This is a genomic window from Sphingomonas sp. DC4900, assembly GCF_049896485.1.
Lineage (GTDB): Bacteria > Pseudomonadota > Alphaproteobacteria > Sphingomonadales > Sphingomonadaceae > Sphingomonas > Sphingomonas aquatilis.
In genome coordinates this window covers 54,486-169,828 of the sequence record NZ_JAFCUK010000007.1, presented here as the reverse complement: position 1 = coordinate 169,828, position 115,343 = coordinate 54,486, and the positions used below count along the sequence as shown (strand labels likewise).

The 115,343-nt window shown below is 68.1% G+C and carries 104 protein-coding genes and 1 tRNA gene (2 of these 105 cut by a window edge); 50 read left to right on the top strand and 55 right to left on the bottom strand.

The genetic code is table 11. From position 1 onward, the window contains the following. The 6 genes in view from ACP690_RS10375 to ACP690_RS10350 are tightly spaced (at most 21 nt apart) and all read left to right on the top strand, a layout consistent with a single transcriptional unit that may run on beyond the window. Positions 1-36, top strand: partial view of a rhamnogalacturonan acetylesterase gene (locus ACP690_RS10375; RefSeq protein ID WP_426260966.1) — the final stretch only. The gene continues 1,194 nt to the left of window position 1, outside the view; the window shows 36 of its 1,230 coding nt (coding positions 1,195-1,230); the start codon falls outside the window, past its left edge; its stop codon occupies positions 34-36. Between the two features lies 1 nt (position 37). Further along, the gene (locus ACP690_RS10370; protein ID WP_426260967.1) at positions 38-1,006 is read left to right on the top strand and encodes an alpha/beta hydrolase; all 969 of its coding nucleotides are present in this window, start codon (positions 38-40) and stop codon (positions 1,004-1,006) included. Further along, positions 1,003-1,320 (top strand): L-rhamnose mutarotase, encoded by a 318-nt coding sequence (rhaM, locus tag ACP690_RS10365; RefSeq protein ID WP_426260968.1) that lies wholly within the window; start codon positions 1,003-1,005, stop codon positions 1,318-1,320. The genes ACP690_RS10370 and rhaM overlap by 4 nt, the downstream gene beginning before the upstream one ends. Continuing rightward, entirely contained in the window at positions 1,317-4,271 is a 2,955-nt protein-coding gene (locus ACP690_RS10360; protein WP_426260969.1) for a beta-galactosidase, read from the top strand. Before rhaM ends, ACP690_RS10360 begins: the two co-directional genes overlap by 4 nt. Positions 4,272-4,292: 21 nt before the next feature. Beyond that, entirely contained in the window at positions 4,293-5,405 is a 1,113-nt protein-coding gene (locus ACP690_RS10355; RefSeq protein ID WP_426260970.1) for a glycoside hydrolase family 88/105 protein, read from the top strand. Beyond that, a complete protein-coding gene (locus ACP690_RS10350) occupies positions 5,405-6,907 on the top strand; it encodes an MFS transporter (protein ID WP_426260971.1) in 1,503 nt (500 codons plus the stop codon). Before ACP690_RS10355 ends, ACP690_RS10350 begins: the two co-directional genes overlap by 1 nt. Positions 6,908-6,926: 19 nt before the next feature. Here the strand turns inward: ACP690_RS10350 and ACP690_RS10345 are convergent, their stop codons facing one another. Then, positions 6,927-8,867: a rhamnogalacturonan lyase gene (locus tag ACP690_RS10345; RefSeq protein WP_426260972.1), complete on the bottom strand. Its 1,941-nt coding sequence runs from the start codon at positions 8,865-8,867 to the stop codon at positions 6,927-6,929. 209 nt (positions 8,868-9,076) lie between these two features. Here ACP690_RS10345 and ACP690_RS10340 point away from each other — a divergent pair, with 209 nt between their 5' ends. Then, a complete protein-coding gene (locus ACP690_RS10340; protein WP_426260973.1) occupies positions 9,077-12,250 on the top strand; it encodes a TonB-dependent receptor in 3,174 nt (1,057 codons plus the stop codon). Here the strand turns inward: ACP690_RS10340 and ACP690_RS10335 are convergent. Continuing rightward, entirely contained in the window at positions 12,240-12,947 is a 708-nt protein-coding gene (locus tag ACP690_RS10335) for a DUF6250 domain-containing protein (protein WP_426260974.1), read from the bottom strand. The genes ACP690_RS10340 and ACP690_RS10335 overlap by 11 nt on opposite strands. After that, a complete protein-coding gene (locus ACP690_RS10330; RefSeq protein ID WP_426260975.1) occupies positions 12,944-15,706 on the bottom strand; it encodes a Tat pathway signal sequence domain protein in 2,763 nt (920 codons plus the stop codon). The genes ACP690_RS10335 and ACP690_RS10330 overlap by 4 nt, the downstream gene beginning before the upstream one ends. Before the next feature lie 97 nt (positions 15,707-15,803). Between ACP690_RS10330 and ACP690_RS10325 the strand changes: the two genes are divergently transcribed. Next, positions 15,804-16,865: a LacI family DNA-binding transcriptional regulator gene (locus ACP690_RS10325; protein ID WP_426261073.1), complete on the top strand. Its 1,062-nt coding sequence runs from the start codon at positions 15,804-15,806 to the stop codon at positions 16,863-16,865. An 8-nt stretch (positions 16,866-16,873) separates the two neighbouring features. On the opposite strand, the gene ACP690_RS10320 is transcribed toward ACP690_RS10325, so the two are convergent. The 6 genes from ACP690_RS10320 to ACP690_RS10295 all read right to left on the bottom strand — a co-directional run bounded on the left by ACP690_RS10320 (position 16,874) and on the right by ACP690_RS10295 (position 24,990). Continuing rightward, the gene (locus tag ACP690_RS10320; protein ID WP_426260976.1) at positions 16,874-17,971 is read right to left on the bottom strand and encodes a glycoside hydrolase family 68 protein; all 1,098 of its coding nucleotides are present in this window, start codon (positions 17,969-17,971) and stop codon (positions 16,874-16,876) included. Next, a complete protein-coding gene (locus ACP690_RS10315) occupies positions 17,968-19,293 on the bottom strand; it encodes an MFS transporter (RefSeq protein WP_426260977.1) in 1,326 nt (441 codons plus the stop codon). The genes ACP690_RS10320 and ACP690_RS10315 overlap by 4 nt, the downstream gene beginning before the upstream one ends. Before the next feature lie 97 nt (positions 19,294-19,390). Further along, positions 19,391-20,638 (bottom strand): TolC family outer membrane protein, encoded by a 1,248-nt coding sequence (locus tag ACP690_RS10310; RefSeq protein WP_426260978.1) that lies wholly within the window; start codon positions 20,636-20,638, stop codon positions 19,391-19,393. Further along, positions 20,631-23,051 (bottom strand): FtsX-like permease family protein, encoded by a 2,421-nt coding sequence (locus ACP690_RS10305; RefSeq protein WP_426260979.1) that lies wholly within the window; start codon positions 23,049-23,051, stop codon positions 20,631-20,633. The genes ACP690_RS10310 and ACP690_RS10305 overlap by 8 nt, the downstream gene beginning before the upstream one ends. Positions 23,052-23,065: 14 nt before the next feature. Further along, positions 23,066-23,743, bottom strand: coding sequence for an ABC transporter ATP-binding protein (locus tag ACP690_RS10300; protein ID WP_024310477.1), 678 nt, complete (start codon positions 23,741-23,743; stop codon positions 23,066-23,068). A gap of 11 nt (positions 23,744-23,754) precedes the next feature. Continuing rightward, a complete protein-coding gene (locus ACP690_RS10295) occupies positions 23,755-24,990 on the bottom strand; it encodes an efflux RND transporter periplasmic adaptor subunit (protein WP_426260980.1) in 1,236 nt (411 codons plus the stop codon). A gap of 186 nt (positions 24,991-25,176) precedes the next feature. Here ACP690_RS10295 and ACP690_RS10290 point away from each other — a divergent pair, with 186 nt between their 5' ends. From ACP690_RS10290 to yghU, 3 genes are read left to right on the top strand one after another with little or no spacing between them, the layout of a single operon-like run. Beyond that, positions 25,177-26,397, top strand: coding sequence for a sigma-54-dependent transcriptional regulator (locus ACP690_RS10290; protein WP_426260981.1), 1,221 nt, complete (start codon positions 25,177-25,179; stop codon positions 26,395-26,397). Continuing rightward, on the top strand, positions 26,387-27,514 hold the full coding sequence (locus ACP690_RS10285) for a sensor histidine kinase (protein ID WP_426260982.1): 1,128 nt from the start codon (positions 26,387-26,389) through the stop codon (positions 27,512-27,514). The genes ACP690_RS10290 and ACP690_RS10285 overlap by 11 nt, the downstream gene beginning before the upstream one ends. 55 nt (positions 27,515-27,569) lie before the next feature. Next, positions 27,570-28,460, top strand: a complete 891-nt coding sequence (yghU, locus tag ACP690_RS10280) for a glutathione-dependent disulfide-bond oxidoreductase (RefSeq protein ID WP_426260983.1) — start codon at positions 27,570-27,572, stop codon at positions 28,458-28,460. 128 nt (positions 28,461-28,588) lie between these two features. Here yghU and ACP690_RS10275 read toward each other — a convergent pair whose 3' ends face one another. The 11 genes from ACP690_RS10275 to ACP690_RS10225 form a co-directional block, all read right to left on the bottom strand. After that, positions 28,589-29,257 carry a response regulator transcription factor gene (locus tag ACP690_RS10275; protein ID WP_426260984.1) on the bottom strand — a complete coding sequence of 223 codons (669 nt, stop codon included), beginning with the start codon at positions 29,255-29,257 and terminating at the stop codon, positions 28,589-28,591. Beyond that, a complete protein-coding gene (locus tag ACP690_RS10270) occupies positions 29,257-31,920 on the bottom strand; it encodes a DUF4118 domain-containing protein (protein ID WP_426260985.1) in 2,664 nt (887 codons plus the stop codon). The genes ACP690_RS10275 and ACP690_RS10270 overlap by 1 nt, the downstream gene beginning before the upstream one ends. Then, positions 31,920-32,489 (bottom strand): potassium-transporting ATPase subunit KdpC, encoded by a 570-nt coding sequence (gene kdpC, locus ACP690_RS10265; protein WP_426260986.1) that lies wholly within the window; start codon positions 32,487-32,489, stop codon positions 31,920-31,922. Before kdpC ends, ACP690_RS10270 begins: the two co-directional genes overlap by 1 nt. A gap of 12 nt (positions 32,490-32,501) precedes the next feature. Beyond that, a complete protein-coding gene (gene kdpB, locus ACP690_RS10260) occupies positions 32,502-34,535 on the bottom strand; it encodes a potassium-transporting ATPase subunit KdpB (protein ID WP_017978038.1) in 2,034 nt (677 codons plus the stop codon). Positions 34,536-34,549: 14 nt separating this feature from the next. Then, positions 34,550-36,253, bottom strand: coding sequence for a potassium-transporting ATPase subunit KdpA (kdpA, locus tag ACP690_RS10255; RefSeq protein WP_426260987.1), 1,704 nt, complete (start codon positions 36,251-36,253; stop codon positions 34,550-34,552). Positions 36,254-36,266: 13 nt separating this feature from the next. Then, positions 36,267-36,356, bottom strand: a complete 90-nt coding sequence (gene kdpF / locus ACP690_RS10250; RefSeq protein WP_017978036.1) for a K(+)-transporting ATPase subunit F — start codon at positions 36,354-36,356, stop codon at positions 36,267-36,269. Between the two features lie 110 nt (positions 36,357-36,466). Beyond that, positions 36,467-37,315 carry a TorF family putative porin gene (locus ACP690_RS10245; RefSeq protein ID WP_426260988.1) on the bottom strand — a complete coding sequence of 283 codons (849 nt, stop codon included), beginning with the start codon at positions 37,313-37,315 and terminating at the stop codon, positions 36,467-36,469. A gap of 155 nt (positions 37,316-37,470) precedes the next feature. Beyond that, complete coding sequence (locus tag ACP690_RS10240) at positions 37,471-38,478, bottom strand: adenosine deaminase (protein WP_426260989.1); 1,008 nt, start codon at positions 38,476-38,478, stop codon at positions 37,471-37,473. A 66-nt stretch (positions 38,479-38,544) separates the two neighbouring features. Beyond that, the gene (locus ACP690_RS10235) at positions 38,545-39,039 is read right to left on the bottom strand and encodes a DUF427 domain-containing protein (protein ID WP_426260990.1); all 495 of its coding nucleotides are present in this window, start codon (positions 39,037-39,039) and stop codon (positions 38,545-38,547) included. After that, positions 39,036-39,398 (bottom strand): thiol-disulfide oxidoreductase DCC family protein, encoded by a 363-nt coding sequence (locus tag ACP690_RS10230; protein ID WP_426260991.1) that lies wholly within the window; start codon positions 39,396-39,398, stop codon positions 39,036-39,038. Before ACP690_RS10230 ends, ACP690_RS10235 begins: the two co-directional genes overlap by 4 nt. Next, on the bottom strand, positions 39,386-39,934 hold the full coding sequence (locus ACP690_RS10225) for a TspO/MBR family protein (RefSeq protein WP_426260992.1): 549 nt from the start codon (positions 39,932-39,934) through the stop codon (positions 39,386-39,388). Before ACP690_RS10225 ends, ACP690_RS10230 begins: the two co-directional genes overlap by 13 nt. 112 nt (positions 39,935-40,046) lie before the next feature. Between ACP690_RS10225 and ACP690_RS10220 the strand changes: the two genes are divergently transcribed. From ACP690_RS10220 to ACP690_RS10190, 7 genes are all read left to right on the top strand, one after another. Beyond that, positions 40,047-40,925, top strand: coding sequence for a polysaccharide deacetylase family protein (locus tag ACP690_RS10220; RefSeq protein WP_426260993.1), 879 nt, complete (start codon positions 40,047-40,049; stop codon positions 40,923-40,925). A 67-nt stretch (positions 40,926-40,992) separates the two neighbouring features. Then, positions 40,993-42,192, top strand: coding sequence for an FAD-dependent oxidoreductase (locus tag ACP690_RS10215; RefSeq protein ID WP_426260994.1), 1,200 nt, complete (start codon positions 40,993-40,995; stop codon positions 42,190-42,192). Positions 42,193-42,265: 73 nt separating this feature from the next. Next, entirely contained in the window at positions 42,266-42,667 is a 402-nt protein-coding gene (locus tag ACP690_RS10210) for a DUF2946 family protein (RefSeq protein ID WP_043059100.1), read from the top strand. A gap of 131 nt (positions 42,668-42,798) precedes the next feature. Then, positions 42,799-45,159: a TonB-dependent receptor family protein gene (locus tag ACP690_RS10205; protein ID WP_426260995.1), complete on the top strand. Its 2,361-nt coding sequence runs from the start codon at positions 42,799-42,801 to the stop codon at positions 45,157-45,159. After that, the gene (locus ACP690_RS10200; protein WP_426260996.1) at positions 45,159-46,514 is read left to right on the top strand and encodes a PepSY-associated TM helix domain-containing protein; all 1,356 of its coding nucleotides are present in this window, start codon (positions 45,159-45,161) and stop codon (positions 46,512-46,514) included. The genes ACP690_RS10205 and ACP690_RS10200 overlap by 1 nt, the downstream gene beginning before the upstream one ends. A gap of 105 nt (positions 46,515-46,619) precedes the next feature. Next, positions 46,620-47,033 carry a hypothetical protein gene (locus ACP690_RS10195; protein WP_426260997.1) on the top strand — a complete coding sequence of 138 codons (414 nt, stop codon included), beginning with the start codon at positions 46,620-46,622 and terminating at the stop codon, positions 47,031-47,033. Next, on the top strand, positions 47,030-47,635 hold the full coding sequence (locus ACP690_RS10190) for a DedA family protein (protein WP_426260998.1): 606 nt from the start codon (positions 47,030-47,032) through the stop codon (positions 47,633-47,635). Before ACP690_RS10195 ends, ACP690_RS10190 begins: the two co-directional genes overlap by 4 nt. 27 nt (positions 47,636-47,662) lie before the next feature. On the opposite strand, the gene ACP690_RS10185 is transcribed toward ACP690_RS10190, so the two are convergent. After that, complete coding sequence (locus ACP690_RS10185; RefSeq protein WP_017978023.1) at positions 47,663-47,998, bottom strand: hypothetical protein; 336 nt, start codon at positions 47,996-47,998, stop codon at positions 47,663-47,665. A 109-nt stretch (positions 47,999-48,107) separates the two neighbouring features. On the opposite strand from ACP690_RS10185, the gene ACP690_RS10180 reads away from it, so the two are divergent. The 8 genes from ACP690_RS10180 (at position 48,108) to ACP690_RS10145 (ending at position 58,723) form a co-directional block, all read left to right on the top strand. Next, positions 48,108-48,467: a hypothetical protein gene (locus tag ACP690_RS10180; protein WP_426260999.1), complete on the top strand. Its 360-nt coding sequence runs from the start codon at positions 48,108-48,110 to the stop codon at positions 48,465-48,467. 187 nt (positions 48,468-48,654) lie between these two features. Further along, positions 48,655-50,328, top strand: coding sequence for an L-lactate permease (gene lldP / locus ACP690_RS10175; RefSeq protein WP_426261000.1), 1,674 nt, complete (start codon positions 48,655-48,657; stop codon positions 50,326-50,328). Further along, entirely contained in the window at positions 50,325-51,092 is a 768-nt protein-coding gene (locus tag ACP690_RS10170) for an FCD domain-containing protein (RefSeq protein ID WP_426261001.1), read from the top strand. Before lldP ends, ACP690_RS10170 begins: the two co-directional genes overlap by 4 nt. A 15-nt stretch (positions 51,093-51,107) precedes the next feature. Then, positions 51,108-52,241, top strand: a complete 1,134-nt coding sequence (lldD, locus tag ACP690_RS10165; protein ID WP_426261002.1) for an FMN-dependent L-lactate dehydrogenase LldD — start codon at positions 51,108-51,110, stop codon at positions 52,239-52,241. Positions 52,242-52,292: 51 nt separating this feature from the next. After that, positions 52,293-53,756 carry a porin gene (locus ACP690_RS10160; protein ID WP_426261003.1) on the top strand — a complete coding sequence of 488 codons (1,464 nt, stop codon included), beginning with the start codon at positions 52,293-52,295 and terminating at the stop codon, positions 53,754-53,756. 340 nt (positions 53,757-54,096) lie between these two features. Then, on the top strand, positions 54,097-55,224 hold the full coding sequence (locus ACP690_RS10155; protein ID WP_426261004.1) for a metallophosphoesterase: 1,128 nt from the start codon (positions 54,097-54,099) through the stop codon (positions 55,222-55,224). An 84-nt stretch (positions 55,225-55,308) separates the two neighbouring features. Beyond that, complete coding sequence (locus ACP690_RS10150; protein ID WP_426261005.1) at positions 55,309-57,633, top strand: GH92 family glycosyl hydrolase; 2,325 nt, start codon at positions 55,309-55,311, stop codon at positions 57,631-57,633. A gap of 109 nt (positions 57,634-57,742) precedes the next feature. After that, the gene (locus ACP690_RS10145) at positions 57,743-58,723 is read left to right on the top strand and encodes an aldo/keto reductase (protein ID WP_426261006.1); all 981 of its coding nucleotides are present in this window, start codon (positions 57,743-57,745) and stop codon (positions 58,721-58,723) included. Positions 58,724-58,808: 85 nt separating this feature from the next. Here ACP690_RS10145 and ACP690_RS10140 read toward each other — a convergent pair whose 3' ends face one another. Continuing rightward, a complete protein-coding gene (locus ACP690_RS10140; RefSeq protein ID WP_426261007.1) occupies positions 58,809-59,639 on the bottom strand; it encodes a 23S rRNA (adenine(2030)-N(6))-methyltransferase RlmJ in 831 nt (276 codons plus the stop codon). Positions 59,640-59,812: 173 nt separating this feature from the next. Beyond that, positions 59,813-60,133, bottom strand: coding sequence for a hypothetical protein (locus ACP690_RS10135; protein WP_426261008.1), 321 nt, complete (start codon positions 60,131-60,133; stop codon positions 59,813-59,815). A gap of 218 nt (positions 60,134-60,351) precedes the next feature. Here ACP690_RS10135 and ACP690_RS10130 point away from each other — a divergent pair, with 218 nt between their 5' ends. After that, entirely contained in the window at positions 60,352-61,962 is a 1,611-nt protein-coding gene (locus tag ACP690_RS10130) for an ABC-F family ATP-binding cassette domain-containing protein (RefSeq protein WP_426261009.1), read from the top strand. Between the two features lie 164 nt (positions 61,963-62,126). On the opposite strand, the gene ACP690_RS10125 is transcribed toward ACP690_RS10130, so the two are convergent. Next, positions 62,127-63,296 carry a DUF4139 domain-containing protein gene (locus tag ACP690_RS10125; protein ID WP_426261010.1) on the bottom strand — a complete coding sequence of 390 codons (1,170 nt, stop codon included), beginning with the start codon at positions 63,294-63,296 and terminating at the stop codon, positions 62,127-62,129. On the opposite strand from ACP690_RS10125, the gene ACP690_RS10120 reads away from it, so the two are divergent. The 3 genes from ACP690_RS10120 to ACP690_RS10110 are packed head-to-tail and all read left to right on the top strand — an operon-like array spanning position 63,286 to position 65,815. Next, positions 63,286-63,831, top strand: a complete 546-nt coding sequence (locus tag ACP690_RS10120) for a cytochrome P450 (RefSeq protein ID WP_426261011.1) — start codon at positions 63,286-63,288, stop codon at positions 63,829-63,831. The two genes, ACP690_RS10125 and ACP690_RS10120, sit on opposite strands and share 11 nt — an antisense overlap. A gap of 20 nt (positions 63,832-63,851) precedes the next feature. Further along, positions 63,852-64,700, top strand: a complete 849-nt coding sequence (locus tag ACP690_RS10115; RefSeq protein WP_017977998.1) for a helix-turn-helix domain-containing protein — start codon at positions 63,852-63,854, stop codon at positions 64,698-64,700. An 8-nt stretch (positions 64,701-64,708) separates the two neighbouring features. Then, complete coding sequence (locus tag ACP690_RS10110; protein WP_426261012.1) at positions 64,709-65,815, top strand: NAD(P)-dependent alcohol dehydrogenase; 1,107 nt, start codon at positions 64,709-64,711, stop codon at positions 65,813-65,815. 155 nt (positions 65,816-65,970) lie between these two features. Here ACP690_RS10110 and ACP690_RS10105 read toward each other — a convergent pair whose 3' ends face one another. Further along, positions 65,971-67,488: an acyl-CoA synthetase gene (locus ACP690_RS10105; protein ID WP_426261013.1), complete on the bottom strand. Its 1,518-nt coding sequence runs from the start codon at positions 67,486-67,488 to the stop codon at positions 65,971-65,973. A gap of 178 nt (positions 67,489-67,666) precedes the next feature. On the opposite strand from ACP690_RS10105, the gene ACP690_RS10100 reads away from it, so the two are divergent. From ACP690_RS10100 to ACP690_RS10060, 9 genes are all read left to right on the top strand, one after another. After that, entirely contained in the window at positions 67,667-68,791 is a 1,125-nt protein-coding gene (locus ACP690_RS10100) for an acyl-CoA dehydrogenase family protein (RefSeq protein WP_426261074.1), read from the top strand. A gap of 40 nt (positions 68,792-68,831) precedes the next feature. Beyond that, positions 68,832-69,593 carry an SDR family NAD(P)-dependent oxidoreductase gene (locus tag ACP690_RS10095; RefSeq protein WP_426261014.1) on the top strand — a complete coding sequence of 254 codons (762 nt, stop codon included), beginning with the start codon at positions 68,832-68,834 and terminating at the stop codon, positions 69,591-69,593. Then, on the top strand, positions 69,590-70,774 hold the full coding sequence (locus tag ACP690_RS10090; protein ID WP_426261015.1) for an acyl-CoA dehydrogenase family protein: 1,185 nt from the start codon (positions 69,590-69,592) through the stop codon (positions 70,772-70,774). Before ACP690_RS10095 ends, ACP690_RS10090 begins: the two co-directional genes overlap by 4 nt. Before the next feature lie 94 nt (positions 70,775-70,868). Then, a complete protein-coding gene (locus ACP690_RS10085) occupies positions 70,869-71,939 on the top strand; it encodes a phosphotransferase (protein WP_426261016.1) in 1,071 nt (356 codons plus the stop codon). Further along, positions 71,936-72,718, top strand: coding sequence for an enoyl-CoA hydratase/isomerase family protein (locus ACP690_RS10080; protein WP_426261017.1), 783 nt, complete (start codon positions 71,936-71,938; stop codon positions 72,716-72,718). Before ACP690_RS10085 ends, ACP690_RS10080 begins: the two co-directional genes overlap by 4 nt. Positions 72,719-72,720: 2 nt before the next feature. Then, complete coding sequence (locus ACP690_RS10075; RefSeq protein ID WP_241892311.1) at positions 72,721-73,881, top strand: acetyl-CoA C-acetyltransferase; 1,161 nt, start codon at positions 72,721-72,723, stop codon at positions 73,879-73,881. Next, on the top strand, positions 73,881-74,879 hold the full coding sequence (locus ACP690_RS10070) for an NAD(P)H-dependent flavin oxidoreductase (protein WP_426261018.1): 999 nt from the start codon (positions 73,881-73,883) through the stop codon (positions 74,877-74,879). The genes ACP690_RS10075 and ACP690_RS10070 overlap by 1 nt, the downstream gene beginning before the upstream one ends. Further along, positions 74,876-75,190 carry a 2Fe-2S iron-sulfur cluster-binding protein gene (locus ACP690_RS10065; RefSeq protein WP_426261019.1) on the top strand — a complete coding sequence of 105 codons (315 nt, stop codon included), beginning with the start codon at positions 74,876-74,878 and terminating at the stop codon, positions 75,188-75,190. The genes ACP690_RS10070 and ACP690_RS10065 overlap by 4 nt, the downstream gene beginning before the upstream one ends. A gap of 2 nt (positions 75,191-75,192) precedes the next feature. Continuing rightward, positions 75,193-76,272: a CaiB/BaiF CoA transferase family protein gene (locus ACP690_RS10060; protein WP_426261020.1), complete on the top strand. Its 1,080-nt coding sequence runs from the start codon at positions 75,193-75,195 to the stop codon at positions 76,270-76,272. Positions 76,273-76,623: 351 nt separating this feature from the next. Here ACP690_RS10060 and ACP690_RS10055 read toward each other — a convergent pair whose 3' ends face one another. The 3 genes from ACP690_RS10055 to ACP690_RS10045 all read right to left on the bottom strand — a co-directional run bounded on the left by ACP690_RS10055 (position 76,624) and on the right by ACP690_RS10045 (position 81,174). Next, positions 76,624-78,582: an AAA family ATPase gene (locus ACP690_RS10055; RefSeq protein WP_426261021.1), complete on the bottom strand. Its 1,959-nt coding sequence runs from the start codon at positions 78,580-78,582 to the stop codon at positions 76,624-76,626. 255 nt (positions 78,583-78,837) lie between these two features. Further along, the gene (gene rtcA, locus ACP690_RS10050; RefSeq protein ID WP_308814329.1) at positions 78,838-79,851 is read right to left on the bottom strand and encodes an RNA 3'-terminal phosphate cyclase; all 1,014 of its coding nucleotides are present in this window, start codon (positions 79,849-79,851) and stop codon (positions 78,838-78,840) included. A gap of 96 nt (positions 79,852-79,947) precedes the next feature. Next, on the bottom strand, positions 79,948-81,174 hold the full coding sequence (locus ACP690_RS10045) for an RtcB family protein (protein ID WP_426256660.1): 1,227 nt from the start codon (positions 81,172-81,174) through the stop codon (positions 79,948-79,950). A gap of 257 nt (positions 81,175-81,431) precedes the next feature. Here ACP690_RS10045 and rtcR point away from each other — a divergent pair, with 257 nt between their 5' ends. Then, a complete protein-coding gene (rtcR, locus tag ACP690_RS10040; RefSeq protein WP_426261022.1) occupies positions 81,432-83,024 on the top strand; it encodes an RNA repair transcriptional activator RtcR in 1,593 nt (530 codons plus the stop codon). Positions 83,025-83,351: 327 nt separating this feature from the next. Here the strand turns inward: rtcR and ACP690_RS10035 are convergent. Beyond that, positions 83,352-83,426: transfer RNA gene (locus ACP690_RS10035), tRNA-Gln, on the bottom strand. A gap of 95 nt (positions 83,427-83,521) precedes the next feature. Continuing rightward, positions 83,522-84,628 (bottom strand): branched-chain amino acid aminotransferase, encoded by a 1,107-nt coding sequence (locus ACP690_RS10030; RefSeq protein ID WP_147034926.1) that lies wholly within the window; start codon positions 84,626-84,628, stop codon positions 83,522-83,524. 61 nt (positions 84,629-84,689) lie between these two features. Between ACP690_RS10030 and ACP690_RS10025 the strand changes: the two genes are divergently transcribed. Continuing rightward, positions 84,690-85,178 carry a MarR family transcriptional regulator gene (locus tag ACP690_RS10025; RefSeq protein WP_426261023.1) on the top strand — a complete coding sequence of 163 codons (489 nt, stop codon included), beginning with the start codon at positions 84,690-84,692 and terminating at the stop codon, positions 85,176-85,178. Positions 85,179-85,213: 35 nt separating this feature from the next. On the opposite strand, the gene ACP690_RS10020 is transcribed toward ACP690_RS10025, so the two are convergent. The 5 genes from ACP690_RS10020 to ACP690_RS10000 form a co-directional block, all read right to left on the bottom strand. After that, positions 85,214-86,005 carry a pyrroline-5-carboxylate reductase family protein gene (locus tag ACP690_RS10020; RefSeq protein ID WP_426261024.1) on the bottom strand — a complete coding sequence of 264 codons (792 nt, stop codon included), beginning with the start codon at positions 86,003-86,005 and terminating at the stop codon, positions 85,214-85,216. A gap of 4 nt (positions 86,006-86,009) precedes the next feature. Beyond that, entirely contained in the window at positions 86,010-86,513 is a 504-nt protein-coding gene (locus tag ACP690_RS10015) for a YbjN domain-containing protein (protein ID WP_147034929.1), read from the bottom strand. A 110-nt stretch (positions 86,514-86,623) separates the two neighbouring features. Beyond that, positions 86,624-86,890, bottom strand: a complete 267-nt coding sequence (locus tag ACP690_RS10010) for an accessory factor UbiK family protein (RefSeq protein WP_426261025.1) — start codon at positions 86,888-86,890, stop codon at positions 86,624-86,626. A gap of 34 nt (positions 86,891-86,924) precedes the next feature. Beyond that, positions 86,925-87,443, bottom strand: coding sequence for a TspO/MBR family protein (locus ACP690_RS10005; protein ID WP_426261075.1), 519 nt, complete (start codon positions 87,441-87,443; stop codon positions 86,925-86,927). 114 nt (positions 87,444-87,557) lie between these two features. Then, positions 87,558-88,298 (bottom strand): TlyA family RNA methyltransferase, encoded by a 741-nt coding sequence (locus tag ACP690_RS10000; RefSeq protein WP_426261026.1) that lies wholly within the window; start codon positions 88,296-88,298, stop codon positions 87,558-87,560. 388 nt (positions 88,299-88,686) lie between these two features. On the opposite strand from ACP690_RS10000, the gene ACP690_RS09995 reads away from it, so the two are divergent. Beyond that, complete coding sequence (locus ACP690_RS09995; protein ID WP_426261027.1) at positions 88,687-89,358, top strand: RBBP9/YdeN family alpha/beta hydrolase; 672 nt, start codon at positions 88,687-88,689, stop codon at positions 89,356-89,358. Here the strand turns inward: ACP690_RS09995 and ACP690_RS09990 are convergent, their stop codons facing one another. From ACP690_RS09990 to ACP690_RS09945, 10 genes are all read right to left on the bottom strand, one after another. Beyond that, positions 89,359-89,769, bottom strand: a complete 411-nt coding sequence (locus tag ACP690_RS09990) for a PIN domain-containing protein (protein WP_426261028.1) — start codon at positions 89,767-89,769, stop codon at positions 89,359-89,361. Beyond that, positions 89,766-89,993 (bottom strand): hypothetical protein, encoded by a 228-nt coding sequence (locus ACP690_RS09985; RefSeq protein ID WP_147034932.1) that lies wholly within the window; start codon positions 89,991-89,993, stop codon positions 89,766-89,768. The genes ACP690_RS09990 and ACP690_RS09985 overlap by 4 nt, the downstream gene beginning before the upstream one ends. 60 nt (positions 89,994-90,053) lie before the next feature. Next, positions 90,054-91,127: a helix-turn-helix domain-containing protein gene (locus ACP690_RS09980; RefSeq protein ID WP_426261029.1), complete on the bottom strand. Its 1,074-nt coding sequence runs from the start codon at positions 91,125-91,127 to the stop codon at positions 90,054-90,056. Next, entirely contained in the window at positions 91,120-91,269 is a 150-nt protein-coding gene (locus ACP690_RS09975) for a hypothetical protein (protein WP_167509683.1), read from the bottom strand. Before ACP690_RS09975 ends, ACP690_RS09980 begins: the two co-directional genes overlap by 8 nt. Then, positions 91,266-93,191, bottom strand: a complete 1,926-nt coding sequence (gene dxs / locus ACP690_RS09970; protein WP_426261030.1) for a 1-deoxy-D-xylulose-5-phosphate synthase — start codon at positions 93,189-93,191, stop codon at positions 91,266-91,268. The genes ACP690_RS09975 and dxs overlap by 4 nt, the downstream gene beginning before the upstream one ends. A gap of 54 nt (positions 93,192-93,245) precedes the next feature. Further along, entirely contained in the window at positions 93,246-93,713 is a 468-nt protein-coding gene (locus tag ACP690_RS09965) for a Fur family transcriptional regulator (RefSeq protein ID WP_017977944.1), read from the bottom strand. 41 nt (positions 93,714-93,754) lie between these two features. Then, the gene (locus tag ACP690_RS09960; RefSeq protein ID WP_017977943.1) at positions 93,755-94,126 is read right to left on the bottom strand and encodes a MerC domain-containing protein; all 372 of its coding nucleotides are present in this window, start codon (positions 94,124-94,126) and stop codon (positions 93,755-93,757) included. Positions 94,127-94,239: 113 nt separating this feature from the next. After that, positions 94,240-94,590 (bottom strand): hypothetical protein, encoded by a 351-nt coding sequence (locus ACP690_RS09955; protein WP_426261031.1) that lies wholly within the window; start codon positions 94,588-94,590, stop codon positions 94,240-94,242. A gap of 74 nt (positions 94,591-94,664) precedes the next feature. Continuing rightward, the gene (locus ACP690_RS09950; RefSeq protein WP_426261076.1) at positions 94,665-95,336 is read right to left on the bottom strand and encodes a ZIP family metal transporter; all 672 of its coding nucleotides are present in this window, start codon (positions 95,334-95,336) and stop codon (positions 94,665-94,667) included. 388 nt (positions 95,337-95,724) lie between these two features. Then, positions 95,725-96,120 (bottom strand): STAS/SEC14 domain-containing protein, encoded by a 396-nt coding sequence (locus ACP690_RS09945; protein ID WP_426261032.1) that lies wholly within the window; start codon positions 96,118-96,120, stop codon positions 95,725-95,727. A gap of 320 nt (positions 96,121-96,440) precedes the next feature. Here ACP690_RS09945 and ACP690_RS09940 point away from each other — a divergent pair, with 320 nt between their 5' ends. From ACP690_RS09940 to rpsI, 3 genes are all read left to right on the top strand, one after another. Continuing rightward, positions 96,441-97,487 carry a COX15/CtaA family protein gene (locus ACP690_RS09940; RefSeq protein ID WP_426261033.1) on the top strand — a complete coding sequence of 349 codons (1,047 nt, stop codon included), beginning with the start codon at positions 96,441-96,443 and terminating at the stop codon, positions 97,485-97,487. A gap of 144 nt (positions 97,488-97,631) precedes the next feature. Next, positions 97,632-98,111 carry a 50S ribosomal protein L13 gene (rplM, locus tag ACP690_RS09935; protein ID WP_017977937.1) on the top strand — a complete coding sequence of 160 codons (480 nt, stop codon included), beginning with the start codon at positions 97,632-97,634 and terminating at the stop codon, positions 98,109-98,111. Then, a complete protein-coding gene (rpsI, locus tag ACP690_RS09930; RefSeq protein WP_426261034.1) occupies positions 98,111-98,671 on the top strand; it encodes a 30S ribosomal protein S9 in 561 nt (186 codons plus the stop codon). Before rplM ends, rpsI begins: the two co-directional genes overlap by 1 nt. Positions 98,672-98,838: 167 nt before the next feature. Here the strand turns inward: rpsI and ACP690_RS09925 are convergent, their stop codons facing one another. The 7 genes from ACP690_RS09925 to ACP690_RS09895 form a co-directional block, all read right to left on the bottom strand. Further along, on the bottom strand, positions 98,839-101,376 hold the full coding sequence (locus ACP690_RS09925) for a TonB-dependent receptor domain-containing protein (protein ID WP_426261035.1): 2,538 nt from the start codon (positions 101,374-101,376) through the stop codon (positions 98,839-98,841). A gap of 80 nt (positions 101,377-101,456) precedes the next feature. Next, entirely contained in the window at positions 101,457-102,062 is a 606-nt protein-coding gene (locus tag ACP690_RS09920) for an ATP-binding cassette domain-containing protein (RefSeq protein ID WP_426289686.1), read from the bottom strand. After that, positions 102,052-102,741, bottom strand: coding sequence for a molybdate ABC transporter permease subunit (modB, locus tag ACP690_RS09915; RefSeq protein WP_063688041.1), 690 nt, complete (start codon positions 102,739-102,741; stop codon positions 102,052-102,054). Before modB ends, ACP690_RS09920 begins: the two co-directional genes overlap by 11 nt. Continuing rightward, entirely contained in the window at positions 102,741-103,493 is a 753-nt protein-coding gene (gene modA / locus ACP690_RS09910) for a molybdate ABC transporter substrate-binding protein (protein ID WP_043059411.1), read from the bottom strand. The genes modB and modA overlap by 1 nt, the downstream gene beginning before the upstream one ends. 95 nt (positions 103,494-103,588) lie before the next feature. Next, a complete protein-coding gene (locus ACP690_RS09905) occupies positions 103,589-104,242 on the bottom strand; it encodes a phosphoribosylanthranilate isomerase (RefSeq protein WP_426289683.1) in 654 nt (217 codons plus the stop codon). A gap of 34 nt (positions 104,243-104,276) precedes the next feature. Beyond that, a complete protein-coding gene (locus tag ACP690_RS09900; protein WP_426261038.1) occupies positions 104,277-107,648 on the bottom strand; it encodes a glycosyltransferase in 3,372 nt (1,123 codons plus the stop codon). A 212-nt stretch (positions 107,649-107,860) separates the two neighbouring features. After that, entirely contained in the window at positions 107,861-108,838 is a 978-nt protein-coding gene (locus ACP690_RS09895) for a quinone oxidoreductase family protein (RefSeq protein ID WP_426261039.1), read from the bottom strand. 109 nt (positions 108,839-108,947) lie between these two features. On the opposite strand from ACP690_RS09895, the gene ACP690_RS09890 reads away from it, so the two are divergent. Further along, on the top strand, positions 108,948-110,372 hold the full coding sequence (locus tag ACP690_RS09890) for an aldehyde dehydrogenase family protein (RefSeq protein ID WP_426261040.1): 1,425 nt from the start codon (positions 108,948-108,950) through the stop codon (positions 110,370-110,372). Between the two features lie 138 nt (positions 110,373-110,510). On the opposite strand, the gene ACP690_RS09885 is transcribed toward ACP690_RS09890, so the two are convergent. Then, on the bottom strand, positions 110,511-111,173 hold the full coding sequence (locus tag ACP690_RS09885; RefSeq protein ID WP_063688031.1) for a spermidine synthase: 663 nt from the start codon (positions 111,171-111,173) through the stop codon (positions 110,511-110,513). Between the two features lie 172 nt (positions 111,174-111,345). Here ACP690_RS09885 and ACP690_RS09880 point away from each other — a divergent pair, with 172 nt between their 5' ends. Together ACP690_RS09880 and ACP690_RS09875 are read left to right on the top strand one after the other, a co-directional pair. Continuing rightward, a complete protein-coding gene (locus ACP690_RS09880; RefSeq protein ID WP_017977926.1) occupies positions 111,346-111,696 on the top strand; it encodes a DUF6481 family protein in 351 nt (116 codons plus the stop codon). 214 nt (positions 111,697-111,910) lie between these two features. Next, complete coding sequence (locus ACP690_RS09875) at positions 111,911-112,936, top strand: hypothetical protein (RefSeq protein WP_426261041.1); 1,026 nt, start codon at positions 111,911-111,913, stop codon at positions 112,934-112,936. Between the two features lie 159 nt (positions 112,937-113,095). Here the strand turns inward: ACP690_RS09875 and ACP690_RS09870 are convergent, their stop codons facing one another. Then, positions 113,096-113,434: a DUF2794 domain-containing protein gene (locus ACP690_RS09870; RefSeq protein WP_017977924.1), complete on the bottom strand. Its 339-nt coding sequence runs from the start codon at positions 113,432-113,434 to the stop codon at positions 113,096-113,098. Positions 113,435-113,447: 13 nt separating this feature from the next. After that, complete coding sequence (gene epsC, locus ACP690_RS09865) at positions 113,448-114,152, bottom strand: serine O-acetyltransferase EpsC (RefSeq protein WP_116462402.1); 705 nt, start codon at positions 114,150-114,152, stop codon at positions 113,448-113,450. Positions 114,153-114,356: 204 nt separating this feature from the next. Here epsC and ACP690_RS09860 point away from each other — a divergent pair, with 204 nt between their 5' ends. Together ACP690_RS09860 and ahpC are read left to right on the top strand one after the other, a co-directional pair. Next, positions 114,357-115,130, top strand: a complete 774-nt coding sequence (locus tag ACP690_RS09860) for a sulfite exporter TauE/SafE family protein (protein ID WP_426261042.1) — start codon at positions 114,357-114,359, stop codon at positions 115,128-115,130. Positions 115,131-115,268: 138 nt separating this feature from the next. Beyond that, positions 115,269-115,343, top strand: partial view of an alkyl hydroperoxide reductase subunit C gene (gene ahpC, locus ACP690_RS09855; RefSeq protein ID WP_295561803.1) — the 5' end (the start) only. Its footprint extends 489 nt past the window's final position; only the first 75 of its 564 coding nucleotides appear in the window; it begins with the start codon at positions 115,269-115,271; its stop codon lies beyond the right edge, outside the window.

Sequence of the window (115,343 nt, the reverse complement as noted above, 5' to 3'; positions counted from 1 at the left end):
GGCGCGCACAGCACGCAACGCCCGGCAGGAAACTGACATGCCATTGGACCGCCGCACCCTGATCGCCGCCGGCCTGTCGCTCGCCGCGACGCCGCGCGTGGCGCTCGCCGCCCCCGCCGTCAGCCGCTTCCCGATCTGGCCCGCGACGCCGCCGGGCATGCCGACGCCGCCGGTCGCCGACGCATTCGTACTGCGCGCACCCGAGGGCCCGGCCGACAATATTGCCTGGCCGCATGTCGCGACGCCGATGCTGACCGTCTGCCCCGCGACGAAGCCGACCGGCGCGGCGGTGCTGCTGATCCCCGGCGGCGGCTATGCCCGCGTCGCGGTGGGGCGCGAGCCGTCCGCCGTGGCACGCTGGCTTGCGATGCAGGGCGTCACAGCGTTCGACCTGCTCTACCGCCTGCCCCACGACAATTGGGCGGCTGGCCCCGATGCGCCCTTGCAGGACGCCCAGCGCGCGCTGCGGGTGATCCGTTCGCGCGCACGGGAATGGGGCATCGATCCGACCAATATCGCTGCGATGGGCTTTTCGGCGGGCGGGCATCTCGCTGCGCGCCTCGCATCGCAGTCGGCACTCAAGACCTATGCGCCTGTAGACGCGGCGGACAGCCAGCCAACGACGATCAAGACCGTCGGCCTGTTCTTCCCGGTCATCACGATGACCGAAAGCTTCGCCCACGCTCAGTCGAAGCGCGAACTGCTCGGCAAAGCCCCCGACGCAGCGACCGCCGCACGCTACTCCGCCGAGCTGAACCTGTTCGTCGACATGCCGCCGACCTTCCTCGGCCATGCCGCCGACGATCCCGTCGTACCGGTCGCCAACAGCATCGCGATGTTCCAGGCGGTTCATGCCCTCCCCCGCCCGGCCGAACTCCACATCGTCGAAACCGGCGGCCACGGCCCTCGCCTGGTCGGCCCCGACGGCAAGCCCCACCCGTGGCTCGCGCGCTTCGCGACCTTCGCGCACCGCCACGGCCTCAACATTCCCGGAGACGACGCATGAGCCAGCCGATCGCATTCCGCATGATGCTGAAGCCCGGCATGGCGGAGGAATATCGCCGCCGCCACGACGCACTCTGGCCCGACCTTGCCGAGGCGCTGCGCGAGGCGGGAATCTACGATTATTCGATCTTCCTCGATGAAGAGACGAACGCGCTGTTCGCCGTCCTGCGCCTCCACCCCGACGACAAGCGCGACGCCCTGCCTGCTAAGCCGGTGATGCAGCGCTGGTGGGACTATATGGCCGACCTGATGGAGGTGCAGCCGGGCAACCGTCCGGTCGAGGCACCGCTGACGCCGATGTTCCACTTCGCATGAGCCTCACCGCCGCCCTGCTACTGGCCGGTGCCGCTGCGCCGCAGGCCGCGCCCGCGACCGAGGTACCGCGCGTCACCTTCGACAGCCGCTCGCTACGCATCGACGGCAAGCCGACGCTGATCTGGTCGAGCGAATTCCACCCCTTCCGCCTGCCCTCGCCCGATCTGTGGCGCGACATATTGCAGAAGATGAAGGTGAGCGGGTTCAACACGGTCGCCATCTATATCGATTGGGGATTCCACAGCCCGAAAAAGGGCGTCTACGATTTCAGCGGCATTCGCGATATCGACCGGCTGCTGTCCATGGCGCAGGAGGAGGGACTCTACGTCATCACCCGCGCCGGGCCCTATGTGAATGCCGAGCTGTCGCGCGGTGGCTTTCCGGGCTGGCTCGTCAATCAGCCGGGCAAGGCGCGCACCGACGATTCCGAATATCTCGCGGCGGTCGACGAATGGCTCGATCGGATCAACCCGATCATCGCACGCCACCAACTGGAGCGCGGCGGCAGCGTCATCCTGCACCAGATCGAGAACGAACTGGCGCTGACCACGCCCGCGCAGAGCCGCTACATGCAGCATCTGTACGACAAGGCCCGCGCCGACGGCATCACCGTGCCGATGTTCCACAACGACCAGGGCCGCAACGGCTATTGGGTGCCCAAGAGCTCCAACGTGCCGCTGACCGTGCCGGGGCCACAGGAGCTCTACGCGTTCGACGGCTATCCCGGCGGCGTGTGCGGCGTCGACAACAAGCCGACCAAGGGCGCGCCCGCCCCCGACTGGGGTCTCTATGGCCCTGGCGGCGCGAAGGGCGGCGCCAGCGCCTCGCCCAAGACCCCCGGCTTCATCGCCGAGTTCGGCGGCGGCTGGTTCGACTATTGGGGGTCGAACGGCATGTATCCGTGCAACGCGATCCAGCGCGGCAGCGGATACCAGCGCGTCTTCTACGGCACCAACATCGCCAACGGCATCGCGATCCAGAGCATCTATATGGGCTATGGCGGCACCAGCTGGGGATGGCTGCCCGCGCCGGTGGTCTATACCTCCTACGATTACGGATCGGCGATCGACGAGGCGCGCAATCTGCGGCCCAAGGCGCTGGAGCTGAAGCAGATCGGCCAGTTCTTGGCTGCTGTGCCCGACCTCGCCCGGCTGGAGAAGGCCCCGCCGGTCACAGTGACGGGCAGCGAGGCGGTGCAGGTCTATCACGACCGCAATCCCGACAGCGACGCGCGCCTGCTGTTCGTCGCGCCCAAGCCGTCCAACGCGACCGGCGACGCGCGCTTCACCATCACCGCCGACCTGCCCGATGGCCGCTACAGCTTCGCGAGCGAACTGCACGGCCGCGACGCCAAGCTGCTGGTCGCAGGCGTCAATCTCGAACGGCAGCGGCTGGTCTATTCGTCGTCCGAATTGCAGACGACGATCCGTCACGGTGCGGAGGACATCGCACTGTTCTACGGTCGCGCGGGCGAACCCGGCGAAACCGTGCTGCGCTATACGAGCGCGCCCAAGGTCACGGTGATCGACGGGCAGGTTTCCAGTGCCTTCGATGCCGCCAAGGGCGACCTGCGCCTGACCTACACGCACAACGGCCTCGCTCGCGTGCGGATCGAGGGCGGCGGGCGTGCGCCGCTGCTGCTGCTGATCGGCGACGTTGCGGCGGGACAGAGCTTCTTTCGACAGGACGGCCTGCTGGAACGCGGCCCCGCACTCGTCCGCCATGCCACCGTGCGAGGCGCGACGCTCGACCTGACAGGGGATACCGAGACGGCCGCACCGCTGGAGGTCTGGGGGCCCATCCGCTCGGTCCGCTGGAACGGACAGGCGGTGCCCGTCACCCACTCGGTCAGCGGCAGCCTGATCGCCAGACGCCCCCTGCCCGCACCGCAGCCGCTTGCGCTGCCGGACCTGACCGCGGCGACCTGGCGCTATGCCGAGGGTTCACCGGAAGCCCGCCGCGACTTCGACGATTCCGCCTGGGCCACCGCAGGCTCGGCACGCAACGTCGCGACCATCCGCCCGCCGACCGGGCAGCCCAATCTCGGCGCGGACTCCTATGGCTTCCACGACGGCGACGTCTGGTATCGCGGACGCTTCACCGGCTCTGCGGACGCGCAGACTGTGACCGTCCATTACGGAGCGGGCGGGGCCGGCATGCTCCAGCTGTTCCTCGACGGAAAGCTGGTCGGCCAGCATGAACTTGCGGGCGGCCTGCCCCGGCCGATCACCACCGGCGTCGCGGAATTCGCTTTGCCCCCACAGGCACAGGCCCCCGGCGAGCATGTGCTGGCCGCGATGGTGCGGGTGAACGGCCACAACTGGGACCTCGACGTCGACGATGCGCACAAGGAACCGCGCGGGCTGATCTCCGTCTCGCTCGCGCGGCCGGGCGGCGACAGCTTCGCCGTGCCGATCGCATGGAAGATCCAGGGTCGCGTGGGGGGCGAAGACCTGAAGGATGTCGCCCGCGGCCCCAGCAACAACGGCGGCCTGTACGGCGAACGCATGGGCTGGACCCTGCCGGGCTTCCCGGACAGCGCATGGCCGTCACTCAAGCTGGCCGACGCCAAACCCTACACCGGCACCAGCTGGTATCGCACCGCCTTCGATCTGTCCGTGCCCAAGGGCGATGACGCAACGATCGGCGTCCAGATCGGCGATCCCACGACGCCGCGCTCGCCCGGCCGCTACCGCGTGCTGATCTTCGTCAACGGCTGGAACATGGGGCAGTTCGTCGCTAATGTCGGCCCGCAACGCGTCTTCCCGATCCCGGACGGCATCCTACGCCATCGTGGCCGCAACACGCTGGCGCTCGCCGTCACCAGCGACGGCGCGCCCGGCAACGCGATCGAGCCTGTCCGGCTCGTCACCCTCCATCATGCGCGCGGCGGCGTCGCGGTCACTGACGTGGCTGCCCCCGCCTATCGCGACCTCTATCCAACCCCCTGATCCTTACGGAGACCCTTTCCCGTGGCAGCCCTCAATCACGACATTCCCCGCGCCGAGGTGACGGCGCAGATTGCCAAGCTGATCGACAACCTCGTCAACATCAAGGACGAGACCGGCGAGTTCCTGCTCCGCCTGGAGGACGGTCGCGTCATCGACACCAAGGGGTGGAACGACTGGGAATGGACCCACGGCATCGGCCTGTTCGGCCTGTACCGCTATTGGGAGCAGACCGGCGATCAGGCCGCCTGGGACGTGATGCTGAAATGGTTCGAGGATCGCTTCGCCGCGGGCACGCCGACCAAGAACATCAACACCATGTCGCCCTTTCTGACGCTCGCCAACCTGTACGAGCAGACCGGCGACCAGACCTACCTCCCCTATCTCGACATCTGGGCCGAATGGCTGATGGCGGATGACGGCCTGCCCAAGACCGAAGAAGGCGGCTTCCAGCATATCGTCTTCAACGACGAGAACCCGCAGGAGATGTGGGACGACACACTGATGATGAGCGTACTGCCGCTCGCGCGCATCGGCCAGATCCTGGGTCGCCCGCACTATATCGAGGAAGCCAAGCGCCAGTTCCTGATCCACATCAAGTACCTGTTCGATCGCCAGACCGGGCTCTGGTATCACGGCTGGACCTTCGACGGCCGCCACAATTTTGCGGGTGCCTTGTGGGCGCGCGGCAATTGCTGGGTGACGATCGCGATCCCCGAGATCATCGAGATGCTCGATCTTCCGCCGGGCGACGCCTTCCGCACCTTCCTGATCGACACGCTGGCGGCACAGGTGAAGACGCTCGCCGAACATCAGGACGACAGCGGCCTGTGGCACACGCTGATCATCGATCCGACCAGCTATCTGGAGGCGTCGGCGACGGCCGGTTTCGCCTATGGCATCCTGAAGGCCGTGCGGAAGGGCTATCTGCCGCGTCACTACGAAGCGGTCGGGATCAAGGCGATCCGCGCGGTGCTGGCGAATATCGACGAGACCGGCGAGCTGAAGCAGGTCAGCTTCGGCACCGCGATGGGCGACTCGATGCAATTCTACAAAGACATCGCCCTCACCTCGATGCCCTATGGCCAGAGCCTGGCGATCTGTGCGCTCGGCGAATTCCTGCGGACGTACATTTGATGACCCAGACCGCCATCGCCCCCGCCCGTCCGGTCCGCTGGTATAATTTCGCCGCCTATGGATCGAACGACATCCTCGGCGCCGGGTCGATGGCGGTCATCAGCACCTGGGTGCTGTTCTTCTACACCACCTTTTGCGGCCTGTCGGCGGCGCAAGCGACGCTGATCTTCGGCATCGCCCGCGTCCTCGACGCGGTGGCGAGCCCGACCATCGGCTATATCTCCGATCGGTTCGGCGACACCTGGGCGGGGCGCAGGTTCGGGCGACGGCGGGCGTTCATCCTCGCCGCCATCCCGCTCCTACCCTCGTTCGCGATCATGTGGGTGTCGGGCCAGACCTTCTGGTATTATCTCGTCACTTACGTCCTGTTCGAGCTGGTCTATGCGCTCGAGATCATCCCCTACGAAACACTCGCCGCCGAAATGGCGAGCGATTACCGCAGCAAGGCGAAATTCGCCGGCTGGCGGATTATGTGCGGCCAGATTTCCGCGATCCTCGCCGCGATCCTGCCCGGCCGGCTGATCGAGCATCTGGGCAAGGATTCGCCCGACACCTACCTCTATATGGGCATTCTGTTCGCGGTGCTGTTCATGGGCGCCGCGACGCTGCTGTACCTGTTCAGCTGGGAACGCCCGCGTTCGGCGGAAACGGCGGCACTGGCGCGCGAGCGGATGACGCCGACCGCCGCGATCCGCGATCTCTATCGCAACCTGTTCTCGACACTGCGCATCCGCGCCTTCCGCCTGCACCTCGGCATGTATCTCGGCGGCTATATCAGCCAGGATATCTTCAATGCCGCCTTCGCCTATTTCGTCGTCTTCGCATTGGGCGGCACGACGCTGGCGGTGTCGAACCTCGCCGGCCTGACCTATGCGGTCCAGACGGTAGCGGTCCTGCTTGCGATCAATTTCGCGCTGCGGGCGTCGCCCGCGCTCGCCTATCGTATCGCGGGCGTCAGCTTCGCGATCGGCGTGCTGATCTTCCTGGGGCTGTGGTGGAGCGGCCATGGCGCGAGCGGCTGGATCTTCGCGATCCCGGTCGTCTTTGCAGGACTCGGCCGCGGCGCCCTCAACTACATCCCTTGGGCGACCTACAATTTCATGGCAGACGTCGACGAAATCGTCACCGGCCGCCGCCGCGAGGGCGCGTTCGCCGGCGTCATGACCTTCGTACGGAAGATGTCGCAGGCGATCGCGCTGATCGCGGTCGGGCAGATCTTGCAGCTGTCGGGCTTTGTCGCCGGCGCGACCAGCCAGTCGTCAGTCACCGTCCACGCGATCGTCGCGGTGATGATCGGCGGCACGCTCGCCATCCTCGCCTTCGGCCTGTGGGTATCGCTGCGCTTCCGCCTCGATCCTACCACCCATGCCGTGCTGATGGACGAGATCGAACGGCTGCGCGCCGGCGCCACGACGCCCGCCACCCCGCAGAGCGGCGCGATCGTCGAGGACCTGTCGGGCTGGCGCTACGACCAATTGTGGGGCCGCAACCCGGTCCTTTGACCGGGCTGCGCCCATCCCCTCACTCGGGCGTGTCGGACGCCTTGGTCATGCCCAGGTAGAAGCCTGTGTGCGGCGGCTGGTTATACGCCGTGTTCTGCCACGCGATCCCGGCGCGATAGACCGGGTCCTGCAACAGCGTGGTGATCCGGTGCGTCGTCGGCCACGGCGTCGTATAGATGCGCAACTCGCGATTGTCGGCGCTCCGCCACACCACCTCTTCGCGCCAGTCGCCAATCAGATCGGCCTGGAGGGCAGGCGTCGCTTTGGTGCCGTTGTTCGACGCGGCGCCTTGCGCCACGAGCAGCGGCTCGGCCTTGCCCGTTTTCCAGTTCCATTTGGAGATGGTCGTGCCGTCGAGCAGTTCGCGCAGCAGATCGCCGTCCCACCAGATCGCGAAGTTGGTCTGCCTGGGGTGCGGCCCGATCGCCTTGCCATGTACGTCGTAGAGATCGGGCTGGTTCGCCCCCCACATCTCCTCGCCGACATACCGCGGGTCGATATCGGCGCTGAGTCCGCGGCCGGTGTCGGTCTTGGCGGGCTTGGTCCACAGGATCTCGCCGGTTCGCGCATCGAGCAGCGCCGATCCGATCCCGCCGTTGTGCGAAATCTGTTCATGCACCCCGAATTTCTCCAGCCCCGGTCGTGATGGATCGAGGTTGCCGACGTGCATCGTATCGCCATGGTAGAGCGGCTGCGTCCACAGCCCCTTGCCATCGGCGCTGACCGCCATCGATCCGTAGATCACCTCGTCACGCCCGTCGCCGTTGACGTCGGCGATGCTCAACTGGTGATTGCCGCGATCGGCGTAATCCGCGTGGCCCGGCTGGTTCGTGTCGAACAGCCAGCGTTCGGTCAGCTTGCCGTTGCGATAGTCCCATGCGGCGATCGCGGTGCGCGCATAATAGCCGCGGCCGAAGATCATGCTCGGGTGCCGCCCGTCGAGATAGGCGACGCCCGCCAGAAAGCGATCGACGCGGTTGCCGTACGCATCGCCCCACAGCTTCGCCATCTCGGCAAAGCCCGGATCGTTGCGGGGGCCGCGCGGCGGATCATAGGGCGCGGTGGCCAGCGCCTTGCCCGTGCGCCCGTCGAACACGGTCAGATATTCCGGGCCAGTCAGGATACGCCCGGCGAGCTTCGCCACCATCCGCCCGTCGGCAGTGACATGCGCGCCGGTCTTGTCCGCCTGCGGCACCTCTCCGTCATGCTGGCGCCAGTCGGCCTTCGCGTCGCCGATGACGGTGCCCAGGCCATCGACCGTGCCGTCGGCGGTCTTCATCGCCACCTCGGCGCGGCCATCGCCGTCGAAATCCTGCACCAGGAACTGCGTATAATGCGCGCCAGCGCGGATGTTGCGACCCAGGTCGATCCGCCACAGCCGTTTGCCGCTCAGCGTATAGCCGTCGAGGTAGACCGGCCCGGTATAGCCACCCTGGCTGTTGTCATGGCTGTTGGTCGGGTCCCATTTCAGCACCAGATCGGGCTGGCCGTCCCCGTCCAGGTCGCCCATGCCGACGTCGTTCGCCGTATAGCTATACGCCTCGCCGTCCGGCGTCGTGCCGCCCGCAGGGGGATCGAGCGGGATCGACCAATAGCCCTTGGCCCAGACCGGCACCGCCGGCGTCATCGCGCCTGCCGTGCCCGGCGCGATCATCCGCACCGCATAGCGGCTGGCGGGCGTGCCGTCGGGATCGCGGAAGTTGGTCGATTGCGTGACGGGTGCAGAGGTCACCTTGCGTCCGTCGCGATAGACGTCGAACCCGACGCCCTTGGAATCGGACGACAGCGACCGCCAATCGATCAGCACGCCGCCGCCCTCCGCCGGCACCGCGACGACACCGCGATCGAGCCGTTCCGCCTGCCGCGACGGCCCTTCCGCCCCCGCCTGCACGGACGCCGCCACGCCCGTTGCCAGCAAGACCCAGCCCGCGATTCCGCTCCGTAATGCCTGCCGTCCCATCGCATTCCTCTCCAGACGCATAGCGCCGCTTACCCCTGCGCCGCCTCGTGGGTGCGGCCTGCGACAGTGATAGCACCCTTTTTCAAAATTCCAATCTATACGATTGCATTCCACATTGTGGTTAGTTACACAGGCAATCGAGAATGGGGCTCCACCGCCGCCAACCCGCGCAGATCGGGGGCAGGCATGGACGCATGAGGGAGGATGACATGACGGGTTCCACTGCATTCACGGTTTCGCGGTCCGGTGCCCGCGCCATGCTGCGCACCTCGGCATGGAGCGCCCTGGCGTTCGGCCTGATCGCAGGCACGCCCGCGCTGGCACAGACCGCAACCCCGACTGCGCAGGCCCAACCCGAAGCCCCCAAGCAGGACCTCGATGAAAAGGCACCGGGCGACATCGTCGTCGTCGGCACCCGCGCCTCGCTGCAATCGGCGATCCAGCGCAAGCGCAACGCCGGCACCGTCGTCGACTCGATCGTCGCCGACGACATCGCCAGCTTCCCCGACAAGAACGTCGGCGACAGCCTGGCGCGTGTCACTGGTGTGCAGCTGAGCCGCGACTTCGGCGAAGGCACGCAGGTGTCGATCCGCGGCGTCGAACCCGACCTCAACCGCGTCGAAGTCAATGGCGTCAGCCAAGCATCGGCTCTGGGCTCGCGCGCCGGCGACTTCCGCGAACTCGCCACCGAACTGGTCAAGTCGATCGACGTCTACAAGGGCTATCAGGCAAGCCTGACGGAAGGTGGCTTGGGCGGCACCGTGTCGATCGAGACGCGCAAGCCGCTCGAATTGAGGAAGCCGCTGGGAACCGTCGTCTTCTCCGAACAGCACCTTGACCTGACGCAGGACTGGCGTCCGCGCGCCACGGTGATCTTGGGCACCCCGAAGTTCCTGATCGATGGCCTCGGCGTCCTGTTCAACGCAACCTACGACGACAAGTCGACCCGCCAGGATTATGCCAGCAACACTGGCTGGACCCGGCTCGCCGACTTCGATCACTCCGATCAGAAGACCGTCGCCGATCCGCTCTATTCCAACTTCAACACCTATGCGAGCTGCGCAGGCGTCGGCGGCCAAAACGCGTCGAATGCGACAGCGCGGCGGCTGGCATGCGAAACGCAGTTCTTCGATTGGGCGCCCAATGGTCCGCGCTACCGTAACCTCGTCCGCCGCGACAAGCGCCTCTCCGCCGACCTGACGATCCAATATGAAGTGGCACCCAACTTCCGCGTGTTCGGCGAGGCGGTGATCAACAATCGCGACCAGCGGTTGTTCGACACCAACTACGCGCTCGACCTTGGACGCTTTCAGCGCTTCCCCCTCGATGCCCAGCTACCAGCGGGCCTCAACGGTGGCACGTCGCGCCCGCAGGTTCAGCAGAGCAGCGCTACGGTCAACGCCAATCACATCGTGACGAGCTACACCACGGCGGCGAACCCCGTGAATATCGGCAGCGCAACCGCCCCGAATTACAGCGGCTCCAGCAACATCCTTGGCGTCCAGCGCCGCGACTTCCAGTACAATCAGCAGTCACGCTACTATCTCGGCGGATTCGATTGGGACTTCGACCGTATCAAGGTGAAGGGTCTCGTGTCGCACTCGACGGCGGACACCAACGGCCAGACAAACCTGATTTCGCTGTCGACCGGCATTTCGAGTGTCCAGGTCGATACGCGCAACAGCCTCGGCATTCCGGTCTTCACGTATCCGAGCTCGATCAATCCGGCCGATCCCAGCATCTACACCAATTTCACGCGTCCCGGTAACGGGATCGGCACGACGTCGACGGTGCTCGGACCGACCGTCCAATATCGTCCGACATTCTCCGGCAACAGCGAAGACCAGCTGAAGCTCGACGTCGATTGGCTGGTCGAAGCCGGTCCACTGAAGAATATTCAGTATGGCGGCCAGTTCCGCAATCAGGACTATCTGCTTTACAACGGTGGCGGGTCGCGGATTTTGTCGGGGGGCGGGACCAGCGCGCCGGTGTACCAGACCAGCGCCAACGTGTCGTACACGACCAGCATCGTACCGACGGTCACCAATCGCATAACGCCGACCGGCACGATCGGTGGCGGCGGCTACAACGTTCAGCTGACGCAGGCGGAATATGCCGCGCTGTTGACGTCGCTCGGTGCGACCAGCGGCGGCGCGCCGCTGTTCAGCGGATTGAAGGGGGCACCAAGCGGCATTCCTGATCGGATCGCGTTCGCAAACTTCACCCCGCAACTGATCGGTCAGTTGTACGATCTGTCCGGGTTCGATCAGGATCTGCTGTTCCAGTCGGACGGGCTGCCCCAGATCCCACAGGCGAAGATCAACGAGAAGATCGCCTCCGGTTACGTGCAGGCGAACTTCGACACCCGGGTTTTAGGCATGCGCCTGACTGGCAACGCCGGCGCACGCTACACCTACACACGCGATCAGGGCACGGGCACCAATATCGCCCGCGTCACCCGCTTTACGGCGACGGGCGGAACCGAGACCGTCTTCCTCCGCGCCCAGCAATTATCGCTCACGAACAGTTATTTCGATGTCCTCCCGGCGTTCAACGCAGCGCTCGAGATCACGCCTACGCTCGTGTTGCGGGCAAACTGGGCAAAGAATCTAGCGCGGCCGAAGCCGCTCGACCTCGTGCCAAACATCAACTGTCTCGATGACGCGACCGTCGCTGCGGCCGACGACATCTGCACTGCCGGCAATCCCGCGCTCAAGCCCTATCGCGCCGATGCCTGGGAAGCGAACCTCGCTTGGTATCCGAACCGTGACACGCTGGTGAGCATCGGCTATTACAAGAAATACGAAAAGAGCTTCGTCGTACCGAACGTCACGCGCAGCGGTGTCGACCTGTTCGGTGACGGCATCACCTACACCGTGCGCCAGCCGATCAATGGCTTCGGCGCCTTGCTCGACGGTATCGAAGCGAGCGCACAGACCGCGTTCACGTTTCTGCCGGCGCCGTTCGACGGTCTGGGTGCCTCCGGGAATGTCACCTTCGCCCGCGCGATCCGGACCAACCTGACCAATAGCGCGACCGGTCAACCGCTCGACGAATATCCCGGTCTGTCGAAGTGGACGTACAATGCCAGCGTCTTCTACGACAAGGGGTGGCTCAACGCGCGTCTCAGCTATAACTATCGCTCCGACTGGCTGGTCGAGGCGGTCAATAGTGCGAACAGCAACAACCCGATCTATCGTAAGGGCGAAGGCTATCTGGACGGTAAAATCACCTTCCGCTTCCCGCAGTGGCACTACAGCCTGTTTATGGAAATGCAGAATATCAACAAGGAATATTCGCAGAGCTACATCAAGAACATCGGCACTGTAGAAGTCTATTATCCGGGCCAGCGCTTCTTTGCGGGGTTCCAGCTCAAGTTCTGACAAGGCACGGGCCGGACCGCCAGACGATCCGGCCCTTTTCCTGTAGCGGCGAGAACCGCACGTTCCGCACCCGCAAATGGCTGCGGGTGGTGCGCAAGCCGAACCAGCCGCGCGTGTAGGGCGCGGCGTCCTGCATCGTGAACAGTCGCACGCCATCACGCTCTACCGCGATCTCCTGCCCGTTCGCGATCAGGCGGATATGCGTCCTGCGGTTGGGCACCAGCATCGCGGCGGCGTCGCTGCGGTCGTGTTCGGGCAGCAGCGGCCGATCCCCCGTTCGGCCGACATAGCGCCGCATGCGGGTCGTCGTGTTACGGTTGCCGCCGATGCCGACATAATAGGTCTTCAGCGTATCATATTGTGCGAAGGCGCCGTTGCGCGGCCGCGCGAGCACCGATCCGCCGGGCACCGCCGGGTCCTGCGCCATCCAGAACGCATTGACGTCGCTGACCGCATCGTGCGGCCCGCCTGCCTGCACCGCCATCACGTCATAATCGATCGCGACGGGCCCGGTCAGCGGGCGAGCATACCAGAGCGTCACGCCGTCCGCCGCATCGATATCGATCACCCCGCCGCGCCGCAGCGTGACCGTGGCCCCCGGCTCCGCCTCGATCCGCCAGCGCGACAGGGTTTCGCGCGCGCTCGCCGCCGGCGCCGCGACCACCACCGCGGCGAGCAGCAGCGCGCGCACCGTCACAGGCTGCCGCCGTCCATCAGCGGGGCGAGCAGCACCAGATTAGCGGTCGCCGCCAGCCCCCATTGCGCGGCATCGTTGGTCGACACGTCGGCAAGTTCGTCGACCGGCTTCAGCACGGCAGGCGGCAGGATACGTCGCGTCCCCTTGCTCTGGTCGCGCCCCGCGCGATCGCCCGCACCGGTGAATTCCGCCCATGCGCGCCGGGCAAGCGCCGTGTCCTTCGTCGCCACAGCGGCATATGCGGTGAAGCGCGAATGCGCCTGCGTCAGCGCGCGCCCCTTGCCTGGATCGCCGGTCTTCGCGCGGAACGCGGCTTCGGGCGCGTTATAATACGCGCAAAGGTCGATCCACGCCGCGCGATAGGCGGGCACGTCGACCAGTTCGAGCAGCTCGGCCATCGTTTCGAACACGCCGAACACGCCGTTGAGGTGGCTCATGCTAACGGTATCGCCGCCGCCCACGAAGCGGCCGGTGGCAAGGTCGAACGCCGCGCCGCCTGCGAACCACTGCTTGGGCAAAGTCGGGATGGTGCGCATGCCGGCGACGATCCGGTCGCGCCAGCGCGTGTCGCGCGTCCGTTCCCATTCGGTCATCCAGGCGGCGACCAGCGGCCCCCAGATCGTGCCGAACGACATGAACACCTGCCCCGCCGGCAATGGTTTTTCGGAGACGACCGCCCCCGTCCCCACCGTGGCGCCATCGTTGGGCAGATGCGCGCCGACCTTGCGCATGATGTCGACGGTGGCGAGCATCCGGTCGCTGTCGATCAGCGCGTGCATCAGGTCGCCGCAGCGTTCGTCGGCGGCGAGATAATAGAAGATGCGGCGATAGGCGGCGTTGGAAATGCGCGGCTGTTTCGAGCTGTCGCCCCAATGCTGCACGCCGTGACGCGTGCCGAAGCCCTTGAAGCGGCCGGTGTGATAGACGTCGACCTCGCCGGTATGGCGCGTCATCGCCTCTGCCATGCGGAACACGTCGGCGCGGCCGGTGCGCAGATAGGCGTACCAGAGCCACAGGTCGCTCGACAGCTCGCTGTTATCCCAGGCGAAACCGCCGATGTCGTAGCGCCAGACGTGCCGGTCGTCGTCATAGCTGTGCATGACGTCGCCATAATTCCAGAAGCCGTACCAGCGACGCTGCTCGATCTGGCCGATGTAGAAGTCCAGTTCGCGCGCTGCGCGGGTTTCGATGCCGCCGCGCACGCCCGGCCCGGGCGGCGTGGCAGGCCCCCAGATGCCGAAGACATGGGCGTCATGCACCGCGGCATTGGCAGCAACGATGCGCGGCGGGAGGGCGACCTGCGCCGCCATCTGCGCAAGGCGCGTGCGGCTCGGCGTGGCTGGCAGCGCCCACAGTCGGAACTCGCTGGTCCGCGCGATGCCCGACGCATCGCCCCAGCCCGGCTCGTAATCCTCGTAGGTGACGTCGAGCCCCAGATTCTGGTGCGCGTAATCCGCCATGCCCATCGTGCCGTGATAGAAACGCAGGTCCATCGCTGGCGCGTCGGGGGCGTGATACCAAAGCGTGAAGCGCGCCGCGTCACCGTCCGCGCCGGCAACGTCGAGGCCCACCGGGCAGCGCTGCCAGAAATCGTGCATGGCAAAGGCAACGCCGCCGCTTGCCCCGCCGATATAGCCGAGGCCCGCCGCGCGCTGGCCGCCATCCACGTCAACCCAGCCATGGCCCGGTCCGGTCCGTTTGGTGATCGCGAAGCCATCCGCATTCGGCTGGCGCAGGCGGAATTCGCCCCAGGCCGGGATATAGTCGAGCTTGTCGCGCACCGCCGCCGCCATCTGGCCGATCGGCGGTACGGCGCGGCCCTCGGTCTGGGCGGTGCGGAACGCCTTGCCGGGATCGCGACGCAAGCCGGTGAGCGGCCGCACCGCTTCCGCCCACAGGCCGCCATCCTGTCCGGCGAAGCGGATGTGACGATCGTAGAGCGCATCACGCAGCGGCGCCTCACCGGTGACACCCAGTCCCCGGACGAAGCGCCTGGCGGGATCGCCGTCGAAGATCAGGCTATGCACCACCCGCACCGACGCCGAGCCCGCATGGAAGTAGAGCCGCAGTGAGAAGGGCAGCCACCGCTCGCCCTCGCCCTCATGCTGGCCTTCGACGCGCACCACCGCCCGGATCGGCCCGGTCTGTTCGACCACGGCATGCTCGATGCGGCTGGCGTAGCGCAACCGCCGCGGGGCGACCTCGGCATCGTCATCGGACCCGTCCTGTGCCGATGCGGTCAGCGCGACGTTGCGCAGCACCTCGCGACCGCCGCTGGTCGCGCTGCGGATGATCGCCGCGCCGCTGCGGCCGATCGTCCACACCGTGTCGCCGACGACGACCTCGATCGCGTCGCCGCGTTCGGTGACGCGCACTGTCGCGCCAACGCCGCCGGCCTTCCCCGCCTCGACCCGCAGGTCGGCTGCCAGCGCGGCGTCGGCGGGCACCGCATGGCCGGTCCATTTGATCGAGCCATCGGGCCACCATGCCAGCGGCCAGCTCTGTACGGACTGCGTCCCGCCGCCTGCGCGGACGCGATATGCATCGGCCCTCCGCGTGCCGCGCGGCCAGGGCTGCCCCCAGGTCATGCCCTCATGAGCTGCGGGTGGGGCGCCGTCGAGCCAGCCGGCATTGCCCCCGGTCGCGCCTGTCGCCTTCACGACGGTATCGGCGGCGGCGACCGCCTCCGTCCCCATCACGCTTGCCGCGGTCGCGGCCGTCGTCGAAAGCAGGAACGTCCTGCGGCTCCAGTCGGCCATGTCCGGCACCCTCTCAAATATAGGACAGCTTTTCATCATATGATACTATTTGACGGCTGCGGTCAAAGCCATTTCCGGCCGGGCGCTCTGGCGCACGATGCGGTGGCATCTTCATTTCCGCCGCGGCGCGACCTATGCCGTCACCATGACCACGGCTGAGCGCCCGATCCGCACCCTGAAGGACATCGCCCGGCTGGCCGGCGTCAATCCCGGCACGGTATCCCGCGCGCTCGCCAACAGCCCACTCGTCAACGAACAGACGCGCCAGCGCATCGCCGCGATCGCCGCCGAACATGGCTTTCGCCCCAATCTGATGGCGCGCCGGCTGCGCACGCAGCGCACCGGCGTGATCGGCATCGCGGTGCCGCTGGGCCATGAGCGGCGACAGCATCTGTCCGACCCGTTCTTCATGACGCTGCTCGGCCATCTCGCCGACGGCATCACCGCCCGCGGCTATGACGTGCTGCTGTCGCGCGTCGTGCCCGACAGCGACGACTGGCTGGACGATATCGTCCGGTCGGGGACGCTCGACGGCGTGCTGCTGATCGGCCAGTCGGACCAGTTCGCGGTGATCGAAGAGGTCGCGCGCCGCTATCGCCCGCTCGTCGTCTGGGGCAGCACCGTGCCGGGTCAGGCGCATTGCGCGATCGGCGTCGACAATGTCGCGGGCGGCCGACTGGTCGGCGAACGGTTGATCGCGCGCGGCTGTCGCCGGCTCGCCTTCATGGGCGAGGTGCGGACGCTGGAGCTGATCGACCGCCACCGCGGCCTGTGCATCGCCGCGGAGGCCGCCGGCCTGCCGCCGCCGTTGCAGCTCGACACGCACCTCGCCTCCGACATCATGGCCGCGGAAATCGCCGCGAATCTCGACCGCGCGGGCGATGCGATCGACGGCATCGCCGCCGCCTCCGACGTGATCGCGATGCAGACGATCGCGGTGCTCGATCGGCGCGGGACCGCCGTGCCGCAGCGGATCGCCGTCACCGGCTTCGACGATCTGCCCTTCGCCGCGCAGGCGCGCATCGGGCTGACGACGGTGCGGCAGGATCTGACGCGCGGGGCCGAGGCGATGGTCGATGCGCTGTTCGCGCGGATCGCGGGCGAGGATCGCCCGTCGCTGGTGATGGAGCCGGTACTGGTCGCGCGCGACAGCGCCTGAAGCGCGGATCAGGCGATCCGCGCGCTATCGCCCTTCAGTTCCAATCGAAAGAACGGCGCAGCGGTCCCGCCGAAATGCGCCCGGCGGAAGGCGGCGTCGCTGCCGCGCGGCACACCGTCGAGACCCCAATAATCGACGAAGCTGATGACATCCCCCTCGCCCGTCACCCACCAGCAATAGGCCTGTGTCGGTTCCTCGACCGGATTGGCGGCGACGAGGCCGCTGCCGTTGAGCGGGCGCCATGGGCCGGACAGGCGATCGGCCACCATGCCGTACAGGCCGGTCGGCGCGCCGATGCCGGGGGCGAAGCGCTTCGCCTGCGTCGACCAGAACAGATAATACAGGCCGTCGCGCACGACGATATGCGGGCGTTCCAGCTCGTTGTTGACGCCGGTCGCGTCCACGAGCGGCGCCTCGATCGCCCAGCGGAGGCCGTCGCGGGTGGCGAGGCCGACGACGCCGTCATGGACGTCGGTTGCGCCCGCCGCAGAGCCCGTGAACAGCAGGTGTTCGCGCCCCGTCGCGGGGTCGACGAAATAGCCCGGGTCGCGGAATCCCTTGATCCGGTCGTCGATCGCGGCGTCCTGTTCGGCCGGCGCATACCAATGGCCGTCGGCACGCACCGTCTCGACCGGCGCGCTCCAGTCGGTGACGCGGCCGTCGACCAGCCGGCCGGTGGTTTCGAACAAACGCTGCGTGAAGCGCGGGCCGCCGCCGCGCACGCCCGCCGCAGTGAAGTGCATCGTCAGCGTCACGTCGTCATCGGCGAGCCAGGCGCTGCCCGACCATTCGCGCGTGCCCGGCGTGAAGCCATCGGGAAAGGCATCGCCGTGATCGCGCCAGCCGTCCGCGCCGACGCTGTACAGGCGGATACGCGCGACATCGTGCCGCGCCTCGGGATCGGGCGCCTGCGGCACGGCGAGGAAGAACCAATAGTGCCGTCCGTCGATCGTCGCGGTCGTGCCGTCGCGACGCGCGATCGGCCACATGTCCCACAGGTCGCGGGTGGGATCGATCGCCACCACGTCTTTCGCCAGGATCGCCGGCAGCCGCGCTGCCGCGTCCGCCACCGCCAATACGGCATCCTCGCGCCGCCACACGCTCATGCCCGCGCCTCCGCCGCGGGGCGCTCGCGGACCCAGACGACCGCCGCCGCCGCGCAGACCATCAGCACGCCGCACAAGGTCAGCACGTTGCGCGGATCGCCGCCCAGCCACGGGCCGTAGATCAGCGGCATCGTCGCCGAGAAGATCAGCATCGGAATGACGATCATCATGTTGAAAATGCCCATGTACACGCCCGTCCGTTCGGGCGGGATCGCGCCGGCGAGGATCACGTAGGGATTGCCCATCATGCTCGCCCAGCCGATGCCGATGCCGATCGCCGGCACGAACAGCATCGCTGCGGTGGTGACATGCGGCAGCGCGATCATCCCCGCGCCCGCCAGCACCAGGCAGACGCCATGCAGCCGTGCCGCACCGATCTGGCGGGCGAGCGGCACCATCGCAAAAGCCGCGAGACAGGCGATGCCGTTATACCAGGCCGCCATCACGCCATTGGTCAGCACCGCGGAATGGAAGCCGCTGGAGGTCGCGTCGGCAGTGCCATACACCGAGCGGCCGATCGCGTAGATGACATAGGCCCAATAGGCCATCATCGCATACCATTGGAACAGGCTCATCAGCGCGAGCTTGCGCATCGCCAGCGGCATCTGGACGATCGCCGTGCCGATCTCGCGCAGCGCCGCCCCCAGCCCCTTGGGCGCCGCCGCGATCCGCGCGCGCTCGGCGAGCGACAGCGGCAGTTCGGGCACGCGCCGCACCGAATAGACGATCGTCGTCAGCGACAGCACCGCGCCGACCATGAAGGCGATGCGCGCGGTATAGGGGATGTTGTGCGCGTCGACCCAATCCTGGTTCATCCCCGCCCACACCAGCAGCGACGGCGTCAGGAAGGCGAGCATCTGCGCAAGGCCGGTGAACGCCGATTGCGTCAGGAAGCCGATCTGATGCTGGCTGGGATCGAGCCGATCGGAGACATAAGCGCGATACGGCTCCATCGTGATATTGTTGCCGGCATCCAGGATCCACAGCAGCGACACCGCCATCAGGATCGAACTGCTCAGCGGCATGCAGAACAGCCCGATCGCGCACATCAGCGCACCGACCAGGAAATAGGGCGTCCGCCGGCCCCAGCGCGTATCCGTCCGGTCGCTCAGCGCGCCGATCAGCGGCTGAACCAGCAACCCCGTCATCGGCCCCGCCAGTTGCAGCAGCGGCAGCGACGCCTCCGACGCGCCGAGATAGCTGTAGATCGGCGCCATATTGCCCTGTTGCAGCCCGAAGCTGAATTGCAGCCCCAGGAACCCCAGGTTCATCTCGAGGATACGCGGCACCGACAGTCGCGGCTTCATCTCCGGCATACGCATGGCGCCTCTCCCTGACGGACGCCATCGTCGCAGCGTCATCGGGTCAGCGATAGCGGTTTGCACCGATCAATACAACAATCGATTGCATGCGTTGTAATCAGCCATAAGCGCTGCCATCCAGCCGTCCCATCGCGCGCAGCAGCGCCGCCTGTGCCACCAGCACATCCGCCCGCGCCGACGCGACCGCCAGCTGCGCGCTGCGATAACTCTGGTCGGCGACGAGAATGTCGATCGTCGTGCGCAGGCCGACGGCATATTCGGCACGCACGCCCTTCAGCGCGAGATCGGCGGCGGCAAGACCATCGACGTTTGCGCGCAGCCGTGCCTGCGCCGCAGTCAGCGTCGCCCAGGCGGCATCGACGCTGCGGACGGTTTCGCGCTGCGTCGCGTCGGCCTGAAAGCGTTCGGCGCGGTTGGTCGCCTGGGCCTGGCGGATGCGCGAGGGCACGAGGCCGCCGGTCAACAACGGTATGCGCAGGCTGAGCCCGGCGGAGGCGGCGGCGTCATACCCCCGCGTCCGGCCATCGCCGACGATCAGGCCGCGGCCGTAACCGCCCGTCAGGTCCAGCGATGGCGCGCCCTCGGCGCGAGCCGCATCGATCCGCGCGGCGGACCCTGCGACGACGCGGCGTTGCTGGAGAAGCAGAGGGTTCGACGCCTCGGCCGCCGCGCGTGCCTGGCCACGATCGACGGGTAGCGCGGCGGGCGGCGGCACGTCGGCCACCAAAGCACCGGCATCCTGCCCCACCGCGGCGCGATAGGCGGCGGCGGCGGTGGCGAGCGCGCCTTCCGCATCGGCGAGATTGGCGACGACGGTCGCGCGCTGCGCCTCCAACTGCGCGACGTCGGTGCGCGTCCCCTGCCCCAGGTTGAACCGCGAGCGCGCCTCCTCCACCTGCCGGTCGAGCCGTTCGATGCCGACGCGCGCCACCTCGACCGCCTGCTGATTGTAGAGCAGGTCGGCGTAGGCGAGCACAACGCCCTGCAGGATCGCCGCCTCGGTATCGCGCAGCCCCTCCGCGCCCGCGGCGACATCCTCGCGCGCCGCCCGGACCGCCGCGCGCACCCGCCCGCCGGTCCAGATCGGCAGGTCGGCTGCGACCGACGCATTGCCGGCACTGCCATAGCCGAGCCGGTCGTACCCCGCGCCACCACTTGCGGACAGCGTCGGCCTTCCGAGCGCCCGCGCCTGCGCAGGCGTCTCCGCCAGCGCCTCCTGCCGCGCCCGCGCCGCGGCGAGCTGCGGGTTGGTGGCATAGGCCGCCGCGATCGCCTCGCGCAGCGTCTCGGCAGAGGCCGGCGCTGCGCTCAGCAGCAGCGCGATGGCGGCGAGGCGCTTAGTCATGGCGCAACGCCCAGGCCGGCGCTGCCCGGCTCGCCTTCAACGCTTGCCCCAGCACGGTCAGCACGGCGATCACGACGGCGAGCAAGGTCGCGCCAAGGAAGAACAGCGGCGACAGGCTGATCCGATCCACGAACCCTGCCAGCCACGTCCGCATCGCGAAGAAGGCGATCGGCCAGGCGACGAGATTGGCGATCAGCACCGGCCGCAGGAACTGCCCGACCAGCAGCTTCACGATATCACCCGACGACGCGCCCAGCGTCTTGCGGATGCCGATCTCCTTGATCCGCCGCGCGGTGTTGAACGAGGCAAGCCCCCACAGACCGACGCAACCGATTACCACCGCGAGCCCTGCGCCGATCGCGAACAGCCGCGTCGCCTGCTCGTCGGCCTTGTAGAAGTCATCGAGCCGGTCATCCGCGCTCTTGCCGCCGAACGGCACCTGCGGCGCCATCCGCTGCCAGATCGCCTTCACCTCCGCCAGCGCCGCCCGCGGATCGCCCTTCACCCGCACGCTCGCGACGGTCACGAACGACGGCGCCTTGGTCGTGTAGTAATAATAGGTCGCCACGGTCGGCGTGCGGGGCGATCGGAAGCGCATATCGGGAACGACCCCGATGATCGTACGCGGACGGTCGCCGCCGACCGTCTTCCCGATGGCTTCATCCGCCGAACGGAAACCCAGCGTACCGACGGCCTTCATCGTGATGATGATGTTCTTGGCCGCTCCGGCTGGTCGCTGACTGTTGTCGTCCATACGATGCGCGTTGTCGAACAGCCGCCCCGCCACCGCGCCGACGCCATGCGCCTTGAAGAAATCGGGGCCGACATCGACCCAGTTGAGCATCGGGCCGTCTCCCGGCCGCCCCGGGATCGGAACGTTGTCGCTGCTCATGCTGCCGCTGCCGCCCACGGCGAAGTTGGAGAGGCCGACCGCCTTGACCATCGGCAGCGCGCGGATCGCGGCGACGATGGCGTTGGCCTGGCCCGGACTGATCTGCGCACTCGACAGCGACGGGATCACCAGCAGGCCGTCGCGCCGGAACCCGATATCGGCAGTCCGCACATAGCGCGTCTGCGCGACGAGCACCGCGGTGCCGATCATGAACGCGATGGCGAGGCCGAACTGAAAGACGACCAGCGCCTCGCGCGTCCGCGTCCCCGCCCGGCCGCCGCCCGGCGCTCGTGACGACGCCAGCACCGCAGCTGCCGGAAAGCGTGCCAGCATCACCGCAGGGTAGAAGCCCGCCGCGATCCCGGTGACGATCGCCAGCACGACCAGCGCCGGCACCACGATCTGATAGGGAATCGTCAACGACAGGCCGCCCGCCGCATTGACCAATGGCAGGCCTAGCTCGGCCAGGATCAAACCGCCCAGTGCCGCCACCACGACGGTCAGCACGGCTTCGCCCAGGAACTGGCGAACGAGCGCGCTGCGACTGCCGCCCAGCACCTTACGCATCGCGACCTCCCGCGCGCGCAGCCCCGCGCGCGCCGTGGCGAGATTGACGTAATTGACCAGCGCGATCAGCAACGTCAGCACGCCGACGATGCCCAGCGTCACCACCGTCTGGCGCTGCCCGTCGCCGATATCGTTGGTCAGATGCACCTTGGTCAGCGGATACATCGCAAGGCCTATCGATTCCGACGGCTTCGGCCCCATGTCCCGCACGCCATGCCGCTCGACGAACGCAGGCATCTTTTGTTCGAACGCCTGCGCCGCCGCCGACGTATCGAAGCGGAGGTAGGTCGACAGCGACGTGCTGCCCCAGTGCGTCCATTGCTCGGGACGCCCCGTCTTCGGCAATTGGACCAGCATCGTGAATTGCCGTTCGGTCGCCGCGGGAAGGTCGTGGAAGATGCCCTTGACCTGATATTGCTTTGGCGTGCCGCGACCGGTGGCGATCGTCATCATCTGACCGACGGGGTCGGTGGTCCCGAAATATTTGCGTGCCAGGCTTTCGCTGATGAGCAAGCCGGTCGGCGAGGCGATACCCTGCCGCCCGTCCCCCTCGACCATCGGAATGTCGAAGACGTCGAAGAAGGAGGGATCGACCTGCGCCACGTCCTCAGGCGTCGCGACGCCGTTGCGCAGCACGCTGCCGCCATTCTTGCCGCCGTCGAAGCGGGTGCCAACGACTTCTGGGAAATCGCCCTTCAACTCGTCGAGCAGCCCACCCATCGTCTCGGGCGTCGGGCCGTTATATTCGCTGCCCTTCATGTTCCAGACGGTTTCGACCAGATAGATCTTGTCATGGTTCGGCAGCCACTTCTCGAAGCTCGTCTCGAACCGGACGTAGAGGCCCAGCACCAGGAACACGGCGATGCCCACGGCAAGGCCCCCAATGTTGAGTGCGGCATACAGCTTGTGCCGGGTCAGCGAGCGGTACAGCGACAAAAGCGCGAAGCGGTTCATGGCGTCCCCTCCCCTCAGATCGCGCGCATGGCGCTGGCGACGATGCGACCGTCGAGCATGTCGATGCGGCGCTTCGCCATGTCGGCGTGACTCGGCGAGTGCGTCACCATCACGATCGTCGCGCCCTCGGCATTCAGCGCGGACAGGATGCCCATCACCTGTTCGCCGTTGGCGGTATCGAGGTTGCCGGTCGGTTCGTCCGCCAGGATCAGCTTGGGATCGCCGACGATTGCGCGGGCAATGGCGGCGCGCTGCTGCTGGCCGCCCGACAATTGGTGCGGGAAGTGGCGCGCACGGTGGGCGATGCCGACCTTGTCCATCGCCGCGGCGACGCGCGCCTTACGGTCGCCTGCGTCCTTCCGATAGGCGAGGCCGAGCGCGATATTCTCCTCGATCGTCAGCTCGTCGATCAGGTTGAAGCTCTGGAACACGAAGCCGAGGGTCGAGCCGCGGAACTTCGCCAGCTCCGCCTCGTCCAGCGCGGCAAGGTCGCGATCGCCGAACAGGTAGCGGCCGCCCGTCGGCCGATCGACCGTGCCCAAGGTGTTGAGCAACGTTGACTTGCCGCAGCCCGACGGCCCCATGATGGCGAGAAACTCCCCCGCTGCGACGTGCAGATCGATGTCGGCGAGCGCGGTGGTTTCCACCTCGTCGGAGACGTAGCGGCGCTGGATATTTTCGAGACGGATCACGAAGGGCCCTTTCAACGGATGTTGAGGATGTCGCCCTTCACGGACGACGTGTTGCTGGTGACGATGCGTTCGCCGGGTTGCAGGCCGGACAGGATCTCCACCTGTTCGGGGTTGCGGCGGCCGGTCTTGATGGTGCGACGGCGGGCATGGCGGCCATCGGCGTCGAGCACGAAGGCGGACGAGCCGCCACCCGATTCCAGCCAACCGCCGACCGGCGCGACCAGTGCGGGTGCGGTGCTGCCGAGCGTGATGCGCGTGTCGATCGTCTGGCCGCGGTTCAGGCTGGCCGTCGGCGCGCGGTCGAACGTCAGCTCGACGCGGAAGCGCCCGTCCTTCACCGCGGGCAGCACCTTCGACACGGTCAGCGCCATGCCGTTCGCGGTGGCGCGCTGACCGACCGCGACGCGGCCGAGATAATATTCGTCGACATCCGCCTCTAGCTTCCACGACCCTTCGCTGTCGACCTGTCCCGCAGGGTCGCCGGGCTTCAGCGTCTGCCCGGGCTGCAGCGTGAAGTTGGTCAGCCGCCCGCCCGCCGGTGCGCGGATCGTCAGCGCGTCGAGCCCAGAGCGGACCGCGGCAAGGTTGCGCTCCAGCCGCGTGCGCGTGTCGTCGAGCCGTGCGCCCTGCGTCGTGGTGATCCGCGCCTCCGCGGCGCCGCCTGATTGCAGCTGCGCCAGCCGCTTTTCCTGATAGGCCGCTTCTTCGGCATAGCTCTTCACGCCGGCATCGGAGACGAAGCCCTTGTCGTGCAGCTGCTGGCGGATGCCGAGGTCGCGGCGCGCCTTGATGAGGTCGTAGTTCGCCTGTGCGATCTGTCCGGCACGATCGAGGCGATTGCGAGCGATGCCGAGGTTCTCGCCGGCGAGGCCGCCCAGCTGGCTGGCGATCTGCGCCTCGCGGGTCAGCACGTCGAGCTTCAGCGTCGGGTTGGCGAGGGTCGCGAGCGGCTGTCCCTCCGCCACCATCGTGCCGTCCTGGACCAGCAGTTTCTCGACTTGCCCGCCCGACAGCACGCCGACCAGCGTGGTGACGCGCGGTGCCACGGTCGCCCGGACGGGCAGGTAATCGGCGAAGGGCGCGCGCTCGACCGTGCCAGTGTCGATGTCCGTGGCGGCGACGTCGGTCGATCCGCTCACCGGCATGATCCGCCACAGCGCGATCGCAGCGATCAGCGCGAGGCAGACGGCAATCGCGCCGCGGCGGCGCCACCAAGGGCGTGCGGGTCGATCGACGCGGCGGTCCATGGCGGCGCCCGGCGACATACCGGGGGAAGCAGTTGCGTGTTCGGACGGTTCGGTCATCATGGCGCCAGTGTCGCCGCGAACAGCCGAAAAGCCTAAACCGTTATGAATGCTAGACTTTCACATCAAACATCGGACGGCGACCGTTCGCAAGCGGACGCACTGTCCGGAAATGGACGGTCGGACGGCGTGTCAACCGGACGGACGATTCTGCTGATCGACGACAATCCGGCGGTGTTCGGCGCGATGGACATCGCCTTTCGCATGGCTGGCCACCGGCTGGACGGTGCCAAGGGGCCGGAGGAGGCGATGTCGCGCCTCGCGACGCAGCGCTACGACGCGATCCTGCTCGATCTCAACTTCACGCCGGGGGAATCGAGCGGCGAACAGGGTCTCGCCTGCCTCGCGCGGATCATGGCCGACGATCCGGCCGCCTGCGTCATCGTACTGACCGCGCACAGCGGTATCCGCATCGCGGTCGCGGCGATGCAGGCGGGCGCACGCGATTTCGCGATGAAGCCGTGGCGCAACGCGGACCTGCTCGCCCGCGTCGAGGGGGCGATCCTGCGCGGGGCGGCAGCGGCGCCGGCATCGCCGCAATCCGCCGGAGCCGAACCCGCCCGCCTGCTCGGCGATAGCGCGGCGATGGAGCGGGTGCGCGCGCTGATCCGCCGCATCGCGCCGACCCCCGCGGGCGTCACCATCACCGGCCCCGCCGGAAGCGGTCGGACGCTCGCCGCGCTGGCGATCCACGCCGCCTCGCCATGGGCCACGCGGGCGCCGATCACGATCGACCTGCGCGATCCCGCCGCCTGGGCGTCGTTTGATACGGCCGAAGGCACCGTGATCCTGCGCCACCCGGACGGGCTGGACGCGTTCGCACAGGATCGACTTGCCCAGCGGCTGCCCGCCGGCATCCGCTGCATCGCGATCGCGTCCAGCGTCACGGCGCTGTCCCCCGCCCTGCAACGCCGGCTGGCAACGGTGGAGGTAGTGATGCCGCCGCTCGGCGCGCGCGGCGACGATGCCGTGCTGCTCGCGCGCCATTTCGCGCGCCTCGCCGCCGAGCGGTTCGTGCGGCCGCCGGTCCGGTTCACCGACGCCGCGGTCACGGCGATCCGCAGCGCCGTCTGGCCGGACGAGGTCCGCGGCCTCGCGCTGGCGATCGAACGCGCGGTGCTGCTGTCGGACGATGGCATCCTCGATGCCGCGCTCATTGCACCCCCCGCCCCGATCGCGGACAGTGCGGTCCCCGCCGCGCCAGAGGCGAACTTCGCGCTCAGCGATGCGGAACGCGCGATGATCGAGGCGGCGCTGCGCGAACATCGCCACAATGTCACGCAGGCGGCGACGGCGCTCGGCCTCAGCCGCGGCGCGCTGTATCGGCGGATGGCGCGCTATGGTCTCTAGGCGCGGCCCCTCGCCCATCGCCCTCAGCCTCGGACTGGTCGTGGCGGGCATCGTCGCGGCGCTCGCCTGGCGGCAGGGCACATGGGGCCTGGGCGCTGGCGCAGCGCTGGTAGCGCTGTGGCTCGCCGCGCTCAACTGGTGGCTCGTGGCACGCCCGCGCAACGTAGTTCGACCGGACCCGGCACGGACCGACGACGCCGACGGGCTGGTCCTGCGCCTGTTGCTCGACGCCGCGCCGACGCCGCTGCTGGCGATCGACGCGACCGCCGCGCGTGCGCTCAATCGCGCCGCACGGCGCCTGTTCGCGACCGACGACCGTATCCTGCCCGTGCCGCCGGCGCTGACCGATGCCACCGCCACCCATCTGCGCCACGAAGGCCGGGGCTGGCGGATCGACCGCGTGCGCGTCGCCAATGGGCAGGACGTCGCCGCGCTGATCGACATCGAACAGGAGGAGCGCGCCGCCGAAGCCCGCGCCAGTGCCGAGATGATCCAGGTGCTGGGGCACGAACTGCTCAACGGCCTCGCCCCCATCGCCTCGCTCGCCGAAAGCGGCGCCGTCGCGGTCGCGCGGCCCGAGGTCGATGTGGCCTTGCTGCGCGAGATCCTCGACACGCTCGCGCGCCGAGCGGAGGGGTTGCAGCGCTTCACCGAAGCCTATCGCGCCATCGCCCGCCTGCCGGAACCCACGCGGCGTGCGGTGCCGGTGGGCGAGCTGACGGACGATCTCGCGCGCCTGTTCGCCACGCGTTGGCCCGCCGTCGCACTGTCGGTGGCGGCGGATGCCGGCGCCTGGACGCTCGATCGCGACCAGATCGTGCAGGCGGTCTGGGCGCTGCTACAGAACGCCGCCGAAGCGGCCACCGCCGCGCACGCCGCCGGGGCGCTGGTGGCGCTGCGCATCACGGCAGACGACACGCTGGCCATCGAGATAGAGGACAATGGCGCCGGTGTTCCCGCAGACGCCGTCGCCCGCATCTTCCGCCCCTTTCATACCACCAAGGCGGACGGCACCGGTGTGGGCCTCAGCCTCGCGCGGCAGATCGCGCTGGGGCATGGCGGCACGTTGACGCTAGCCTCCGATGCGCCGACCCGTTTCCGCCTCACGATCCCCTGACGGCGCCAAACCCCCTTTCGCGCGTTCAGCGCCCGACCCATGAGGAGCCCGATCGATGGCCGACGACACCAGTGCCAACAACCAGCCCGCCGGCTACGTCCCGCCCGAGGTATGGACGTGGAACCCGGGCAACGGCGGCCAGTTCGCCAGCATCAACCGCCCCATCTCCGGCGCGACGCAGCAGCGTGACCTCCCCACTGGCGACCATGGCCTGCAACTCTATTCGTTGGGCACGCCCAACGGGCAGAAGGTGACGATCATGCTCGAAGAGCTGCTCGCCGCCGGCCATGCGGGCGCGGACTATGACGCCTGGCCGATCGAGATCGGCAAGGGCGACCAGTTCGGCAGCGGCTTCGTCGCGATCAATCCCAATTCGAAAATCCCGGCGCTGCTCGACCGCCGCAGCGATCCGCCGCTGCACCTGTTCGAAAGCGGATCGATCCTGATCCACCTCGCCGAAAGCTTCGGCGCGTTCCTGCCCGCCTCAGGCCCGGCGCGGGTCGAAACGCTCAACTGGCTGATGTGGCAAATGGGCTCGGCGCCCTTCGTCGGCGGCGGCTTCGGCCATTTTTATGCCTATGCGCCCTTCCGCATCGAATATGCGATCGACCGCTATGCGATGGAGGCCAAGCGTCAGCTGCACGTGCTCGACACGCGGCTGGCCGACAACGCATTCCTCGCGGGCGACGACTATACGATCGCCGATATCGCGGCGTGGCCTTGGTACGGCGGGCTGATGGACGGCATCTACAGCGCGCAGAAGTTCCTGTCGGTCGAGGATTATCCGAACGTCCGCCGCTGGACCGATACGATCGCCGCACGCGACGGCGTCCGCCGCGGCCGCATCGTCAATCGCCTGACCGGCGCGCCCGGCACCTTCCTCGCCGAACGCCACAGCGCAGCGGATATCGACCGTGCGCTGGCGGAAGGGCACGAGGCCGCGTGATATCCAGGACCGGCTGACATCACCCTCACCCTTCGCTGGCTTTGCCGGCTCTTCCCTCTCCCGTTGGGAGAGGGAAGGAGCGCCGAAGGCGCGGAAGGGTGAGGGCGACACCGTGCCAGCGAAAAAGCCTACCCGATCAGCCGATAGCCAATCCCCTGTTCGTTCGCGATCAGGCTGCCGACGGCATGCGGCGCCTCCAGCTTCTGGCGCAGGTTGCGGATCACGATGCGGAGATATTCCACCTTCGGATCGTGGCCGCCCCACACGCGCTGCAGGATCAGTTTGTGCGTCACGACGCGCCCGGCATGGTCGGCGAGCAGCGTCAGCACCTCATATTCCTTGCGGGTCAGATGCACCTCCGCGCCCGCGCGTTCGACGCGGTGCGCGGCGGGATCGATCGTCACCTCGCCCGCGCGCACCAAACCGCCGCCCTTCGCCTCGCTGCGCCGGAGCGCGACGCGCAGGCGGGCGAGCAATTCCTCGCTGTCGAACGGCTTGGTCACGTAATCGTCCGCGCCGAGATCGAGTGCGGCGACCTTGTCCTCGGTCGTATCGCGTGCGGAGACGACCAGCAGTGCGACCCCCGGCGTCCGCGCGATGACCGGCACCAGTTCCAACCCGTCCCGCCCCGGCAGCCCCAGGTCGAGCAGCACCGCGTCCGGCGCGTCCTGCGCCACCGCGGCCAGCGCCGCGCGCGCATCGGCGGCGTCGATCACGTCGTGGCCGGCGCGCTCCAGCGTCTGGCGGAGCAACCGCCGGATCGCCGGTTCGTCGTCCACCACCAGCACGCGCGCCATCAGACCTGCCCCTCGACCATGGCGTCGCGTACGATCGTCGCGGACGGGAAGACCAGCGTAAATCGCGCGCCCGCGCCATCGTCACGATTGGCGGCCTCCACGCCGACGCCCATCGCCTCCGCAAACGCCTTGACGATGGCGAGGCCCAGCCCCGTGCCCCCGGCCGAGCGATCCGATCCGTCGAACCGGCGGAACGTGTCGAAGATCGCGCTTTCCGCTCCCGGCGGCAGGCCCGGCCCCTCGTCGACCACCGACAGCCGCAAGGTCGCACCACGATGCGCACCGACGATGCGGATCGCCGTGCCCGGATCGGCATAGCGCCCGGCATTGTCGAGCAGGTTGAGCAGGCAATGATGCAGCAATTGCGCGTCGCAGCGGACCAGTGGCAGATCGGGCGGCACGTCCAGCCGGGTCGCATGACCGGCGAGCGCGGCGCGCGCATCATGCGCCGCGCCCGTCACCGCATCGGCAAGGTCGGTCGGCTCGATCGCCAGCGTCAGCGCCCCCGCCTCGATCCGCGCCATGTCGAGCAAATTGGCGACGAACCGGTCCAGCCGCCGCGTCTCGACCTCGATCGTCGTGACCAGATCCGGTGTCACGCCGTGGCGCAATTCGACGGCGGCGGCCTTCACCGCGGTCAGCGGCGTGCGCAGGTCGTGGCTGACCGACGACAGCAAGGCGCCGCGCAGGCGATCGCGGGTGCGGATCGTCTCGACGTCGCGCATCTCGCCCTCCAGCCGCAGCCGTTCCAGCACCATCGCCGCCTGATCGATCAGGCTGGTCAGCAAGGGCAATTGGTCGGCGCGCACCGGATCGCCGCCACCATCGCGCGCGAGGCCCAGCACCGCCAGCGTCCGCCCGGCATGCGACAGCGGGTGGAACACCCAGTCCGATGCGGTCAGCGTGCCCGATCCGCGCCCCGTCGTCGTCGCATTGTCGAACGCCCATTGCGCCGCGGCGAGGTCGAGCGTGCCGAGTTGATAGCCTTCCGCATCGGCGGCCTGTACGTCCAATCCGCCGGCGCCCGCACCGAGCAGCACGCTATGCACGTCGAGGATATGCGCGATTTCGCGACAGGTGGCGCGCTTCACCGCCGCATCGTCGGCCAGTTCGGTCAGCTGCCGCAGGAAGCCGGTCAGCGCCGCATTGGTCCGCGCGCTCTGGCTGGCGAGGTCCGCCTGCGCGCGCACCCGCGCGGCGAGATGGCTGGTGACGAAGGCGACACCCAGCAGCACGAACACCGAAATGACGTTTTCGGGATTGCTGATCGTGAACGTGCCGGTGGGCGGCAGAAAGAAGAAGTTATAGGCGAGGCTGGATGCCAGCCCCGCGAACAGGCCGGTGCGCAGCCCGAACAGGCTCGCCGCCGCCATCACCGGCAGCAGGTACAGCATGCCGACGTTGCCGAGCTGCAGCACGCGGAACAGCGCGGTGCCGGCGCCGGTGACGCCCGCGATCATCGCGCTGGTCGCGACATAGCCCAGCCGCGTGCCCCATGCGCCACGCCGGCGCGGCAGGCGTTCGGGCTTCGCCGCACCACCGGCAACCGGCAGCACGTGGACGGTCACGCCCGGCGTCTCGCGCACCAGCCGGTCGACCACCGATCCGTGGCGCAGCTCGAACCAGCGCGACCGCCGCGACTTGCCGACGATCAGCTGCGTCGCGCGCGCATCGGCCAGATAGGCCTTGATCCCCTCGACCACCCCCGCCGCCGGAACGGTCACGACCGTCGCACCCAGCTGCGTCGCCAGCGTCATCGCCGCCGCGACGCGGGCGTGCTGCGCATCGCTGAACGCGGCGACGCGCGGCGTCTCGATGAACAGTGCCGTCCACGGCCCGCGCAGGCCGTCCGCGACGCGCTTGCCCGCGCGCACCAGCCCCTCGCCGCCCGCCAGTTCGTTGATCGCGACGACGATCCGCTCCGCCCCCGCCCAGGTGCCGCCGACGCCCAGCGCGCGGACATGCTCCAGCATCTGCGCATCGACCGCCTGTGCGGCGCGGGTCAGCGCCAGTTCGCGCAACGCCGACAGATTGGATTTGGAGAAAAAGTGCTGGAGCGCGCGCGTCGCTTCCTGCGGCAGATAGACCTTGCCCGCCTTCAGCCGCTCGATCAGCTCGTCGGGCGGAATGTCGACGACCTCGATCTCGGCCGCCTCCAGCACGCTGTCGGGCACCGTTTCGCGCACCCGGACGTGAGTGAAGCCCGCGACGATGTCGTTGAGGCTTTCGACATGCTGGATGTTGATCGTCGAATAGACGTCGATCCCCGCAGCGAGCAGTTCCTCGACGTCCTGATGGCGCTTGGGGTGGCGGCTGCCCGGCGCATTGGTATGCGCCAGCTCGTCGACCAGCGCGAGGCGGGGCGCGCGGGCGATCAGCGCATCGAGGTCCATCTCGTGCAGCGTCCGCCCCTCATAGGGGATGGCGAGGCGCGGCAGGATCTCGAACCCGCGGGTCAGCGCCTCCGTCTCGGCGCGGCCGTGCGTCTCGACCACGCCGACGACGACATCGACGCCCTCGCGCGCCCGCGCCTTCCCTTCGGACAGCATCTCGAACGTCTTGCCGACGCCCGGTGCCGCCCCGAGGAATATCTTCAGGCGGCCGCGACCCTCCTGCGCCGCCTGACGCAGCAATGCCTGGGGGTCGGGCCGGCCGTCGCTCATCACCTGCGGGATGCGTCGAGCGCGCGGTTGAGTGCAAGCACATTTACATGCGGTTCACCCAGCACGGGGGCCTCGGTCGCCGCGGCAACCAGCGCCTCGATGCGTGCCACCGGCAGGCCGCGGACGCGCGCGATGCGGGGGGCCTGCGCCAGCGCTGCCTCCGGCGACAGATCGGGGTCGAGGCCCGATCCGCTGGTGGTGACGAGATCGGCGGGGATCGGCCCCGTCACGCCCTCCGCCCGACGCTTCGCCACATCGGCGGTCACGCGATCGGCCAGTGCCTTGCTCGCCGGGCCGAGGTTCGATCCGCTCGACGCCATGCCGTCATAGCCCTTGCCCGCCGCGGAGGGGCGCGTCTGGAAATAGCGATCCGACGTGAACGCCTGCCCGATGACGTCCGACCCGATCACGCGCCCGCCCTGTTCGATCAGGCTGCCGTTCGCCTGATGGGGGAAGACGATCTGGCCGACGCCGGTCATCGCCAGCGGATAGACGATGCCGAGCAATGCCGCGAACAACAGTGTCATCACGATCGCCGGCCGCAAGGCCGAAGAGAAATCCTTACCCATTATCTCTACTCCTCAGGCCAGTCCGAGGCCACCGACGACGATGTCGATCAGCTTGATTCCGATGAACGGCGCGAGCAGCCCGCCCAGGCCATAGATCGCCAGGTTGCGTGCCAGCAGCGGCCCCGCCCCCATCGGGCGATAGGTCACGCCCTTCAGCGCCAGCGGCACCAATGCTGGGATGATCAGCGCGTTGAAGATGATCGCCGACAGGATCGCGCTCTGCGGCGTCGTCAGCCCCATCACGTTGAGCACACCCAGCCCCGGATAGAGCGCGACGAACATCGCCGGGATGATCGCGAAATATTTGGCGACGTCATTGGCGACCGAGAAAGTCGTCAGCGCGCCCCGCGTCATCAGCAGCTGCTTGCCGAGGCCGACGACCTCGATCAGCTTGGTGGGGTCACTGTCCAGGTCGACCATATTGCCCGCCTCGCGCGCGGCCTGCGTGCCGGTGTTCATCGCGACGCCGACGTCCGCCTGCGCGAGGGCCGGCGCGTCGTTGGTGCCGTCGCCGCACATCGCGACCAGCCGCCCGCCGGTCTGTTCCTTGCGGATCAGGTCCAGCTTGTCCTCGGGCGTCGCCTGGGCGAGGAAATCGTCGACCCCCGCCTCTGCCGCGATCGCCGCCGCGGTCAGCGGATTGTCGCCGGTGATCATCACCGTGCGGATGCCCATCTGGCGCAGCTCGGCAAAGCGTTCGCGGATGCCCGCCTTCACCACGTCCTTCAGGAAGATCGCGCCGAGCAACCGGCCGTCCTTCGCCACCGCCAGCGGCGTGCCACCGGCACGGGCGATCTCGTCGGTGATGCGGCGCAATTCGGTCGCCGCCGCGGTTTCGCCGCTGCCCGGATTGGCGCGCAGGATCGAATCGACCGCGCCCTTCTGGATCAGCGTGTCGCCGATCCGCACGCCCGACACGCGGGTCTGGGCGGTAAAGGCGATCACCTCGGCATGGTCCGGCAACGTCGCCGTCTGGCCGAAGCGCTCGCGCGCCAGCACGACGATCGACCGGCCTTCGGGCGTCTCGTCCGCCAGGCTGGCGAGCAGCGCGGCTTCGGCGAGGTCTTCGGCGCTCGCGCCGCCGACGCTGCGGAACTCGCTCGCCTGGCGGTCGCCGATGGTGATCGTCCCGGTCTTGTCGAGCAGCAGCACGTCGATATCGCCCGCCGCCTCCACCGCGCGACCCGACTTGGCGAGCACGTTGAAGCGCACCAGCCGGTCCATCCCCGCAATGCCGATCGCAGACAGCAACGCGGCGATCGTCGTCGGGATCAGCGTGATCAGCAGCGCCGCCAGGATCGCGACCGGGATCGACCCGCCGGCATAGCTGGCGAAGCCCGGAATGGTCGCGACCGCGATCAGGAAGATGATCGTCAGGCCGGTCAGCAGGATAGTGAGCGCGATCTCGTTCGGCGTCTTCTGCCGCTCGGCGCCCTCGACCAGCGCGATCATGCGATCGAGGAAGCCCTGCCCCGGCTCGACGGTGACGCGCACCTTGATCGAATCGGAGATGACGCGCGTGCCCGCCGTCACCGCCGACCGGTCGCCGCCCGCCTCGCGGATCACCGGCGCACTCTCGCCGGTGATCGCGGCTTCGTTGACCGATGCGACGCCCTGGATGACCTCGCCGTCGGACGGGATCAGGTCGCCCGTCTCGACCAGCACGACGTCGCCGACGCTCAGCCGCGTGCCGGCCACCAGTTCCCAGGCGTCGCCGACGCCGATCAGCCGTTTGGCCTTCAGTTCGGCCTTGGCATCGCGCAGGCTGGCCGCCTGTGCCTTGCCGCGGCCTTCCGCCAGCGCCTCGGCGAAGGTGCCGAACAGCACCGTCAGCCACAGCCAGACGACGAGCTGTAGCTTGAAGCCGGTCGACAGGCCGTCCTGCCCCACCGCCAGCAGGACGGTCAGCAGCACCGCGACGACCGCGGTGGTGAACATGACGGGGTTACGGATCAGCTGCCGGGGATCGAGTTTGACGAAGGCATCGCGGATCGCCGGCACGATCAGCTCTGCGGTGAACAAGGATGCGTTGCGTGTCTGGGCCATGATGACGGCGCCCCTTACGAAAGCTGGCCACCGATCATCGCGAGATGATCGGCAATGGGACCGAGGGCGAGGCTCGGCAGGAAGGTGAGGCCGCCCAGCACCAGGATGATGCCGACCAGCAGGCCGACCCACAGGCCGCCGGTGGTCGGGAAGGATCCCGCGCCCGCCGGCGTGTGGCGCTTGGCGGCCAGGCTGCCGGCGATCGCCAGCATCGGTACGATCACGAAGAACCGCCCGATCCACATCGCGACGCCCAGCAGGCCATTGTACCAGGGCGTACCCGCGGTCAGGCCGGCAAAGGCCGATCCGTTGTTCCCGACCGCGCTGGTGAAGGCGTACAGGATCTCGCTGAAGCCATGCGGCCCCTTGTTGAGCGGCCCGGCGAGGCCCGCCTGCGCGACCGCCGACAGCGCCGTGCCGCCCAGGATCACCAGCGGCAGCACTGCGATCGCCAGCACGGCGAGCTTCACCTCGCGCGCCTCGATCTTCTTGCCGACATATTCGGGCGTGCGCCCGACCATCAGGCCGGCGACGAAGACGGCGAGGATGGCGAACAGCAGGAAGCCATAGATACCGGCACCGACGCCGCCGACCACCACTTCGCCCAGCTGCATGTTGATCAGCGGGATCATGCCGCCCAGCGCGGTGAAGCTGTCGTGCATCGCATTGACCGCGCCACACGACGCCGCCGTCGTGACGACCGAGAACAGGGCGGACGCGGCGATGCCGAAGCGCACCTCCTTGCCCTCCATGTTGCCGCCCGCAACGCCCAGATGGTGCAGCACCGGATTGCCCGCCGCTTCCTGCCAATAGGTGACACCGACGCCGGCCAGGAACAGCAGCATCATCGCCGCCAGGATCGCCCAGCCCTGCCGCGTGTCGCCCACCGCCTTGCCGAACGTCCAGGTCAGGCCCATGCCGATCACGAAGATCGACGCCATCTGCACGAAGTTGACCAGCGCGCCGGGGTTTTCGAACGGGTGCGCGCTATTGGCGTTGAAGAAGCCGCCACCGTTGGTGCCGAGCATCTTGATCGCTTCCTGGCTGGCGACCGGGCCGAGCGCCAGCGTCTGGCGCAGCCCTTCCAGCGTCGTCACGTCGACCGAACCGGCCAGCGTCTGCGGCACGCCGCTCGCGATCAGGAAGATCGTGTAGACGATGCACGCCGGCAGCAGCAGGTACAGGGTGATCCGGGTCATGTCGGCCCAGAAGTTGCCAATGCCATTCGCCTGCCGCCGCGCGAACCCGCGGAACAGTGCGAAGGCCAGCGCGATGCCCGTCGCCGCCGACGTGAAATTGTGGATGGTCAGCGCCAGCATCTGGCTGAGGTTCGACAGCGTCGATTCACCCGCATACCATTGCCAGTTGGTGTTGGTGGTGAAGCTGATCGCGGTGTTGAACGCATCGTCCGCGCCCACGCCCGCATAATGCAGCGGGTTGAGCGGCAGCACCGCCTGCAAGCGCAAGATGGCATAAGTGAACAGCATCAGCGCGATATTGAACAGCAGCATATGGACGGCGTAGCGGCGCCAGCCCTGCTCTTCCGCCGGGTCGATGCCCGACAGACGATAGAAGCCGCGCTCGACGGGGCCGAGCACGGCATGGAGCGGCGTGCGTCGCCCCTCGTACAGCGCGAACAGCCACAGGCCGACCGGCTTGACGAGGGCGAGCAGCACCGCGACGAAGGCGAGGATCAGGCCCCAACCCTGGATGGTCATGACGGCGCTCCCTTCAGAAGCGTTCGGGGCGGAGCAATACCGCCACCAGATAGGCGAGCAGGCCGAGCGCGCAGGCGGCGGCGAGCCACAGGTCGATGGTCATGGTCGCGCCCTCACGCTTTGTCGCACAGGCGGGCATAGGCCAGCGTCAGCGCCGACAGCCCGCCGATGATCGACAGCCAGATGATATCCTGCATGGAAAGGTCTCCCCGTTCAGAAGGCGGCGGTGAGCGAGACGAGCGCGGTGCTGCCGGCGATGTTGCCGGTGCCGTCCTGTCCCTTGCTGAAGCTCGGCCGCAGATAGGCGGCGTCACGGTCCGAGATGTTCGTATCGATCCAGGCGACGCCCAGCGTCAGGTTGCGCCAGCTGGTGTCGACGCCCAGCGACCAGTCCCAATAATCGCCGGTCGGCGTCGGCGCGGTGGCATTGGGACCCAGGCCGTCCATGCCCCAGCTGTGGCCGATATGCGCCTTGGCGGTGAACGGCGTCCCGTGGATCGCCGCCGCGCCGTCGCCCCAGACGTACAGATTGTCGCTCTTCGCGCCGGGATGGTCGTAGACGCCCGCCGCCGCACTGGCGCCGTTATCGTACCATTTGCCGATCGCCTGCTGCTTGGGCGCATAGGCCGCACCCGCGGTCAGCGACACCGGGCCGGTGGTGCCCGACAGCTTCACATAGGGTTCGGCATAGTCGGTCTTGTTGGCGCCGCCCGGATACATGTACCAGGTCAGCCCGACGTCGAGCGTGCCGGTGGGGCTGATCTTGGTCTTGTACCCGCCGATCAGGTCCAGCTCCATATTGGCGCCGCCGAACGTGCCCCAGCCGGCAAGGTTCGACGCCCAGGCGCCGACATAGACGCCGCTCTTATGCGCGACGGTAAGCCCGGCCTGCACCGCCATATGCTCGTCGGTCTGCGAGATGCCGCGCAGGCGATAGTCGGACAGGATCGCGGCCGATCCGCTGACGGTGACGGCCGGCGGCGGCGCGGTGTCGGCGCTCTGGGCATAAGCGGGCGCCGCGATCGGCAGCAGGGCGACGGCAAAACAATAACGGATACGCACGAAATCGAACCTCCCACGAACGGAGGATCCGGGCGCCGCGAACGGGCGCCGGATCCTCCTGCGGGCAAGGCAATTAGGCCGTGCGTCCGTAGGGTTTCGAGAGCGATTATCGGGTCAGGGCGTATGTTTTCCGTATGTTTTTAACGCTGGCTGCCTCAAGCCGCCGCAACGAAGGCGTCCAGCCGCGCCAGATGCGCCGCCACCGCGTCCGGCGGCAGGAACGATCCGGTAAAGCTGTTGCGCGCCAGCGTCGCCAGCGCTTGGCGATCCAGCCCCCGCGCCGCCGCCACCGCGCGGTAATTGTCCGCGACATAGCCGCCGAAATAGGCGGGATCGTCCGAATTGATCGTCGCGCGCAGCCCCTGTGCCAGCATCGCATCGATCGGGTGATCCTCGATCCGATCGACGACGCACAGTTTCAGGTTCGACAGCGGGCATACCGTCAGCGTCATCCCCTCGTCCGCCAGCCGCGCGACCAAGGCGGCGTCCTCCAGCGAGCGGTTGCCATGATCGATCCGGTCCACGTCGAGCAGGTCGAGCGCCTGGCGGACGTACTCCGGCGGCCCCTCCTCCCCGGCATGCGCGACCAGCTTCAGCCCCTTCGCGCGGGCGGCGGCGAAGACGCGCGCGAACTTCTCTGGCGGATGGCCGACCTCGGACGAATCGAGACCCACCGCGGTGATCCGGTCGAGCCACGGCGTCGCCTCCTCCAGCGTCGCAAACGCCTCCTCCTCGCTCAGGTGGCGCAGGAAGCTCATGATCAGCGCGCTGGTCATGCCATGCCGCGCTTCTGCCTCCGCCATCGCAGAGAGCAGCCCCTCGATCACCTCGGCAAAGGGAATGCCGCGCGCGGTGTGCGTCTGCGGATCGAACATGATCTCGGCATGCACCACGCCATCCGCCGCGGCCCGGTCGAAATAGGCAGCGGCCAGATCGTGGAAATCGGCGCGCGTGCGCAGCACGTCTGCCCCGGCATAATAGATGTCGAGGAAATCCTGAAGGTTGGAAAAGGCATAGGCCGCGCGCACCGCCTCCACCGACGCATAGGGGATCGCGACACCGTTGCGCTTGGCCAGCGCGAACATCAGCTCGGGCTCCAGACTGCCCTCGATGTGCAGGTGCAGTTCGGCCTTGGGCAAGGCGGCGATGAAATCCTCGGTCATGCGGTCACTCCAGGCACGGCGACCGAAACTGCAACGCGAACCGCCGTTCCGCAAGCGGCGCCCGGCCTACCAGCCCATGCTGCCCGGCACGCCCTTGAACGGCCCCGCCAGATCCGCTGTGATCCACCCGCCATAGAAGCCGCCCGGCTGCGGGATCACCTGCTCGCCATCGACCAGGCAGCGGTCGAACGGCCCGGCGTAGAACGCGACATGGTCGCGCAGGATCGCGAAGCCGCGTGTCGGATCGGGATAGCTCCAGGCGACATCGGTCAGCCGGACGTCGCCGACCTGCACATGCCAGTACACCGCATGCCCCTTCCATTCGCAGAAGGATCGCCGGTCGGACGGGATCAGCACGCCGGGCGTGATATCGGCCGGCGGGATGTACCAGCTCGGCGGATGACTGGTCTCCAGCGTGCGGACCGGCACACGGGTATCCGCCACCACGACGCCGCGATGCTCGATCCGGACGTGCCGGTCGCTCGCCTCCGCCACCGCGGGCCGCGGAAAGTCCCAGACGCTCTGCTGCCCCGGACCAACGGGATCACGCCACGGCCTCATGCGCGGGCCTCGCGCCGCCGCAGCCAGCGTTGCAGGCGCGGCCGCACCCGCAGGAATCCGCGATAGGCGCGCTCCAGCACCGCCAGCACGACGGGGTTGCGCGCCGCGATGCCCAGCGGGCGCAGCAGCGGGATCGCCCGCCACATCGCCGCGAAGGCGGCGGCCCCCGACAGCAACGGCCCGTCGCCCTCGCGCGCGTGGAAGCGCGCCAGCATCGCGCTGCGGTCGATCGGGCAGGTCCCCGGGCCGGCGACGTCGACGAAGTCGATCCGGCCGCGCCGGTCCAGCCGGCGCATCATGGCGATCTCGCGCCGGCACAGCGGACACTGGCCGTCATGCCATACGGTTACGCGGCGCATCGCCCCTCCGCCGGATTGTCGCGCCAGATCCGCCCGGCCAGCAACGTCGCAAAGCCGAGCCAGCCAACGAAGGGCACGGCCAGCGCCGCCGCCGGCCGGTCGACGCGTACGGCGGTGGCGACATAGGCCGCGCCCGTCGCCACCATCGCGCCCGACACCGCCGCGCTCGCACCCAACTGCCGCTCGCGAAAGAACAGCTGCGTCCACCCGCCGATCAGCGCGCTGTTGACCAGCCACAGGCCGACCGCCGCATTGCGGCTCGCCCCCGATGGGCTGCGCAACAGGCGATAGCCGCCCACCGCCAGCCCCGTTTCCAGCACCGGCCACACCGCGCCAAAGGCGGCGTCGGGCGGGGTGAAGCCCGGCTTGTCGAGCTTGCGATACCAGCGCCGCACGCCCGGATGCGTCGCGTCGGGCGCATTGCGACGCCCCACCAGCGCGCTGATCCCCAGCACGGCGGCGACCGACGCCAGCGCCGCACCGCGACCCAATCGACCGCCGCCGTTGTCCGTCGTCCGTCCGCTATCCGTGCCCACGTCTGACCTCCTGTAATCACCTGCCGCTACAGCGAGCCACGCGCGCGGACGTTCCAGCCCATGCGACGACCGGCGATTTGGGCCCAAGCCGCCCGCGACGCGTTACCGGCGGATGAGCTCGCATCACGACCGCTACGCCTATCGCCCGATCACCGATCGCCCTGTCTACGATTGGCCCAATGGTGGCCGCCTCGCCATCTATCTGGGCGTCAATTACGAGGTGTTCCAGTTCGGCAGCGGCCTGGGTGCCGAGCTGGCCCCGGCGCAGACCGATCCCGACGTCATGAACTATGCCTGGCGCGATTACGGCAATCGCGTCGGCGCGTGGCGGCTGTTCGATCTCTTCGACCGGCTCGACCTGCGCACCACGGCGCTGGTCAACGCGGACGTGCTCGATGCCTGCCCTGGCCTGGCCGAGGCGTGCCGCGACCGTGGCGACGAGATTGCGGCGCATGGCGCGACGAACGCCACGGCGCAGGGCGACCTGTCGGGCCGGCGCGAAGCGACGATGATCGGCGACGTTACCGAGCGGCTTGCCGCGTTGGGCGTCCGCCCGACGGGGTGGCTCGGCCCCTGGATTTCCGAAAGCGACCAGACGCCAGACCTGCTAGCGCAGCAGGGCTATCGCTACGTGCTGGACTGGGCGCACGACGACCAGCCGACGCGGCTGTCGACCGCGCACGGCGGGCTGCTGTCGGTCCCCTATTCGCAGGAGATCAACGACATCCCCGCGATCATCGCTCGCCGGCAGGAGGCGGAGACGTTCGCCGGCATGATCCGCGCCGCCGTCGAGCAATTGCTGTCGGAATGCGACCGCCGCCCCGTGGTGCTCGGCATCGCGCTCCACCCGTACATCATGGGACAGGCGCATCGCACGCCCGCCCTCGCCCGCGTGCTGACCGAGCTCCGGGCCGCGAACGATCCGCGCATCTGGTGGACCACCGCCGGCGAGATCGCCGCGCATGTCGACGCAAACGATCTGGCGGTGTGAACCGCGGCCGGCACCCACCAGAATCGAAAAGGATGGCGCGACGCCGCCGGGCGATTAGGCTGGCGCGATGCGGCGTCTTCACATCGCGATTGCCGGCTGCGGCCCGGCGGGCCTCGCCACCGCGTTGCTGCTGCATCGCGACGGCCATCATGTCACGTTGTTCGAGCGGTTCGATGCACCCCGCCCCGTGGGATCGGGGCTGATGATCCAGCCGACCGGTTTCGCGGTCCTGCGCGCATTGGGGCTGGCCGACGCCCTGCTCGACCATGGTGCCCGCATCGACCGCCTGCATGGCGAGGCGGGACGCAGCGGCCGCGTCGTCCTCTCCGTCCGCTATGCCGCGCTCGGCAAGCGGGCCGGGTTCGGTGTCGGCGTTCATCGCGCGACGCTGTTCGCACTGCTGCATCAGGCCGTCGCCGCCGAGGGGATCGCGATCGAAACCGGCTGCGCGGTGTCGGGCAGCGACCTCACCGCCGGCGACCGTCGCGTCCTGCTGCTGGAGGGCGGCCGCCGGATCGGCCCGTTCGACCTCATCGTCGACGCGCTCGGCACGCGCACACCGCTGGCGCCGCCCTGCGGCCGCACGCTCGCTTATGGCGCCCTGTGGGGAACGCTCGACTGGCCCGCCGATGCCGGCTTCGATCCCGCTGCGCTCGAACAGCGCTACCGGCGGGCGAGCGTGATGGTCGGCGTGCTGCCGATCGGGCGGTTTCCGGGCGACCCGCGCCAGCAGGCCGCGCTCTTCTGGTCGCTGCGCGCCGATCGCCTCGCCGAATGGCAGGCGGCGGGGCTCGATGCCTGGAAGGCGGAAGTCTCTGCCTTATGGCCCGCGACGCGCGCCTTGCTCGACCAGATCCGCTCCCCCGACCAGCTCACCTTCGCCCGCTACGCCCACCGGACGCTGCCGACGCCGGCGGAGGCGGGCATGATCCACATCGGCGACGCCTGGCATTCGGCCAGCCCGCAATTGGGACAAGGCGCCAACATGGCGCTGCTCGATGCCTATGCGCTCGCGCTGGCGTTGCGACAATCGCCGGACGTGGCCGCGGCGCTGGGCCAGGCGATCGCGATGCGCCGGCGGCACGTGCGCCTGTACCAGGCCCTCACCGCGCTGTTCACCCCCGTCTACCAGTCCGACAGTCACGCGCTCCCGTTCGTCCGCGACCGGATCGTCGGCCCCGTGTCGAAACTGTGGCCGGCAACACGCATCCAGGCGGCGATGGTCAGCGGGCTGATCGGCAACCCGCTGAAGCCGTTGTTCGGCTGACGGCACGCCGGCGCATCGCGCTCCTACCAAAATGCAAGGTGACGGCGGCACCATCGGGCGATAGGGCGGTTCGGTGAGCGCGATACGCCATCATGTCCTGCATCATCGCTGGTTGGCCGTCTGGCTGATCGCCTTGACGCTGCTGATGAAAATCGTCGTGCCCAACGGCTATATGCTGGGCTCGTCGAACGGCGCGATCACGATCGAGATCTGCTCGGGCTATGGCCCGGTGACGATGACCATGGCGATGCCCGGCATGGCGCATCACGACGACAAGCCGGATCACGGCAAGGCGGAGCAGCCCTGCGCCTTCGCCGGCCTCAACGCGCCCGCGATGAGCGGCGCCGATCCGCTGCTGCTCGCGCTGGTCGTCGCCTTCATCGTCGCGACCGTCTTCCGGACGGTCGTTCCGCCCGCCCCGCGGCAGTTCACCCGCCTCCGCCCCCCGCTGCGCGCGCCACCCGCCACCGCCTGATCGATGGCGAGACGGGACGCCCCGCGGCGTTCCCCTCGCCCGTGCCGCAGGCGATCGTTCGAATCGCGCGCGGTTTCGGCTGCCGGCCGCCCATCGGGCGGCACGGCGCCTGATGCTTTCAGGGGATCATCGTGCCTTCATTCCAGTATCTTGCCGCGGCCTCGCTGGTCGCGCTCGCCGCGTCGTCGGCGTCTGCCCAATCCACCGACCCGCGCCGCGCCGAATTGCTGCGCCAGCGCGACGCCATCGACGCCGAATTGCGCAAGCTCGACGCGCCGGCGCCTGCCACCACGCCGACGCCGTTGGCGTCCACGCCCATCGACACGCAAGCCGCGCCCGGCGACATCATCGTCACGGGACGCGCACTGACGCTCACCACCCAGGTCACGGGCCAGACCGACACCACCATCTCGGATCGCGATTTTCGCAACACGCCGGCGCGCACCATCGCGGACATCGTCAAGCTCTCGCCCGGCGTGACGGTGATCGGCGGCAACGGCCCGCGCGACGTGGGCGTGTCGATCCGCGGCTCCAACGCGCGCAACAGCTTCGGCGCACGCAACATCCAGGTGTTCGAAGACGACTTCCCGGTCACCCAGCCCGACGGCCTCGCCCGCTTCGACCTCACCGATCCGCACGCCTATGGCGCGGTCGACGTCGTCCGCGGGCCATCGTCCGCCCGGTACGGCAATTACGCGATCGAGGGCGCGATCAACTTCCGCACCCGCCGCGGCCGCGACATCCAGGGGGCCCAGCTGGGGCTGGACGCTGGCAGCTACGGCTATCTCAACGCCTATGCGACGATCGGCCACGGCAATGCCGACCAGGACTATGCGCTGTTCGGCAGCTTCGTGCGCGCCAACGGCGCGACGGGCCATACCGGCTATGAGACGGGCACGATCAACGCGCTCGCGACCGTCGCGCTGTCGGATCGCGACCGGCTGACCGGCAAGCTCATCTACAACGAGGGCGAGTTCCGCCTGTCGACACGGCTGTCGTTCAACCAGTTCGCCGCCAACCCCTATCAACAAGGGTGCGAGCAGGCGGCGACCGCCGCGCCGGGATGCGGCACGATCTCGGTCCTGGTGAACGGGATCAACGGCACCCGCATCGCCCAGACCGCGACCGAGGGCGATCTCGCCCGCAACGATCGCCGGACGATCGTCGGCGCGCGCTGGGAGCATGACCTGTCGTCGGCGACGACATGGCGCACGCAGGCGCTGTTCGACAGCCGCGTCGTCAACCAGCCGACCGGCGCCACCCCCTTCAAGGGGACGCTGGACAGCTATGCAATCAGTTCGGACGTCACGAACCGCGGGCGGCTGTTCGGCATGGATGCGGTCAGCTTCGTCGGCCTGTTCTACGGCTATCTCGATAACCAGAGCTTTTCGTTCAACAAGACGCCCGCCGGCCGCAACGGCATCGGCGCACCGACTCAGACCGTGTTCGGCGACGTGCGCAACCTCGGCATCCGCGCGCGCGAGGAATTGCGGCTGACCCCGACGCTCACCTTCGTGGCGGGCATCGGCGCGGAACGCTCGATCATCAACATGCGCCAGACCGCCTACACCTATCCGGTCGGTGCGAACCCGACGATGACGGTCGTGCCGGCGCTGCGCCGGTTCGGCAATGTCGCCCCTGAAGCCTCGCTCGTCTGGCAGGCGGATCCGGCCCTGCGCCTGCACGCGCGCGTGGGAACCGCTTATGGCATCCCGCAAGCCGGCCAGCTGTTCGTCACGCCCGCCGGCGTGCCGGGCGACAATGTCGCGCTGAAGACCCAGAAGAACACCGGCGTCGACTTGGGCGGCGAGCTGCGCCTCGGCCGCACGCTCACCGCCGAACTGACCGGCTATTACGAATGGTTCCGCAACGAACAGGTCAGCCAGTCGGCCGGCGTCAACCTGTTGTCGTTCACCACCAACGTGCCGCGGTCGATCCACCGCGGCGTCGAACTGGCGGTGGAATGGCGTCCCGATCTGGTCGAGGGCGGCTATGTCCGCGGCAATTACAGCTACAACGACCAGCGCTACACCCAATATCTCGAGCGGCTGACGTCGGGCGCGGTGTCGGCGGTGTTCGACCGCGACGGCAACCGCATTCCGGGGGTGATCCCCACCTTCGCCAACCTTCGAACCGGATATGACCGCCCTGCCGGTCCGCTTGCCGGACTGGGCGGGTTCGCCGAGGTGACGTGGCGTTCGCGCTACTGGATCGACAATGCCAATTCGCTGCGCGTGCCGGGCTATGCGCTGGTCAATCTGAACCTGCATTACGATCCCCCCGCCGGCGCCGGCTGGTGGTCGCGCCTGTCCTTCTACGCCTCGCTAGAGAATCTGACCGACAGGACCTATGTCGGCTCCGCCTCGATCATCGCCAACAGCCTGGCCGCGAACGGCACGCTCAATCCGCCAACGGTGCTGCGCGGCGTCACCGGCTCGGTCTATGCGGGCCAGCCCCGCACGATCTACGCCGGCATCAAGGGACGGTTCTGATGGCAAGCGACACGCAGGGCCGCGCCACCCAGGCAGGCGGCTTCTATTCGTCGGTCTGGCGCTGGCACTTTTACGCGGGGCTGTTCTGCATCCCGTTCGTGATCTGGCTGGCACTCACCGGCACGATCTATCTGTGGCGCCCGCAGATCGAATCCTGGCTCGACCGCCCCTATGATCGCCTGCCCGTCGCGGGCGCGCCGGCCTCGCCCGACGCACAGGTCGCCGCCGCATTGCACGCCGTGCCCGGCGCCACCTTACGCAAATATGTGATGCCCGAACGCCCCGACGCCGCGGTCCGCGTGCTCGTCACCCGCGACGGCGCAGACCGGCGCGTCTACCTCGATCCCCACTCGCTCGCCGTGCTGGGGGTCGTGACCGAAGAGCAGCGCCCCATGCGCGTCGTTTTCCGCCTGCACGGCGAATTGCTCGCCGGGGCGGCCGGCAGCTACCTCGTGGAGATCGCCGCCTGCTGGGCGATCGTGATGCTGCTGACCGGCCTGTATCTGTGGTGGCCGCGCGGGCGGCGCGGCCTCGCCGGAATCCTCTACCCACGGCTGCGCGCACGGGGACGCCTGTTCTGGCGCGACCTCCATGCGACGGCGGGCATCTGGGTCACGGTTTTCGCGCTGGGGCTGATCCTCACCGGCCTGCCCTGGGCCAAGGGGTGGGGAACCTACCTCACCCAGGTCCGCCAGGTCACCGGCACGTCGCGGGGCCCGGTGGACTGGACGATCGGCGGCAAGGCTCCCAAGGCGGATGCCGCGTCGGGCGAGCATGCCGGGCATGGCGGCATGACGATGCCGGCGCCGCCACCGTCCCCGGGCGATCTGGCCCGCGTCATCGCGACCACCCGCCCGCTGGGGCTCGCCGGACCGGTGCTCATCACGCCCCCCGCGCGGGCAGGCGCGCCCTGGTCCGTCGCCTCCGACACGGCAGACCGTCCCTTGCGCAGCACGCTCAAGATCGACGGCGCCAGCGGTCGGATCGTCAGCCGCACCGATTTCGCGCAACGCCACTGGATCGATCGGGTGATCGGCTATGGCATCGCGGCGCATGAGGGCGCGCTGTTCGGCCTCGCCAACCAGCTGCTCGGCACCGCCACCGCGCTGCTGCTCGTCCTCTTGTCGGTGTCGGGCGGGGTCATGTGGTGGCGGCGGCGGCCGATCGGTCTGCTCGGCGCGCCCATCCCCGTCGGCCGGGCGCGGTTCGGCGCCGGGCTGGTCGTCGCGATCCTCGCCCTCGCGCTCTACCTGCCGCTGTTCGGCCTGACGCTGATCCTCGTTCTGTTGTTCGAGGGGGTCGCAAGGCGGTGGCTCCCCGGCCCGTCGCAATGGCTGGGCCTGCGATCCGCCTGACACGGCCGCAGGGCGTCATTCGGGGCAAGCCGGCATCGCACCAGCCCCGCCTCCGGATGACGCCGCCACGTTGATCGCCGCCCCCGCCCGGCGTATCGCGGGGACATGACCCGCACACAGCCCTGGCGCAAAGCCCTGATCGCGCTGTTCGTCGCGATCCTGGCGTTCACCGGCTATCACGCGGTGCGGACGGTCAGCGACGCCCTGTATTGGAACGCGCACCGCGACGAACCGATCGAGCCGTGGATGACGATCGGCTATGTCGCGCATTCCTATCACGTCCCGCCGCACATCCTGCATGCCGCGCTGAACCTGCCGCCGACGCCGGATCGCCGGCCGCTCGCCCGCATCGCGCGCGACAGCGGCCGGTCGATGTCGCAGGTCGAGGCGAAATTGACCTATGCGATCGTCCACGTCCGGCCGCCATATCCGCCCCCCGGCCCGCCACCGCCGCCCGTGGCCCCGTCCGGATCAACTTCGTCCGGATCGTCGTCCCGATCGGCGTCGCCCGCCCGATGACCGACCAACTGCTCGAACTGCTGACGACCTATGGTCTGCCCGCATTGTTCGTCGCGATGATCCTGGCGGCGGCGGGCATGCCCTTCCCCAGCTCGCTGACGCTGGTGGCGATGGGATCGTTCGTCGCGCAGGGCGAATTGTCGTTCTGGCCCGTCGTCGCCGCGGGCTCGGCCGGCGCCGTCATCGGCGACCAGATCGGCTATGCCTTCGGGCGCTACGGCGGGCGCCCCCTGCTCGCGGCGGTGACCAGGCGCATCGGCGGCGCGGACAAGGTCGAGCAGGCAGAGGCCTATTCGCGCAAATGGGCAGGATGGGGCATCTTCTTCAGCCGCTGGCTGATCGGGCCGCTCGGACCGTGGATCAACGTCACCAGCGGCCTCACCGAATATCCCTGGGCCCGTTTCCTCGCGCTCGACGTCGCGGGCGAGGTCCTGTGGCTGGTGATCTACGTGTCGCTGGGCCGTGCGTTCAGCGATCAGGTGCAGACGATCGCCAGCCTGCTCGGCAACCTCACCTGGGTGATCGTCGGCCTGCTGGCGGCCGTCCTGCTCGGCTGGAAGCTCTTCGGCCGATCCCAGGCCCCGACCGACGATCCCGCATAGCCCGCCGCCGGATCGGGGCGGCGGCGATCAGCGCTGCTTCTTCGTGATCGTCGCCGTGAAATCGGGGTCCTTCTTCGCCACCCAATCGACGAATTTGCGCACATTGGGGTGATCCAGCAGGCCCGCGACGTTCATGCCGTGCCGCTGCAATTCGGAATTGGTGAAGTTCGCGGTCAGCGTCTGCTGGCAGATCGGATGCATCGGCACGACGTCGCGGCCGCCACGACTCTTGGGCACGGGATGATGCCAGACGATGGTCTTGCCCGTCGGCCGGCCGCACAACCAGCACGGCGGCGGCGCGGCCGGCGTGTCGTCGTCTGCGGGCAGGTGATCGTAGGGATCATATTTCGAACGTCTGGCCATAGCGCGATCCGATTGCTTCGATTGCCCCCGCCTGTAGCGAAGCGATCCGCCGCGTCCTAAGGAAAGCGGCGAACAGGGTCCGATCACTGCGGACCGATCGGGGACTATCATGACGGATTCGTTGAAACCTTGGGACCCGGCGTTGGTGCGCCGATGGCTCGACCGTCGCCACGCCGCCGCGCGGCTGGATCAGGCGGCGGCCGACCGGCAAGGCTATGACGCGCGCGACGATTACGACAAGGCGGCGGCCGAGGAATGGGTGTGCCGCACGCTGAAGGATGACGATAGCACGGCCGACCAGGCCGCCTTTGCCGCCCGCCTCAAGCAATTGATCGCGCAGGACGACTATCCCGCGACCGGCCTCAATGACGAGGACCGGTTCGAACGGCACGTCCGAACCTATCTGCGCAAGGTCGCCAAGATGACGAAGGCGAACGAAGGCTTCGAAAAGACCCTGCGCCACCAGTGAACGCGGCGGCGCCTCTTGCCGCCTTGCCCCATACGGACCTTGCACGACCGGCAAAGTAGGGCGCATGCAACACTGGTAGGACCAAAAAGCACCAGCTAAACTCCTAGCTGCGTTGACGCGCGCAACAGCTCGGCCGATGAATGACCACAACATCGCATATCTGGTACTACCAGAAGAGAGAGGTGCCGTGGACGTCTGGGCGCAAAATTACGATCCGTTGGGCAATATCTGGCTCTCCAGCCTGGTCGCCGCCGTGCCGATCATCTTCTTCTTTCTGGCGCTGACCGTTTTTCGCCTGAAAGGCTATGTCGCGGGGACGATCACCGTGGCGCTGACGTTGGCGGTCGCCATCGCGCTGTACGGCATGCCGGTGCACAGTGCGCTCGCCGCCGGCGTGTTCGGCTTCTTCTACGGTTTGTGGCCGATCGCCTGGATCATCCTGGGCGCAGTGTTCCTCTACCGTATCGCGGTCGCCACCGGCGCGTTCGACATCATCCGGCAGTCGATCCTGAACGTCACCGAGGATCAGCGTCTGCAGCTGTTGCTGGTCGGCTTTGCGTTCGGTGCCTTTCTGGAAGGCGCGGCGGGGTTCGGTGCGCCGGTCGCGATCACCTCGGCCTTACTGGTCGGCCTCGGCTTTCGGCCGCTCTATGCGGCGGGGCTGTGCCTGATCGCCAACACCGCCCCCGTGGCGTTCGGGGCGATGGGCATTCCGATCGTCGTCGCCGGACAGGTGACCGGCATCGACCCGTTCCTGATCGGGCAGATGGCGGGGCGGCAGTTGCCGTTGCTGTCGGTCCTCGTGCCCTTCTGGCTGATCCTGATCATGGACGGCCCGCGCGGCGTACGCGAGACGTGGCCCGCCATCCTGGTCGCCGGTGGGTCGTTCGCCATCGTCCAGTTCCTGACCGCGCAGTTCATCGGACCGGAGCTGCCCGACATCACCGCCGCGCTCGCGACCTTGATCACGCTGCCCATCTTCCTGCGCTTCTGGCAGCCCAAGCGCATCTTCCGCTTCGACGCGGCGGAGGTCGCCGCCGATGGCGCGGTGCCGGTCGCGCCGGTCACGGCGCAGACCGTCCGCCATTCGCCCGCACAGATCGCCTGGGCCTGGTCGCCCTTCCTGATCCTGACCGTGTTCGTCACGCTGTGGAGCATCGCCCCGGTCAAGGCACTGTTCGCCACCAACGGGCCGCTCGCGCACCTCGTGCTGAAGCTGCACGTGCCGTTCCTCGACAAGCTGGTCGCCAAGGTGCCGCCGATCGTCCCGCAGGTCACGCCCTATGAAGCGGTGTACAAGTTCGACTGGCTGTCGGCGACCGGCACCGCGATCATGCTGGCGGCGATCGTCACCATCGCCTTCCTGCGGATGAAGCCGGCGGATGCGGCCCGAACCTTTATCGACACGTTGAAGAGCCTGCTCATCCCGATCTATTCGATCGGCATGGTCCTCGCCTTCGCGTTCCTCGCCAATTATTCGGGGCTGTCGGCGACGCTCGCGCTGGCCCTGGCGCATACGGGATCGGCCTTCACCTTCTTCTCGCCGTTCCTCGGCTGGCTGGGCGTGTTCCTGACCGGGTCGGATACCTCGGCCAACGCGCTGTTCGCGGCATTGCAGGCCAATACCGCGCACCAGATCGGGGTCAGCGACGTGCTGCTGGTCGCGGTCAACACGACCGGCGGCGTCACCGGCAAGATGATCTCGCCGCAGTCGATCGCCATCGCCTGCGCCGCCGTGGGGTTGGTGGGCAAGGAATCCGACCTGTTCCGCTTCACCGTGCGTCACAGCCTGCCGCTCTGCGCACTGGTCGGGATCATCACCACCGTCCAGGCCTATCTCCTACCATGGATGATCCCATGAGCGGCTCAGCCAGCGTATCCCACCGCGCGGAAACCGCGATCGAGGCGCTGATCGCCCAGCGCAAGTTGCTGCCCGGCGCGCGCCTGCCCTCCGAACGATCGCTGGCCGAGACGCTGGGGGTATCGCGCAACATCCTGCGCGAGGCGATGAACCGGCTGGCGGCGCAGGGACGGATCATCATCCGCCCGCGTGCCGGAGCGATCCTGGCCGAGCCCTCGGCGCAATGGACCGAGCAGATGATCGCCGAACCGCTGGCTCCGCTCGTCGAGGCCAATCCGGGCTATGGCCATGACATCTTCGAGGTGCGGGAGTCGCTGGACGGCACCGCCGCCTATCATGCCGCCCGGCGCGCCGATGCGGTGGACAAGGACCGTATCCGCCGCCGTTTCGATGCGATGGAGAAGCTCCACGGCGCGGGCGACGTCGCGGCGGAGGCGCATGCCGACGCCGCTTTCCACCTCGCCATCGCGCATGCCTCGCGCAACGCGGTGCTGACGCATGTCATGTCCAGCCTGTTCGGGTTGCTGCACACCAGCATCTCGCAGAGCCGCGAAAAGATCTACGCCGTGCCGCGGACGTTCGAGGCGCTGTCGGCGCAGCACCGCGCGATCATGGAACGGATCGTGGCGGGCGACGCGGACGGCGCGCGCGATGCGGCCGACGTCCATCTCGAATTCGTGCGCACTACGGTCCGGCAGGTCGAGGACGACCTGGCCCGCACCGAGCGCGCCACCGCCGCGCGCAGCGCCGAACTCTCGTTATAGATTGGGAACGCCCCGATGATCATCTCCGCCCCCACCGACTATCGCGAAGCCGCGCGCCGGCGCCTGCCGCCGTTCCTGTTCCACTATATCGACGGCGGCGCCTATGCCGAACATACGCTGCGCCACAATGTGTCGGACCTGTCCGACATCGCGCTGCGCCAGCGGGTGTTGCGCGACGTCGCCGATATCGACCTCGGCACGACGCTGTTCGGCCGGTCGGTCGGCATGCCGGTCGTCCTCGCCCCCGTCGGCCTCACCGGCATGTACGCACGGCGCGGCGAAGTGCAGGCGGCACGCGCCGCCGCAAGCAAGCAGGTGCCCTTCACCCTGTCGACCGTATCGGTCTGCGCCATCGACGAGGTGCAGCGCCAGTCGCCCGCGCCGATCTGGTTCCAGCTCTATGTGCTGAAGGATCGCGGCTTCATGCGCGACGCGCTGGAGCGGGCGCAGGCCGCCGGGGTGGAGACTTTGGTCTTCACCGTCGACATGCCCGTTCCCGGCGCGCGCTACCGCGATGCGCATTCGGGCATGTCGGGACCGGGGGCCGCATGGCGGCGGATGCTGCAGGCGGTCACGCACCCGCGCTGGGCCTGGGACGTCGGCATCCATGGCCGACCGCACGATCTGGGCAATATCTCGGCCTATCGCGGCGCGGCCACCGGCCTTGAAGATTATATCGGCTGGCTCGGCGCCAATTTCGATCCGGGGATCGGCTGGCGCGACCTGCAATGGATCCGCGACGTCTGGAAGGGATCGATCGTCATCAAGGGCATCCTCGATGTCGAGGATGCGCGCGAGGCGGTGCGTTTCGGTGCCCAGGGTATCGTCGTGTCGAACCATGGCGGGCGGCAGCTCGACGGCGTACTGTCATCGGCGCGCGCCTTGCCCACCATCGCCGACGCCGTGAAAGGACAGCTGACGATCCTCGCCGATTCCGGCGTGCGATCGGGACTGGACGTCGTGCGGATGCTCGCACTGGGTGCGGACGCGGCCATGCTCGGCCGCGCCTTCATCTACGCGCTCGCCGCCGATGGCCAGGCGGGGGTCGCCAACCTGCTCGACCTGTTCGACCGCGAGATGCGGGTGGCGATGGCGCTGACCGGCGTGCGGACGATCGCGGACATCGACTCCACCATCATCGCGGGCTGACGCCGACCGGGCCGGCGGCACGCGCCGGGCCTCTCGATAAGGGGATATCAAATGCCGCATCTTCGGCAGCGGACGAAGTGCGCCTTATTGCTGTGCGGTGTGGCCATGATCGCCGCGACACCCGCCGCTGCGCAGTCCGCCGAGGACTATCAGGCGCTGCGCAGCAAAGTGGCACAGCTGCAGCAACAGCTCGACGCGCTGCAACGCGCGCTCGATGCGACGCACCCGCCCGCGCAGCCCGTGCCGGTCGTCACCGCCACGCCCGCCCAGACAGCACCCGCCCCGATTGCGCGCCCCCCGATTGCGCGCGCAGCCGCGCCAGACCCCCTGCCCCGCCCGGTGGGCACCCCGTCGATCACCGCGCAAGGCGGCACGGCGTCGCTGCCGTCGGGCTATGGCTTCCGCATCGGCGATACCAGCTTCCGGATCGCGGGCTTTATCAAGGGCGATCTGATCGTCAGCCGCTACGGCAACGGCGATACCGCGACCAACCCGCTGGGGCGCGAACTGTCGCTGCCGCAATCAATCCCCGTCGGCGGGCGGCGATCGGGTATCCTCACCGATGCCTCCGCCAAGCAATCGCGTATCGCGTTTCAGACCGCGACACCGGTCGGCACCCAGTCGCTGACCACGCTGATCGAGGCGGATTTCCAGGTCGCGCCCGCGGTGGCCGGCGGAGAGCGCGCGCTCAATCCCTATACCTTCGGGCTGCGTCGCGCGGTCGCTGGCTATGGCGGATTCGCGGTCGGACAGGATTGGAGCAACTTCCAATATGTCGCGGCCCTGCCCGAAACCGCCGATTTCGTCGGCGTCACCGACGGCACCGTGCTCGTCCGCCAGATGCTGCTGCGCTACAGCCGTCCGATCGGCAACGGATGGACCGTGTCCGCCTCGATCGAGAACCCCGAAACCGTGTCCGCGATGGCCGGCGCGACCGCGCTGTCGGACAATGACGATGACAGCATCCCCGATGTGACCGGGCAGTTGCTCTGGGCTTCGAAGGGGGCCAGCCTGTCGCTGACCGGGCTGTTCCGATCGATGCGCGTTGATCCCGCCAACGGCCGGCCGGCGGCAACGGCGCAAGGCTATGGCGTCTCGCTCGCGGGCATTGCGCCGCTGCCCACGGGCAAGGGCGACGATATCCGCTTCATGATGACTGGCGGCCGTGGCCTCGGCCGCTATGTCGGCGCGAACATCGCCGCCGATGCGATCTATCAGGCGGCGGACGACCGATTGGTGGCCGTGCCGCTGGTCGCGGGATTTGCCGCGATCCGCCATGTCTGGACCGGCACGCTGCGCAGCACCTGGATGGGGTCGTTCCAGCGCATCTGGAACCCGGCGTCCGCCTCGCCCCTGTCGACGCGGCAGGTATGGGACACGGCGATCAACCTGTTCGTCTCGCCGTTGCCGCGCCTCGATCTGGGCGTCGAAGCGCGCCTGTCGCACCGGGAACTCGCCAATGGATCGGCGGGCACGCTCGACCGTCTGCATGTCACGGTCAAACAGGGCTTTTAGGACCGATCGACATTCATTGACGCCAAGATACGAAGAGGTGTCGCGTTTGCCGCGCGAGCGGCCTGTCTATCTCGGTCGAGGTCAAGGCGAAGCGTTGCCACGCGCGTCACATCTCTGCGTCCTCCGCGCCTGCGCGCGAACAAAACCCTTTTGTCTTCATGCCTTTCCGCTCGTCGAAAAACCCATCACGACGGTGAATGTCGATACGGCCTAGTTCGCCCCCTCTGCCCTCGCGTCCAATTTAGGGAAAAGCCACAGCCACGCCGTCTTGGGCGGACTTGGGGATGGACACAGCGGCCCCGTGCCTCGTTTACAGCGGGCATCGCATGCAAACGCCGGAGTGCCTCCCATCTTCAACCTCGTCTTTGCCATACCGGCGCTGATCGTCATCGCGCGCTGGCTGTGGCCCCTGCCGTTACCGCTCTGGGCCAAGATAGCCGTCGGCGTCGTGATGCTGGCGGCGTCGCAATTTCACCTGTGGAGCCGGTTGTCGTCGGGATCGGTCTTCGCCCCCGAATTTCCGCGACCCATCGTCATCCTGTTCAACTGGGCATTCGGGGCCCTTGTGCTGCTCGCCGTCTTCCAATTGGTCCTCGACCTCGGCGCACTGCTGACGATGCTCGTGCGGCAGGCGGCGATCCGCGAGCCGGACGCGCTGCGCTACGCCGTCGGAGGTCTCGCCGCGGTCCTCGCCGGGATCGGTGTCGCCAACGCGCTGCGCGTTCCGCCGATCAAGGACGTGACGGTGGCGATCCGCGACCTGCCGCCATCCTTCGACGGCTATCGCGTCGTCCAGCTGACCGATCTGCACATCAGCCGTCTCTTCACGCCGCGCTGGGCGCAGGCGGTCGTCGATCGCACCAATGCGTCGGGCGCCGACCTGATCGTTGTCACCGGCGACTTCATCGACGGATCGGTGGCCATGCGACGCGACGACGTGGCACCGCTCCAGCGGCTACGCGCGCCGGACGGCGTCTATGCCATTCCAGGCAATCACGAATATTTCTTCGATTACGGCGCATGGATGCGGCACCTGTCGGGTCTTGGGTTCCGCATGCTGACCAACGCCCACACGGTCATCGCACGCGGCGGGGAGCGGCTGGTCGTCGCCGGCGTCACCGACCTGTCGGCACCGAGCGTCGGAGAGGCCGGGCCGGATCTCACCCTCGCGCTGCGGGGCGCCCCCGCCGGTGCGCCGATCATCCTGCTCGACCATCAGCCCCGCAAGGCGCGCGACGCCGCTGCGCGCGGAGTCGCGCTGCAACTGTCCGGGCATACGCACGGCGGCATGATCCGCGGGCTCGACCGGCTCGTCGCGCGCGGCAATGCCGGCTTCGTGTCGGGACGTTATGCGGTCGGCGGGATGACGCTCTACGTCAGCAACGGCACCGGCCTGTGGCCGGGCTTCGCGCTGCGGCTGGGCGTGCCGTCAGAGATCACGCGCTTCACCTTGCGCCCCATGGCATAGGATCGCCGCCCAAGCCGTTGAAACAACGGGGCATCATCGACAAACGGCCTTCCCCTGATGCCGGGGGAATGCTCTAACCGTCTGATGACCACCCTTCGCTTCCGTACGCTTCTGGCGCTGCTGACCGGGTTCTCGGCGACGCCGCTCCTCGCCCAATCGACGTACGATCAGGTCGATCCGATGATCGGCACCGGCGGCGAAGGCCATACCTTTCCCGGTGCGGTCGCGCCGTTCGGCATGGTGCAATTCTCGCCCGACACGGACACCACCTGCGTTTTGCGCGCGTGCTACAGCCATGCTGCCGGCTATCGATACGAGGACCCGACGATCCAGGGCTTTTCGCTGACGCACTTTTCGGGCGCCGGGCATTCGGATCTCGGCGATGTGCTGATGACGCCCGTGGCAGGCGACACCGTTCCGTTCGAGCCGGGCGACGCCGGCAAGCCCGGGACGGGCTATCGATCGCGCTACGACCATGCGACGGAGGTCGCGCGGCCGGGCTATTATGCGGTCGCCCTGAAGGACCGTGGCGTCCGCGCCGAACTCACCGCAGGGACGCGGATCGGCGTCGCCCGCTATCGTCCCACCGCCGGGGCGCAGCCGATGCATCTGCTGCTCGACCTGCGCAGCTCGCTCTACAATTATCCCGGCAAGGTCCTGTGGTCGTCGATCCGGCTGCGCCCCGACGGCATCGTCACCGGCTGCCGGCAGACGCGCGGCTGGGCGCCGGATCGCAACTTGTGCTTCGCCATCCGCTTTTCGGTGCCGCTGACGGGGCACGCCTTCGTGTCGACCGAGACCGATGTCGCGTACAAGGGCTTCCAAGGTCCCGGGCGCGGCAGCGACGCGGTGGCCGAACGCGCCGGGCGGGCGCTCGTCGCCCGGTTCGATTTCGGCACCACCGATCGCCCGATCGAGGTCACCAGCGCCATTTCCTCGGTCGACGAAGCGGGCGCGGTCGCCAACCTGCTGAGCGAAACCGGCGATTTCGACGCGATCGCCGCCCGGACCGCGACCGCATGGCACGCCGCACTCGACGTGCTGCGGATCGACGCGCCCGCGCCCATGCAGCGATCGGTCGCGACCGCGCTGTATCACAGCCTCCTCGCCCCGTCCGTCGCCGGCGACGTCGACGGCCGCTATCGCGGGCCGGACAATCAGGTGCATCGCGCGGACGGCTATACGTTCCGATCGACCTTCTCGCTCTGGGATACGTTCCGCGCCGAACATCCCTTGCTGACGCTGGTGCAGCCGGCCGCCACGACGCGCGACATCGTCCGCTCGCTCATCGCCAGCCGCGAACACAGTCCCGACGGCATCCTGCCCGTCTGGCAGTTCCAGGGGCGCGAGACGTGGACGATGATCGGCTATCATGCCGCCCCGGTGATCGCCGACGCCTATCTGAAGGGCATCCGGGGGTTCGACGCGGATGCCGCGCTGGCGGCGATGGTCGCCAGCGCCACCTATGCACCTTATGCCGGTCTCGGCGAGTATATGGCGCGCGGCTACGTGCCGATTGATCGCGAACCCGAAGCGGCATCGAAGACGGTTGAATATGCCTATGACGACTGGACCATCGCCCGCCTGGCGCGCGCGATGGGGCGTACCGACGTCGCCGCAACCTTCGCAAAGCGCTCGGAAAATTGGCGCAACAGCTTCGATGCGAAGACCGGCTTCATCCGCGCGCGCAAAACCGACGGGACGTTCCGCGTGCCGTTCGATCCGACCGCGATCAATTACGGATCCGATTATACGGAGGGCAACGCCTGGCAATACAGCTGGTTCGTGCCGCAGGACCAAGCCGCGCTCGTCCGCGCGCTAGGCGGCGACGCGGCGACCGTCGCAAAGCTGGATGCGATGTTCGACTTCGACACGTCCAAGCTCGACTACAGCCATGCCGAGGACATCGCCGGTCTGATCGGCCAGTACATCCACGGCAACGAACCCAGCCACCATGTCGCCTATCTGTACAATTATGCCGGTGCACCCTGGCGCACGCAGGCGCGGCTGACGCAGATCGTCGGCAGCCAGTATCGCGCGACGCCCGATGGCCTGTCCGGCAACGACGATCTGGGCCAGATGTCGGCGTGGCTGGTCTTCACCGCCTTGGGCTTCTACCCCGTGACGCCCGCCAGCCTCGAATATGTCATCGGCCGCCCGTTCGTGAACCGGGCGGCGCTGACGCTGCCCAACGGCCGGACGCTGACCGTCATCGCGGACAGTCTCGACGACCGACACCCCTATGTCGGCAAGGTCACGCTGAACGGAGCGCCCGTCACCCGCGCCTATGTACGCCACGATGAGATCATGGCGGGCGGCGAACTGCGCTTCGTCATGCAGGCAGCGCCGAATACCACATGGGCCACACGCCCCGCAGAGCGGCCTTACTCCAGCAGCAGCACGCGCTGATCCACAGGCCGCCACGCCCCTCGCAGACCGGCCTGCGGCAACGACGATCGGCAGCGCCACAATCGCCGCCCGTGCGTTGATGCGGCAAACCGAACAAGCGAGACGACCCATGGACTATATCAAGCTCGGCAACACCGGCCTCGACGTATCGCGCCTGTGCCTCGGCTGCATGACCTACGGCATTCCCGATCGCGGCAATCACGCCTGGACGCTGGACGAAGAGACGAGCCGGCCGCTCCTGCGCCAGGCGGTGGAGGCCGGGATCAACTTCTTCGACACGGCAAACGTCTATTCGGACGGCACATCGGAGGAGATCGTCGGCCGGGCGCTGAGGGACTTCACCCGCCGCGACGACGTGGTGATCGCGACCAAGGTCCATGGCCGCATGCGTCCCGGCCCGAACGGCGCCGGCCTCAGCCGCAAGGCGATCATGACAGAGATCGATGCCAGCCTCACCCGGCTCGGCACCGATTATGTCGACCTCTACCAGATCCACCGCTTCGACCATGACGTGCCGATCGAGGAAAGGCTGGAGGCGCTGCACGACGTGGTGAAGGCGGGCAAGGCGCGCTACATCGGTGCCTCGTCAATGGCCGCCTGGCAGTTTGCGACGATGCTCCACGTGGCCGAGGCGAACGGCTGGACGCGGTTCTCGACCATGCAGGATTACGTCAACCTGCTCTACCGCGAAGAAGAGCGCGAGATGCTGCCGCTATGCGCGGCAGAGGGGATAGGCGTAATTCCATGGAGCCCGCTCGCCCGCGGTCGGCTGACGCGCGACTGGAACGAGACCACCGCCCGATCGGACACCGACGAATTCGGCCGCACGCTGTATGCCGCGACGCAGGAAGCGGACCGCAAGGTGGTCGAAGCCGTCGCCGCCGTCGCCGCCGAGCGCGGCGTGCCCCGCGCGCAGGTCGCGCTCGCCTGGGTGCTCGCCAAGCCCGAGGTGTCGGCACCCATTATCGGCGCCTCCAAACCGGCACACCTCGACGATGCCATCGCGGCGCTCGACCTCGAACTTTCGGACGACGAGATCGCCCGGCTGGAGGCACCGTACGTGCCGCATGCGGTGGTCGGCTTCTCATGACCGCGCATCCGGGCGGATCAACCGGCGTCTATTGAACTCGGTCGTTCAGCGCGGCCCTACCGTCGCCGAGCAGCCGGCGCGGTAATCAGCCGCGCAGCCAGTTGGCCGTGATCTCGCCGCTATGCCCCTCCGGTGCCAGCACGGCGCGCAGCGCCTCCAGCAGGGGCGGCAGCGCCTGAGTGAAGGCATAGGGCGGATTGACGATGAACAGGCCGGCGCCGTTATAGATGCCGGGCTGATCCTCGTCGTACAGCCAATGCTCCACCGTCAGGAATTTCGGAATGGCGAGCCTGTGCAGCTGTTCCTTCCACCGCGAATGCGTGGCGCGGTCTTTCAGCGGATACCAGATCACGGTCACGCCATGCGCCCATTTGCGGTGCGCGGCGGCAAGGGTGGTGACGATCCGGTCGCGTTCGTCGGTCTGCTCATAGGGTGGGTCGACCACCACCACGCCGCGTGCGGTGCGGGGCGGCACCATCGCCAGCCAGAATTCGTAGGCGTCGCGCTCGTGCACCGCCGCGGGCGTATCGCGCATCGCCCGGCGTAGCGTGCGGACATCCTCGGGATGTTTCTCGTTCAGGATCAGGACGTCCTGCGGGCGCAGCAACTGCGCCAGAAAGCGGGGGGACCCGGGATATAGGTTTGGCTCGGCTGCGACATTCACCGCCTGTACGGCGGCACGATAGTCGTCCAGCAATGGGGTCTGGTCGGCGAAGGCCCGCATCACGCCGTGCGCGGATTCGCCGGTGCGCTGGGCATCCTCGCCGAACAGGTCGTACAGCCCGCAGCCGGCATGGGTGTCGATCAAGGTCAGCGGGGTCTGTTTCTGCTGCAAGGCCTGGACCAGCGCGATCAGCAGGCTGTGCTTGACCACGTCGGCGCTGTTGCCCGCATGGAAGGAATGGCGATAATTCACGGCGACGCTAGTTCCTGACGATCCAACCCATACGCGCCGCGACAGGTGGCGCCGCGCAAGGCAGCCGCTGTAACCCATCGGGCACGAATGGAAAGCGATCGGACCGGCCGCGGGCTGCGGCCGGCTTTCGCGGTCAGGCAGGATCGCGGTCGTGTGCTGCCCGCATCGACCGCTCAATTGCCTTCGGCATCGACCGAAAACACCACCGGCTTGCCCCGCGACGTCGGCTCCCACCCCGCCGACAGAGCGGCGCGCACGCATCGCGAGATCGTCGCGCCATCCAGTTGCAGACGACCGCGCGGCAAGCCCTTCAACAGCCGCTTGGGCGGCGGAAATTCCACCCAGGCTTCGCGCTTGGCATCGCGTTGCAGCAGCGCGATCGTCATGCCCTTCCACCCTTCGTCGTCCGACTGATGCGGTTCACGTTGCAGGTGCCATTCATAGGTGGCGCCATCGACCAGGACGACGCCGTCGGTGCTATGCGATTTGGACATGCCGGCGGCTCTAGCATGCAATCCCGGTCAGGGCACGACTGCCATGGGGCGGGGAATATGCGCCGTGGCTGTTGGCGACGCCCGCGATCCTTGTCTGACCCCGGGTGACGCAGGCGTCGCCATCGACTATATCGGGGACGAGACCGAAGGAGCCACGACCATGAACGACCGGAAGATCAGCGCCACCCGCCCTGCCCTTTCCGTCCGCCACGGTGTCTATGTCGAGCTTTCTCACCCTCTCCAATCTCTCCGCCGCCACGCCTGACGGCCGATCGCTTTTCGATGACCTGACTCTGTCGGTCGGTGCGGAGCGCATCGGCCTGGTCGGGCGCAACGGATCGGGCAAGTCGACGCTGCTGCACATCGTCGCAGGCGAAGCGTTCCCCGTGTCCGGCACAATCCACCGCGCGGGCACGGTCGACCGGCTTGCCCAGCTTTGGCATGACGGGGACAGCGTCGCCGAGGCGCTCGGCGTCCACGAACCGCTGTCGATCCTGACACGGATCGAAGCCGGGGATGGCACCGCAGCGGACTTCGACGCCGCCGACTGGACGCTGCCGGCCACGATCGACGCCGCACTCGCCGATGTCGGCCTGGACGGCATTGATCTTGAGCGCCCGATGGGGAGCCTGTCCGGCGGCGAGCGGACGCGGGTCGGCATGGCCCGGCTGGCGATCGCCAAGCCGGACGTGTTGCTGCTCGACGAACCAACCAACAATCTCGACGCCGAAGGTCGGGACGCCATCGAACGCTGGATCGCGGGCTGGCGCGGCGGCCTGTTGGTTGCCAGCCATGATCGCGCGCTGCTCAAAACCATGGACCGGATCGTGGAACTCAGCCCGATCGGCAATCGCATCGTCGGCGGCGGCTGGTCGACGTTCGCCGCCACGCGCGATGCCGAACGCGCGCTCGCTGAAGCCGAACAGACCCGCACCGATGCCGCCCTTCGCACCACCCGCCTGGCCGCCCAATCCGCGCGCGAGGCCAAGGACCGGCGCGACAAGGCCGGGCGCAGCTTCGCCGCCAAGGGGTCGGAGCCGAAAATCCTGCTCGGCCGCCAAGCCGAGCGCGCCGAGAACAGCGGCGGGCACGGCCGCCGCCTCGCCGAACGGCAGATCGAGGAAGCCGTGCAAGCCCGCGCGTCCGCCCAGGCACGGGTCGAGGTGCTGACGCCGCTCACCATCGACCTCCCCGCCACCGGCCTCCCGGCGCAGGCCGAGATACTCTCGATCGAGCACGCGACCGTCGCTTATGGCGATCGACGTTTCGGCCCCTGGTCGCTGACGATCCGCGGACCGGAACGCGTCGCGCTGACCGGCCGCAACGGCGCCGGCAAATCGACCCTGCTCGGCCTCGCCAAGGGAGACCTTGCCCCGGCCAGCGGTACGGTTCGCCGACGCGCCGATCGGATTGCCATGCTCGACCAGCATGTCGGCCTGCTCGACGCCGCCGACACGATCGTCGGCAACCTGCGCCGCCTCCACCCCACGCTGGGCGAAGAGGCAGTCCATGCCGCCTGCGCACGCTTCGCCTTCCGTAACCGTGATGCCCAGCGGGTCGTCGGCACGCTGTCGGGCGGAGAACGGCTGCGCGCGGGATTGGCCGCCGCGCTCTCCGGACCGCAGCCGCCCTGGCTGCTGATCCTCGACGAACCGACCAATCATCTCGACATCGAATCGATCGAGGTTCTGGAACGCGCGCTGCAAGGGTTCGACGGGGCGCTGATCGTGGTCAGCCACGACGCTCGCTTCCTGAACGCGATCGGCATTCAACGGTCTATGGCCGTCACCAGCATCACGACGGATACGGCCGCGCCCGAGCTCGATTAGGCTGGCGCAAGGCAACCGGCGCGCGGACAGATGTTCCCCGACATACCCAACGAGGTCTATAGTGCGCAGGCGAGTCCGGCGCCGATCGTCTCCGCCGTGGCCGCATCGTCCTCCGCCAGAAGGATCTCGACAGGCCGAGATGCCCCGTCGCCCGCGTCCCGCGGCTAGCGCTGGCAGCGGTCCCAGCAATAGCGGTAGCGCAACTCGGCAGTGCCGCCCGGCGGGACGACCACCGCCCACGTGTGGACGCCGTCGATGATCGGCAGCGTCGCGTCGATCGCCTCGATCCGCTGGCCGGCAGTGCCGATCGGCACGTCGACCGACGCGGGGGCGGCACCGGCATTGGTCAAGACTACGCGCATGATGTCGGCAGAGATACGCTCCTGCATGACCGTCACCTGCGGGCTGATGCCTGCGGCAATGCGAAACGACTCCCCCTCCGCACGGTCCGTCAACGCACCCTGACCGAGCAGCAGCCGCTCGCCGTTGCGCGTGGCATAAACCGCGGTGCTGCCCGCCGGCAGCGGCACGCCAAGGCCGGCGTCACGGCGATTGCGCAGGGCGAGCACGATGCGGGTCGGCGCGCTCGCGACGGGTTGTCCGGGGTAGAGTCGGGCGCGATACCGCCGATCGAAGGGAACGCCGGCGCGGGACAAGAGCGAGACCTGCTTCTGCGCGCGCGGCGCGACGGTGACGCGCATCGGCACGCGGTAGAGCTTGAGGTCGCCGAGGTTCTCCGGTGCCGGCGGTGCCGGTGCCGGCTCCGGTGCCGGCGGCGGCGGCGGCGGAGGCGGCGCTGCCATTCGGAAACCGGTGACGACGATGTCGTCGGCCTTTTCGAACGTCTCCTCAGGCAGATCGGACGTCGTCGTGCCGAGCGGATAGCAGGACAGCGACAGCGCCGCGACGGCCCGTTCGAGCCCCGGCGTCCAGACGCGGTTGACCCGGCCCGCGACCGCACTGAGCTGCGCGTCGGGGAAGCGCTCGGGATTGGCGTTGGCGAGCGTCAGCCAGGCGAACAGGTCGAGCGTACGGCCGTCGGGCGCGACGGTGGCGACATAGCTCGAACGCCAGTCGAAGCCGCTGGCGAGGTAGCTCAGCTTTACGGTGACGGTGCGCGCCACCGGACTGACCGTCACAACGCTGAGCACGGGCTTCGCCGACAGTCCGCCGGGCACGCCGGCGAAGCTCAGCCGTTCGGGCAAGCCCGAACAGCGCAGCGCCTCGATCCCGGCGCGCGTCTTCAGCACGACGCCTCTCGCAGGACCGGCGACGATCGTCGCCTGTTCGGAAACACGGCGGCCTGTGCCACGATCCGTGCGCGTGAGCGTCACGGTGCGGCCAAGCGTCCCGTCGAACAATCTGATCCTGGTGCTGGTCGGCGGCAACGAAACGACACGCAACTCGCTCAGCCACAGCGTCGCCGCCTTTTCGGCCAACCCGGACCAGTGGGATGCGATCCGCGCCGACCGCGATGTGCTGAAGACCGCCGCGCCGGAGATGGTCCGCTATGCCAGCCCCGTCATGCACATGCGCCGGACCGCGATGGAGGACACCATCGTCGGCGGTCAGGCCATCGCGAAGGGCGACAAGGTCGTGCTGTGGTACATCTCCGCCAATCGCGACGAAAGCGCCTTCCCCGACGCCGATCGCTTCGACGTTCGTCGCAAGGGCGCGCAGCATGTCGGCTTCGGGGCCGGCCAGCATGTCTGCGTCGGATCGCGCCTCGCCGAAATGCAGCTGCGCATCGCGTTCGACACGCTCGCCGATCGTGTTACATCGTTCGACGTGCAAGCGCCGCCGCGTCGGTTCCGGTCGAACTTCATCAACGGCCTGAAGAACCTCGACGTCGTTCTGCGGGCTGCGTGATGGAGAGGGACGCGACGGGCATGCCCAGCAACGAAACGATCATCGCCAAGACACTGGGCCGCGCGCCCGATCGCAGCGTCAACATCGGCGCTTGGCAATTCGCCCGCTGGCGGCAGTTCATCGGCAGCTATGAACTGCCGGCGCTGGTCGATCCCGTCTTCGTCGTCCATGTCGGCGGCAAGCCCGATACCCGCCTGTGGGAAGCGGATCAGTGGAGCAAGTCGCGCTCGATTCCCGGCTGCGCGACGATCGTTCCCGCGGGGGTCAGCACGGGCTGGCGGATCGACGGCGAACTCGACGTCGTCACCGTCTCGGTGCCGGTCGACGAGCTGCAACGGCAGAGCGCGGTCGATCAGTTTCGCGCGATGCGCTTCGCCTTCGCCGACCCGCTCGGCATCGCGCTGACGCGGCAGATTCTGGGCGAATTATACGCCGCGCAGACCGAGGAACGCGCGAATTACATCGATACGCTGCTCGGCGCACTGCGCGCGCACACGCTGCGCGGCACCACGCCGGTCGCCGACGCCGCCTTCCCCAGCACCGATTTCTCCGCCTATCGCATTCACCAGATCATGAACGACATTCTCGCCCATCCCGAAGGCGACCATACGCTGGAGGCGCTGGCGCAGCGGGCGGGCCTGACGCCGTCGCATTTCTGCCGCGTGTTCAAGAAATCGACCGGCACGACGCCGCATCAATATGTGATGAAGGCGCGTCTCGATCGCGCACAGGAATTGCTCGGCGCGTCCGATATGTCGATCGCCGCCATCGCCGACCGGCTGGGCTTCACCAGCCAGAGTCATTTCACCCGAGCCTTCCGCCAATATGCCGGCCAGACGCCCAGCGGCTGGCGCCATACCATCCAGTAGGGACACTCATGCAGACCATCGCCGCGGTTGCCCGCACACCCAAGGGCGCATTCTCGATCGAGGAGGTCACGGTCGAAGCACCGCGCGCCGGCGAGGTCCGCGTCAAGATCGCCGGGGTCGGCCTGTGCCACACCGATCTCGTCTTCCGCGACCAGTTCGCCCCCTACCCGCTGCCGGCCGTGCTTGGCCATGAGGGTGCAGGCGTGATCGAAGAGGTCGGCGAGGGTGTCGAGGGGCTGGCGGTCGGCGACCGTGTCGTCCTCGGCTTTTCCAGCTGCGGCCATTGCGCGCGCTGCCAGGAGCATCTGCCCAGCTATTGCCGCGATTTTCCGCCGCTGAACTATGCCGGCATGCGGCTGGAGGACGGGTCGACCGCCTATTCCGCCAACGGCGAGTCGATCGCCTCGCACTTCTTCGGCCAGTCGAGCTTCGCCGCCCAGGCGATCGTCCGCGCGGGCAATGTCGTGAAGGTCGAGGACGCGGACGCACCGCTCGAAATCCTTGGGCCCCTCGGCTGCGGATTCCAGACCGGCGCCGGCGGGGTGATGCGCTCGATGGCCTGTCCGGCGGGCAGCTCGATCGCGATCGTCGGCGGCGGGCCCGTCGGCCTCGCTGCGGTGATGGGCGCGAAAATCCAGGGCTGCACGACGATCGCGCTGGTCGAACCCGTCGCGGCACGCCGTCAGATCGCGCTGGACCTCGGCGCGACCCACGTCATCGATCCCAAGGCCGGTCCCGTCACCGAAGCGTTGCGCGGCATCATCGCCGATGGCTTCGACTTCGCCTTCGACACCAGCGGCCGGGTCGAGGCGATCGAGGCGGCGCTCGGCGCGCTCGCCTCCCGCGGCATGATCGGGCTGGTCGGCGTTCCCCCGAAGGCGGAGGATGCCGTCGCGATCAACATCGCCGCGATGATTACCTTCGGCCAGCGCGTCGTCGGGATCATGGAGGGCGACAGCGATCCGCAGACCTTCATTCCGCAGCTGATCGCGGCGCATCGCGACGGTCGCTTCCCGTTCGACCGGCTGGTTCAGACCTTCCCGCTCGCCCAGATCAACGACGCCATCGCGGCGCAGGCGCGTGGCGAGTGCATCAAGGTCGTGCTCATCCCCTGACCCTGCTATCCGGTGGCGCGATCGGCGGCGGCGGCGGTCGCGCCGTCGATGCCGGGCGCCGGGCGGTGCAGAGCGTCGACGGCGCAGTGATCGGCTGCGCCACACCGATGGCCCGACGGCGCCGACGACGCTGACGACCGCCCGACGCCGCGTGGTTAGCGGCAATAGTGTTCGCGCAGCACGCGCTTCAGCAACTTGCCCGTCGGCTCGCGCGGCAGCTCGGCCTGGAACACCACGCGCTTGGGCGTCTTGACCCCGCCCAGCTCGCGCCGGGCGAAGCTACGCAGCTCCTCCGCCAGCGCATCGTCCGCCCGCACGGTCGCGGCCGGCTGCACGATCGCGAGCACGCTCTCCCCCATCTCGTCGCACGGCACGCCGATCACCGCGACGTCGGCGACGGCCGGATGCGTCACCAGCAGATTCTCGATTTCCTGCGGATAGACATTCACCCCGCCCGAAATGATCATGAAGCTCTTGCGGTCGGACAGGAACAGATAGCCGTCCGCATCGACATGCCCGATGTCGCCCAGCGTCGCCCAGCCGGCAGCATTGTGCGCCTCCGCCGTCTTCACCGGATCGTTGAGATATTCGAATTGCGGCCCGTCGCCGAAGAAGACGTTGCCCGTTTCCCCCGGCGGCAGCTCGACGCCCGCATCGTCGACGATATGGATATTGCCCAGCACCGCACGCCCGACCGACCCCGGTTTGCGCAGCCATTCCTCGCTCGACAAGGCGGTGATCCCGCAGCTTTCGGTGCCCGAATAATATTCGTGGACGATCGGCCCCAGCCATTCGATCATCGCGCGCTTGACCGGCACGGGGCATGGCGCCGCCGCATGCACCACGGCGCGCAACGACGATAAGTCATAGCGGCGGCGCACCGCCTCGGGCAGCTTTAGCATGCGCACGAAATGCGTCGGCACGAACGTCGCCTGCGTCACCCGATACCGCTCGATCAGGCGCAGCGCCTCCTCGGCATCGAACCGCTCCATGACGATCACGGTCCCGCCCAGCTGCTGCACCGCCATCGCCCAGCGCAGCGGCGCGGCGTGATAGAGTGGTGACGTCGACAGATAGATGCTGTCCGCACCCATGCCGTACAGGCCGCTGCCCATCCGCGTCAGCGGCGTGTCCGCGCCGATCGGCCCGATCGGCAGCGCGCCCTTCACCCCCTTCGGTCGACCAGTGGTTCCGGAGGAATAGAGCAGGTCGGTCCCTGCGCTTTCGTCCGGGATCGGGGTGGTCGGCCGCGCCGCCACCGCCGCGGACCAGTCCGCGAGCCCGTCGCACGCGCCCGTCCAGCAATAGGCCGGCACATCCGGCGCCTCTGCCAGAGCCGCCCGTGCCAGCTCGGCATAAGCGGGCGAGACGACCAGCAGCTTCGCCCCGCAATCGCGCAGGATATAGGCGATGTCGCGCGCGCTCAGCTTGTTCGAGATCGCGGTCTGGTACAGCCCGGACCGCTGCGCCGCCCAGCCGAACACGAACACCTCGGGGGCATTGGCGAACACGGTCGCGACGACATCGCCGCGGGTCAGGCCCAACGCCCGCAACTGCCACGCGCTGGCATTGGACTGCGCATCCAGCGCGGCGAAGCTGATCTGCTCGCCCGACGTCGCCAACACGATCGCGGCCTTCTGCGGATGACGGACGGCATGATCTGCCGGATGCATCGCACCTCTCCCTTATCGTTATGACCGGGTCGAACCACAGCGCAGCCTCGCCCGGCAATCGCAGCGCAAGAAATGTGAAAAGCGGCGCGAGTGCCGGGCAAAGCCCAAACGCCTCGCGTCCGCTATCCCGGCAGGCACGGCGACCCGACAACCGGGCGCTACGGGAGAGGCAGACGTGATCCTGACCGACGACCAGATCGCCATCCGCGACATGGTACGTGCCTTCGCGCAAGAGCGTCTTCGCCCGGCAAGCGCCGGTTTCGAAGCGGCGGGCGGCTATCCGCCCGACCTGTTCCGGCAGCTTGGCGACCTTGGCCTGATGGGCATGACCGCGCCTGCCGACGTCGGCGGGGCCGGCACCGATTACGTCTCGTACGCGCTCGCCCTGATCGAGCTCGCTGCAGCTGACGGCGCGCTGTCGACGATCGTGTCGATCCAGAATTCGATCATGGTTTCGGGCCTGCTCAAGGACGGCAGCGCGGCACAACAGGCACGCTGGCTGCCGCGACTGGTATCCGGCGACGCGATCGGCGCCTTCGCGTTGACCGAGAGCGATGCGGGATCGGATGCCGCGGCGATCCGCACCACCGCGACGCGCATCGATGGCGGATGGCGGTTGAACGGCGCCAAGCAATTCATCACGTCGGGCAGGATCGCCGGGGTTGCGATGGTGATCGCCGTCACCGATCCCGCGGCGGGGCGCAAGGGGATGTCCGCCTTCCTCGTCCCCACCGACACGCCCGGCTATGTCGTCGACAAGGTCGAACACAAGCTCGGCCAGGCCGCCTCCGACACATTCGCGCTGCGGTTCGTCGACTGCGACGTACCCGCCGATGCGCTGCTGGGCGAAGAGGGCCGCGGCTATGCCATCGCGCTCGCCAATCTGGAGGCGGGACGGATCGGCATCGCCGCCCAGTCGGTCGGCATGGCGCAGGCCGCGCTCGACATCGCCGTCGCTTATGCGCGTGACCGTCGCAGCTTCGGCAAGTCGATCATCGATCATCAGGCGGTCGGCTTCCGCCTCGCCGACCTCGCCACGCAATTGGAAGCGGCGCGACAGCTCGTGCTGCACGCCGCCGCACTGAAGGACGCGGGCGAGCCGGCGCTGACCGCCGCATCGATGGCGAAGCTGTTCGCGTCGGAGGCGGCCGAACGGATCGTATCCGGCGCGATCCAGACGCTCGGCGGCTACGGCTATCTCGAGGAGTTCGGCCTCGCCCGCATCTATCGCGACGTCCGCGTCTGCCAAATCTATGAAGGCACGTCGGACATTCAGCGCATGGTGATCGCCCGCGCGCTGTGACGGCGCCCTCCCACACCCACCAATTCGGAGAGACGACAGGATGAACATCGATGGCATTGCGGCGATCGTGACGGGCGGGGCCTCCGGCCTCGGCGGCGGCACCGCCAAACGGCTTGCGGCTCAGGGCGCCAAGGTCACGATCTTCGATCTCAACGCCGATCTCGGCACGGCGCTCGCGCAGGAGATCGGCGGGCATTTCGTGCGCGTCGATGTTACCGACGAACAGGCGGTCGCCGATGCCATCGGGGAAGCGGAGGGCCTCAACGGCAAGGCGCGCATCCTGGTGAATTGCGCCGGCATCGGCCCGCCTGCGAAGGTGATCGACCGCGACGGCAACGCGCTGCCACTCGCGTCCTTCTCAAAAATCGTGACGATCAATCTGATCGGCACATTCAACGTGATGTCGAAATTCGCCGCGGCCCTCCACACCGCGGCGCCGATCGGCGAGGAGCGCGGCGTCGTCATCAACACCGCCTCCGTCGCCGCCTATGACGGTCAGATCGGGCAGGCTGCCTATGCCGCATCCAAGGGCGGCGTGGTCGGCATGACGCTGCCGATCGCGCGGGAACTGGCGCGCTATGGCATCCGCGTGATGACGATCGCGCCCGGCATCTTCTGGACGCCGCTGCTCGCGACGCTGCCGCAGGAGGCGCAGGACAGCCTGGGCGCGCAGGTGCCCTTCCCCAGCCGCCTCGGCCAGCCCGACGAATATGCGCAGCTGGTCGAATCGATCGTGACCAACCCGATGCTCAACGGCGAAACGATCCGCCTCGACGGCGCGATCCGGATGGCGCCGCGATGACCGCGCCCACCGAGCGGGCGCGTACGATCGGCGCGGCGGTGGAGGCCTTCGTCCGCGATGTCGTCGCGCCCTACGAAAGCGACCCGCGCCGTGACGCGCACGGGCCCAGCGACGCACTGGTCGACGAATTGCGCGGCAAGGCGCGCGCGGCGGGCGTGCTCACCCCGCACATCCTGCCCGATGGCACCCATCTGACGCAGCGCGAAACCGCCTATGTCCTGCGCCAGTCCGGCCTGTCCCCGCTCGGCCCGATCGCGGTCAACACCGCCGCGCCGGACGAGGGCAACATGTACCTGCTCGGCAAGGTCGGCAGCGACGATCAGAAGCGCCGCTTCCTCGATCCGCTGGTGCGCGGCGACGCGCGCTCGGCGTTCTTCATGACCGAACCCGCGGCAGACGGCGGCGCCGGCTCGGATCCGTCGATGATGCAGACCACGGCAACGCTCGACGGCAATCACTGGGTGGTCAACGGTCGCAAGGCGTTCATCACCGGTGCCGAGGGCGCGAAGGTCGGGATCGTCATGGCGAAGTCCGACGCCACCGACGGGACCGGGGGCGCCTGCATGTTTCTGGTCGATCTGCCCGATCCGGCGATCACCATCGAGCGCGTGCTCGATACGATCGACAGTTCGATGCCCGGTGGCCATGCCGTGGTGCGGATCGACAATCTGCGCATCCCGGCCGACCAGATGCTGGGGCACAGCGGCGAAGGGTTCAAATACGCCCAGATCCGCCTCGCCCCTGCCCGGCTGTCGCACTGCATGCGCTGGCTGGGCGCATGCGTCCGCGCGCATGAGATCGCGACCGACTACGCCAATCGCCGCCATGCCTTCGGCAAGGTGCTGATCGATCACGAAGGCGTCGGCTTCATGCTCGCCGAAAACCTCATCGATCTGAAACAGGCCGAATTGATGATCGACTGGTGCGCCGACACGCTGGACGGCGGTGCCAACGGCGGTCCGGAAAGCTCGATGACCAAGGTCGCCGTGTCCGAAGCGCTGATGCGCGTCGCCGACCGCTGCGTGCAGGTGATGGGCGGCACCGGCGTCACCGGCGATACGATCGTCGAACAGGTGTTCCGCGAAATCCGTGCCTTCCGCATCTATGACGGCCCGACCGAAGTCCACAAATGGAGCCTCGCCAAGAAGATCAAGCGCGACTGGAAGGCGGCGCAGGCATGACGCCCCGCTATATCCGGATCGCGTGCTCGGGCCGGCTCACGATCGCCGCGCCTGACGCCCTCGCCGCCGAGCGCGCGTCCGTCTGGACGGCGCTATGACCGAAGCGCTCAGCCAGACCGCCAACGCGGGCACCACCGCCGTCCGGGACGCGCACCGGTTCGACGAGACCGCGCTTGCCCGCTGGATGGCCGATCATGTCGATGGCTTTTCCGGGCCGCTGACCGTGGACCAGTTCAAGGGCGGGCAGTCCAACCCCACCTATCGCCTGACCACGCCCGGCGCCGCTTACGTCCTGCGCCGCAAACCGCCGGGGCCGCTGTTGAAGGGCGCGCACGATGTGTTGCGCGAGGCGCGCGTGCTCACCGCGCTGGGGAATACCGACGTGCCGGTCGCGCCGGTCCACGGCATCTGCGCCGACGACGGCGTCATCGGCACGCCGTTCTTCGTAATGGGGCTGGTCGAGGGACGGGTCGTCTGGGACGCGACCTTCCCAGACGTGCCGCGGGAAGAGCGTGCCGCCTATTTCGACGCGATGAACGCAACGCTCGCGGCCCTGCATGGCGTCGATTACGCCGCCGTCGGCCTCGGCGATTACGGGCGGCCCGGCAATTACTTCGCGCGGCAGATCGCGCGCTGGTCGAAACAATATCAGGACGATGCCGATGCCGGCCGCGATTCGGACATGGACGCCCTGGTCGCGTGGCTGCCAGACAACATCCCCGCGGATGACGAGACGCGGATCGTCCACGGCGACTTCCGCTGCGACAACATGATCTTCCACCCCACCGAACCGCGCATCCTCGCGGTCCTCGACTGGGAGCTTTCCACACTCGGCCATCCGCTCGCCGATTTCGCCTATCATGCGATGATGTACCGGATGCCGCCCGACATCGTCGCCGGGCTGGCCGGCGCGGACATTGCCGCGCTCGGTATCCCCAGCGAGCGGGAGTACATCGCCGCCTACTGCGCGCGCACGGGCCGCACCGCCATTCCCGATTACGATTTTTACGTCGCCTTCAACATCTTCCGCCTCGCTGCGATCTTCCACGGCATCAAGGGCCGGGTGATCCGCGGCACCGCCGCTTCCGCCTACGCCCGCGAGCGCGCCGCGGCCTTCCCCCGCCTCGCCCGTCTGGCCCGCGAGGCCATGGAGAGCTGCCGATGAGCACCGTCCTGCTGCGCCGCGATGGCGGCATCGCCCATCTGACGCTGAACCGGCCCGACGCCGGCAATGCGATCGACCCGACGCTGGCCGCAGACCTCGCCAGTGCCGCGACCGACGTCGCCGCAGATCCTGCCGTCCGCTGCGTCCTGCTCACCGGCGCCGGCCGGCTGTTCTGCGCGGGCGGCGATGTCGGCGGCATGGCGGCGGCGGGCGAGGATGCGCCGCGCTTCCTGCGCGACCTGGCCGATACGCTGCACGGCGCGGTCGTGACGATGGCGACGATGGCCAGGCCGCTGGTCGTCGCGGTCAACGGCCCCGCCGCCGGCGCCGGCCTCAGCCTCGCCTTGTTGGGGGATGTCGTGATCGCGTCGCGCTCGGCGCATTTCACCGCAGCCTATACCGGCATCGGCCTCAGCCCCGACGGCGGGATGAGCTGGCTGCTGCCCCGCCTCATCGGCCTGCGGCGCGCCCAGGCGATGATCCTGACCAACGCGCGCGTCGGCGCAGACGAGGCGGAGCGCATCGGCCTCGTCACCCGCACCGTCGACGACGCCGATCTAGCGGACGAGGCGCTCCGCACCGCGCAGGCGCTGGTCGCCGCCCCGACCGCAGCGATCGGGGCCGCGCGCCACCTGCTGCTCGAGGGCACGACCGCCACGTTGCGCGATCACCTCGACGCAGAGGCCGCGACCATCGCCGCCGCCGGCGCGCATCCCGAATCCCGCGAAGGCGTCGCCGCCTTCCTCGCCCGCCGCAAGCCCATTTTCCCAGGAGCCTGATCATGGCCGATGCCTATATCGTCAATGCGGTCCGCCTGCCCGGAGGCCGTCGCAACGGCCGGTTGTCGACCGTCCACCCGGCCGACCTCGCGGCCAGCGTCCTCGACGCGCTCGTCGATTCCGCCGGCATCGATCCTGCTGCGATCGAGGACGTCATCATGGGCTGCGTCACCCAGGCGGGCGAACAATCCTTCGCCTTCGGCCGCAACGCCGTCTTCGCCTCGAAACTGCCTGACAGCGTGCCGGCGGTGACGATCGACCGCCAGTGCGGCTCGTCGCAACAGGCGATCCAGTTCGCCGCGCAAGCGGTCATGTCGGGCACGCAGGACGTCGTCATCGCGGCCGGCGCCGAAAGCATGAGCCGCGTGCCGATGTTCTCCAACATGTCGCTCCACAAGAAGGAAGGCATCGGGATCGGCCCGGTCAGCGAGAGCATCGCCGCGCGCTTTGGCGTCGCCGAATTCAGCCAGTTCGACGGCGCGGAAGCGATCGCCCGCAAATATGGCTTCGATCGCGAGACGCTCGACCGCTACGCACTGGAAAGCCATCGCCGTGCCGCCGCCGCCACGCAGGCAGGCGCGTTCAACGCGGAGATCGTGCCGATCATGGTCGACGACGAACCGCATTGGCGCGACGAGGGCATTCGCATGGACGCCACGCTCGAAGCGATCGCCTCGGTGAAGCCGCTGCGCGACGGCGGCGTCATCACGGCCGCGAATGCCAGCCAGATCTGCGACGGCGCCAGCGCGGTGCTGGTCGTCAACGAACGCGCCCTGAAAGCGCACGGCCTGACGCCGATCGCCCGCATCGTCGACCTGACCGTCACCGCGGGCGATCCCGTCATCATGCTCGAAGAACCCCTGTTCGCGACCGACAAGGCGCTGCGCAAGGCCGGCCTCTCGATCGACGATATCGATCTGTACGAAGTGAACGAGGCGTTCGCGCCGGTGCCGCTCGCCTGGGCGAAGCATGTCGGTGCTGATCCTGCCAAGCTCAACGTCAACGGCGGCGCGATCGCGCTCGGCCACCCGCTCGGCGCGAGCGGGACGAAGCTGATGACGACGCTGATCCACGCCCTGCGCGCGCGCGGCAAGCGCTATGGCCTCCAGACCATGTGCGAAGGCGGCGGCATCGCCAACGTCACCATCGTCGAGGCGCTCTGATGGCGCTGCGCACACGCATCACCGACCTGCTCGGTATCGAACATCCGATCGTGCAGGGCGGCATGATGTGGGTCGGCCGCGCCGAACTGGCCGCGGCGGTGTCCAACGCCGGCGGCCTCGGCATCCTCACCGCCCTCACCCAGCCGACGCCCGACGATCTGCGCCGCGAGATCGAACGCTGCCGGTCGATGACCAACAAGCCGTTCGGGGTGAACCTCACCATCCTGCCCTCGGTATCGCCGCCGCCCTATGCCGACTATCGCCGCGCGATCATCGACATGGGTGTCACCATCGTCGAAACTGCCGGCCATCGCCCGCAGGAGCATGTCGAGCATTTCAAGGCGCACGACATCACCGTCATCCACAAATGCACCGCCGTCCGCCACGCGCTGTCCGCCGAGCGGATGGGCGTCGATGCCATTTCGATCGACGGCTTCGAATGCGCCGGCCATCCCGGGGAGGACGACATTCCCGGCCTCGTCCTGATCCCCGCCGCCGCCGACAAAGTGCGCGTGCCGATGCTGGCGAGCGGCGGTTTCGGGGATGGCCGTGGCCTCGCCGCCGCGCTCGCGCTCGGTGCCGACGGCATCAACATGGGTACACGCTTCTGCGCGACGGTCGAGGCGCCGATCCACGACGCGGTGAAGCAGCTCATCGTCGCCAACGACGAGCGCGCGACCAACCTGATCTTCCGCCGCTTCCACAACACCGGCCGCGTCGCCAAGACCAGCGTGTCCGATCGCGTCGTCGATCTGTCGAACCGTCCCGAAACGACGTTCGAAGACATCCGCCCGCTCGTATCCGGTGCGAAGGGGCGGATCGCGCTCGAAACCGGCGACCTCGACGCGGGTCTGATCTGGGCGGGGCAAATCCAGGGCCTCATCCACGACATTCCGACCTGCCGCGACCTAATCGCGCGCATCGTACGCGACGCCGAACGGATCATCACGTCGCGGCTGACGCACTGCATCGTCGCGCCGCACGAGATGGCGGCATGACCGCGATCACCGTCATTCTGCGCGACGACACCATACGCCAGGTCGAAGCCACGGCGGGCATGAGCGTCATGGAGGCGATCCGCGACGCCGGCATCGACGAGCTTCTCGCGATGTGCGGCGGATGCTGTTCCTGCGCCACCTGCCATGTCTATGTCGAAGACGGCGACGGCACCCTGCCACCGCTCAGCCCGGATGAGGACGATCTGCTCGACAGCAGCGATCATCGCCGCGCGCACTCGCGCCTCTCCTGCCAGCTGATCCTGACGGACGCCGACGCCGCCCTGCACGTCCGCATCGCCCCGGAGGATTAGCCATGGCCGAAGCATCCGGGCCGCTCGTCGGCCTTCGCGTGGTGGAGTTCGTCAGCATCGGCCCCGGCCCGCATTGCGCGATGCTGCTCTCCGATCAGGGCGCGGACGTCGTGCGGATCGATCGCCCCGGCGGCAACGGCTGGCCCAACCCGATCATGGATCGCGGCCGTACGGTCATGACGCTCGACATCCGCAGCGACGAAGGGCGCGATCAGGCGATCGCCCTCTGCGACACGGCCGATGTGCTGATCGAAGGCTTCCGCCCCGGCGTCATGGAGCGCCTCGGCCTCGGGCCCGACGTCCTGTGCGGGCGCAACGACCGGCTCGTCTACGGTCGGATGACGGGGTGGGGACAGGATGGCCCGCTCGCCCAAACCGCCGGCCATGACATCAATTACATCGCCATGACGGGCGCACTCGCCGCGATGGGCCATGCCGGCGAACGGTCGCCCCCGCCGCTCAATCTCGTCGGCGACTTCGGCGGCGGCTCGATGTTCCTCGCCTTCGGCATCATGGCCGCCCTATGGGAGCGCGAACGCTCCGGCCGCGGGCAGGTCGTCGACGCCGCGATCGTCGACGGCGTCAGCAATCTCATGACCATGTTCACCGGCCTGACGCCATCGGGACGCATCTCGCTGCACCGCGATCGAAACCCCCTTGCCGGCGCCGCCCCCTATTACCGCACCTACATGTGTGCCGACGGCCGCCAGATCGCCGTCGGCGCGATCGAGCCGCAGTTCTGGGCGCAGTTGCTTACGACGCTGGGCATCGCCTGCGACCGCCCATCGGACCTGCAGCGCGAGGCGGCATGGCCCGAAACCACACGGCTGCTCGAAGCCGCCTTCGCCAGCCAGCCCCGCGCGCACTGGACGGCGCTGTTCCGCGGCACCGACGCCTGCGTCTATCCCGTCCTCACCACGCAAGAGGCGCTCCACGACCCCCATCTCCAGGCACGCGGCACGTTCGTCGATCAGCATGGCATCCCCCACACCGCGCCGGCCCCCCGCTTCTCCCGAACGCCAGGCGCGATACAGGACGGGCGAACCGCCGACCCCACCAAGACGCCATGGAGCACCGCCTGATGCGGGCGTGAGAGGATGTCTCCCCGCCCGCAGTCGGCCGAGGCGGGATACCAGGCCGCATGGCCGAACATCGGCTCACCCCGCTTACCGACGGGACACGAACAGGCTGAACTCTAGCGTGAGCTACCCAGGCGGAACGACAACGGTCAGCCCTTGGCCGAAGGCAGCTCGAACCGTTTTGCCACAGAGCAGAATGCCGCACAGGCCTTTTCTTCAGGCAAGCGTCCGATCGCCTGAACGGCTGAACCCTGACGCCGAAGCGGGTTAATTAGGATGGCCACCTACCCGTCGCGTGAAAAGGCACCGCGCGGGTCGACGCGCGGCCGCCAGCGACGGCCACGCGTAAGCCCGTCAAAAGCCCAGCCTGACCGACATGCCGGGCCGCGCTACCACCTCGGCCCTCAATCGCGTTACGAGGTCCGCCGCATCGGCGGCGGGCCAAAACCGCAACTGTCGTGCGACGACCGCGAAGTCGCCGGGTGTCAGTCCTTCCACGGCGCGCAGGCAGGCCGGGGCGGGCTCTCCGAAAAAGCGCTGGAAGGCCGCGGCAGCCCGTTCGGCCCCGAGCGGTTTCAGCCGCAACTTGAAGACGAACCGCCGCAATGTCGCCGGGTCCAGCCCCGCCTCATGGTTCGTCGCCGCGACCACCGGCAGCGGATGCAGGTCGAGCCACGTCAGCAGTTCATTGACCTGTCCCACTTCCCAACTGGTTCGCGCCGTACTGCGGTCGAACAGCAGCGAGTCCGCCTCATCGAACAAGAGCACGGCCTCGCGCCGCCGCGCCTCGGCAAAGGCATCAGCGATTTGCGCCTCGGTCTCGCCGACCCATTTGGACAGCAGGTCGGATGCACGCTTGACCAACAGCGGCCGATCGAGCGCCCGTGCCAGATGGTGCGCGAAGGCGGTCTTGCCGGTGCCCGGGGGGCCCGTCAGTAGCAGCGACACGTCGCTTGCCCCGCCATCCGCCATCGCCGCGAATAGGCGATCGATCGGCCGATCGGTTTCAAACAGGTCGAGGTCGAATGCCGCCGGGCCGGGCGGCGGCAGCGTGCCACCCCGCAGTGCCCGGACCAGCGCTTCGGCCGCGACGATGCCGCCATTCGTCTCGCCCGCCAGCTTGCCCGCACGCGCGGCCATGCGCAGAACGGTCGCCGCTTCCGGCGCGGCGTCGAGCAGGGTGGAAAAGCCCGGACCGGGCGTCACCTGCTCCTCCTTCGCCACCCGGTCGAGCATCGCCGCTGCCGCCGCCCGCGACGGCAGATCGAGCCGCAGCACGAAGCTCATCCGCCGCAGGATCGCCGCATCGACATTGCCGATCGCGTTGGTCGTCCAGATCACCGGCACCGGGTTGGCCTCCAGCAGTCGGTTGACGAAGACCTTGCTGCCCTCGCGCCGACTGAACCAGTCGCCGCCCGCAGACGGGCTGGCATCGCCGATCAAATCCTCCATTTCGTCGAACAGCAGCACCGCAGACCCCCGCCCACCGAGCAGACGTTGTGCCAAGGCCAGCGCCGCGACGCGGTCCCAACGGCGGGGTTCCTCGCCATCTTCGTCCGCCTCACCCACACCGTGCAACACCGCGCCTGCCGCCGCCGCCAGCGTACGCGCGAGTTCGGTCTTGCCCGTGCCGGGCGGGCCGTAGATCAGGATGTTGACCCCCGCCGCCGCCTCGCCCAGCGCACCGCGAAGCAGGCGGACGAGGAAGTCGATCGGTTCGACATGCGCATAGGCGTCGAGCCCCAGCGTGGCCGCCTGCCGCCGACCGACCAGCGTATCGAGCATCGCCTCTTCGCTCGCCGGAGCCCGGTCGAGCAGACGTTGCAAGGTCCAGCGGATCTCGACATCCGCCTCACCCTCACGGGTTGCCGTGAAGCAGGCCAAGCCCAGCCGCGTGACCGCACCCCGCCGCGCCGCGCGGTCCGCGTCCTCCGCACCCGCCCCGGCCATCTCGCCGAGGAGTTGCGGCAGGTCATGCCCGTGACGGCTGAGCAATCGCGCCAAGGCACCGACGCGCGGCAGTCGGTCGCATGCGACCATCAGGCGCAGCAGCGCCGCATCGAGCGGCGACAATCCCAGCAACCGCGCCAGCGTACCCGCGAGTTCGAGCGCCTCCGCCCGCACCGGTTCCCCACGCGCAGCAGCCAGACCGGCGAGTAAGCCCTCCCAGTTCCATTCGCCTTCTACGTCGGGCAGCAGCCAGGGCCGATGCGGCTCCGCCCATTCCAGCAGCGCTTTGGCGAGCGGTGCCGTGGCCGGCAGCGCGCCCGCCGTCCGGAGCATCAAGCCCCGGACGATAATCAATTCGTCCATATCGTATCCACGCGTCTCTCAGGCCGACGGCGCAAGGGCGCGCGTCGACATCATTCCTGTCGAATGGGTGAGGTGCGGCGGGGGCGGATGCCGGCCCGCCGCCAACGTCGTGGGACGTTTACGCGAAAGGCCGGAGACCGCCGACCCGTGCACCGCAATAGGCGGCAAGGTCGAACACAGCATGTCTCCGTATGGCCCGCCGGTTGGTACGGGCTGGCAGGGTTGATAGCAGAAAGTCGTTACGCTCGCAATCCGTCAGGCGATCGTCACGGCATGCGCCCCTCCCGCCTGCTGCTCGAACCGGGTACGCCGCCCGGTGAAGCGCTCGATCACCGCCGCTGCCGTGCGGGCATGCTCGCTCGGCTTGACGGTCGTGAACACGCCGCCGCCCCCCAGAGCCATCGGCAACAGCAACTGGTCGGCGAGATACGGCCCGGCAAAGGCGTCACACGCCAGATAGCCGCGCATCCGCCCGACCGCCGTCTTCGCGACCCGCTCCGCCGTCACGCCCAATTGCGCGAAACCACTGACAATCTCGGTGACATGTTCGAACTTCGCCTCCAGTAGCAGGATGTTGCCCGGCCCCTGATCGACCGGCAATTCCCGCATGAAGCATTCGCGCTCCGACCAGCCGAACGCCTTGCGGACAACGGCGATCTCGCGCTCGGCAATCGACATGGGCAACCCGGCGAACAAGGCGCAGGCCGACACGCCGAACGCCTCGCCCCGCGCCATGCACTCGACCGGCCGGAGCGGGCCGGGGGCGATATCCACCTCGATCCGCCCACCGCCACGCGGATAGAAACCATGCCGGACCAGCCGCGCCTCGACCTGCCCGCCCATCCGCCGGACGATCGGCAGGAAGCAGCGCTCGATGAACTCGAACGGCGGGGCCAGCATGTTGTGGGTCCCGCCCTCCAGCACCAGCCGCGACGGGGCGTCGGCGAGCAGCAGCGGCATTAGCACCGTCTGCAACACCAGCCCCGTCGATCCCGCCGTTCCGACCGAAAAGCGATAATCGCCAGCCTTTACCCGGCCGGGACGGAAGGTCAGGTCGGACGCCCCGACGACCAGCCCCTCGCACGTCGCGCTGCCGATCGCGCAGGCCGCCTCGATCGCGGTGACATGCTGACGCATCAGTCCCGGCTTCGATCGCTTGGCGCGGACGTTGGTGATGCGGACCGGCTCGCCGGTAACAAGCGACAGCGCGCACGCATTGCGTACAACCTGTCCCCCGCCCTCTCCTTCCGCTCCATCAATCTCGATCATGATATTCACTCTGACCAATGGTGTGCGTCGTTCACGGCCGCCTTGGCGGCCGGTGAAGCGGGGCAACAGGCGCCCGGCCTGTCGCTATCTCCCGCTTCACCCTTTGACGCACACCACCTGTTTCAACGTGTGGACGATCTCCACCAGATCGGCCTGGGCGGCCATCACGGCTTCGATCGGCTTATAAGCCTTGGGCGTCTCGTCGATCACGCCCTCGTCCTTGCGGCATTCGACGCCCGCCGTATCGGCGATATGCTCGTCCAGCGTCACCAGCTTCTTGGCGGCCGTTCGGCTCATCACCCGGCCCGCACCGTGGCTGCAGCTATCGAACGAATCCGGGTTGCCGAGCCCACGGACGATGAACGACTTGGCGCCCATCGATCCGGGGATGATCCCCATCACCCCCTTCGCCGCGCGCACCGCGCCCTTGCGGGTCACCAGCACGTTCTCGCCGAAGTGGTTTTCGCGCGTGACGTAATTGTGGTGGCAATTGACCGCCTCCAACTCCGCCTCGAACGGCTTGGCGATGACCTTGCGCAGCGCGGCGATGACGTTGGTCATCATCATCCGCCGGTTGAGCGCCGCATAATCCTGCGCCCAGCCGACCGCCTCGACATAATCGTCGAAATGGTCGGTCCCCTCCGGGAAATAGGCGAGGTCCTCATCGGGCAGGTTCAGGTGCCATTTGCGCATGTCCTGCTTGGCCAGTTCGATGAAGAAGGTGCCGATCGCGTTGCCGACGCCGCGCGAACCGGAGTGCAGCATCACCCACACCCGCGCCTCTTCGTCGAGGCACAGTTCGATGAAGTGGTTGCCGGTTCCCAGCGTTCCGAGGTGCACGAGGTTGTTCGTGTTCTTGAGCCGCGGGTGCTTCTCGCAGATCCGGTCGAAGCGCTGGACGAGCGTCGCCCAGGCCGAGACGATCGCGGGCGGCGGCGAGCCCCAACTCCCATTGTCGCGCTTGCCCCGGCCGACGCTGCGGCCATGCGGCACCGCCTGCTCGATCGCCGAGCGGACACCCTCCAGATGGTCGGGCAGATCGCTCGCCATCAGCGAGGTGCGCGCCGCCATCATGCCGCATCCGATATCGACCCCGACCGCCGCCGGAATGACCGCGCCTTTGGTTGGGATCACCGAACCCACCGTCGCGCCGATGCCGATATGGACGTCGGGCATGGCGGCGACATGCTTGAAGATGAACGGCATCTGCGCCGCCCGCGCCAATTGCGCCCGCGCGCCGTCCTCGACGGGAACGCCCCGCGTCCACGCCTTGATCGGCACGCCGCCGGGGACGTCGGTGTATTCGTAAGCGGTGGCGGTCATGGTCTAACTCCTCGGACTTACCTGTGAGGCGGCCGGCCTATTCCGGCCGCCTCTGCCGCGTGTCGAACCGTTCAATGCCATGCGATCCGACGAACATGGCATTGCGAGGAGCGTGCCAAATGCCGCCAGACCGTCGAAGATTTGGCCTATCCACCTCACAACTCGTGCTTTTCTCAAAAGTCCGATGCTAAGCGGATTGACCTGCACCTGACGCGGTTACGATTGACATAGATCGTAGTTTATCCTATTGTATCGCCATGAAGCCCACGGTCGCTATCGGTTTTCTCGGCTCGACACTCGACGCTGGCAAATTCGACACCGGGCGGTGGAGCCGATGGCGGCCGACAGTCGGCCTCACCATGCACGAAGACCTGCGGATCGATCGGCTCGTCCTGATCCACGGGACCCAGCATGCGCGCCTTGCCGCATTCGTGGCGCTCGACATCGCCTCCGTGTCGCCGGAAACGCGGGTCGAGATGCAGGTGATGGACTTCGCCGACCCATGGGACTTCGAGGAGGTCTATGGAAAGCTGCTCGACTTCGCGCGGGCCTATCCGTTCGATCCCGATGCGGAAGACTATCTCGTCCACATCACGACCGGCACGCACGTCGCACAGATCTGCCTGTTCCTGCTGACCGAGGCACATTATCTGCCGGGTGGCCTGCTTCAGACACAGCCTGCCCGTGGGTCTGGCGGCGCGGCGGGGACGTGGAACATCATCGACCTCGACCTGTCGCGCTACGACAGCATCGCAACGCGCTTCGCTGCCGACAGCGCCGAGAGCACCAGCTTCCTGAAATCGGGCATCGACACAAGCAACGCCGCCTTCAACGCGATGATCGACGAGATCGAGCAGGTCGCCGTCCGCAGCCGCGCACCCTTGCTGCTGATGGGTCCGACCGGCGCGGGCAAGAGCCAACTCGCCCGGCGCATCTACGAACTGAAGCGGATCAAGCGACAGGTGAAGGGGCCGCTGGTCGAGGTGAACTGCGCGACGCTGAAGGGTGACAGCGCGATGTCGGCCCTGTTCGGCCACCGCAAGGGCGCCTTCACCGGCGCCGCCGCGGACCGCGCCGGGCTGCTGCGCACGGCGGACACCGGCGTTCTGTTTCTCGACGAGATCGGCGAACTCGGCCTCGACGAACAGGCGATGATCCTGCGCGCGATCGAGGACAAGCGCTTCCTGCCCGTGGGCGCCGACCGCGAAATCGAAAGCGACTTCCAACTGATTGCCGGCACCAACCGCGACCTTGCCGCCTGCGTGGCGGCGGGGACGTTCCGCGAAGACCTGTATGCGCGGCTGAACCTCTGGACCTTCGCGCTGCCCGGCCTTGCCGAGCGCCGCGAGGATATCGCACCCAACCTCGACTATGAACTCGACCGCCACGCCGAGCGCGAGGGCGACCGCATCACCTTCAACAAGGAAGCGCGCGACCGTTATCTCGGCTTCGCGACCAGTGCCGAGGCGCGCTGGCCGGGCAACTTCCGCGACCTCGCCGCCAGCGTCACCCGCATGGCGACCTTCAGTCCATCGGGACGGATCAACGTCGACTGCGTCACTGGCGAGATCGCGCGGCTCAAGCGCCTTTGGACGGGCGGGGTGGACGCACCTGATACACTCGCCGGACTACTGTCGCCTAAGCAGTTGGACGCGCTGGACCCGTTCGATCGGGTCCAGTTGGCCCATGTGGTGGACACCTGTCGCGAGAGCCGCTCCTTATCCGAAGCCGGCCGCACCCTGTTCGCCGCATCCCGCCGTCAGCGCACCTCGACCAACGACGCCGATCGCCTGCGCAAATATCTGGCGCGGTTCGATCTGAGCTGGACCGACGTGATGGGCGATCGCTGACCCTCTAGGATACGGGGCGGCCGATGCCGACCCATGCCACTCAGGCCGCCGCCGTGATCCTGCTCCAACCCGCGCGGAAAGCGCTGATCTCGTCCGCCCAGAGTTGATGGGCCGTGTCGGCAAGATCGGGGTGCTCGCCGGCCCATCCGCTCGGCAGGTGTTGTCGCGCCGCGCCGGTAAACATGTTTAAGACCAAAACCGCGGCCTTCCCGGCCAGCGCATTGGTACAATCCGATGCACAATTGTGCAGGTGCCAACGGCCGACCCTGATAGTCAGCCAGCGTCTTCAAACACTTAGCAGCCAATTGGCTGGGATTTCAGGCAGCATGGCTGGGGCGGCAGGATTCGAACCTGCGTATGACGGTACCAAAAACCGTTGCCTTACCGCTTGGCGACGCCCCACCGGGAGGCGCGCCTTATAGCCGGCGGGCGGCGTGTGAAAAGCCCCAACGCGCCGGGTTTTCGCGTGAAAGCCACGAAAACCCGGCCGCGCGTCCTCAATCCAGTCGTTCGAGCCAGCCGTGCGGGTCGGCGGCGCGGCCGCGCTGGATCGCCGACAGCGCGTCGAGCATGCGCTGCGTCAGCTGGCCGGTGCCGCCGCTGCCGATGGTGAAACGGCCGGTCGCTTCCACCACCTGGCCGATCGGGGTGACGACCGCGGCGGTGCCGCAGGCGAAGGCTTCGGTCAGGCGGCCGCTCGCGGCGTCGGCGCGCCACTGGTCGATGCCATAGGGCTCCTCGCGCACCGTCAGGCCCTGGTCGCGGGCGATGCGGATGATCGAATCGCGGGTGATGCCGGGCAGGATCGTGCCGGTCAGCGGTGGGGTGACCATCGATCCGTCGTCGAACACGAAGAAGACGTTCATGCCGCCCAGTTCCTCGACCCAGCGGCGCTCGACCGCGTCGAGGAAGACGACCTGGTCGCACCCTTGCGCGATCGCTTCCGACTGCGCGGCGAGGCTGGCGGCGTAATTGCCGCCGCACTTCGCCTCGCCGGTGCCGCCGGGCGCGGCGCGCGTGTAATTCTGGCTGACCCAGATCGACACCGCGCGCGCGCCGCCCTTCCAATAGGCGCCGACCGAGGATGCGATGACCATGTAGAGATATTCGGCGGACGGCTTCACGCCCAGGAACGCCTCGCTCGCATACATGAAGGGGCGCAGGTACAGCGCGCCGCCATCGATCTGCGGGAACCAGTCGCGCTCGGTACGGACCAATTGGCGGCACGATTCGAGGAACAGCTCTTCGGGCAGTTCGGGCATCGCGAGGCGGCGCGCGCTGTTGTTGAAGCGGCGGGCGTTCGCGTCCGGCCGGAACAGCGCCATGCCGCCGTCATCCAGGCGATAGGCCTTCAGCCCTTCGAAAATCTCCTGCGCATAATGCAGCACCGCGGTGGAGGGATCGACCGTCACCGGCGCGCGCGCGGTGATGACGGCGTCGTGCCAGCCCTGCCCCTCGGTGTAGCGGATCACCGCCATATGGTCGGTGAAGACGCGGCCGAACCCCGGATCGACCAGCCGCGCCGCGCGCTCGTTGGCGTCCACCGGCGTGGTGCTGGGATCGAAGCGAAAAGCGGCCGACCCGGCCGTCGAAGGCGCATTCATTTGATTTCTCTCAGACATCAGGGGTTGCAGACGCGTAGGGACGGTGGCTAAACCGGTCAATATGGCTGCCCCAGTGTCCTCCGCATCCGCGCAATTCCTGCGTGAACCCGAACTCCGTCGTGGCATGGAACTGCTGTATTTCGGCCATAGCCATCTCACGCGCTCCATCGACCAGGGGCTTGCCGCCCAGGGATTGGGCCGCGCGCACCACCGTGCCTTGTATTTCATCGCCCGCAAGCCCGATCTGACGGTCAGCGAGCTGCTGGCGATGCTGGCGATCACCAAGCAATCGCTGGGTCGCGTACTCAACGAGCTGAGCGACCGCAAGCTCGTCACAGCCCGCCCCGGCGAACGCGACCGCCGCCAGCGGCTGCTGCGTTTGACCACGGAAGGGGCGCAGCTCGAAAGCGACCTGTTCGAGGCGGTGCGCGTCAAGATGGCGCAGGCCTATCAGGCCGCCGGCCAGGAGGCGGTGTCGGGCTATTGGGCGGTGCTGGAGGGCATGATCCCCGAGGCCGAGCGCGCCAACGTCCAGAAGCTGGGGCTCTAACCCCCACGCCCATCGGCTGGGCAGCGCCCCGCGGCTCAGCGCGTTTCGGCCGCCATCTCGCGGTTCCGGCGCGCCGAGGCGGCCAGCGTATCGGTCAGCAGCGCGACCAGCCCGTCGGCACGATCGAGCACGTTCAATCCCTGGCGCGTCGATCCGCCCGGACTCGCCACACGATCGGCGAGCGTTGCGGGCGGAGCATCGGCGTCCGCCGCCATGACTGCGGCGCCCTCCAGCGTCGCGAGCGCCAGCCGCGCCGCCTGATCCGCCGGCAACCCCAGCGCCGCCCCCGCCTGCGCCAACGCATCGGCGAAGCGGAACACGAAGCCCGGCCCGCAGCCGGCCAGCGCGGTCACGTCGTCGAACCGCGCTTCGTCGGCGATCCACTCGACATGGCCCAACGGCCGCATCCAGGCGGTCACCTCGTCGCGCACGCTTGCGTCCGCGGTGGAGGAATGGAGCGCCACCACGCCCTTGCCGATCGCGACGGGCAGGTTCGGCATCGCGCGCACCACCGCCCCGGCGCGGCACAGCGGCGCCAGCGTCGCCTCCTCCACCCCGGCCAGGATCGACACCAGCAGCCGCGGCGCATGCCCCGCGATCGCACCGCCCGACAGGCTGCGCAGCTGTTGTGGTTTCAGCCCCAGCAGGATGACGTCATACGCCCCCTCCTCCGCCGCCGGCACCGCGGGTACGACGCGCACGCCCTCGGGCATCGCACGGCCGCTGGGGCTGACGACGGTGACGGCGCGCGCCTCCATCCCCGCCGCCAGCCAGCGGCGCAGCATCGCGCCGCCCATATTGCCTGCGCCGATCATCAGCAGCTTCACCGCGTCAAGCCTCGCCCTGCGTCTCGATCAGTGCCGCGGCCAGCGCCTCGCGCGGGGTCTTGCCGCCCCACAGGACGAACTGGAATACCGGGTAGAAGCGCTCGCACTCCTCGATTGCCGATTCGACCAGCAGCTCGGCCGCACCCAACGACATCGTGCCCTCGTCCTCGCCGTCGATCATCGCCGCATGCCGATACAGCAGCACGCCGGAGGACGACCAAAGCTCGAAATGGCCGATCCACAATTGTTCGTTGACCAGCCCGATCGCCTCATAGACGCCGCTGCGCCGATCGTCGGTCACCTTGATGTCGGGGAAGGCGAGGAATTGCAGGACGCTATCGTCCTCACGCCACAGCGCGCGCAATTCGTACGTGGTCCAGCTGCCCTTGACCGTCGCGACGATCTCGTCGTCATGCCGCTCATGCTCCCAGCCATGCGCAGCGTAATAAGCCTCGAGCATGTCGATGGGGGCGGCGGGATCGGTATCGTGTTCGGCGGAATCGAGCATTATCGTGCCCCTTATCGCACGACGAAGCTGCCGAGGCAAAAAGCCCCACGCAACCCCGTCGTGGACAAGCCTGTCGATAAAGCTGTGGAAAAGTGGGTCAGGCGCCCCAATCAGGCAACCGGCGCCGCACTGGTGGCAAGCTTCGCCTCCAGCGCATCGATCCGGGCCTTCAGCGTGTCATTTTCGTCGCGGGCGGCGACGGCCATCGCCTTCACCACTTCGAACTCGTCGCGGCTGACGAAATCGAGCCCGCCGATCCATTCGCGCATCCGGGCGCGCGCACCCGATTCCGCCTCGCGCCCCACGCCTGCGAGCGTCCCGGCGGCGCCGTTCATCAGCTTCACGAAATCATCGAACAGGCGGTTGTCGGACTGCATATCATCGGTTCCCGGCACATAAGCGTGCGTATTGTCACAGCATCTGGGACGTGTGCGCCCCTGGCACAAGGGTTTCCGCACCGGGGTTGAGCTGGCCGATCCGCCACGTCAGCACGCCGGCGAAGCTGATCCACACCATATAGGGCACGATCAGCCACGCCGCAGCGGTACGAATCCGCCCAAACAGTACCGTTGTGACGATCGACAGCAACAGCATCGCGACGATCACGACCAGCGCCGCGCCGATGCGATGCGCGCCGAAGAACAGCGGCGTCCAGGCGAGGTTGAGGGCGAACTGCACCGCGAACACCGCCAGCGCCAGCCCCCGCCCGCGCGCGCCGCGCGCATGCAGGATGAGCGCGACCGCAAGGCCCAGCAGGATGTACAGCGACGTCCAGGCGACCGGAAACACCCAGCCCGGCGGCGTTAGCTCGGGCTTTTGCAGCGCGACGTACCAGCTATTCTCCGACCCCGCCGGCACGGCACGGCCCGAGGCGAAGCCCAGCAGCAGGATCAGCGGCACGGTCACGATCGCCCAGCGCAGGAACGACATTCGCAGCTGACCCTTGGACGCAATCCCGCTCACCGACGCTTCCTCCGCATGCCTTTCGCGCCCCTTGTCGCGTGACGGCCCGTTCGTAAAGCGTCCGTTACGATTATCGTTCCGTCATGGCCCGTTTCGGGATGCCGCGACCAGAAATTCGATATTGCCTTCGGGCCCTGTGATCGGGCTTTCGGTGACGCCCGCGACGCTCCAGCCGCTCGCCTCCAGCCACGCGACCACGGCGTCGCATACCCGGGCATGCACGGCGGGATCGCGCACCACGCCGCCCTTGCCCACCTCCTCGCGCCCCGCTTCGAATTGGGGCTTGATGAGGGCGAGCAGACGCGCGCCTTCTCGGGCGAAGGTCATCGGCCGTTCCAGCACCTTGGACAGACCGATGAAGCTCGCATCGCAGACGATCAGGTCGACGGGCTCGGGGATATGCGCGTCGGTCAGGATCCGTGCGCTGGTCTGTTCGTGGACGATCACGCGCGGGTCCTGGCGCAGCTTCCAGGCGAGCTGGTTGGTGCCGCTGTCGACCGCATAGACGCGCGCCGCGCCACGGGTCAGCAGCACGTCGGTGAAGCCGCCCGTCGACGATCCCACGTCGATCGCGACGGCGCCGGTCACGTCCCACCCGACATGGTCCAGGCCGTGCGCCAGCTTGATGCCGCCGCGCGACACCCAGGGATGATCGCGCCCACGCACCTCGATCGGCGCATCCACGGGCAGCGCCTGCCCCGGCTTGTCGACCTTGCGCGTGTCGACGAACACCAGCCCCGCCATCACGAGCGCCTGCGCCCGCGTCTTCGATTCGGCGAGCCCGCGGTTCACGAGCAACTGGTCGGCACGGATCTTCGCCATCAGGGCTCCGTAGCGAGGGCACCGCCCGGCGTCACGCCCCCTGCTGTGCGATGGCACCCCCGCGCTCCCACTCACATCGCCGATCGCCCCCGTCATTCATGGGCAGTCGCCCACCCCGGCCCCACCCGTCATTCCCGCGAAGGCGGGAATCCAGACGCGCTACCGCTCCGATTCCATCACAAACGTCGGAGGTTCTGGAGTCCCGCCTACGCGGGAATGACGGCTCTTGCCCCCTCCCGCTCCACCCGTCGCATCCCGCCCTCCATCAGCCGCGACTCTATTGCCTATAGGAATAGTAGGATTACCTTGCCTGTCGGGAAGCATGACCGTACGGCGTGTCCCGATACGCCGGCCGGCCCCGCTGTCCCCCACTGGAGGGAGATGCAGCATGACCGGATTTTCCCATTACGACGCGACCTTGCCGACCATCCTGACCGTGCCCGGCCTCGGCGGCTCCGGGCCTTCGCACTGGCAGACCTTGTGGGAGGAGGCGCGGCCCGACACCGTCCGCGTCGAACTCGGCATGTGGCACACGCCGCACCGCAACGCCTGGGTGACGAAGCTCGACCAGGCGATCGCCCGCGCCGAAGCCCCCGTCATCCTCGCCGCGCACAGCCTCGGCTGCCTTGCGGTGGCGTGGTGGGCGGAACTATCGCCGCAACCCTATGGTTGGCCGGTCGCCGGCGCGCTGCTCGTCGCGCCTGCGGATGTCGACCGCCCGAACGCGCCCGACGAATTGCGCGGCTTCGCGCCGACGCCGAAGACGCCCCTGCCCTTCCCGTCGATCGTCGTCGCGTCGAGTGACGATCCGTGGATCACCATCGACCGTGCGCACAGCCTCGCGGCGCAATGGGGCAGTCATTTCGTCGATGCCGGGCCGCAGGGCCATCTCAACGCCGCGAGCGGGGTCGGCTGGTGGCGCGAAGGGCAGGAACTGCTCGACCGCGTGATCGCCGCCGGCACCGATGGGCACGGCCATGCCCGCTCCCCCGGCGATGCCCGCTCGATCCTGGCGATCAACGCGACCGACGCCGCGCAGTCGCACTATCTCGGCCGATAGCTATCCCGTGACGGGCGCAAATGGATTCACGATCCGGACGCGCCCGTCGATGACGAGGCCATCGTGCATATCCTCGGAATAGAGCGTGTCGCACTCCGCCGTCAGCGCCGCAGCAGCGATCATCGCATCGTAGACCGACAGGCGATAGCGTTCGGCCAGGCGCAGGCCGAGGTGGTGGAGGTCCAGGTTGGCAATCACGATCGTCGCGCTACGCGCGATGATCGCATCAACCGCTCGCACGATTGTCGGCCAATCCCGCTTCTGCTTCCGCAGCAGGACATTGGCCAACTCGTTCAGCGACTGGACGCTGACCACGCACCCTTCATCAAGCAATCGCAATGTGACCGAACGGCGGGCATCGTCACCAAAGGCGTAGACAAGAACGTTGGTATCGAAAAACGCCGGTGTCACCGCGCGTTGGCTTCCTCGCGATCGAACTTGTAACCGGGCGGAAGCGGTTGCGACAACTCTCGGATCGTGTCCATCGCACGTCTGCGTTCCTCGTCGGACACGTCGATGGTGATAACGTTCGATTTCACGACCTTGACCGCGTCGCCCTCATGCAAGCCCAACGCCGCGACGACGTCTGCGGGGACCTGAACGACATAGCCATCGGGCGTCTTGGTCAGCTTCATGGCCCGTCGCATACCACGAAACCGGCCGCCGTGCGAGCGGCCGGCCGTGGGCCTCCGCCGTCAGCGCTTCGCGTCGAACGTCAGCAAAGACGGCTCCGCCGGCACCGCGTCTAGGCTCTTGAAGTTGCGATAGTGCGCGCTGTTGAAGCCCACCGCATAGGCCTGCCCGGCCACCGCAGTACATTGCATCGTAAAGCTGCGCCCATCCGCCGACCGGCGCGGCGTGCCGTCGCATTCGGGATAGGCGCCGCGGTCGGACTTCACGAAGGAAAAGTCCCCCGGCTGCATCGGCCGGTCGAAGGTAACGCCGAGCGTGAACGGCCCCGGCGGGATCGTCGCGTGCATCGCCGGCGTCGTCGTCACCACATAGGGCACGTCGGCGGCGCGCCGGTACAGATAGGTGACGAACGCTGCGCCCTGGCCGGTGTCGTCCCCGCCGACCGAAAAGCTCGACTCATCGGTGAACCCCAGCCTCCGCACGCCGGAAAGGCCGACCTGCTGCACCTCCAGCAACGCCGCATTGGCGGTGCCGCCCGGTGCGATCCGCCCGGCCACCTCGCACAGATCCGTCGCGCACAGGACGCGCAGGCTGTTGACCCCGTCGATCCTGCCGAACCGGTTCATCAGCCGCGTTTCCGCCGGCGCGGCCCAGCCGGCGTCACGCGCTTCCCGGCGTACCCGCGCATGCAGTGCCGCCGCGTCATGGGGCTTGTCCACCACCAGAGAGCCGAGCAACGGATCGGCCGCCTGCCCCCGTTCCTGCTGCCAGCCGATGCCGCCCAGCAGCACTGCCGCCGCCGCTATGCCGAGTCCCAATACCATCGGACGCACCCCTTTCCGTGTCGTGCCCGCCGCACGCTGCGGCAGGTCCGGCACGGCCTCTGGCGGCACGGCGGCGGCGGGGGCCACCCCGATTTTTGCGTCACAATTTTCTTGGGCGGCCAGCGCGCGGGCGAGATCACGGCTGCTGCCCGCACCCGTCTTGCGCCGCGCCTCGCGCAGCCGCTCGTTCACCCCGTGAACGCTGAGACCCAGCGCTGCCGCAGCCGTCTTGGCGGTATGCCCCGCCGCCAGCAGCGCCAGAATCTGCCGCTCCGCCTCCGTCAGCGAGGCGAAGCGGCCCGACTCAGACACCGCGGTCCTCGCGCGGGTCCGCCTCCAGCGCCCGGCCCTTCGCCGTCGCCGCCTTCATCGCGCGGTACATGCGCACGTTGACCGCGATCAGCACCACGACCGCCAGGCCGATGATGATCGCGGCCTTCAGCGGTCCGCTCACGCGCGCGCGCCCTCGTGTACGCCCGTGCTGTTATGGCGCAGCGCGGTCAGCACCGTGCTGACGATATGGTCGGCGTCGAGGCCCGCCTCGGCGTATTGCTTCTCGGGCTTGTCCTGATCCTGGAACGTGTCGGGCAGGCGCATCGTACGCAGCTTCAGCCCGCCGTCGATCAGCCCTTCGTCGCTCGCCAGCGTCAGCACATGCGCGCCGAAGCCGCCGACCGCATTTTCCTCGATCGTCACCGCGACCTCATGCGTGGTGAGCAGGCGGCGGATCAGCGCCTCGTCCAGCGGCTTGGCGAAGCGCAGGTCGGCGACCGTGGTCGACAGCCCCTTCGCCTCCAGCGTGTCGGCCGCCTTCAGCGCCTCCTCCAGCCGGGTGCCAAGCGACAGGATCGCCACCGTCTTGCCCTCGCGGACGACGCGGCCCTTGCCGATCTCCAGTCGCTCCGGCACCTCCGGCAGATCGACACCGACGCCGGCCCCGCGCGGATAGCGCACCGCGATCGGCCCGCTGTCGTGCAGCGCGGCGGTGTGCGTCATATGCACCAGCTCCGCCTCGTCCGCCGCCGCCATCACGACGAAATTCGGCAGCGTCGCCAGATAGGTGACGTCGAACGATCCGGCATGCGTCGCGCCATCGGCACCCACCAGCCCCGCGCGATCGATCGCGAAGCGAACGGGAAGATTCTGGATCGCGACGTCATGCACCACCTGATCGTAGGCACGCTGCAGGAAGGTCGAATAGATCGCGCAGAACGGTCGCATGCCCTGCGCCGCGAGCCCCGCCGCAAAGGTGACGGCATGCTGCTCCGCGATCCCCACGTCGAACGCACGATCCGGAAACGCCTTGGCGAAGCGGTCGACGCCCGTGCCCGAGGGCATCGCCGCGGTGATCGCGACGATCGTCGGATCGCGCTGCCCTTCCGTCACCAGCTGGTCGCCGAACACGTTCTGATATTGCGGCGGCCCGGGAGGCGCTTTCGCCTGCGCACCGGTGATGACGTCGAACTTCTGCACGCCGTGATACTTGTCCGCTGCGGCCTCGGCGGGGGCATAGCCCTTGCCCTTCTTGGTCACGACATGGACCAGAATCGGCCCTTCCTCGGCATCGCGGACGTTCTCGAGCACCGGGATCAGATGGTCGAGGTTATGCCCGTCGATCGGCCCGACGTAATAGAAGCCCAGCTCCTCGAACAGCGTGCCGCCCATTGTCATGCCGCGGGCGAATTCGTCGGTCTTGCGCGCGGCGTGATGGAACGGCCGCGGCAGGCGGCGGGCGAAGCGCTTCAGGATATCGCGCACCCCTAAGAATTCGCGGCTCGACACGATGCGCGACAGATATGCCGACAGCCCGCCCACCGGCGGCGCGATCGACATGTCATTGTCGTTCAAGATCACGACCAGCCGGTTGCCCGCCTGTTCGGCGTTGTTCATCGCCTCGTACGCCATGCCGGCGGACATCGACCCGTCGCCGATCACCGCGATGCCACGCCCGGGCGTGCCGGCGAGCTTGTTCGCCACCGCAAAGCCCAGCGCCGCCGAGATCGAGGTCGACGAATGCGCCGCACCGAACGGATCGTATTCGCTCTCGCTGCGCTTGGTGAAGCCGCTGAGGCCCCCACCCTGGCGCAACGTGCGGATGCGGTCCCGGCGCCCGGTCAGGATCTTGTGCGGATAGCATTGGTGCCCGACGTCCCAGACCAGCCGGTCGCGCGGCGTGTCGAAGACATAGTGGATCGCGGTGGTCAGCTCGACCACGCCCAGCCCGGAGCCGAGGTGGCCACCGGTCGTCCCGACGGCGGAGATCGTCTCCTGCCGCAGCTCGTCCGCCAGTTGGCGCAGCTGCTCGGGCTTTAATTTTCGCAGCTCTTCCGGGGTGTTGACGGTATCGAGCAGCGGAGTCTCAGGGAGTTCGGCCATCCCACCCGTCTACGCGCTTCGCCATCGGCTGTCGATTGGCAGCGCGAACCGGGCTCAGTCGCAGTCGGCGCAGCGCCCCCGCACCTCGATCACGGGACGAACCGGTGTGAATCCAGCAGCTTGCGCGGCAGACCGCACCCCACGGGTGACGCTGTCGTCGTCCAGATGCACGGTTCGTCCACAGGAATCGCACACCAGAAAGATGCAGTCGTGCAGGCAATCGGGATGCGCGTTGGCGACGTAAGCGTTGGAGCTTTCGACCTTTCGCGACAGGTTCGCGGCGACGAACACGTCGAGGATGCGATAGATGCTGTTGGCGGCCACCCGCCGCCCCTCACGCTGCGACAATGCATCGGCGATGTCATAGGCGCTGGCCGGCTTGTCGAACGCCGCCAGCGCCGCGAACACGCTGGCGCGCATCGGCGTCCATTGTTCGCCCGCTTTTTCCAGCGTCGTTTGCGCGGCCTTCATCAGGTCGTCGCCTTGCGGCTCGTGGTGATCGTGATGCGCGTGGCTGGCCATGCTGCTGAAATAAGGTGCGCTCGCCCCCGCGGCAAGCGGCGTCAGTGCCCGGCGCGGCGGTTCAGGTCGTGCCCGAAGGCGAGCAGGCCGACGCCGATCACGGTCCACAGCGTTTCCGCGCCATGGCCGCCCTCATGCGGCAGGCTCATCGCGCCCGCCATGATCCCCAGACCGAACGATCCCATTGCGGCGGGCATGATATAGCCATGCTCCATCACCCCCCGCCCCAGCGCCACCGCGCCGAGCAGGATCGCGATGCTGAGGCCGATTTCGTGGAACAGCGGGTTGAGCAGCAGCCCGCCCGCCGCGGACAGCATGGCGAGCAGCACCGCACTCGCGATGCAATGGACGACGCACAGCCCCGACAACGCGATCGCCGCGCGATCGAGCCCCGCCCAGCCGAAGCTGCGCACGACCGAGGTCGTATGGGAGTGAGTCCTATGGTCCATCCGAGCCGACCATCTAGGCGCAGCCGCGCTGCGTTACAACATTACATCTCCGAATTTTACGGCAACAGGCGACGCCGTCACTGCGGCGCGCCGGGCGGGGCGAGCCGGATCACGCTATCGGGCTGTACCGACTGGATTCCCGCAACCCGCTCCAACCGTCGCCGTAACGCCGCGCCGTCCTGCGGCCGCCGGGCCGTCACCGCGAATCCGCCGATGGTCGCGTAGGAATAGAGGATCCTGCCGCCCGCGCGCTCGATCCTGCGCTGCACCCTCGCTCGCTTTACGGACGTCGCGCAGTCGCACGACACGATGAACGTCGACGGGGCGGACGCGCCGTTCGCCAACGGCCGGGCCAATAGCGGCGCGGGCACGCATGCGGCCACCACCAGCAGCGTCAGTGGCCACCCGCGTCCGATTATATGCGCCATGCCATCGTCCTTCCCGTAATATGGCGCGATGCTATCCGCCCCGGCTGTACCGGCGATGAAGCCGCACGGCGCCGTCAGCCCGCCGCATAGGTGACGCACGCCATCACGCCGATCCCCGCCATGCTCGCCAGCCCCGCGCCATAGCCCCGCGCGCCGCCGCGGCTACGCGGCAGCAATTCGGACGCACCGATGTACAGAAAGCCGCCGGCGAACAGTGCGAGCAGCAGCGAGAGGTGATGCGCGTCGATGCGGATCGCCTGCCCGATCGCGACGCCCGCCAGCGGCGCGACGGCATTGGCGATCAGCCAGCGGTGCGCCCGCTCCGGCCGGCACGCGGTGGACGATATCCCGATCATATTGGCGCCGTCCGCCATGTCGTGCGCCAGCACGGCCGCCGCCACCAGCCAGCCGGTCGACTGCGACACCTGGAAGGCAAAGCCGATGCCCAACCCGTCCATCAGACTGTGCAGCGCCAGGCTGACGCGCCCGACCATCGCCCCTCCGGGCAACCGGTGGAGCAGGATATACAGCGCCATGCCGATCGCGACCGCGCCGAACACCCATTCGCTCGCGCTCCCGCCGCCCTCCACCGCCTCGGGCAGCAGATCGAGCAACGCCAGCCCCACGACCATCCCGCCGGTCAGCCCGAACAACAGGTCCTGCCGCCGCCCGAACCGCATGGCGAGTCGCCCGCCGGCATAGGTCGATCCGGCGGCGGCGATCCCCAACAGATACGGGACCAGCATCACCGTGCCGCCCCCGTCGTCCCGAACGCCAGAGCGCCCGGCAATTGCACGTCGTCGTGCATCGCAACCTCCATGATATAATGTATCATGCGTTAGGTGCAGCCGAAGGTGTTGTCCAGTCGGTGGAGGGGCTCGGGTCATCGGACCCGCGCAAACGACACGCGATGCCGTCCCTAATTCCTCCCCCGCCAGGGGGAGGTGGCGCCGCCGAAGGCGGTGACGGAGGGGGCGGACAGGAACGTCCTTAATAACGAGGCGCTACCCTTACCTCCCCCTCCGTCATGCCTGCGGCATGCCACCTCCCCCTGGCGGGGGAGGAATTATCGTACATTTCCTGCTTCGAACGATCCGCGCGTCATGCCCCGTGGCACCCCCGGCCTCACCCCGCCTACGCCGCAACCGGTTGCGACGACGCGTCACCCTCTTCCGCAAACAGCCAGGCCCGCGCCTCGTCCTTGTCGGTGAAGAACCGGAACTCGGGGCGGTTGCGCGTCGCGCGGACCGCCTGCATCCGCGGCATGACGTCGCCCGTATACATGGCCACCCGCCGCGATCGGACGATCGGATTCTCCATGATCTTGGTCAACGCGGCGATGACCTCCTGGCTCTGCGTCATCGCACCGGTGTAATCGCACAGGCTGATCGGCGCCCGCCCGGTCGCCTGGATACGGCGCCCCGCTTCGGTAACCGCGCGATGGAAGTCGCTGATGGTCTCGAGCGTCCAAAAGCCGAAGATTGTACTTTCGAAACAGCCGCGTTCGATGTCTACCGTTACGTTAAACATCGAAAACTCCTGCCCAATCCTGGACATGATCTATCGCGATTTGGTTACGGGAACGTGCATGCCCTATCGGAGCGCAAAATATCGCTGTCCTATTTGGGAAAAAGCGCGAACAGTCGGCATATGACTGATTCGGTCCGGCGCGATTCGTTGCCGGCATCCTGTTCCGTCGTAGGACGTCCCTCGCCGCTCCGGTCGATCCGCCCCCTCGCATGGGAGGGCTTCGGGACGCACCGTATCGTCCACTTCGTCCACTTCCACGCTCGTTTTGGCGGTTTCGACGCCGCTGGTCGGCGGTCGGGAACAGGCGTATGAGCCTCGGCATGCTTCAACCCAGCGCCGCTTTCCTTTCCCGTGCCCGCCCTCGCAGCGTGGCGCGATGGCTGTTCGTCGTCGCCGGCCTGATCGTCGCGATGGTCGTGATCGGCGGCATCACCCGCCTGACCGAATCCGGCCTGTCGATTACGCAATGGAAACCGATCAGCGGCACCATCCCGCCGCTGAACCAGGCGCAGTGGCAGGCCGAATTCGACAATTACAAACGCATCCCGGAATATCAGGCGTTCAACCGCGACATGACGCTCGCCGGGTTCAAGCACATCTTCTTCTGGGAATATCTGCACCGGCTGTGGGGCCGGCTGATCGGCATGGCCTTCGCGCTGCCGCTGCTGTGGTTCGCGGTGCGGCGCCAGATTCCGGCGGGCTATGGCTGGCGCCTCGGCGCGCTGCTCGCGCTTGGCGGTTTTCAGGGCGCGATCGGCTGGTGGATGGTCGCCTCGGGCCTGTCGGTCCGCACCGACGTCAGCCATATCCGCCTCGCCGTCCATCTGCTCACCGCGTTGACCATCCTCGCCGGCATCGTCTGGACCGCGCTCGACCTGATGGCGCTCCACCGCGATCCCTCGGCGCCGCCAGCACGGCTGACGCGCACCGCGGTGCTGGCGCTGGCGGCGCTGGTCGTGCAGCTCATCTACGGCGCGTTCACCGCAGGCCTCGATGCCGGCTATGCCTTCGCCAGCTGGCCGCTGATGGGCGACGCTGTGTTCCCGGCGGGCGTGCCCATGGTCGATCCCGCGTGGCGCAATGCGGTCGACAATCCCGTCGTCGTCCAGTTCTTCCACCGCTGGTGGGCGTTCGCCACCGCCGCTGCCTTGGTCTGGCTGGCGATCCGGGCGACGCGCAGCGGATCGAAGGCGGGGCTGTGGGTCGTGCTGCTCGTGACGCTGCAGATCGTGCTCGGCATCGCCACGTTGATGAGCGGTGTGCAGATCGACATCGCCGTCGCGCATCAGGGCAATGCCGCGCTGCTGCTGATCGCCACCGTCTTTGCCGCGCATGCGATCGGGGGCCGCGACCGCCGCTTCGCCTGAGCGACGGCGGCCTGTGGTATTATTTTACCCGTCAGCAAACCCGCTGTTTGCTTGACTTTCGCAGGCCCCTCCCGCATTGGCACGCTCAACCACGCCGCTTGGAAACAGGCGGCGTGTCTCGTTTCAAACCGAAAGGTCTCGCCCATGAAGGCGCTCATGAAGACCACCAAGTCGGCCAAGCCGCATGAGGTGGAAAAGAAGTGGCACATCATCGACGCCACCGACCTCGTCGTCGGCCGCACCGCGTCGATCATCGCCAACATCCTGCGCGGCAAGCACAAGACGTCGTTCACCCCGCACGTTGACTGCGGTGACAATGTGATCGTCATCAACGCCGACAAGATCCGCTTCACGTCGAACAAGGCGGCGAAGAAGGTCTATTACAAGCACACCGGCTATGCCGGCGGCATCAAGGGCATCACCGCCGCCAAGGTTCTCGAAGGCCGCTTCCCGGAGCGCGTCCTAGAAAAGGCCGTCGAGCGTATGATCCCCCGTGGTCCGCTCGGCCGCGAGCAGATGCGCAATCTGCGCATCTTCAAGGGTTCGGAGCATCCGCACGAAGCCCAGAACCCTGAGGTTCTCGATATCGCGGGCATGAACCGCAAGAACAAGGTGGGCGCGTAATGACCGACAATCGCCAGTCCCTTTCCGATCTCGCCTCGCTGACCCAGCAGGCGGCCCAGGCTCCCGCCGCCACTTCGGCGACCAACGGCGCCGCCAATGGTGCTGAGGGCGAAACCGCCGCGCCGGTGCAGACCCAGCCGACCACGCCGCTGCGTCAGCAGGAACTCGACAAGTTCGGCCGCGCCTATGCGACCGGCCGTCGTAAGGACGCCGTCGCACGCGTCTGGCTGAAGCCGGGTTCGGGCAAGATCACGATCAACGGTCGTGACCAGGAAGTGTATTTCGCGCGTCCGACGCTGCGCCTCGTCATCAACCAGGTGTTCGGCATCACCGAGCGCGAAGGTCAGTATGACGTCGTCTGCACCGTCAAGGGCGGTGGCCTCTCGGGTCAGGCCGGTGCGGTCAAGCACGGCATCAGCCAAGCGCTGACCAAGTACGAGCCGATCCTGCGCTCGCCGGTCAAGGCCGCTGGCTTCCTGACCCGCGACAGCCGTACGGTCGAGCGTAAGAAGTACGGCCGCGCCAAGGCGCGTCGCAGCTTCCAGTTCTCGAAGCGTTAATCCGCGGGCGGCTTTGGATTGTTTCGGTAATCCAAAGACTTGCCACGGCGGCCAGCGAAGGCGGCATCGCTGCCTTCGTCTGACGTTACGGATTTGCTCCGTGACGGCACGGCCCGAAGCCAAAAACGAAAAGGCGGCCCGGCAACGGACCGCCTTTTTCGTTGCCGTCAGAATAACTTACGCACCGACAGCTTCGCGATCCGCCCATACCAGTCCAGAAACGACGGCTGGAAGGCATAGGGCGTCGCCCCGGTCCGGTCCCGAACCTGCACCCGGTTGTTGAACAGGTTCTGCACCGTAAATTGCAGCGTCATCCGCTTCGTCCAATCGGCCTTCGGCGCCAGCTTGGCGGCATCGAACGTCGAATAGAGCGAAAAGAACATTCTCGGCGAAAAGCGCAGGTCGGCGCTCGGAATGTCGCTGCGGATCCGGGTTGGCGACTTCCACAGGCCGAAGATGCCGCCCTGCACCGCCCCCACCGAACCGCCGATCGCCCCCTGTGCCTCGAACCGCGACCGCTCCTGCACGCTGCTCACCCCATCGCCGGCCAGCGCGTCGAACACCGGCTGCCCTGGCCGCAGCCTCACCTGATCGTCCAGCCGCAGCGTCGCAGTGACGAAGCTGTACAGAGACGGCCGTTGCCGTTGCGGCGGCGGCGGCGGGGCGGTGCTGCCGGCCGGCGCGGCAGGCGGCTTGGGCACAGCGCCCAGCGGCGTCCACAGGTTGATCCGCCCCTCCAGCTTGCGCTCCCGTTCGAAGGCGACGTTGATCGGCCGCAGGTCCGCCGTCAGCAATTGGCCATCGGCATCGCGGCGAAACCGCTCCGGAAACGCCGCGAGCAACGCCGGGCTGCCCCGGACGATGTTGACCGTCTGATCGTCGATCCGCGTCTCGATATAGTTGAGCGCCAGCCGCAACTCACGAGCCTTCATCGGCTTCCACGTCGCCCCCAATGTGCTGACGCGCCGCCGCTCCGGCGCCAGATCGGCATTGCCGCCACTCGTCAGGGTGACGAGCGCATTGGTGCCCGTCGCGAAGTCGAAGAAGGCGACGTTAGCGATCGTGACGACCGGCTGGGTCAGTTGCGCGATGTCCGGCGCGTTCTGCGTCACGTTCAGCGACGCGGTGACCTGCACCGGCGCAACCGGAGTCCAGGTCAGCCCCAGATAGCGCGACAGCAGGCTCCCGTAATTCGATACCGACGATACGCCCAGCGTCGCATTGGCCGATAGCGTGCCGATCGCGCCCAGCACGCCCCGCTCCCGCGATGCGATCGGCAGATCGACGTTGGCGCTCGCGCTCCGCACCGACCGCGTCAGGCTCCGCGTGGTCCCTTCGCTCTCAGCCAGGGTGCCGTTGCTACCGGTGCGGGCATAGTCCGCGGTCAGCGTCATCCGCGCCTCTCCCGCCGGCAGTCGCGCCACGGGCCCCGTCGCCGTCGCGTTGCTCGACAGCGTCTCCGCGACCGATCGGCTGCGGCTGGTCAACCGGGTCGCGACGTCCTGCGCCGCAAAGCCGCGAAACGGATCGGCACCGGCCGTGATCGCCGCCTGGACGCGTGTCAGATCCACGCCCTGATCGAGCATGAAGCGGGTGAGCGCCCGGTCGTAATTGCCGGTGACGGTCCACAGCCAGCGCTTCACGCTCCCCTGCACCGTGCCGCCCGCATGCAATTGCAGGCCCCCGCCCGACTGGCGCAGGACGCCGGCCTCCGGCAGATTGCGGTACAGCAGGACGTCGGTGCCGAAGGGCGAATACGGGTTGCTCCCGGGGACGCGCAGCACCGCGGTGGCGAGGCCACCCGGTCGCGACCCGCCCTTGGCGTCCATCGACAGGTTGAGCGATGCCGTCACCGTCTTGCCGATCGGTACGGCCTGCGTCGCGTTAATCTTAACCTCGTCGTTCGATTGCAGCGCCCCATACGGCGCCATGTCGAACCGCCGTGGCACGTTCGCCGCCGCGGCATAGGCCGACAACAGACCACGCCGGGCCGGATCGAGCGGCACGGGCGCCACCGTCACGCGTTGCCCCGCCAGCGCGTCGAGCCTCGGCGACAGGCTTGCCCCGCCGATCCCGGTGACGTTGCCGGTCGGATCGAACAGGCTGTCGGGATCGGCAAAAGTCGGCCGCCGCGCATAGGGCAACGCGTCTTGGTGGAGATATTCGATCGTCGCGACGAAGCGCCGGTCGCGATCGATCCGCGTCGGACTGAGCGACAGCGTCGCGGCGCTGCCGCCGCCATCGGTCGTGGTCGACGCGCTCTGCTCTACGGCCAGTGCACGGAAATGCGGCTTCGTGATAAAATTGACAAGTCTAACGGTCGGCGGAAAGCCGAAGCGCGACGCCTCCGTCTCGGGCAGCACCTCGGTCCGCTCGATCGCCTCGGGCGGCAGCGTCTGCACCTCCTGATAGCCGGAGATGCGGCGCCCGTTGAGCAGGAACACGGGATCGGCGCCACTTGCCGAGGTGGTCAGCGGCTTCAACTGACGCAGGATATCGTCGATGTTGGTGCCGAGCGTCCGCAATTGCCCGGCGTCGAGTACGGCAACCGGCTCCACATCGCCGATCGCCGACCCACGTGGTCGCTTGCCGGTGATGACGATGTCGCCCGTCTTCGCCTCGTCCGCCTGCGCTGCGGCGACACCCGGAGCCAACATCGCAACGCCAGCGAGCACACGCAGACAGCCAAGACGCGAGTCGTGCATGACCGCTTCTCCCCCCAAAGCCCGGCCGCGATGCTCCCGACCGCCCCGATGTCTGGCAGGCAATTGCGGTGAAAGATTGGTCAGAAGCGGACGATACGTGTGCCCAGCCGCTCCGCTTCTTCAGGGTCGTGCGTCACCATCAGGATCGGCAGGCGAACCTCGTCGCGGACGCGCAGGATCGCGTCCATGATCTCACCCCGCCGTGCCCGGTCGAGCGACGACAAGGGTTCGTCGAGCAGCAGGAAGGCGGGGTCGCTGAGCAGGGCTCGGCCGATCGCCACCCGCCGCGCCTCCCCGCCCGACAACGTGCCCGGCCAGCGCCCCAGGAGATGGCCGATGCCCAGCATCGCCACAGTGGCATCAAGGGCGCTCTCGTCGTCCTTCGCCCCGTATAAAAGATTGGCGCGCACCCGGCGGTGCGGGAACAGCCGCGGGTCCTGAAAGACATAGCCCGCCCGCCGCCGCTCGGGCGGCAGGTCGATGCCGGCCGCCGCGTCGAACACCACCGTGTCGCCGACCACGATCCGGCCCGCGTCCGGGCGCAACAGGCCGGCGACCATGTTGAGCACGCTGGTCTTGCCGATACCGGACGGCCCGAACAGCACCGTCAGCCCCTCGCCGACCGCCAGATCGATCGCGACGCGCGTGTCGCCCAGCGTCTTGGTGACGCGCACTTCAAAGGACATGCAGCCCCCGTCGCACGCGCCGGGTGAGCAATTCGGACGCCAGCAGCGCGATCAGGCTCAGCGCCACCGCGATCCCCGACAGCCGCCACACGCTCGCCTCCGCCCCCGGTTGCTGGAGCGCCGAATAGATGGCGAGCGGCAGCGTCTGCGTCTGCCCCGGCACGTTGGAGACGAAGGTGATCGTCGCGCCGAACTCCCCGATCGAGCGCGCGAAGCCCAGCACCGCGCCCGCCAGTACGCCGGGCAGGCTGAGCGGCAGCGTCAGCGTCCAGAACACGCGGGCAGGCCCCGCCCCCAGCGTGCGCGCCGCGCTTTCCAGACGCGGGTCGACCGCCTCGATCGACAGCCGCATCGCGCGCACCATCAGCGGCATCGCCATCACGCCCGCCGCGATCGCCGCCCCGGTCCAGCGAAACAGCACGCTCACCCCAAACCAGCGCTCGAGCAGCGCGCCGGCGGGGCCGTTCGGGCCGAAGGCAATGAGCAGCAGCCACCCCGTCACCACCGGCGGCACCACCAGCGGCAGGTGGACGATCGCGTCGAGCAGCAATTTGCCCGGAAACCGCCCGCGCGCCAAAGCCCACGCCAGCGCGAAGGCGACCGGCAGCATCGCCGCCACCGCCACCCCGCCGACGCGCAGGCTCAGCCCGACGATCCCCCATTCCTCTGCCGAGAGCATCAGCGGGGCAGGAACCCGTAACGGCGGAAGATCGCTTTGCCCGGCGCGCTGATCAGGAAGCGGCGGAACCGCTCGCCTTCCGGGTTCGTCGATCGGGCGAGGCGCGCGATCGGATAGGTGACGGGCGGATGGCTGCTCGCCGGAAAAACGCCCGCGATCCGCACCTTGGCCGACGCCTTGGCATCGGTGGCGTAGACGATCCCGAGCGGCGCTGCGCCGCGTTCGACCAATGTCAGTGCCGCGCGGACGCTGTCGCCGCGCACCACCTTGGGCGCGACCGCACTCCACACGCCGAGCGATTTCAACGCCGCCTCGCCATATTGGCCCGCCGGGACCGGTGCATCCGCCATGGCGAGTGGCCCCGCACCCAACACCCGCGCCAGCGCGGCGGGTGGACGCACCGGGATGCGCACCGGATTGTCCTTCGCGGCGATGACCACCAGCTGGTTGCCGAGGAAGGTGACGCGGCTTGCCGGCACGATCAGTCGCTTGGCGGCGAGCGCATCCATCCATTGCTGGTCCGCCGACACGAACAGATCGGCGTCGCCCCCCGCCTCTACCTGCCGCGCCAGTGCGGACGATGCGGCGAAGGAGATCACGGGCCGCGGATGGCCCCGCTTCGCCCAGGCATCGGCCGCGGCGGTCATCGATTCCTGCAGACTGGCCGCCGCCAGCACCAGCGGCGGCTTGGCCTGCGCAATCGCCGGAGCGGCAGCGAAGAGCGACGCCAAAAACAGCAACGGACGGATCATGCAGGCTCCCTAAACGCGTGCACCCGTTCGTAAACCTCGCGCGCCGGGAAGGCGATGCCATTCTGCCGACGTTTACCGGCTCACGGCACGACAGCCTATCGAGACATCGCCATGTCGGCCGCGCGCACGGCATGCATGAACGCATCGAGCTTGGCAGCGTCGAGATGACCGTCCGTACGCACGCCGGAGCACAGGTCGAGCCCATATGGCCTCACCTGGCGGATCGCCTCGCCCACGTTGCTTGCGGACAGGCCGCCGGCCAGAAAGACCGGACGCGTGCTCGCGCGAACGAAATCGGCGCTGATCGTCCAGTCATGCGCCCTGCCCGTGCCGCCCAATTCGGCGATCTTCGCATTCGGCCGGCCGGAATCGAGAAGGAATGCGTGGACGTACGGCGAATACAGGGAGATCATGTCGAGGGCTTCGCGCCCCTCGACGTGGATCACCTGTACCCGACGGACGTGGGGGACGCGTTCCGCAAGCTCTCGGGATTCCGCGACATCGATGTGCGACACGATTTGCACCGTCGTCGGCTGCGTGCGCGACACATGCTCCGCGATCGCCTCCGCCGTGGTTTCCGACGTCAGCAGGAACGTGGCGAGGGGCGGCAGGGCGGCCGCCGTGATGTCGGCGATCCGATCATCGGGGATCGGCCCGGGGCCCGATGGCATACGCGCCACCAAACCCAATGCATCCGCCCCGGCGGCGATCGCCATATCCGCTTCGTCACGTGACGCGATGCAGCACACCTTTACGCGTGTTCGGAACACAGCGCGCGCTCCCTCACCCCGCCTGCACGCGGCCGGTGCGTTGCAGCTTGCCCCAGCCGACCATCGGCCCGCGCATCGCCTGCGTGATCGCCTTCAGCACGACGTAATACATGATCTGGCGATAGCCGACGCGCTGCGGGATCAGCAGCCACAACAGGCTCCACTTCTCGCGCCGTTCCAATGCGAAGGCGACCGTTGCCGCCAGCAGGTCGATCGTCGTGAACACCGCCCAGAAGGTCAGCATCGTGTAGACGTCGTGGCTCGTCTGCGCCCAGCCGTGCGCCTGCACGTCGAGATAGGTGACGACGAAGCTGACCAGCAGCGCCAGGTCGATGATCGGGCTGATCGCGGCGAGCAGGATCTGGAACACGATCGCCTGCGGCAGACCGACCCAGCCGAGCCCCCGCGGATGGCTGCTGCCGATCGCCGAGCGATGCTTCCACAGGCATTGCAGCGTCCCGAATGCCCAGCGGAAGCGCTGCTTGGCGAGCGCGCGGAACGTCTCGGGTGCCTCGGTCCACGCCACCGCATATTGATCGTAGCGGACGGCCCAGCCCGCGCGCTGGATCGCGATGGTGAGGTCCTGGTCCTCGGCCAGCGTGTCGTGCGGATAGCCGCCGACCTGCTGGATCGCCGCCAGCCGCCATGCGCCGACCGCGCCCGGCACCACCGTGATCGCATTGAGGCGCGCGAACGCCCGACGCTCCAGGTTCTGCGCGGTGATATACTCCAGCGCCTGCCACTTGGTGACGAGGTTCACGCGGTTGCCCACCTTGGCATTGCCCGCGACCGCGCCCAGCTTCGGATCGTCGAACCAGCGGGCGAGGCGCGCGATCGTCGTCGGTTCGAACTGGGTGTCGGCGTCGAGCGCGATGACGATCTCGCCCTTCGCCTGCGCCAGCGCGGTGTTGAGCGCACGCGCCTTGCCGCCGTTTTCCAGCGTCAGCAGGCGAACGCGCGGATCGTCGCCGAACGCCTCCGCCACGACGGCGGAGGTGCGATCCTTCGACCCGTCGTCGATCACGATCACCTCGATTGCGACATCGGTGGAGGCGAGCACGCCGCGGACCGCGCGTTCGATCACGCGCTCTTCGTTATACGCCGGGATCATCACCGTCACGAAGCGCGTGGGATCGATCGCCGGGAACACCTCGCGTCCCTCGCGCCGCGCCTGGATCAGCGCCAGGGCCGACAGCGCAAGCGCGCGCAGGATGCCGACGGTGATCGCGATCGCGAACATCCAGTGCAGCGCGACGACGATGAAGCCCAAGGCGCTGAACAGCCCGAGGTCGACACGCGCGGCCAGCTGGTCGCTGGCGCTGATCGGCGGCATCGATGCGTTGCGCGACAGGCCGGCGAGGGTCGAGACGGGCACGAAGTGATAGCCCATCGCCCGCAGCCGATCGATGATCACCGGCAGCGCCGCGACCGTCTCGGCACGGTTACCGCCGGCATCGTGCAGCAGGATGACGTTGCGGCTGCAATCGACGGGCGAATCGTTGGTGCAATTGGCGGGACCATCCGTGACGCGCGCGATCGTGCGGTCGATGATCGCCTGCACGCCCGGCCGCTTCCAGTCGTCCGGATCGACGTGCAGACCCACCGAGACATAACCGCGGTTCTGCGCCTGGAGCACCGGCCCCAATTCGTCCGCGGTGCTTGGCTCAGCATCACCGAAATAGGGCGCGCGGAACAGGCGCAGCGATCGGCCGGTGAAGGCCTGGAACAGGCGCTGGTTGGCATTCAGCTCGAACAGCACCTGCCCCGGCGACGAGGTCGCGAGATTGGGGTGGGTATAGGTGTGGCTGCCGATCTCATGGCCTTCCATGATCATCCGCTGCAACAACGGTCGCTGCGTCAGCGCATTCTCCCCGACGATGAAGAACGTGCCGGGGGCATGTTCGCGCTTCAGCACGTCGAGGATCTGCGGCGTCCACTTGGGGTCCGGTCCATCGTCGAAGGTCAGCGCGAGCAGCTTCTTGCGATAGCCGGTACGGTCCACCTCCAGTGGTGCCGGCAGGCGATCGAAGCGCACGTCGGTGATCGCGCCATTGGGGCCGGTGACCACGGACCGCTGGCCGGTGACGGGCGTGCCGGCCACCTTCAGGATTTCGCCCGGTCCTTCGATGTCGACGTCGGTGCCCGCGGGGATCGTATCGATGACGCTGGCCGGCGGCAGCGTGCGATGATCGCGGCCGAACAGCTTCCACACGCTGGGGTCTTCGGCACCTAGGCGCCACAGCGCGATGCTGCCGATGCCCGCGCGCTGCAGGAAGGTCATCTCGTTATAGGCGGACGCCGCATCGAGCAGCCAGACGACATGGCTCTCGTCGCCTTCCTTATAGGCGAAGCTGCTGTTGCCGCTGACCGGATCGAAGGTCGGGACCGTGCCCGAATCGCGCGCGGCCTGCCACGCTTCCTCGACGCTCATCGCGTCGTTACCGGCCGGCGACCAGTTGTAGGCGTAGGAGCCGATCGCCACGACCAGCTTCTGCGGCGGGATGCCGCGCGAAGCATTGGCGACCTGTTCGACGAACCAGTGCTGCGACGCGATCGGCCCCGGCTCGCCCGAGGTTTCATGCTCGTCATACGCCATCAGGAAGATCTTGTCGGTGACCTTGGCATAGGCGGGCAAGTTCCATTCCGGATTGCCGACCGGCGCCGCGATCGCGACCACCCAGCCGCGCGGCGCGAAGCGGCGCTGCGCATCGGCCAGGAAGGCGCGGTAATTGGCCTGCGCACTGGCGGGCAGATTTTCGAAGTCGAAGAAGGCGCCGCCCGCGCGGTTGTTGGCGAGCCAGGGGACGAGCTTGTCGAGGAAAGCCGCGCGCGCCTTCGGATCGGCCATCAGCGCGGCGGTGCCCTTGCCGTCCCAATTGCCGTTCAGCGCATTCTGGATCATCGGCAACACCACCGGGCGGTGGATCGCCTTGTTCAGGATCGTGCGGCCGGCGGTGTCGCGGAACACGGTGATCTGGTGGTTGGGTCCCGTCACGGAGACCCAGCCGGGGATTACCCAGTCGAGCTGTTCGACATGGCGGCGAAGGCTCGCGGCGCTCGACGGGTCCCAGGGCGTGTGGAAGGCGATGGCCAGCGTCGGATTGCCCGATGCCGCGGGCTTGCGCGCCGCGGTGCCGAACAGCTTGTTCTCGTAATACGCGATGCTGCGCCGCGCGCGTCGCAACACGCCATGCGGCGCCGCCATCCGCTGGAGCGGCGGCCGTTCGACCTCCACGGGCAGCAGCGGCGCGACCGGCACCGCGCCGATCGACACCGCGAACATCGCGACCGACAGCACGAGCAACAGGACGAACGCGACGACCGCCAGCGTAAACCGCCGTTTACGCCGACCGCTGGCATCGTAGAAAACCGAATTCTGGGACATTGGCGACACTCCGGCGCCCGCCATGCCCGACGATCGATGGCACGATCAAGACGTCAGAATGACAAACCGTTCATGCGGCCGCTGCCCATTGCTTCGTCTATCCGATTGCGTGCGACCATTACCCGGCTTTTACAGCACGATGCCCTCGAACGACTTGCGCCGCCCCGACAGGGTGACTGCCCCTTTTCTCTTCACGCCCGCGACCCAAGGCCTCAGACGGTCAGGATCGTGCTGCCCCGCGTCTCGCCCGCTTCCAGCGCCCGATGCGCGTCCGCCGCGTCCTCCAGCGCAAAGGTCTGGCCGATCTCGGGACGGATCGCGCCCGATCGCAGCATCGCATAGAGCCGCTCGATCCCCGCCTGCCGTTCCTCGGGCGTGACGTAATAATCGAACAGCGTCGGACGGGTCACGAACAGCGATCCCTTGGCCGCCAGCACGCCCAGGTTGACGCCCGTCACCGCGCCACCGGCATTGCCGTAACTGACGATCAGGCCGCGCCGCGCGGTCACGGCCAGCGTCCGCTCCCAGCTCGCCATGCCGACGCCATCGAACACTACCGCGACGCCCGCGCCATCGGTCATGTCCTTGACGCGCGCCACGACATCCTCGTCGCGATGGAGCAGCACATGATCCGCGCCCGCCGCCCGCGCATGCTCCGCCTTCGCCTGCGTGCCGGCCGTACCGATCACCGTCGCGCCGATCGCCTTCAGCCAGCCAGTCATCAGCTGCCCGACACCGCCCGCCGCCGCCCACACCAGCACCGTCTGCCCCGCCTGCACGCGCGCGCAGCGGTCGACCAACGCCTCGACCGTACACCCCTTCAGCAGCATCGCGGCGGCCGTGCGATCGTCGACATCGTCGGGCAGCCGGAAAAGCTGCTTTGCCGCAACGTTGCGTGCCGTGGCATAGGCGCCGCGCGACGGCCCGAACGTGCCGACCCGGTCGCCCACCGACAGGCCATTTACGCCCTCCCCCACCGCCTCGACCACTCCCGCCGCCTCACTGCCGAGCCCCGCCGGCAGGTCGACCGGATAGACGCCGCTGCGATGATAGGTGTCGATATAGTTCAGGCCGACCGCATGATGGCGCATCCGCACTTCGCCCGGCCCGGGCGGCGGCAGGTCGATGTCGACCCATTCGATCACCTCCGGCCCGCCGGTGCGGGTGATGCGTGCGACGCGTTCGCTCATATGCCGTCCGTCCTTCTCGTGCCCCGCCCCAACCCGCAATACGCGTTTCGGGTTGCAACCGATCCCGGTGCATCGCACTATCGATGCAAATCCGATGGAGAGCGATGCGATGACTGATCCCCTCACCTTCTACATCGACGGCGCCTGGGTGGCGAGCGAGGGTGGCCGCCCCTATGACGTCATCGATCCGTCGACCGAACAGGCGGTGACGACGATCACGCTCGGCACGCAGGCCGACGTCGACAAGGCGGTCGCCGCCGCGACCCGCGCGTTCGAGACATTCTCGCAGACCACGCCGGAGGAACGCGCCGACCTGCTCGATCGCGTGATCGAGGTGTACAAGAGCCGCATCCCCGATCTCGCCAAGGCGGTCAGCCAGGAAATGGGCGCGCCGGTCGGCTTCGCGCAGGCGGCGCAGGCGCCGGCGGGCCTCGGTTATCTGATGGGCACGGTGAAGGCCTTGCGCGAATTCACCTTCTCCGAACAGGTCGGCAAGGCGCGCGTCGTCCACGAACCGATCGGCGTCGTCGCGATGATCACGCCGTGGAACTGGCCGCTCAACCAGATTTGCGCCAAGGTCGCGCCCGCGCTCGCCGCCGGTAATACGATGATTCTCAAGCCGTCCGAGGAAGCGCCAAGCTGCGCGATGATCCTCGCCGAAATCCTGCACGAAGCGGGCGTACCCGCGGGTGTGTTCAACCTCGTCAACGGCGACGGCCCCACGGTCGGCGCGGCGCTGTCGACCCACCCCGGCGTCGACATGGTGAGCTTCACCGGATCGACGCGCGCCGGCATCGCGGTGGCACAGGCTGCGGCGGCGACCGTCAAGCGCGTCCATCAGGAATTGGGCGGCAAGGCCCCCAATCTGGTGCTGGAGGGCGCAGACCTCGCCAGCGTCTTGCCGCCGACGCTGCAGGGCGTGCTCGCCAATTCGGGGCAAAGCTGCATCGCGCCCACCCGCCTGCTCGTCCATGACAGCCAGGCCGAGGAAGCGGCGCAGGTCGCCAAGGCGATCTTCGAATCCGTGCCCGTCGGCGATCCGGCCGAGATGGGCGCGCATATCGGCCCGGTGGTCAACAAGGCGCAGTTCGACAAGATCCAGGCGCTGATCCAGTCGGCGATCGACGAGGGCGCGACGCTCGTCACCGGCGGCCCCGGTCGTCCCGATGGTCGCAATGCCGGCTATTACGTCCGCCCGACCGTCTTCGCCGATGTAACGCCCGACATGCGCATCGCGCGCGAGGAAACGTTCGGCCCGGTCGCGACGATCACCCGCTACACGGACAGCGACGAGGCCGTGCGCCTGGCCAATGCCACCGAATATGGCCTGTCGGCGGCGATCTCCGGCGATCCGGCGGAAGCGGCCAAGGTCGCGCCGCGCCTGCGCGCCGGCCTCGTCACGATCAACGGCTGGAGCGGCCCGGTCGGCACGCCGTTCGGCGGCTTCAAGCAATCGGGCAACGGCCGCGAGGGCGGCAAATACGGCATTGCGGACTTCATGGAGCTGAAGACGATCGTCGGCGAGCCGGCGTAGGAGACGCACGGACGCGCCATCATTCCCGAGGTCGCGACCCTCACCCTTCCGGCGCTTCGCGCCTCCCTCCCTCTCCCATCGGGAGAGGGAAGGGGCCCGCCCGGCGCAGCCGGGTGGGAAGGGTGAGGGCGCCGCGTCCTACCGCTTCCGCGCGAACCAGATCGTATGCATCGCGCCCTTGCCATTGCTGCGCGCGCGGACGCTCACTTCGTCCACCTCAAACCCGGCGTCGCGCAGCCGTTTGGTGAACGCCGCGTCCTTCCCCGCAGACCACACCGCCAATATGCCCCCCGGCGCCAGCGCCACCCGCGCCGCCGCCAGCCCGCGGTTCGAATAGAGCCGGTTGTTCTCGGCGCGCACCAGCCCGTCAGGCCCATTGTCGACGTCGAGCAGGATCGCATCATACGTCCCCGCCCCGATCGCGTCGGCGACATCGCCCATTCTCACCGTTACGCGGGGATCGTCCAGCCCGCCCGCGGTCAGGTCCGCCATCGGCCCACGCGCCCAGGCGATAATCTCCGGCACCAGCTCGGCCACGGTCACACGCGCATCCCGCCCCAATGCCGCCAAGGCCGCGCGCAACGTAAATCCCATGCCGTATCCGCCGATGAGCAGATGCGGGGTGCGAGACGCCAGCCGTTCGATCGTCATGACGGCGAGCGCCTCTTCCGACCCGCTCATCCGGCTGTTCATCAGCTCGTTGCGTTCCAGCACGATCATGAAATCGCCGCCGCGGCGGAACAGGCGCAGCGGCTCGCCGCCCGGCACCTCGGCGGTTCCCAATAGCTCGCGCGGGGTCATCGATCGCGTCCTTCGTTGCGGCGAAAGGCGCCGCCCTACACGCTCGCCAGCCGCACCGCGAGCCGGTTCCACACGCAGCGTTTTGGAGAATGCGACGTTTTGCTGTAACGGCACGCCGCCGAGGTCGCATCGTCGACCCGTCAGTCCGACAATAAGGAATACCGTTCACCACATGGCCGCCTACAAACCCCAGACGTTCCAGGAGCGCGCCGCGCTGTCCGCCAAGGCCAAGGAGGCCGCACTCGAGAAGCTGCGCAACCGTCCGCAGGTCGACGAAGCGGTCCTCGCCGAGCGTATCGCCGCCGCCGAAGCCAAGGAAGCTGCGCGCGCCAAGGCGAGCGCCGAAAAGAAGGCCGCCCGCGAACAGGCGATCGCCGAGAAGAAGGCCGCTGCCGAAGCCGCGCGCATCGCTGCCGAGGAAGCCGCCGCCAAGGCCAAGCCCCGCATCCCGACCGAGGCGGAGATGAAGGCTGCCCGCGACGCCCGCTACGCCGCCCGCAAGGCCCGCGTCGGCAAGCGCTGATCCCGCATGGGTGGCGGCGCGGCCCATCACCGCTCAGGCGAGTCGCCCGTCACACCCACCGGAACCCCATCGTCATTGCGTTCCGTAGGTCGCGGTGACGGAGCGAGGGACTCCCTCGTCCGCTAAGCGCCCAAACACCCAAGATATTAGTGTGTTGAACAAATAATACACTGCTGATAGCCTCCCCCGATCGGCAACTTGGGGAAGGATCGCCATGTACAGCGAAAGCGACATCGATGGCGCGGTGGCGGCGGGGGCGATCTCCGCCGACGCCGCGGCGGCGCTGCGCGCGCACATCGCCGCGGCGCACGCAGCACCGGCGGTGGACGAAGAGCATTTCCGTCTGCTCACCGGCTTTAACGACATTTTCGTCTCGATCGCGATCGTGCTGCTGCTCGTCGCGGTGGGGCAGATCGGCACCTCGCTTGCCCGTCCGCTCGGTGGCGCGTTCGTCGCGGGCACGGCATGGGTGCTCGCGGAATATTTCACCGCCAAACGTCGGATGGCGCTGCCCAGCATCCTGCTGTTGATCGCCTTCGTCGGCGGTGTCGCTGGCGGTCTGTTCGAGGGCGTGCAGGCCATCGTGCCGAACCTTGGCGATCGCGCGGGGGCGCTGGCGATCGCGGGCATCGGCCTGGCCACCGCCGCCGCGGCGTGGCTGCACTGGCGCCGCTTCATGGTGCCGATCACCGTCGCCGCCGGGGCGGCCGCATTGGTCGCAACCGCGATCGGCCTGATCCTCGCCGCCATCCCCGACGTGAAGGATGCGGTCTGGCCACTGCTGCTGGTCGGCGGCCTTGGCGTCTTCGCCGCGGCGATGCGTTGGGACATGAGCGATACCGAACGCAAGACGCGTCGGTCGGACGTCGCCTTCTGGCTACACCTCGCCGCTGCACCGATGATCGCGCATTCGATCTTCCAGATGCTGGGCGTGTTCCGCGGCGATATCGGCGCAGGGATGGCGGTGGTGGTGCTGGCGCTCTACGTCTGCTTCGCCGCCATCGCGCTGGCGGTCGACCGTCGCGCGCTCCTGGTGTCGGGCCTCGCTTATGTGCTGGCCGCGCTCTACGCGCTGTTCCGCAGCGCCGGCGCCATCGAGCTCGGCGCAGCATTCACCGCCTTCGTTATCGGATCGGCGCTGCTATGCCTGTCGGCCTTCTGGCAGCCGATGCGCCGTGCCGTGGTGACCGCGCTGTCGCAATCGCTCCGCCGCCGGCTGCCACCGGTGCAATACGCTTGAGGGGACCGGGGGAGGCGCCGCCTTCCCCGTCATCCTCTGATCCGAGCGGCCGTCACCCAGCGAGGGCTGGGGCGTCTCGCGGCTCCTGCTGCCCACTATAACGAGGATATCCGAACCATCGCTGCGATGACGGTCGATAGGCGGCCCCTCGCCCTCGCGTCAGTCCACCAGCTTCATCAACCGCCGCTCGATCGGCGCCAGTACCGGGCCGAGCTCCTGACCGCGCTTCAGGACCATGCCCTGCTCGCCGATCAGCGCCCACATGCCCTGCCGCGCACGCAGCGCAGGGCGTTTCTCGATACGGAATTCGGGCCGTTCGGCGGTGCGGCGAAAGGCGGCGAAGACCGCGGCATCCTTGCCCAGCTCCATCGCATAGTCTTTCCAATGCCCCGCCGCGACCATGCGGCCGTACAGGTCGAGAATGCGGTTCAGCTCGACGCGTTCGAACCCGACCTGTCCCGGCTCGCGTCCCAGCGGAAACGGCGTGACGATCCCCATCAGGCCCTGCCCGTCACGCTCTGTCACGCTCCGCGTGCGGCGCGGCGTCGTCCGCCCGTTCGGCGAGCAGCGCGTCCAGCCGCTTGCGCATCGATTCCAGCTCGCAGCGCATCATCTCGATCTTCTGCGTCGCCGGGTCGAACATCTCGCTGCACGGCGTGCCATAGGGCACGAAGCGCGACGGCGTTTCGGCCGCGCCGCCCTCCACCATCGTCGGCCGCGCCGGGATGCCGACCATCACCGCGCCCGCCGGAACGTCGCGCGTCACCACCGCATTGGCACCGACGCGCGCGCGCGGACCGACCAGGATCGGCCCAAGCACCTGCGCGCCCGATCCGATGATGACGCCATCGGCCAGCGTCGGGTGGCGCTTGCCTGCGACGCCATTGTCGGGGCTGGTCCCGCCCAGCGTCACGCACTGATAGATGGTGACGTCGTCACCGATCTCCGCCGTCTCGCCGATCACGACGAAACCATGGTCGATGAAGAAATTGCGGCCGATCGTCGCGCCCGGATGGATATCGATCGCGGTCCATGCCCGCGCGAAATGGTTGACCGCCCGCGCCAGGAAGAACAGCCGCCGCCGGTACAAAGCGTGCGCGACGCGATGCAGGCCCAGCGCCCAAACGCCCGGATACAGCAGGATCTCGGCGCGCGAATGCGGAGCCGGATCACGCGCCCGGATCGAATCGAGATAGGCGGCAAGCCGTCCGAACATCCGTTACTTCCCCTTGCCCTTCCGGCTCGTCATCCGCTGCATGTAACGCTTCGGCGACGTAATTTCCATGGTTCCGCCGCAGAGCCGTCGGCAGAGACCCCGCGGCTTGGGGGCGGCAAAGCCCAGCTTTGTTGTGGGAATTGGCCACAGCGTGCACGATGCGACCAATGCGTCTTTGCCGGGCGCCGGGAGTTACCGCCTGCGATGCCTGATTTTCTGACTGCGATCGACTGGTCCCAGGTGCTGCCGTTCATCGCGATCGGCTTTGCGGCGCAGGTCATCGACGGCGCGCTCGGCATGGCGTTCGGCGTCATCAACTCGACCCTGTTGGTGACGGTGATGGGCGTTCCCCCCGCGGTCGCCTCCGCCAGCGTCCATGCGGTCGAAACCTTCACCACCGCCGCGTCAGGTGTCAGCCACGTCGTACACCGCAACGTCGACTGGAAGCTGTTCCGCCGGCTCGTCATCCCCGGCATGATCGGCGCGGTGGCCGGCGCGACGTTGCTCAGCACGATCGACGCCTCGGTCGCCAAGCCGTTCGTCATGGCCTATCTCGCGTGCATCGGCCTGTACCTGCTGTTCCGCGCGGTCGGTGGCGAGATCAAACCGCGCAAACCCCGCGTCGTCGCGCCGCTCGGCTTGGTCGGCGGCTTCCTGGATGCCGCGGGCGGCGGCGGCTGGGGTCCGGTCGTCACCTCCAACCTGCTGATTCAGGGCGCGACGCCGCGCCACACGATCGGCACGGTCAACACGGCGGAATTTTTCCTCACCGCCACCGCCTCGGTCACCTTTTTCTCCGTGCTCGGCTGGTCCGCTTTCACTCTGCACACGCTCGGCATCCTTATCGGCGGCCTCGTCGCGGCGCCGTTCGGCGGCATTCTTGCCAAGCGCGTCCCCACCCGCCACCTGATGGCGCTGGTCGGCGTGTTGCTGACCCTCACCAGCGCCTGGTCGATTTATTCTGCACTTGCAAAGTGATACGCTCGCGCTTGCGGTAGAAAGATGCCAGCGCCCTCGTATTAATCGATCACATCGATCATGCGGCGCAAACAGATCAATTTTGCATTGCAGCATGATCGCCTATATCGGCTCCACACCATTCAACGGAGACGACCCATGGCCCTCATCGGCAGCAAGCTGAAGCCCTTCACCACGCAGGCCTACAAGGAAGGCAAGTTCGTGTCGGTCAGC

Excerpts from the sequence above, each read along its gene's own strand:
- ACP690_RS10370 (WP_426260967.1), top strand. The coding sequence starts at position 38 with ATGCCATTGGACCGCCGCACCCTGATCGCCGCCGGCCTGTCGCTCGCC.
- rhaM (WP_426260968.1), top strand. The coding sequence starts at position 1,003 with ATGAGCCAGCCGATCGCATTCCGCATGATGCTGAAGCCCGGCATGGCG.
- ACP690_RS10360 (WP_426260969.1), top strand. The coding sequence starts at position 1,317 with ATGAGCCTCACCGCCGCCCTGCTACTGGCCGGTGCCGCTGCGCCGCAG.
- ACP690_RS10350 (WP_426260971.1), top strand. The coding sequence starts at position 5,405 with ATGACCCAGACCGCCATCGCCCCCGCCCGTCCGGTCCGCTGGTATAAT.
- ACP690_RS10345 (WP_426260972.1), bottom strand. The coding sequence starts at position 8,867 with ATGGGACGGCAGGCATTACGGAGCGGAATCGCGGGCTGGGTCTTGCTG.
- ACP690_RS10340 (WP_426260973.1), top strand. The coding sequence starts at position 9,077 with ATGACGGGTTCCACTGCATTCACGGTTTCGCGGTCCGGTGCCCGCGCC.
- ACP690_RS10330 (WP_426260975.1), bottom strand. The coding sequence starts at position 15,706 with ATGGCCGACTGGAGCCGCAGGACGTTCCTGCTTTCGACGACGGCCGCG.
- ACP690_RS10325 (WP_426261073.1), top strand. The coding sequence starts at position 15,804 with ATGCGGTGGCATCTTCATTTCCGCCGCGGCGCGACCTATGCCGTCACC.
- ACP690_RS10320 (WP_426260976.1), bottom strand. The coding sequence starts at position 17,971 with ATGAGCGTGTGGCGGCGCGAGGATGCCGTATTGGCGGTGGCGGACGCG.
- ACP690_RS10315 (WP_426260977.1), bottom strand. The coding sequence starts at position 19,293 with ATGCGTATGCCGGAGATGAAGCCGCGACTGTCGGTGCCGCGTATCCTC.
- ACP690_RS10310 (WP_426260978.1), bottom strand. The coding sequence starts at position 20,638 with ATGACTAAGCGCCTCGCCGCCATCGCGCTGCTGCTGAGCGCAGCGCCG.
- ACP690_RS10305 (WP_426260979.1), bottom strand. The coding sequence starts at position 23,051 with ATGAACCGCTTCGCGCTTTTGTCGCTGTACCGCTCGCTGACCCGGCAC.
- ACP690_RS10295 (WP_426260980.1), bottom strand. The coding sequence starts at position 24,990 with ATGGACCGCCGCGTCGATCGACCCGCACGCCCTTGGTGGCGCCGCCGC.
- ACP690_RS10285 (WP_426260982.1), top strand. The coding sequence starts at position 26,387 with ATGGTCTCTAGGCGCGGCCCCTCGCCCATCGCCCTCAGCCTCGGACTG.
- yghU (WP_426260983.1), top strand. The coding sequence starts at position 27,570 with ATGGCCGACGACACCAGTGCCAACAACCAGCCCGCCGGCTACGTCCCG.
- ACP690_RS10275 (WP_426260984.1), bottom strand. The coding sequence starts at position 29,257 with ATGGCGCGCGTGCTGGTGGTGGACGACGAACCGGCGATCCGGCGGTTG.
- ACP690_RS10270 (WP_426260985.1), bottom strand. The coding sequence starts at position 31,920 with ATGAGCGACGGCCGGCCCGACCCCCAGGCATTGCTGCGTCAGGCGGCG.
- kdpC (WP_426260986.1), bottom strand. The coding sequence starts at position 32,489 with ATGGGTAAGGATTTCTCTTCGGCCTTGCGGCCGGCGATCGTGATGACA.
- kdpB (WP_017978038.1), bottom strand. The coding sequence starts at position 34,535 with ATGGCCCAGACACGCAACGCATCCTTGTTCACCGCAGAGCTGATCGTG.
- kdpA (WP_426260987.1), bottom strand. The coding sequence starts at position 36,253 with ATGACCATCCAGGGTTGGGGCCTGATCCTCGCCTTCGTCGCGGTGCTG.
- kdpF (WP_017978036.1), bottom strand. The coding sequence starts at position 36,356 with ATGACCATCGACCTGTGGCTCGCCGCCGCCTGCGCGCTCGGCCTGCTC.
- ACP690_RS10240 (WP_426260989.1), bottom strand. The coding sequence starts at position 38,478 with ATGACCGAGGATTTCATCGCCGCCTTGCCCAAGGCCGAACTGCACCTG.
- ACP690_RS10235 (WP_426260990.1), bottom strand. The coding sequence starts at position 39,039 with ATGAGGCCGTGGCGTGATCCCGTTGGTCCGGGGCAGCAGAGCGTCTGG.
- ACP690_RS10230 (WP_426260991.1), bottom strand. The coding sequence starts at position 39,398 with ATGCGCCGCGTAACCGTATGGCATGACGGCCAGTGTCCGCTGTGCCGG.
- ACP690_RS10220 (WP_426260993.1), top strand. The coding sequence starts at position 40,047 with ATGAGCTCGCATCACGACCGCTACGCCTATCGCCCGATCACCGATCGC.
- ACP690_RS10215 (WP_426260994.1), top strand. The coding sequence starts at position 40,993 with ATGCGGCGTCTTCACATCGCGATTGCCGGCTGCGGCCCGGCGGGCCTC.
- ACP690_RS10200 (WP_426260996.1), top strand. The coding sequence starts at position 45,159 with ATGGCAAGCGACACGCAGGGCCGCGCCACCCAGGCAGGCGGCTTCTAT.
- ACP690_RS10195 (WP_426260997.1), top strand. The coding sequence starts at position 46,620 with ATGACCCGCACACAGCCCTGGCGCAAAGCCCTGATCGCGCTGTTCGTC.
- ACP690_RS10190 (WP_426260998.1), top strand. The coding sequence starts at position 47,030 with ATGACCGACCAACTGCTCGAACTGCTGACGACCTATGGTCTGCCCGCA.
- ACP690_RS10185 (WP_017978023.1), bottom strand. The coding sequence starts at position 47,998 with ATGGCCAGACGTTCGAAATATGATCCCTACGATCACCTGCCCGCAGAC.
- ACP690_RS10180 (WP_426260999.1), top strand. The coding sequence starts at position 48,108 with ATGACGGATTCGTTGAAACCTTGGGACCCGGCGTTGGTGCGCCGATGG.
- ACP690_RS10170 (WP_426261001.1), top strand. The coding sequence starts at position 50,325 with ATGAGCGGCTCAGCCAGCGTATCCCACCGCGCGGAAACCGCGATCGAG.
- lldD (WP_426261002.1), top strand. The coding sequence starts at position 51,108 with ATGATCATCTCCGCCCCCACCGACTATCGCGAAGCCGCGCGCCGGCGC.
- ACP690_RS10160 (WP_426261003.1), top strand. The coding sequence starts at position 52,293 with ATGCCGCATCTTCGGCAGCGGACGAAGTGCGCCTTATTGCTGTGCGGT.
- ACP690_RS10150 (WP_426261005.1), top strand. The coding sequence starts at position 55,309 with ATGACCACCCTTCGCTTCCGTACGCTTCTGGCGCTGCTGACCGGGTTC.
- ACP690_RS10145 (WP_426261006.1), top strand. The coding sequence starts at position 57,743 with ATGGACTATATCAAGCTCGGCAACACCGGCCTCGACGTATCGCGCCTG.
- ACP690_RS10135 (WP_426261008.1), bottom strand. The coding sequence starts at position 60,133 with ATGTCCAAATCGCATAGCACCGACGGCGTCGTCCTGGTCGATGGCGCC.
- ACP690_RS10130 (WP_426261009.1), top strand. The coding sequence starts at position 60,352 with ATGTCGAGCTTTCTCACCCTCTCCAATCTCTCCGCCGCCACGCCTGAC.
- ACP690_RS10115 (WP_017977998.1), top strand. The coding sequence starts at position 63,852 with ATGCCCAGCAACGAAACGATCATCGCCAAGACACTGGGCCGCGCGCCC.
- ACP690_RS10110 (WP_426261012.1), top strand. The coding sequence starts at position 64,709 with ATGCAGACCATCGCCGCGGTTGCCCGCACACCCAAGGGCGCATTCTCG.
- ACP690_RS10105 (WP_426261013.1), bottom strand. The coding sequence starts at position 67,488 with ATGCATCCGGCAGATCATGCCGTCCGTCATCCGCAGAAGGCCGCGATC.
- ACP690_RS10095 (WP_426261014.1), top strand. The coding sequence starts at position 68,832 with ATGAACATCGATGGCATTGCGGCGATCGTGACGGGCGGGGCCTCCGGC.
- ACP690_RS10090 (WP_426261015.1), top strand. The coding sequence starts at position 69,590 with ATGACCGCGCCCACCGAGCGGGCGCGTACGATCGGCGCGGCGGTGGAG.
- ACP690_RS10085 (WP_426261016.1), top strand. The coding sequence starts at position 70,869 with ATGACCGAAGCGCTCAGCCAGACCGCCAACGCGGGCACCACCGCCGTC.
- ACP690_RS10080 (WP_426261017.1), top strand. The coding sequence starts at position 71,936 with ATGAGCACCGTCCTGCTGCGCCGCGATGGCGGCATCGCCCATCTGACG.
- ACP690_RS10075 (WP_241892311.1), top strand. The coding sequence starts at position 72,721 with ATGGCCGATGCCTATATCGTCAATGCGGTCCGCCTGCCCGGAGGCCGT.
- ACP690_RS10070 (WP_426261018.1), top strand. The coding sequence starts at position 73,881 with ATGGCGCTGCGCACACGCATCACCGACCTGCTCGGTATCGAACATCCG.
- ACP690_RS10065 (WP_426261019.1), top strand. The coding sequence starts at position 74,876 with ATGACCGCGATCACCGTCATTCTGCGCGACGACACCATACGCCAGGTC.
- ACP690_RS10060 (WP_426261020.1), top strand. The coding sequence starts at position 75,193 with ATGGCCGAAGCATCCGGGCCGCTCGTCGGCCTTCGCGTGGTGGAGTTC.
- ACP690_RS10055 (WP_426261021.1), bottom strand. The coding sequence starts at position 78,582 with ATGGACGAATTGATTATCGTCCGGGGCTTGATGCTCCGGACGGCGGGC.
- rtcA (WP_308814329.1), bottom strand. The coding sequence starts at position 79,851 with ATGATCGAGATTGATGGAGCGGAAGGAGAGGGCGGGGGACAGGTTGTA.
- ACP690_RS10045 (WP_426256660.1), bottom strand. The coding sequence starts at position 81,174 with ATGACCGCCACCGCTTACGAATACACCGACGTCCCCGGCGGCGTGCCG.
- rtcR (WP_426261022.1), top strand. The coding sequence starts at position 81,432 with ATGAAGCCCACGGTCGCTATCGGTTTTCTCGGCTCGACACTCGACGCT.
- ACP690_RS10030 (WP_147034926.1), bottom strand. The coding sequence starts at position 84,628 with ATGAATGCGCCTTCGACGGCCGGGTCGGCCGCTTTTCGCTTCGATCCC.
- ACP690_RS10025 (WP_426261023.1), top strand. The coding sequence starts at position 84,690 with ATGGCTGCCCCAGTGTCCTCCGCATCCGCGCAATTCCTGCGTGAACCC.
- ACP690_RS10015 (WP_147034929.1), bottom strand. The coding sequence starts at position 86,513 with ATGCTCGATTCCGCCGAACACGATACCGATCCCGCCGCCCCCATCGAC.
- ACP690_RS10010 (WP_426261025.1), bottom strand. The coding sequence starts at position 86,890 with ATGCAGTCCGACAACCGCCTGTTCGATGATTTCGTGAAGCTGATGAAC.
- ACP690_RS10005 (WP_426261075.1), bottom strand. The coding sequence starts at position 87,443 with ATGTCGTTCCTGCGCTGGGCGATCGTGACCGTGCCGCTGATCCTGCTG.
- ACP690_RS10000 (WP_426261026.1), bottom strand. The coding sequence starts at position 88,298 with ATGGCGAAGATCCGTGCCGACCAGTTGCTCGTGAACCGCGGGCTCGCC.
- ACP690_RS09995 (WP_426261027.1), top strand. The coding sequence starts at position 88,687 with ATGACCGGATTTTCCCATTACGACGCGACCTTGCCGACCATCCTGACC.
- ACP690_RS09985 (WP_147034932.1), bottom strand. The coding sequence starts at position 89,993 with ATGAAGCTGACCAAGACGCCCGATGGCTATGTCGTTCAGGTCCCCGCA.
- dxs (WP_426261030.1), bottom strand. The coding sequence starts at position 93,191 with ATGGCCGAACTCCCTGAGACTCCGCTGCTCGATACCGTCAACACCCCG.
- ACP690_RS09965 (WP_017977944.1), bottom strand. The coding sequence starts at position 93,713 with ATGGCCAGCCACGCGCATCACGATCACCACGAGCCGCAAGGCGACGAC.
- ACP690_RS09955 (WP_426261031.1), bottom strand. The coding sequence starts at position 94,590 with ATGGCGCATATAATCGGACGCGGGTGGCCACTGACGCTGCTGGTGGTG.
- ACP690_RS09950 (WP_426261076.1), bottom strand. The coding sequence starts at position 95,336 with ATGCTGGTCCCGTATCTGTTGGGGATCGCCGCCGCCGGATCGACCTAT.
- ACP690_RS09945 (WP_426261032.1), bottom strand. The coding sequence starts at position 96,120 with ATGTTTAACGTAACGGTAGACATCGAACGCGGCTGTTTCGAAAGTACA.
- ACP690_RS09940 (WP_426261033.1), top strand. The coding sequence starts at position 96,441 with ATGCTTCAACCCAGCGCCGCTTTCCTTTCCCGTGCCCGCCCTCGCAGC.
- rplM (WP_017977937.1), top strand. The coding sequence starts at position 97,632 with ATGAAGGCGCTCATGAAGACCACCAAGTCGGCCAAGCCGCATGAGGTG.
- rpsI (WP_426261034.1), top strand. The coding sequence starts at position 98,111 with ATGACCGACAATCGCCAGTCCCTTTCCGATCTCGCCTCGCTGACCCAG.
- ACP690_RS09925 (WP_426261035.1), bottom strand. The coding sequence starts at position 101,376 with ATGCACGACTCGCGTCTTGGCTGTCTGCGTGTGCTCGCTGGCGTTGCG.
- ACP690_RS09920 (WP_426289686.1), bottom strand. The coding sequence starts at position 102,062 with ATGTCCTTTGAAGTGCGCGTCACCAAGACGCTGGGCGACACGCGCGTC.
- modB (WP_063688041.1), bottom strand. The coding sequence starts at position 102,741 with ATGCTCTCGGCAGAGGAATGGGGGATCGTCGGGCTGAGCCTGCGCGTC.
- modA (WP_043059411.1), bottom strand. The coding sequence starts at position 103,493 with ATGATCCGTCCGTTGCTGTTTTTGGCGTCGCTCTTCGCTGCCGCTCCG.
- ACP690_RS09900 (WP_426261038.1), bottom strand. The coding sequence starts at position 107,648 with ATGTCCCAGAATTCGGTTTTCTACGATGCCAGCGGTCGGCGTAAACGG.
- ACP690_RS09895 (WP_426261039.1), bottom strand. The coding sequence starts at position 108,838 with ATGAGCGAACGCGTCGCACGCATCACCCGCACCGGCGGGCCGGAGGTG.
- ACP690_RS09890 (WP_426261040.1), top strand. The coding sequence starts at position 108,948 with ATGACTGATCCCCTCACCTTCTACATCGACGGCGCCTGGGTGGCGAGC.
- ACP690_RS09885 (WP_063688031.1), bottom strand. The coding sequence starts at position 111,173 with ATGACCCCGCGCGAGCTATTGGGAACCGCCGAGGTGCCGGGCGGCGAG.
- ACP690_RS09880 (WP_017977926.1), top strand. The coding sequence starts at position 111,346 with ATGGCCGCCTACAAACCCCAGACGTTCCAGGAGCGCGCCGCGCTGTCC.
- ACP690_RS09875 (WP_426261041.1), top strand. The coding sequence starts at position 111,911 with ATGTACAGCGAAAGCGACATCGATGGCGCGGTGGCGGCGGGGGCGATC.
- ACP690_RS09870 (WP_017977924.1), bottom strand. The coding sequence starts at position 113,434 with ATGGGGATCGTCACGCCGTTTCCGCTGGGACGCGAGCCGGGACAGGTC.
- epsC (WP_116462402.1), bottom strand. The coding sequence starts at position 114,152 with ATGTTCGGACGGCTTGCCGCCTATCTCGATTCGATCCGGGCGCGTGAT.
- ACP690_RS09860 (WP_426261042.1), top strand. The coding sequence starts at position 114,357 with ATGCCTGATTTTCTGACTGCGATCGACTGGTCCCAGGTGCTGCCGTTC.